Source organism: Streptomyces sp. NPDC104106 (assembly GCF_055584345.1).
This window is the reverse complement of the sequence record NZ_JBVJMF010000003.1, coordinates 249,539-362,329: the sequence shown is the minus strand read 5'-3', so window position 1 is coordinate 362,329 and position 112,791 is coordinate 249,539. Positions and strand designations below refer to the sequence as shown.

The 112,791-nt window shown below is 73.0% G+C and carries 99 protein-coding genes and 3 pseudogenes (1 of these 102 running past the window's edge); 50 read left to right on the top strand and 52 right to left on the bottom strand.

What is annotated here, in order from left to right; genetic code table 11:
• The first annotated feature begins 454 nt into the window (after positions 1-454).
• From ACZ60X_RS08955 to ACZ60X_RS08945, 3 genes are all read left to right on the top strand, one after another.
• Positions 455-1,546, top strand: a complete 1,092-nt coding sequence (locus ACZ60X_RS08955) for a glutamate--cysteine ligase 2 (protein WP_469595216.1) — start codon at positions 455-457, stop codon at positions 1,544-1,546.
• Positions 1,547-1,679: 133 nt separating this feature from the next.
• Positions 1,680-2,609, top strand: coding sequence for a non-homologous end joining protein Ku (gene ku / locus ACZ60X_RS08950; RefSeq protein ID WP_469595214.1), 930 nt, complete (start codon positions 1,680-1,682; stop codon positions 2,607-2,609).
• Between the two features lie 117 nt (positions 2,610-2,726).
• Positions 2,727-3,032, top strand: coding sequence for a hypothetical protein (locus tag ACZ60X_RS08945; protein ID WP_469595212.1), 306 nt, complete (start codon positions 2,727-2,729; stop codon positions 3,030-3,032).
• Between the two features lie 11 nt (positions 3,033-3,043).
• Here ACZ60X_RS08945 and ACZ60X_RS08940 read toward each other — a convergent pair whose 3' ends face one another.
• Together ACZ60X_RS08940 and ACZ60X_RS08935 are read right to left on the bottom strand one after the other, a co-directional pair.
• Complete coding sequence (locus ACZ60X_RS08940; RefSeq protein ID WP_469595209.1) at positions 3,044-3,832, bottom strand: Fpg/Nei family DNA glycosylase; 789 nt, start codon at positions 3,830-3,832, stop codon at positions 3,044-3,046.
• 19 nt (positions 3,833-3,851) lie between these two features.
• Positions 3,852-4,586 (bottom strand): UdgX family uracil-DNA binding protein, encoded by a 735-nt coding sequence (locus ACZ60X_RS08935; RefSeq protein ID WP_469595207.1) that lies wholly within the window; start codon positions 4,584-4,586, stop codon positions 3,852-3,854.
• A 259-nt stretch (positions 4,587-4,845) separates the two neighbouring features.
• Here ACZ60X_RS08935 and ACZ60X_RS08930 point away from each other — a divergent pair, with 259 nt between their 5' ends.
• Positions 4,846-5,724, top strand: coding sequence for a SigB/SigF/SigG family RNA polymerase sigma factor (locus ACZ60X_RS08930; RefSeq protein WP_469595205.1), 879 nt, complete (start codon positions 4,846-4,848; stop codon positions 5,722-5,724).
• A gap of 666 nt (positions 5,725-6,390) precedes the next feature.
• Here the strand turns inward: ACZ60X_RS08930 and ACZ60X_RS08925 are convergent.
• From ACZ60X_RS08925 to ACZ60X_RS08915, 3 genes are all read right to left on the bottom strand, one after another.
• On the bottom strand, positions 6,391-8,538 hold the full coding sequence (locus ACZ60X_RS08925) for a catalase (RefSeq protein WP_469595201.1): 2,148 nt from the start codon (positions 8,536-8,538) through the stop codon (positions 6,391-6,393).
• Positions 8,535-9,083, bottom strand: coding sequence for a type 1 glutamine amidotransferase domain-containing protein (locus tag ACZ60X_RS08920; protein WP_469595198.1), 549 nt, complete (start codon positions 9,081-9,083; stop codon positions 8,535-8,537). The genes ACZ60X_RS08925 and ACZ60X_RS08920 overlap by 4 nt, the downstream gene beginning before the upstream one ends.
• A gap of 125 nt (positions 9,084-9,208) precedes the next feature.
• On the bottom strand, positions 9,209-9,640 hold the full coding sequence (locus ACZ60X_RS08915) for a CBS domain-containing protein (protein ID WP_469595196.1): 432 nt from the start codon (positions 9,638-9,640) through the stop codon (positions 9,209-9,211).
• A 354-nt stretch (positions 9,641-9,994) separates the two neighbouring features.
• Here ACZ60X_RS08915 and ACZ60X_RS08910 point away from each other — a divergent pair, with 354 nt between their 5' ends.
• Positions 9,995-10,255: a hypothetical protein gene (locus ACZ60X_RS08910; RefSeq protein ID WP_469595193.1), complete on the top strand. Its 261-nt coding sequence runs from the start codon at positions 9,995-9,997 to the stop codon at positions 10,253-10,255.
• A gap of 225 nt (positions 10,256-10,480) precedes the next feature.
• Here ACZ60X_RS08910 and ACZ60X_RS08905 read toward each other — a convergent pair whose 3' ends face one another.
• Complete coding sequence (locus ACZ60X_RS08905) at positions 10,481-10,681, bottom strand: hypothetical protein (RefSeq protein WP_469595190.1); 201 nt, start codon at positions 10,679-10,681, stop codon at positions 10,481-10,483.
• Positions 10,682-10,715: 34 nt separating this feature from the next.
• Here ACZ60X_RS08905 and ACZ60X_RS08900 point away from each other — a divergent pair.
• The 9 genes and pseudogenes from ACZ60X_RS08900 to ACZ60X_RS08860 form a co-directional block, all read left to right on the top strand.
• Positions 10,716-10,970: pseudogene (locus ACZ60X_RS08900) on the top strand (hypothetical protein); the annotation flags it as partial.
• A 188-nt stretch (positions 10,971-11,158) separates the two neighbouring features.
• The gene (locus ACZ60X_RS08895) at positions 11,159-11,353 is read left to right on the top strand and encodes a hypothetical protein (RefSeq protein ID WP_469596026.1); all 195 of its coding nucleotides are present in this window, start codon (positions 11,159-11,161) and stop codon (positions 11,351-11,353) included.
• A 187-nt stretch (positions 11,354-11,540) separates the two neighbouring features.
• Positions 11,541-12,065 carry a hypothetical protein gene (locus ACZ60X_RS08890; protein ID WP_469595187.1) on the top strand — a complete coding sequence of 175 codons (525 nt, stop codon included), beginning with the start codon at positions 11,541-11,543 and terminating at the stop codon, positions 12,063-12,065.
• A gap of 101 nt (positions 12,066-12,166) precedes the next feature.
• Positions 12,167-12,595 carry a hypothetical protein gene (locus ACZ60X_RS08885; protein WP_469595185.1) on the top strand — a complete coding sequence of 143 codons (429 nt, stop codon included), beginning with the start codon at positions 12,167-12,169 and terminating at the stop codon, positions 12,593-12,595.
• Positions 12,596-12,875: 280 nt separating this feature from the next.
• Positions 12,876-13,703, top strand: a complete 828-nt coding sequence (locus ACZ60X_RS08880) for a PaaX family transcriptional regulator (RefSeq protein ID WP_469595972.1) — start codon at positions 12,876-12,878, stop codon at positions 13,701-13,703.
• 174 nt (positions 13,704-13,877) lie between these two features.
• Positions 13,878-15,311, top strand: coding sequence for an alpha/beta hydrolase (locus ACZ60X_RS08875; RefSeq protein WP_469595182.1), 1,434 nt, complete (start codon positions 13,878-13,880; stop codon positions 15,309-15,311).
• A gap of 48 nt (positions 15,312-15,359) precedes the next feature.
• Complete coding sequence (locus ACZ60X_RS08870; protein WP_469595179.1) at positions 15,360-16,949, top strand: MFS transporter; 1,590 nt, start codon at positions 15,360-15,362, stop codon at positions 16,947-16,949.
• Between the two features lie 201 nt (positions 16,950-17,150).
• Positions 17,151-18,023, top strand: coding sequence for a formyltetrahydrofolate deformylase (purU, locus tag ACZ60X_RS08865; protein ID WP_469595177.1), 873 nt, complete (start codon positions 17,151-17,153; stop codon positions 18,021-18,023).
• A 185-nt stretch (positions 18,024-18,208) separates the two neighbouring features.
• On the top strand, positions 18,209-19,006 hold the full coding sequence (locus tag ACZ60X_RS08860; RefSeq protein WP_469595174.1) for an IclR family transcriptional regulator: 798 nt from the start codon (positions 18,209-18,211) through the stop codon (positions 19,004-19,006).
• Positions 19,007-19,238: 232 nt separating this feature from the next.
• Here ACZ60X_RS08860 and ACZ60X_RS08855 read toward each other — a convergent pair whose 3' ends face one another.
• From ACZ60X_RS08855 to betA, 12 genes are all read right to left on the bottom strand, one after another.
• Complete coding sequence (locus ACZ60X_RS08855; protein ID WP_469595171.1) at positions 19,239-19,841, bottom strand: sarcosine oxidase subunit gamma; 603 nt, start codon at positions 19,839-19,841, stop codon at positions 19,239-19,241.
• Positions 19,834-23,049 (bottom strand): sarcosine oxidase subunit delta family protein, encoded by a 3,216-nt coding sequence (locus ACZ60X_RS08850; RefSeq protein WP_469595169.1) that lies wholly within the window; start codon positions 23,047-23,049, stop codon positions 19,834-19,836. The genes ACZ60X_RS08855 and ACZ60X_RS08850 overlap by 8 nt, the downstream gene beginning before the upstream one ends.
• 11 nt (positions 23,050-23,060) lie before the next feature.
• Positions 23,061-24,293 (bottom strand): sarcosine oxidase subunit beta family protein, encoded by a 1,233-nt coding sequence (locus ACZ60X_RS08845; RefSeq protein WP_469595166.1) that lies wholly within the window; start codon positions 24,291-24,293, stop codon positions 23,061-23,063.
• A complete protein-coding gene (gene glyA / locus ACZ60X_RS08840) occupies positions 24,290-25,576 on the bottom strand; it encodes a serine hydroxymethyltransferase (protein WP_469595163.1) in 1,287 nt (428 codons plus the stop codon). Before glyA ends, ACZ60X_RS08845 begins: the two co-directional genes overlap by 4 nt.
• A complete protein-coding gene (locus tag ACZ60X_RS08835) occupies positions 25,573-26,433 on the bottom strand; it encodes a bifunctional methylenetetrahydrofolate dehydrogenase/methenyltetrahydrofolate cyclohydrolase (RefSeq protein WP_469595161.1) in 861 nt (286 codons plus the stop codon). Before ACZ60X_RS08835 ends, glyA begins: the two co-directional genes overlap by 4 nt.
• Before the next feature lie 22 nt (positions 26,434-26,455).
• Positions 26,456-28,894, bottom strand: coding sequence for a GcvT family protein (locus tag ACZ60X_RS08830; RefSeq protein ID WP_469595158.1), 2,439 nt, complete (start codon positions 28,892-28,894; stop codon positions 26,456-26,458).
• A gap of 221 nt (positions 28,895-29,115) precedes the next feature.
• Positions 29,116-30,081 (bottom strand): ABC transporter substrate-binding protein, encoded by a 966-nt coding sequence (locus ACZ60X_RS08825; RefSeq protein WP_469595156.1) that lies wholly within the window; start codon positions 30,079-30,081, stop codon positions 29,116-29,118.
• A 13-nt stretch (positions 30,082-30,094) separates the two neighbouring features.
• A complete protein-coding gene (locus tag ACZ60X_RS08820) occupies positions 30,095-32,071 on the bottom strand; it encodes an ABC transporter permease (RefSeq protein WP_469595154.1) in 1,977 nt (658 codons plus the stop codon).
• A complete protein-coding gene (locus ACZ60X_RS08815; protein WP_469595152.1) occupies positions 32,071-33,162 on the bottom strand; it encodes a quaternary amine ABC transporter ATP-binding protein in 1,092 nt (363 codons plus the stop codon). The genes ACZ60X_RS08820 and ACZ60X_RS08815 overlap by 1 nt, the downstream gene beginning before the upstream one ends.
• A 19-nt stretch (positions 33,163-33,181) precedes the next feature.
• Positions 33,182-34,651: an aldehyde dehydrogenase family protein gene (locus tag ACZ60X_RS08810; RefSeq protein ID WP_469595151.1), complete on the bottom strand. Its 1,470-nt coding sequence runs from the start codon at positions 34,649-34,651 to the stop codon at positions 33,182-33,184.
• A 99-nt stretch (positions 34,652-34,750) separates the two neighbouring features.
• A complete protein-coding gene (locus tag ACZ60X_RS08805; protein WP_469595147.1) occupies positions 34,751-35,599 on the bottom strand; it encodes a methylenetetrahydrofolate reductase in 849 nt (282 codons plus the stop codon).
• 3 nt (positions 35,600-35,602) lie between these two features.
• On the bottom strand, positions 35,603-37,273 hold the full coding sequence (gene betA / locus ACZ60X_RS08800) for a choline dehydrogenase (protein ID WP_469595144.1): 1,671 nt from the start codon (positions 37,271-37,273) through the stop codon (positions 35,603-35,605).
• A gap of 153 nt (positions 37,274-37,426) precedes the next feature.
• Between betA and ACZ60X_RS08795 the strand changes: the two genes are divergently transcribed.
• The gene (locus ACZ60X_RS08795) at positions 37,427-38,224 is read left to right on the top strand and encodes an IclR family transcriptional regulator (RefSeq protein ID WP_469595142.1); all 798 of its coding nucleotides are present in this window, start codon (positions 37,427-37,429) and stop codon (positions 38,222-38,224) included.
• A gap of 63 nt (positions 38,225-38,287) precedes the next feature.
• Here ACZ60X_RS08795 and ACZ60X_RS08790 read toward each other — a convergent pair whose 3' ends face one another.
• The 5 genes from ACZ60X_RS08790 to ACZ60X_RS08770 form a co-directional block, all read right to left on the bottom strand.
• Positions 38,288-39,421 (bottom strand): aromatic ring-hydroxylating oxygenase subunit alpha, encoded by a 1,134-nt coding sequence (locus ACZ60X_RS08790; RefSeq protein WP_469595139.1) that lies wholly within the window; start codon positions 39,419-39,421, stop codon positions 38,288-38,290.
• Positions 39,422-39,482: 61 nt separating this feature from the next.
• Positions 39,483-40,652 (bottom strand): NAD(P)/FAD-dependent oxidoreductase, encoded by a 1,170-nt coding sequence (locus ACZ60X_RS08785; RefSeq protein ID WP_469595136.1) that lies wholly within the window; start codon positions 40,650-40,652, stop codon positions 39,483-39,485.
• On the bottom strand, positions 40,649-41,011 hold the full coding sequence (locus tag ACZ60X_RS08780) for a bifunctional 3-phenylpropionate/cinnamic acid dioxygenase ferredoxin subunit (RefSeq protein WP_469595133.1): 363 nt from the start codon (positions 41,009-41,011) through the stop codon (positions 40,649-40,651). Before ACZ60X_RS08780 ends, ACZ60X_RS08785 begins: the two co-directional genes overlap by 4 nt.
• Positions 41,012-41,268: 257 nt before the next feature.
• On the bottom strand, positions 41,269-41,901 hold the full coding sequence (locus ACZ60X_RS08775) for an MBL fold metallo-hydrolase (RefSeq protein ID WP_469595129.1): 633 nt from the start codon (positions 41,899-41,901) through the stop codon (positions 41,269-41,271).
• Positions 41,901-42,986 (bottom strand): S-(hydroxymethyl)mycothiol dehydrogenase, encoded by a 1,086-nt coding sequence (locus ACZ60X_RS08770; RefSeq protein ID WP_469595127.1) that lies wholly within the window; start codon positions 42,984-42,986, stop codon positions 41,901-41,903. The genes ACZ60X_RS08775 and ACZ60X_RS08770 overlap by 1 nt, the downstream gene beginning before the upstream one ends.
• Positions 42,987-43,254: 268 nt before the next feature.
• On the opposite strand from ACZ60X_RS08770, the gene ACZ60X_RS08765 reads away from it, so the two are divergent.
• Complete coding sequence (locus ACZ60X_RS08765) at positions 43,255-44,637, top strand: hypothetical protein (RefSeq protein WP_469595125.1); 1,383 nt, start codon at positions 43,255-43,257, stop codon at positions 44,635-44,637.
• A gap of 447 nt (positions 44,638-45,084) precedes the next feature.
• Here the strand turns inward: ACZ60X_RS08765 and ACZ60X_RS08760 are convergent, their stop codons facing one another.
• Positions 45,085-46,314 (bottom strand): MFS transporter, encoded by a 1,230-nt coding sequence (locus ACZ60X_RS08760; protein ID WP_469595123.1) that lies wholly within the window; start codon positions 46,312-46,314, stop codon positions 45,085-45,087.
• Between the two features lie 103 nt (positions 46,315-46,417).
• Between ACZ60X_RS08760 and ACZ60X_RS08755 the strand changes: the two genes are divergently transcribed.
• Positions 46,418-46,867 (top strand): winged helix-turn-helix transcriptional regulator, encoded by a 450-nt coding sequence (locus ACZ60X_RS08755; protein WP_469595121.1) that lies wholly within the window; start codon positions 46,418-46,420, stop codon positions 46,865-46,867.
• Between the two features lie 42 nt (positions 46,868-46,909).
• On the opposite strand, the gene ACZ60X_RS08750 is transcribed toward ACZ60X_RS08755, so the two are convergent.
• Together ACZ60X_RS08750 and msrA are read right to left on the bottom strand one after the other, a co-directional pair.
• Positions 46,910-47,446 carry a serine hydrolase gene (locus ACZ60X_RS08750; protein ID WP_469595119.1) on the bottom strand — a complete coding sequence of 179 codons (537 nt, stop codon included), beginning with the start codon at positions 47,444-47,446 and terminating at the stop codon, positions 46,910-46,912.
• Between the two features lie 317 nt (positions 47,447-47,763).
• The gene (msrA, locus tag ACZ60X_RS08745; protein ID WP_469595116.1) at positions 47,764-48,270 is read right to left on the bottom strand and encodes a peptide-methionine (S)-S-oxide reductase MsrA; all 507 of its coding nucleotides are present in this window, start codon (positions 48,268-48,270) and stop codon (positions 47,764-47,766) included.
• A gap of 293 nt (positions 48,271-48,563) precedes the next feature.
• On the opposite strand from msrA, the gene ACZ60X_RS08740 reads away from it, so the two are divergent.
• Both ACZ60X_RS08740 and ACZ60X_RS08735 read left to right on the top strand, forming a co-directional pair.
• Positions 48,564-52,538, top strand: coding sequence for a Pls/PosA family non-ribosomal peptide synthetase (locus tag ACZ60X_RS08740; RefSeq protein ID WP_469595114.1), 3,975 nt, complete (start codon positions 48,564-48,566; stop codon positions 52,536-52,538).
• The gene (locus ACZ60X_RS08735) at positions 52,535-53,959 is read left to right on the top strand and encodes a M1 family metallopeptidase (protein ID WP_469595111.1); all 1,425 of its coding nucleotides are present in this window, start codon (positions 52,535-52,537) and stop codon (positions 53,957-53,959) included. The genes ACZ60X_RS08740 and ACZ60X_RS08735 overlap by 4 nt, the downstream gene beginning before the upstream one ends.
• 135 nt (positions 53,960-54,094) lie before the next feature.
• Here ACZ60X_RS08735 and ACZ60X_RS08730 read toward each other — a convergent pair whose 3' ends face one another.
• The 7 genes from ACZ60X_RS08730 to ACZ60X_RS08700 all read right to left on the bottom strand — a co-directional run bounded on the left by ACZ60X_RS08730 (position 54,095) and on the right by ACZ60X_RS08700 (position 62,894).
• Positions 54,095-54,601 (bottom strand): MarR family winged helix-turn-helix transcriptional regulator, encoded by a 507-nt coding sequence (locus tag ACZ60X_RS08730; RefSeq protein WP_469595109.1) that lies wholly within the window; start codon positions 54,599-54,601, stop codon positions 54,095-54,097.
• A gap of 79 nt (positions 54,602-54,680) precedes the next feature.
• The gene (locus ACZ60X_RS08725) at positions 54,681-56,123 is read right to left on the bottom strand and encodes an MFS transporter (RefSeq protein WP_469595108.1); all 1,443 of its coding nucleotides are present in this window, start codon (positions 56,121-56,123) and stop codon (positions 54,681-54,683) included.
• Between the two features lie 525 nt (positions 56,124-56,648).
• On the bottom strand, positions 56,649-59,060 hold the full coding sequence (locus ACZ60X_RS08720; RefSeq protein WP_469595106.1) for a GMC oxidoreductase: 2,412 nt from the start codon (positions 59,058-59,060) through the stop codon (positions 56,649-56,651).
• A gap of 726 nt (positions 59,061-59,786) precedes the next feature.
• Positions 59,787-60,884, bottom strand: a complete 1,098-nt coding sequence (locus tag ACZ60X_RS08715) for an alpha/beta fold hydrolase (protein WP_469595104.1) — start codon at positions 60,882-60,884, stop codon at positions 59,787-59,789.
• Between the two features lie 265 nt (positions 60,885-61,149).
• Positions 61,150-61,485: an ANTAR domain-containing protein gene (locus ACZ60X_RS08710; protein WP_469595100.1), complete on the bottom strand. Its 336-nt coding sequence runs from the start codon at positions 61,483-61,485 to the stop codon at positions 61,150-61,152.
• 132 nt (positions 61,486-61,617) lie between these two features.
• On the bottom strand, positions 61,618-61,959 hold the full coding sequence (locus ACZ60X_RS08705) for a DUF3040 domain-containing protein (protein WP_469595098.1): 342 nt from the start codon (positions 61,957-61,959) through the stop codon (positions 61,618-61,620).
• Positions 61,960-62,159: 200 nt separating this feature from the next.
• On the bottom strand, positions 62,160-62,894 hold the full coding sequence (locus ACZ60X_RS08700) for an HhH-GDP family DNA glycosylase (RefSeq protein WP_469595095.1): 735 nt from the start codon (positions 62,892-62,894) through the stop codon (positions 62,160-62,162).
• Positions 62,895-63,039: 145 nt separating this feature from the next.
• On the opposite strand from ACZ60X_RS08700, the gene ACZ60X_RS08695 reads away from it, so the two are divergent.
• From ACZ60X_RS08695 to ACZ60X_RS08650, 10 genes are all read left to right on the top strand, one after another.
• On the top strand, positions 63,040-66,156 hold the full coding sequence (locus tag ACZ60X_RS08695) for an FAD-binding and (Fe-S)-binding domain-containing protein (RefSeq protein ID WP_469595092.1): 3,117 nt from the start codon (positions 63,040-63,042) through the stop codon (positions 66,154-66,156).
• Between the two features lie 201 nt (positions 66,157-66,357).
• Positions 66,358-66,846, top strand: a complete 489-nt coding sequence (locus ACZ60X_RS08690; protein WP_469595089.1) for a hypothetical protein — start codon at positions 66,358-66,360, stop codon at positions 66,844-66,846.
• Complete coding sequence (locus tag ACZ60X_RS08685; RefSeq protein WP_469595087.1) at positions 66,843-67,139, top strand: MrpF/PhaF family protein; 297 nt, start codon at positions 66,843-66,845, stop codon at positions 67,137-67,139. The genes ACZ60X_RS08690 and ACZ60X_RS08685 overlap by 4 nt, the downstream gene beginning before the upstream one ends.
• On the top strand, positions 67,136-67,444 hold the full coding sequence (locus tag ACZ60X_RS08680; RefSeq protein WP_469595084.1) for a cation:proton antiporter: 309 nt from the start codon (positions 67,136-67,138) through the stop codon (positions 67,442-67,444). Before ACZ60X_RS08685 ends, ACZ60X_RS08680 begins: the two co-directional genes overlap by 4 nt.
• Positions 67,441-67,746, top strand: coding sequence for a Na(+)/H(+) antiporter subunit B (locus ACZ60X_RS08675; protein ID WP_469595081.1), 306 nt, complete (start codon positions 67,441-67,443; stop codon positions 67,744-67,746). Before ACZ60X_RS08680 ends, ACZ60X_RS08675 begins: the two co-directional genes overlap by 4 nt.
• Entirely contained in the window at positions 67,736-68,491 is a 756-nt protein-coding gene (locus ACZ60X_RS08670) for an MnhB domain-containing protein (protein ID WP_469595079.1), read from the top strand. The genes ACZ60X_RS08675 and ACZ60X_RS08670 overlap by 11 nt, the downstream gene beginning before the upstream one ends.
• Positions 68,488-68,832 (top strand): sodium:proton antiporter, encoded by a 345-nt coding sequence (locus ACZ60X_RS08665; RefSeq protein WP_469595076.1) that lies wholly within the window; start codon positions 68,488-68,490, stop codon positions 68,830-68,832. Before ACZ60X_RS08670 ends, ACZ60X_RS08665 begins: the two co-directional genes overlap by 4 nt.
• Positions 68,833-68,842: 10 nt before the next feature.
• Positions 68,843-70,693 (top strand): complex I subunit 5 family protein, encoded by a 1,851-nt coding sequence (locus ACZ60X_RS08660; RefSeq protein ID WP_469595073.1) that lies wholly within the window; start codon positions 68,843-68,845, stop codon positions 70,691-70,693.
• 174 nt (positions 70,694-70,867) lie between these two features.
• Positions 70,868-71,800, top strand: a complete 933-nt coding sequence (gene ligD / locus ACZ60X_RS08655; protein WP_469595071.1) for a non-homologous end-joining DNA ligase — start codon at positions 70,868-70,870, stop codon at positions 71,798-71,800.
• 118 nt (positions 71,801-71,918) lie between these two features.
• Positions 71,919-73,772, top strand: coding sequence for a thiamine pyrophosphate-requiring protein (locus ACZ60X_RS08650; protein WP_469595069.1), 1,854 nt, complete (start codon positions 71,919-71,921; stop codon positions 73,770-73,772).
• A 102-nt stretch (positions 73,773-73,874) separates the two neighbouring features.
• Here ACZ60X_RS08650 and ACZ60X_RS08645 read toward each other — a convergent pair whose 3' ends face one another.
• Positions 73,875-74,669, bottom strand: coding sequence for an RNA polymerase sigma factor SigF (locus tag ACZ60X_RS08645; protein WP_469595066.1), 795 nt, complete (start codon positions 74,667-74,669; stop codon positions 73,875-73,877).
• A 252-nt stretch (positions 74,670-74,921) separates the two neighbouring features.
• Here ACZ60X_RS08645 and ACZ60X_RS08640 point away from each other — a divergent pair, with 252 nt between their 5' ends.
• The 7 genes from ACZ60X_RS08640 (at position 74,922) to ACZ60X_RS08610 (ending at position 80,087) form a co-directional block, all read left to right on the top strand.
• Positions 74,922-76,442 (top strand): phosphatase PAP2 family protein, encoded by a 1,521-nt coding sequence (locus tag ACZ60X_RS08640; protein WP_469595063.1) that lies wholly within the window; start codon positions 74,922-74,924, stop codon positions 76,440-76,442.
• 49 nt (positions 76,443-76,491) lie between these two features.
• Entirely contained in the window at positions 76,492-76,659 is a 168-nt protein-coding gene (locus ACZ60X_RS08635; protein WP_469595060.1) for a hydrophobic protein, read from the top strand.
• 120 nt (positions 76,660-76,779) lie between these two features.
• Positions 76,780-77,739, top strand: a complete 960-nt coding sequence (locus ACZ60X_RS08630) for an LLM class F420-dependent oxidoreductase (protein ID WP_469595057.1) — start codon at positions 76,780-76,782, stop codon at positions 77,737-77,739.
• Between the two features lie 23 nt (positions 77,740-77,762).
• Positions 77,763-78,854 (top strand): enolase C-terminal domain-like protein, encoded by a 1,092-nt coding sequence (locus ACZ60X_RS08625; RefSeq protein WP_469595054.1) that lies wholly within the window; start codon positions 77,763-77,765, stop codon positions 78,852-78,854.
• Positions 78,855-78,971: 117 nt separating this feature from the next.
• Positions 78,972-79,262 (top strand): hypothetical protein, encoded by a 291-nt coding sequence (locus ACZ60X_RS08620; protein WP_469595052.1) that lies wholly within the window; start codon positions 78,972-78,974, stop codon positions 79,260-79,262.
• Positions 79,263-79,352: 90 nt separating this feature from the next.
• Complete coding sequence (locus ACZ60X_RS08615) at positions 79,353-79,679, top strand: plasmid stabilization protein (protein ID WP_469595050.1); 327 nt, start codon at positions 79,353-79,355, stop codon at positions 79,677-79,679.
• Between the two features lie 9 nt (positions 79,680-79,688).
• Positions 79,689-80,087: a hypothetical protein gene (locus ACZ60X_RS08610; RefSeq protein WP_469595048.1), complete on the top strand. Its 399-nt coding sequence runs from the start codon at positions 79,689-79,691 to the stop codon at positions 80,085-80,087.
• A 73-nt stretch (positions 80,088-80,160) separates the two neighbouring features.
• Here the strand turns inward: ACZ60X_RS08610 and ACZ60X_RS08605 are convergent, their stop codons facing one another.
• Positions 80,161-80,844 (bottom strand): restriction endonuclease, encoded by a 684-nt coding sequence (locus ACZ60X_RS08605; RefSeq protein WP_469595045.1) that lies wholly within the window; start codon positions 80,842-80,844, stop codon positions 80,161-80,163.
• A gap of 223 nt (positions 80,845-81,067) precedes the next feature.
• Between ACZ60X_RS08605 and ppk2 the strand changes: the two genes are divergently transcribed.
• Positions 81,068-81,871: a polyphosphate kinase 2 gene (gene ppk2, locus ACZ60X_RS08600; protein ID WP_469595043.1), complete on the top strand. Its 804-nt coding sequence runs from the start codon at positions 81,068-81,070 to the stop codon at positions 81,869-81,871.
• Positions 81,872-82,019: 148 nt separating this feature from the next.
• Here the strand turns inward: ppk2 and ACZ60X_RS08595 are convergent, their stop codons facing one another.
• Together ACZ60X_RS08595 and ACZ60X_RS08590 are read right to left on the bottom strand one after the other, a co-directional pair.
• On the bottom strand, positions 82,020-82,595 hold the full coding sequence (locus ACZ60X_RS08595) for a sugar phosphate isomerase family (RefSeq protein ID WP_469595040.1): 576 nt from the start codon (positions 82,593-82,595) through the stop codon (positions 82,020-82,022).
• A 230-nt stretch (positions 82,596-82,825) separates the two neighbouring features.
• A complete protein-coding gene (locus ACZ60X_RS08590) occupies positions 82,826-83,245 on the bottom strand; it encodes a hypothetical protein (RefSeq protein WP_469595038.1) in 420 nt (139 codons plus the stop codon).
• A 265-nt stretch (positions 83,246-83,510) separates the two neighbouring features.
• On the opposite strand from ACZ60X_RS08590, the gene ACZ60X_RS08585 reads away from it, so the two are divergent.
• Both ACZ60X_RS08585 and ACZ60X_RS08580 read left to right on the top strand, forming a co-directional pair.
• Positions 83,511-83,792, top strand: a complete 282-nt coding sequence (locus ACZ60X_RS08585; RefSeq protein WP_469595036.1) for a hypothetical protein — start codon at positions 83,511-83,513, stop codon at positions 83,790-83,792.
• Positions 83,793-84,033: 241 nt separating this feature from the next.
• A pseudogene (locus tag ACZ60X_RS08580) lies at positions 84,034-84,296 on the top strand (alpha/beta fold hydrolase); the annotation flags it as partial.
• A 251-nt stretch (positions 84,297-84,547) separates the two neighbouring features.
• On the opposite strand, the gene ACZ60X_RS08575 reads toward ACZ60X_RS08580, so the two are convergent.
• The 5 genes from ACZ60X_RS08575 to ACZ60X_RS08555 form a co-directional block, all read right to left on the bottom strand.
• Positions 84,548-85,930, bottom strand: a complete 1,383-nt coding sequence (locus ACZ60X_RS08575; protein ID WP_469595034.1) for an FAD-dependent oxidoreductase — start codon at positions 85,928-85,930, stop codon at positions 84,548-84,550.
• A 93-nt stretch (positions 85,931-86,023) separates the two neighbouring features.
• Complete coding sequence (locus ACZ60X_RS08570) at positions 86,024-87,160, bottom strand: XdhC family protein (protein WP_469595031.1); 1,137 nt, start codon at positions 87,158-87,160, stop codon at positions 86,024-86,026.
• Positions 87,153-89,291 carry a xanthine dehydrogenase family protein molybdopterin-binding subunit gene (locus ACZ60X_RS08565; RefSeq protein WP_469595029.1) on the bottom strand — a complete coding sequence of 713 codons (2,139 nt, stop codon included), beginning with the start codon at positions 89,289-89,291 and terminating at the stop codon, positions 87,153-87,155. The genes ACZ60X_RS08570 and ACZ60X_RS08565 overlap by 8 nt, the downstream gene beginning before the upstream one ends.
• A complete protein-coding gene (locus ACZ60X_RS08560; protein WP_469595026.1) occupies positions 89,288-90,280 on the bottom strand; it encodes an FAD binding domain-containing protein in 993 nt (330 codons plus the stop codon). The genes ACZ60X_RS08565 and ACZ60X_RS08560 overlap by 4 nt, the downstream gene beginning before the upstream one ends.
• Positions 90,277-90,858 carry a (2Fe-2S)-binding protein gene (locus ACZ60X_RS08555; RefSeq protein WP_469595024.1) on the bottom strand — a complete coding sequence of 194 codons (582 nt, stop codon included), beginning with the start codon at positions 90,856-90,858 and terminating at the stop codon, positions 90,277-90,279. Before ACZ60X_RS08555 ends, ACZ60X_RS08560 begins: the two co-directional genes overlap by 4 nt.
• A 267-nt stretch (positions 90,859-91,125) precedes the next feature.
• On the opposite strand from ACZ60X_RS08555, the gene ACZ60X_RS08550 reads away from it, so the two are divergent.
• From ACZ60X_RS08550 to ACZ60X_RS08535, 4 genes are all read left to right on the top strand, one after another.
• Complete coding sequence (locus ACZ60X_RS08550) at positions 91,126-91,704, top strand: TetR/AcrR family transcriptional regulator (RefSeq protein WP_469595022.1); 579 nt, start codon at positions 91,126-91,128, stop codon at positions 91,702-91,704.
• Entirely contained in the window at positions 91,701-92,963 is a 1,263-nt protein-coding gene (locus ACZ60X_RS08545) for an MFS transporter (RefSeq protein WP_469595019.1), read from the top strand. The genes ACZ60X_RS08550 and ACZ60X_RS08545 overlap by 4 nt, the downstream gene beginning before the upstream one ends.
• A gap of 112 nt (positions 92,964-93,075) precedes the next feature.
• Complete coding sequence (locus ACZ60X_RS08540) at positions 93,076-93,909, top strand: SDR family NAD(P)-dependent oxidoreductase (RefSeq protein ID WP_469595016.1); 834 nt, start codon at positions 93,076-93,078, stop codon at positions 93,907-93,909.
• A gap of 367 nt (positions 93,910-94,276) precedes the next feature.
• On the top strand, positions 94,277-94,972 hold the full coding sequence (locus tag ACZ60X_RS08535; RefSeq protein WP_469595013.1) for an alpha/beta fold hydrolase: 696 nt from the start codon (positions 94,277-94,279) through the stop codon (positions 94,970-94,972).
• A gap of 10 nt (positions 94,973-94,982) precedes the next feature.
• Here the strand turns inward: ACZ60X_RS08535 and ACZ60X_RS08530 are convergent, their stop codons facing one another.
• A complete protein-coding gene (locus ACZ60X_RS08530; protein WP_469595010.1) occupies positions 94,983-95,438 on the bottom strand; it encodes a VOC family protein in 456 nt (151 codons plus the stop codon).
• Positions 95,439-95,633: 195 nt separating this feature from the next.
• Entirely contained in the window at positions 95,634-96,566 is a 933-nt protein-coding gene (locus ACZ60X_RS08525; RefSeq protein ID WP_469595008.1) for an urea transporter, read from the bottom strand.
• A 286-nt stretch (positions 96,567-96,852) separates the two neighbouring features.
• Here ACZ60X_RS08525 and ACZ60X_RS08520 point away from each other — a divergent pair.
• Positions 96,853-97,125, top strand: a pseudogene (locus tag ACZ60X_RS08520) (ATP-binding protein); the annotation flags it as partial.
• Between the two features lie 41 nt (positions 97,126-97,166).
• Complete coding sequence (locus ACZ60X_RS08515; RefSeq protein ID WP_469596024.1) at positions 97,167-97,502, top strand: hypothetical protein; 336 nt, start codon at positions 97,167-97,169, stop codon at positions 97,500-97,502.
• Positions 97,503-97,934: 432 nt separating this feature from the next.
• Here ACZ60X_RS08515 and ACZ60X_RS08510 read toward each other — a convergent pair whose 3' ends face one another.
• Entirely contained in the window at positions 97,935-98,213 is a 279-nt protein-coding gene (locus ACZ60X_RS08510; protein ID WP_469595005.1) for a hypothetical protein, read from the bottom strand.
• Positions 98,214-98,409: 196 nt separating this feature from the next.
• Positions 98,410-98,838 (bottom strand): CBS domain-containing protein, encoded by a 429-nt coding sequence (locus tag ACZ60X_RS08505; protein WP_469595002.1) that lies wholly within the window; start codon positions 98,836-98,838, stop codon positions 98,410-98,412.
• A 175-nt stretch (positions 98,839-99,013) separates the two neighbouring features.
• Here ACZ60X_RS08505 and ACZ60X_RS08500 point away from each other — a divergent pair, with 175 nt between their 5' ends.
• Positions 99,014-99,673, top strand: coding sequence for a dienelactone hydrolase family protein (locus ACZ60X_RS08500; protein ID WP_469595970.1), 660 nt, complete (start codon positions 99,014-99,016; stop codon positions 99,671-99,673).
• 39 nt (positions 99,674-99,712) lie between these two features.
• On the opposite strand, the gene ACZ60X_RS08495 is transcribed toward ACZ60X_RS08500, so the two are convergent.
• A complete protein-coding gene (locus tag ACZ60X_RS08495; protein WP_469595000.1) occupies positions 99,713-100,831 on the bottom strand; it encodes a CapA family protein in 1,119 nt (372 codons plus the stop codon).
• A gap of 138 nt (positions 100,832-100,969) precedes the next feature.
• On the opposite strand from ACZ60X_RS08495, the gene ACZ60X_RS08490 reads away from it, so the two are divergent.
• From ACZ60X_RS08490 to ACZ60X_RS08480, 3 genes are all read left to right on the top strand, one after another.
• On the top strand, positions 100,970-101,473 hold the full coding sequence (locus tag ACZ60X_RS08490) for a hypothetical protein (RefSeq protein ID WP_469594998.1): 504 nt from the start codon (positions 100,970-100,972) through the stop codon (positions 101,471-101,473).
• A 502-nt stretch (positions 101,474-101,975) separates the two neighbouring features.
• A complete protein-coding gene (locus ACZ60X_RS08485) occupies positions 101,976-103,625 on the top strand; it encodes a purine-cytosine permease family protein (RefSeq protein ID WP_469594996.1) in 1,650 nt (549 codons plus the stop codon).
• A 180-nt stretch (positions 103,626-103,805) separates the two neighbouring features.
• A complete protein-coding gene (locus tag ACZ60X_RS08480) occupies positions 103,806-105,521 on the top strand; it encodes a carbohydrate binding domain-containing protein (RefSeq protein ID WP_469594993.1) in 1,716 nt (571 codons plus the stop codon).
• 82 nt (positions 105,522-105,603) lie between these two features.
• Here the strand turns inward: ACZ60X_RS08480 and ACZ60X_RS08475 are convergent, their stop codons facing one another.
• From ACZ60X_RS08475 to ACZ60X_RS08465, 3 genes are read right to left on the bottom strand one after another with little or no spacing between them, the layout of a single operon-like run.
• Positions 105,604-108,354, bottom strand: coding sequence for an alkaline phosphatase family protein (locus ACZ60X_RS08475; protein WP_469594991.1), 2,751 nt, complete (start codon positions 108,352-108,354; stop codon positions 105,604-105,606).
• Positions 108,355-108,358: 4 nt separating this feature from the next.
• Positions 108,359-109,723, bottom strand: a complete 1,365-nt coding sequence (locus ACZ60X_RS08470; protein WP_469594989.1) for an ABC transporter permease — start codon at positions 109,721-109,723, stop codon at positions 108,359-108,361.
• Positions 109,720-110,703 carry an ABC transporter ATP-binding protein gene (locus tag ACZ60X_RS08465; protein WP_469594986.1) on the bottom strand — a complete coding sequence of 328 codons (984 nt, stop codon included), beginning with the start codon at positions 110,701-110,703 and terminating at the stop codon, positions 109,720-109,722. Before ACZ60X_RS08465 ends, ACZ60X_RS08470 begins: the two co-directional genes overlap by 4 nt.
• A 784-nt stretch (positions 110,704-111,487) precedes the next feature.
• On the opposite strand from ACZ60X_RS08465, the gene ACZ60X_RS08460 reads away from it, so the two are divergent.
• Positions 111,488-111,841: a hypothetical protein gene (locus ACZ60X_RS08460; RefSeq protein WP_469594983.1), complete on the top strand. Its 354-nt coding sequence runs from the start codon at positions 111,488-111,490 to the stop codon at positions 111,839-111,841.
• Here the strand turns inward: ACZ60X_RS08460 and ACZ60X_RS08455 are convergent.
• Both ACZ60X_RS08455 and ACZ60X_RS08450 read right to left on the bottom strand, forming a co-directional pair.
• Complete coding sequence (locus ACZ60X_RS08455) at positions 111,831-112,115, bottom strand: hypothetical protein (protein WP_469594981.1); 285 nt, start codon at positions 112,113-112,115, stop codon at positions 111,831-111,833. The two genes, ACZ60X_RS08460 and ACZ60X_RS08455, sit on opposite strands and share 11 nt — an antisense overlap.
• A gap of 596 nt (positions 112,116-112,711) precedes the next feature.
• Positions 112,712-112,791 carry the 3' portion of an enoyl-CoA hydratase/isomerase family protein gene (locus tag ACZ60X_RS08450; protein ID WP_469594978.1) on the bottom strand. Its footprint extends 1,024 nt past the window's final position, so the window shows 80 of its 1,104 coding nt (coding positions 1,025-1,104); its start codon lies off the right edge, out of view; it ends in the stop codon at positions 112,712-112,714.

The window sequence follows — 112,791 nt, the reverse complement described above, 5'->3', positions numbered from 1 at the left end:
GGCCGACGCCGGACCACGGCCCGCCGAGGACCTGCCGCGCTACTTCGCCGCGGTGGCCGCGGGCGTCCGGGAGCAGTTGCGTCTGCCCGAGCACGGGTCGTGACCGCCGCCAGGGTGGTGCTGCGACAGGCCCGCGCCCAGGCGCGCGGGTCCTGTGAAACTCGCCTTCGGGATCGCGGGCTTCCCCGACGCCCGCGAGGCTCTGGAGCACACGACGGTGCGGCGCGCCTGATCGCGCACGAGGGGCGGCCTCCGCGCTCCCGAAGGATCGCCTTTCCGGGGCGCACGCCGTCCCGTCCTGTGGGTACTCGTGCCGTGGTCCTCCCCGCGCTACGAATCGCCCTCGGCCGCGTTCCGGGACGGGGAGCGGATCCGGAACATCCGGGTCGCAGCACGGCGACGGTGCCCGGGCGCCGGCTGGCCCCGGCCGCACGGAGCAGGAAGGCGGCGACAGGTGCGCACGGTAGGAGTGGAGGAAGAACTCCTTCTGGTCGACCCGGACAGCGGGGAACCGAAGGCGATGTCCGCGGCCGTCCTCGCCCACGCGGCGCAGGACGAGCCCGGACAGAACGTGTTCGAGAAGGAACTGTTCGGGCAGATGCTGGAGTTCGCCACGCATCCGCAGGCGGAGATGGACGTGCTCGGCGCCGAGATCATGCACTGCCGCAAGGAGGCGGCGCGGCACGCGGGCGAGCTGGGGTGCGCGGTCGCCGCGCTGGCCACCTCACCGTTGCCGGTCAGTGCGACGATCAGCGTCAACGATCGGTACCGGTGGCTGTCCGAGCGGTACGGGACCCCCACCCGGGAACAGCTCGTGTGCGGCTGCCATGTGCATGTGTCGGTCCAGTCCGACGAGGAGGGCGTGGCCGTGGTCGACCGGCTGCGCCCCTGGCTGGCGGTGCTGTGCGCGCTCAGCGCCAACTCGCCCTTTTACCAGGGCCGGGACACCGGCTACGCCGCGTACCGCCGCCGACTGTGGGAGCGCTGGCCGTCGGCGGGGCCGACCGAGCTGTTCGGGTCGGCCGAGGGTTATCACCGGCGGGTCGCGGACATGCTCGCCACCGGTGTCATCCTCGACGAGGCGATGGCGTACTTCGAGGCGCGCCCGTCCGCGCGCTACCCGACGGTGGAGGTCCGGGTGGCCGACGTGTGCCTGCACGCGGACACCGCCGTCCTCGTCGCCGCCCTCGTCCGGGCCCTGGTGGAGACGGCGGCTCGTGCCTGGCGGGCGGGCGAGCCTCCGCTCGACCACAGTGTCAGCGTGCTGCGACTGGCCTCCTGGCAGGCCGCCCGGTGGGGCCTGGAGGAGGATCTGCTCGACCCTGCGACCATGCGGCCCCGGCCCGCCGCGGCCGTGGTGCGCTCGCTGCTGGAGCACACCGGCGACGTGCTCACCGAGAACGGTGACGCCGCCCGCGTCGAACGCACCGTCGCCTCACTCCTCGGCGGCGGAAACGGCGCCCGCGAACAGCGGCTGCTCCTGGAGCGCACAGGCGACCTGCACGGTGTCGTCACCGAATGTGTGCGGCGCACCCAGGGCGAGTGACGCGGGCGGCGCAGCGGTACGAGCGGTACCACGGGTACGAGGGGTACCACGGGTACGGCGTACCGCGCTGGGTACCCGCCGGCGGAGGGAAGCCTCGGGAGTGAGCCTTCTGTCTCGCGGAGGTGGCCGCGGCATGGCACGTGCGGTGTGGAACGGTGTCCTCACCTTCGGCCCGGTGTCCCTGCCGGGCCAGCTGTTCACGGGGACCGACAGTCACGCCGTCCGGTTCCATCAGCTTCAGCGCGGTACCTCCGACCGCGTACGCAACAAGCGGGTGAACGAGCGCACCGGCAAGGAGGTACCGCTGGACGAGATCGTCAAGGGCCTGGACACCGGCGACACCTACGTGATCGTCGAGCCTCGGGAACTGGAGGACATCGCACCGGGCCGCTCGCGTGAGCTGGAGATCGCGGGGTTCGTCGACCTGGAGGAGGTCGAGCCGGTCTTCTTCGACAAGACCTACTACCTGGGGCCGAAGGGGGAGGAGTACGAGAAGGTGTACGCCGTGCTGGAGAAGGCCCTGGAGCGCGCGGGCAAGGCGGGGATCGCCACGTTCGTCATGCGCAACCGGGAGTATCTGGTCGCGGTGAAGGCCGAGGCCGGGATCCTGACCCTGCACACCCTGCACTGGGCCGACGAGATCCGCGACCCGCACACCGAGATCGACGATCTGCCCGGCGGGGTCCGCCTGGGCGACCGCGAGCTGAGGATGGCCGAGCAGCTGATCGACTCGCTGAGCATCGCATGGGACCCGACCGACTACCACGACACCTATCACGAGAAGGTGCAGGAGCTGGTGGCGGCCAAGCAGAAGGGCGAGAGCGTGGAGAAGGCCGAGCAGCCGGCCGAGGCCACCAACGTCATCGATCTGATGGACGTGTTGCGGGCCAGCGTGGACCGGGCGAAGTCGCAGAAGGAACGAAGGTCCCGGAAGCGGGGCGGTGCGCCGGAGAAGCCGGCCGCCGCAGACGCCCGCGCGCGGAGCCTTCCCCCGACTCGCTCACCAAGTCGCAGCTGTACGACCTGGCGGCCGAGGCCGATGTCAAGGGCCGCTCCTCCATGACCCGCGAGGAGCTGCTCAAGGCGCTGTCGAAAGCCGGCGCGCACGGCCACGCGCGGGCGTCGTGATCAGAGGACGCGGTGCGTGGTGGACCAGATCATTCCGTGAGGAGACGGCACAGTGAGCCAGATTCCGCCCAGCAACAGCCCGCACCCCGTGCCAAGGGATCTGCCGGACCAGCAGGCGGGGGCCGGTGAGGACCGGTGGGAGCCCCGCAGCGGCGAGCGCCGCCCGCGGCAGGACGGCCCGGACGACCGGGACGGTCCCGGCGGCGAACCGGACCAGGACGCGACCGGTACGGACGCCGACGAGAGCGGTGCGGCCGACGTACCCGACACGGACGAGGCCGGCGCGGGGCCGCGCGGCGCTCCGCGGCACGCGGGAGTGCATCCCGAGCAGCCCGTGCCCGAGGAGCCGTCCGGTTAGCGCGGCGGCGATCACTGCTGGCAGTGCGCGCACCAGACGGTCCTGCGGCCGGCGACGCGCTGGGACCGCAGCCCTGCGCCGCAGCGGGGGCACAGCGGCTCGGCGTCGTCGCGGCGGCCCGTGAGCCAGGTGCGGCGCGGTGGTACGCGCCCGGCGCGCGTGGCGGTGGCCAGCACCCCACGCAGCGCCGTGAAAACGCGCCGCGCCTCGGCGGCGTCCAGGCCCCGCGCCGGACGCAGGGGCGCCACCCGGGCGCGCCAGAGGATCTCGTCGCACAGCAGGTTGCCGAGCCCCGCGATGAGGGACTGGTCCATCAGTACGCCCTTGACCGCGCCGCGCCGCCCGGCGAGCAGGGCCAGGAAGTCCGGGCGGGTCAGCTCCAGGGCGTCCGGGCCCAGCCGGTCCAGCACCCGCCGCAGCGCCCGCGCGTCCGGGACCAGCCGGATGCCCTGGAGTTTGCGCTGGTCCCGGTAGCACAGCCGGCGCTCGTCGTCGAGGGTCAGCACGACCCGGTCGTGCCTGGCCGGCGGCTCCTGCGCACCGGTGCACACCAGCGCTCCGGTCATGCCGAAGTGCCACACGAGGGCCGGACCCGCGCCCTCCCCGACCGGGACGATGAGCAGCTTGCCGTGGCGCCAGGGCCGGCCGAGCCGCTTGCCCTCGACCTCCCGCCGCAGGCGTCCCGCGCCGACCCCGCGCAGCACGCCCGGGTCACGCACCTCGACGTGCCGGACGCACCGGCCACGACCGCAGCCGTTCAGGACCTCGCGAAACCCCTCGACATCCGGAAGCTCCGGCACGCCCGCCTCCCGAAGCACCTCACGGCGCGTCCTCGTCCCGCCCGCCGGGACCCTCGCCGTTCGCGAGGACGTCGGCGACGACCCGCAGATCGGCGACGAGGCCGTCGTAGAGCTTGGTGCGGTCGGCGTCGTCGGCGCGCAGCACGGCGGACGGGTGGATCGTCGCCACCAGCCCGCTGATGCCCTGTTCGGCACCGTCCGCACCGTCGCCGTCGCCGAGGACGGGCCAGGGAAGCAGGGCGCCGCGCTGCTCGTTCACCCGGAAGCCCGAGCCGAGCAGGGCCTTGCCCGCCGTCCCGCCGAGCGCGACGACCACCTCCGGTGCCACGACCCTCAGCTCGGCCACGAGCCAGGGACGGCAGGCCGTCATCTCGCGCAGGCTCGGCGCCTTGTGGATCCGGCGTTTACGGCCTTCGGGGATCGTGAACTTGAAGTGTTTGACCGCGTTGGTGACGTACGCCTGATCGGGATCGATCCCCGCGTCCGCGAGGGCGCGTCTCAGCACCCTGCCCGCGGGGCCGACGAAGGGCCGGCCCTGCCGGTCCTCCTGGTCCCCGGGCTGCTCGCCGAGGAGCATGACCCGCGCGTCCGTGTCGCCCTCGCCGAACACGGTCTGGGTCGCGTCCCGGTACAGCGGGCAGCCCCGGCACTGCGCGGCCGCCTTGCGCAGCCCGGGCAGCCCCGCGCGCCGCCCGGGGAGGAAGGGCGTCGCGTCGTGCGCCTGGCCGTCATCCTCAGCGCCCTTTACCGCCATGGCCTGTCACCCCTTCTCCCCTCGTCGGTGCGCCCCGCGCGTCACCGGGTGGGGCCGCACCGCTTCCGGGTACCCAGGCGAGGGGGGTACTCGCGCGCCGCCCGGCGCGCGGCCTGTCCACGGCGGTTTGCGCCGGCCGTCGCCGGGCAGCGGATGGGAATCACGCGGGAGCGTCCCGGACGTCGCCGGGGCGGAACGCCCGGACCACATCCGCGCTCCCGCGGTGACCGCTACGCCGGACAAGTATTTGCGAGGCATCATGCGCACTCAAGTGACGGCACGGCGTCATCGGCACGATGACGCCCCGGATTCGGAGGAGGCCTTCCGCAGGCTCGCCACGCTCCCCGACGGACGGCAGCACGACGAGCTGCGCAGGGACATCGTCGAGGCCTGGCTGCCGATGGCCGACCGGCTGGCCGGACGGTTCCGCAACCGTGGTGAGAGCGACGAGGACCTGCGCCAGGTCGCTGCGCTCGGGCTGGTCCGTGCGGTCGACCGCTACGACCCCGACCGCGGCCACGCCTTCGAGAGTTACGCCGTACCCACGGTCACCGGCGAGATCAAGCGGCACTTCCGTGACCACATGTGGGGGCTGCACGTGCCGCGCCGGGTCCAGGAACTGCGCAACCGCGTGCGGTTCGCCTGCCAGGACCTGTCGGGCAGCGTGTCGGACCGCCTGCCCGCGGTCGCCGAGATCGCCGAGCACACACAGCTGACCGAGGAGGAGGTCCGCACCGGTCTGCTGGCACTGCGGAGTTTCAGCACGCTGTCCCTCGACGCCGGTCTGAGCGGCAGCGAGGACGGTCACAGCCTCGTCGACACCCTCGGCGACCCCGAGCCCGCCCTCGAGACCGTCGTGGACCGTGAGGCCGTCAAACCCCATCTGGCGGCGCTCCCCGAGCGGGAACGGACCATTCTCTACCTGCGGTTCTTCCAGGACATGACGCAGAGCCGCATCGCCGAGCGGTTCGGGATCTCGCAGATGCACGTGTCGCGTCTGATCAGCCGGTCGTGCCGGCAGATCCGCGAAGGAGTCCTGCGGGACGCCACGCGGCAGGACCAGGAACGGCAGGACGACGACCGCCAGGACGCGCAGGGCTGGGACGAGCACGGTTCCGGGCGGAGTCCGGCCGGCTGACCGCCGCCCCCGGACGGGTCCGCCGAGGGCCGCCACAGCCGCGTCGACGCGGATCGGCAGCGGCAGCGGCAGGCGTACGCGGATCCTGTTCAGCGACGGGCGCGACCGGACCAGCGCGGCGAAGTCCCGTGGACACGCGGCGTCGTCGAGGGCGGTCAGGACGCCCACCGTGCGGGCGCGAGCCGCCGTACGCTGCCAGTTGGCCGCCGAGGCCAGGCCGATGGACTCGGTGCCCTGGTCGAAGGGCAGGAGGCGGATCTCGTCGTAGGGCGGGGCGGTGTCGAGGCAGCTGTCGAGGCCGGTACGGCAGGTCTCGCCGCCCACCAGGTCCTCGCTGCACGCGCTCACCGCGGTGCGCTCGCCGACGGCGCCGCCGTCCGCCAGGACGCGGACGACCAGGTCCCGGTCGGTCACGACGCCGCGCAGCCGGCCGTCCTCGATCACGAGCACGTCGCCGACGTCTTCCCGGCGCATCAGCCGGGCGACGTCGACACCGAGGTCAGCGGGGCCACCGTGACCAGGTCCGTCGTCATGAGGTCGCGCACCTGCTGGGTCATGTCTCCTCCCTCGTCCCTCGCACCGCGGAATCGGGCGGACCGCCCTTGCCGCGTCCCGCGCCCCCGGAGCGCCCTCGGGCCGGCCGGCGCCGGCCCGGGACGCGCGGGGTCAGCAGCGCGCCGGCGGCCGGCCCCAGTGGCGGTGTGCCGCGACGGCTGCCACGAGCGCCTGGACGAACTCCGCGCTCGCGGGGTCGGTGGCGGGGTCCGTCACCACGCCCTGGTCGGCGACCACCTGGTGTGCCTGCGTGGACAGGCGGACGCCCTCCGGTTCCAGGGCGGACAGCATGTCCACTCCGTTGCCGAGCGCCGCGACGGGCTTGCCGTGCCGGTAGGCGTCGCGCACGAAGCGCATCGCGTCGGGGTCGCCGGTCAGCGGCGGGGTGTCCGCCGCGTGCCCGGGCACGACGACCGCGTCGTACAGGACGGACGCGACGGTCGGCATCGCCCGGTCGACCTCGCAGGGCTCGCCGTCGGCCGCCGGCACGGTGCCGTCCGCCGGGGCCAGCACCTCCACCTGGGCGCCCCGGGGGGCCAGGGCCTCCCGGATCGAGGCGACCTGCCGGCCGTTCACCGCGTCGGCCGCGAGTACGGCGATCCGGCGGGTGCTGATCGATCCGTCCCCGGTCAGCGACTCGAGGCTGAGGGCGGGCGAGGACTGCTTGGAGGCCGCCCCCGTCCCGTCCGACGGCTCGGGCACCCCGATGCCGCGCGCCACCTGGCTTGCCAACTCGGCGTCCACCTGAGCGAGTTGACTGACGGTGGCGGCGCGCACGTGCTTGGCGTCGACCTTGCCGAGTTCGAACCGGAACGCCTGCACGATGTGCTGCTTCTCCCAGTCGGCCATGCTGTTCCAGAACAGCGAGGGCTGGCTGTAGTGGTCCTGGAAGCTCGGACTGCGGCGGCGGATCTTGGCTCCGTCGACCCGCTCCGCGTAGTGCGTGTAGGCCGTGGTGCCCATGCCTCCGGGAGCCGGGCAGCCGCCCCCGAGGGAGTTGGGGAAGTAGTTCGTGCCGCGGTGGACCGTGCTCTGGTGGTATCCGTCGCGCTGGTTGTTGCGGACGGGGGCCACCGGCCGGTTCACCGGCAGCTGACTGAAGTTCGGCCCGCCCAGCCGGATGAGCTGCGTGTCCAGGTAGGAGAAGTTGCGGGCCTGGAGCAGTGGATCGTTGGTGAAGTCGATCCCGGGGACGACATTGGCGGTGTGGAAGGCGACCTGTTCTGTCTCCGCGAAGAAGTTCTCGGGATTGCGGTTCAGGACCATGCGGCCGATCGGCCGGACCGGGACCTGTTCCTCAGGGATGATCTTCGTGGCGTCCAGCAGGTCGAAGTCGAAGGCGAACTCGTCCTCCTCGGGGACGAGTTGGACTCCCAGTTCCCATTCCGGGAACGCGCCCGCCTCGATGGCCTCCCACAGGTCGCGCCGGTTGAAGTCGGGGTCACGGCCCTGGCACTCCTGCGCCTCGTCCCACACCAGCGAGTGCACCCCGAGCCGTGGCTTCCAGTGGAACTTGACGAACGTGCCCCGGCCCTCGGCGTTCACGAAGCGGAAGGTGTGCACGCCGAAGCCCTGCATCATGCGGTAGCTGCGCGGGATCGCCCGGTCCGACATCAGCCACATGACCGTGTGCAGGGTTTCCGGCTGGAGGGAGACGAAGTCCCAGAACGTGTCGTGCGCGGAGGCACCGGTCGGGATGTCGTGCTGCGGCTCCGGTTTCACCGCGTGCACGAAGTCCGGGAACTTGATGCCGTCCTGGATGAAGAAGACCGGGAAGTTGTTCCCGACGAGGTCGTAGTTCCCCTCCGACGTGTAGAACTTGGTGGCGAAGCCGCGTACGTCGCGCACGGTGTCGGCGGACCCGCGCGGCCCCTGCACGGTGGAGAACCGCACGAAGACCGGGGTACGCACGCTGGGGTCCTGGAGAAAGGCCGCGCGGGTGAACTCGGCGCAGGACTCGTACGGTTCGAAGTAGCCGTACGCGCCCGCGCCGCGCGCGTGGACGACCCGCTCCGGAATCCGTTCATGGTCGAAGCGGGTCAGTTTCTCCCGGGCGTGGAAGTCCTCCATCAGTGTCGGACCGCGCTCGCCCGCGCTCAGCGAGTCGTCGGTGTGGTCCACCTCCACGGCCTGGTCCGTGGTCAGCGGCCCCGCCGCGGGATCGGCGGCGCGGAAGGCGTCGAGCTGCTCGTCCTTGCGGTCGGGGACCTCGTCCCCGCGGTCGGTGGTCGCCTCCTGGCGGTCGGGAGTCGCCGTCATCGGCCCGCCCCCTCCTGGTCGAACACGTCCAGATAGGCCTCGCAGAACGCCTTCAGGTCGTCCGGCTTGCGGCTGGTGACCAGCTTGTTGGGCCCGTGGTCGCAGATCTTGACCTGCTCGTCGACCCAGGTGCCGCCGGCGTTGCGGATGTCGGTCCGCAGGCTCGGCCACGAGGTCAGCTCCCGGCCTCGCACCACGTCCGCCTCGACGAGGGTCCACGGCGCGTGGCAGATCGCGGCGACCGGGCGCCCCTGCTCGAAGAAGTCCTTCACGAACGCGACGGCCTTCTCGTTCATCCGCAGGAAGTCGGGATTGGCGACTCCGCCCGGCATCACCAGACCGCCGAAGGAGTCCGCGGAAGTGTCACCGACGACCTCGTCCACCGTGAACGTGTCCGCCTTGTCGAGGTGGTGGAAGGCCTGGATCTCACCGGAGTCGGTCGACACCAGCACGGGGTCGTGCCCGGCGGCCAGAGCCGCCTGCCAGGGTTCGGTCAGCTCCACCTGTTCGACGCCTTCGGGCGCTGTCAGAAACGCGATACGCATGATCGGTGACTCTCCTTTGCGTTCTTTCCTGTCCTCGCCATGCGGCTGTTGCTGTGCTGTCGCGTCCGGCAGGTGCTACCGGGTCGCGGGGACGTCCTCGTCATGCCGCTGCCGCGCTGCCGCGGTCACAGGCCGTGTACGGCCCTGCCGTGGAGTTCCGGCGTCGGCGCCACGGTGGGAGCCGAGGTCGCCGTGACGGCGGGGTCGTCGGCGCGGACCAGGCCCACGGGTTCGCCGTAGACGATCACGGCGGCGTGCCGTGCCGACCGCTCGCGCATTCTCCTGGCGGCGCGCTCGATGTCCTCGTCCACGTCGACGGTGACCAGATCCCCGGGCACCACCCGGACCACCGGCACCCGTCTGGGATCGGCCCCGTCCGCCACGGAGCCCACCAGCAGGTCGCGGTCGCTGACGAACCCGATCAGGTTCCCGTCGTCCACCACCATGACGAGGTCGACGGCCTGGTCGCGCATCACCTGGGCCACCGAGGTCACCGACGCCCACGCGTTCACGGCCGTCGGCACATCGGTCATGATGTCGCGCACATTCCTGACCATGACGCCCCCTTCCAGGCTCGGTCCCGGTGCTCTCACCGCGCTCCCGCGCCGGGTACCCAGCACCGCCCGCTTCACCACGGGCGAGCCCCTGTCGCACACATCCGCGCGCGCCCCGTCTCCGTGGGCAGGCCGGCCCTCCCCGCCCCCGTGTGAACGGCGCGCACCGGCAGCAGCCGGCGATGAGCAGCGGAGGACGCGACCGGCCGCGAACGCGGTCCAAAGGCGGGACCCCGCGTCCCGGACGGCCCGAACCGGCTGCTCACCGGCTTGCGGGGCCGGAATCCGTGCGGTCACCGCCGCGACCGGGGCGCGAGCCGGGCCGGCGCAGCCCGAGGCGGACGGGAGGGTGCCCTGGTGCCGGAGGCGGACGGTCGACGGGAGGGACTCCTCGACGCGGCCGCTGTGGCAGATCGCGGCGACCGGTTGCTCGGGGTCACGCTGCCGGCCGGGGGTGCCTCCCTGCTCCGCGCCCCGCACCGGGCGCACCGGCATCGGGAAGGCGTGGCCGATCAGGTGCCGCGTACGGTGATCGCGGAGGACGCCACGGCCGTGACGGGCGTACTGCTGGCGGCGATCGGGAGACCCCGGCATCCGGTGACCGGGCGGCTGGCGTGAACCGCGTGGCGGGATCGGTGCGTTCCACGGTTCCCAGGAGGAGATCGACAAGGCCGGCTCAAGCGGCGTATCACCGCAGGGCGACCGCAGGCCGCACACGTCTTCCCGGACGTCACCGAGGCCCAGGCTCCGCACACCTCGCACGCCCCCGAGCATCGGTGTCACCGCCGCCGACGGATGCTCCCTCCTCCGGCTCCCCGTCCCGCTGCCGCTCTTCGGCCGCCGTCAGGAGCCGGGAGCGGAGACGGGGTGGGCCAGTTCGCTGGTGAGGCGCTCCCTGACGGCGCGGTTGGCGCGCCGCGTCACCGTCCGGACGGCGGAGGCCGGCAGGCGGTCGGCGAGCGGCGCGCGCGCCCAGGCGTACGCGAACGAGACGCGGCTCCCGCCGACGGGCAGCGGCGCGATGGTGGAGGTGCCCTGAGCCACGCGCCGCCCGGCCGCGCCGGCGTTGCGTTCGACGGTGCGTCGGGGGTGTCGGCTTCGACGACCTCGATGGCGACGTCGGTCGTCGTGCCGCAGGCGCGGCGGTGACGGTGGCGCGCGATCCGATGCCGCGCGAGGAGCCGCCGTGGCGCCAGTTGGCCAGGCAGAAGGACGCCCGGGCAGCCGGCGGGACGCGGATCGGCGCGCCCGGCTGGTGGACGCGGCCGTGGACCACGTCGCGGCGCAGGGCATCGCGGACCTGAGCCTGCGCCGCCGGGGCGCCGCGGGCGGCGTCAGCCAGCGCATGCTGATCCACTCCTTCGGGTCCAAGGAACAGTTGCTCGTGGCGATCGCCCGCGCCCCGCGTCTGTGGCAGGGGTTGACGGCCTCCGAGCCGGTCGGCCAGGAGCGGCTCTGCTTCGGGATCCCCGGACACGCGCTGCGCGGCGCGCCGAGGCCGTCCTCGTACGGAAAGGACTGGTGTCGGAACTGGCCGGAACCGCTCGCAGCCGCTGCGGCGGCGGCCGGGGCGGACACCGCGACGGCCCGCAGCGCTCGCGACTGGGGATCGCCACCGTCCGCGGTCTGTCGGTCGACCTGCTCGCCAGCGGTGACCGCGTCGGCGTCGACGCGGCGATGGAGGAGTTCCTCTGCTTCTCCTCCGGCCCGGAGTGACGCCGGAAACGCTGTCAACAACCAAGTTCCGGCCAGGACTTGGCCTTCACGCGCCCCACGGTGGATAAATCTTCAACCAAAGGATTTCCCGGGCCGGTAAAGCGTCTACCCGCATAGATGACCCCGGTGCTGTCATGGCCATGACCGCCCGGACCTCTGCCGGGCACCACACCGGGAGATCCCCCACATGTCCCGAACGACACGCCCCCTGGTGACCGCCCTGTCCGCCCTCGCCCTCGCCACGGCGGGGCTCGTGGTGACCACCGGAACCGCGCACGCCCAGTCGTGCAGCCAGTCCTACCTCCCCCTCCCCGACCCCAGCTGCCAGCCCGGCGCCCTCAACCCCGACGTCACGCAGGGCACCATCGGCTCCACGATCTGCGTCTCCGGCTGGACCTCGACGGTGCGCCCCCCGAGTTCATACACCACCGCCCTGAAGAAGAAGCAGATCGTCGCGTACGGCTACAGCGACACCAACACGTCCGACTACGAGGAAGACCACTTCGTACCGCTGGAACTCGGCGGCGCGCCCAGGAGCGAACAGAACCTCTGGCCGGAGCCGCAGTACGGCGCCAAGACCGCCGCCGACAAGGACAAGGTCGAGAACCAGCTCAAGAAGGCCGTCTGCGCGGGCACCGTCAGCCTCACGGACGCGCAGGACGCGATCATGACCGACTGGACGACGGCACTGTCGAATCTCGGCCTCGGCTGAGCCTCGACCGCGCCACGGGGGCCGGCTTTCCTCCGCGAACAGCCGGCCCCTCCCGTTCCCTCCTCCGCTGCCGCCCGCCCGCCACACCTATGATCATGGGCATGTCTGCCCTCCGCGAGCGTTCCGTCCGCAATCAACTGGCACCCGGAGAGATCCTCCTGGGGTACGGCAGCGTCGTCCCCGCGCGAAGCGCCAAGGGGATCAGCGTGAATCTCGGCGGTGCCGTCGCGAACCAGTTGGTGGGCCGGATCGGCGCGCAGTCCGGCGGAGCCGGCAGTATCGCCGCGGGCATGCCCCAGACCTCCGGCGCACTCCTGCTGCGCGTGACGGACCAGCGAGTCGGGCTGGTCAAGCCCCTGGACGGCACTCCCGTGTGGGAGGTGCCGCGCGCCTGGGTGGCCCGGGTCGAACGCCGCCCCCGGACCCAGCTGATGGCCCGCTTCCGGCTGCACTACGCCGACGGTTCCTGGCTCGCCTTCCTCACCATGCGGCGCCGTACGATCGAGCAGTTCCGGTCCCTCATCGGCTGAACCCCGCCGATCCCTCCCGGTCCGGCCCACGCGCCGTCCGGCCCCCACCGGGTCGCCCCTTCCCGCCGCACCGGAACGACCGCGGCCCGTCGTCGGCCACGTCTGCTCCGCGGCGGGGGCCGGCTTCGCGCGGGCGTGGGAGGCAGGCGCGGCACAGCCGCCGCTCACCGCCCGGTCGGCCACCCGTACGGCGGCACCCTCGGCGGTGCCCCCACCGGGCGCCTCGCCGCCTACGCCGGTCCCGGCCGCGTATGTCGCAGCGGCGCCCGCCTCGTACTGTATCCACGTGACCGGTCCCGTCCCCCGCCCCCAGTCCCTCCTGCTCAGCTTCCTCGGCGACGAGGTGCTGGGGCGAGGCGTGTGCGTGTACACGGGGAGCGTCATCGAGGTGTTCCGGCGGGCCGGTGTCGGGGAGCAGGCCACCCGGTCCACGCTGACCCGGATGGTGGGGCGCGGCCTGCTGAGCCGGCGGCGCGAGGGGCGGCGGACCTACATCGGGCTCACCGAGCGTTCGGAGGCGATCCTGCGCGACGGTGAGCGGCGCATCTGGCGGACCGGCGCGGTCAACCGCGACTGGGACGGTACCTGGACGCTGCTCGGTTTCTCGCTCCCGGAGTCCTGGCAGCGGCAGCGGCACGATCTGCGCTCGCAGTTGGCCTGGGCGGGCTTCGGCGCGCTGTTCAGCGGGCTGTGGATCGCGCCGGGCGAGGTCGACGTCTCCGGGATCGTCGGCGAACTGGGTCTGGCCGCCCACGTCAAGGTCTTCCGTGCCCACGCGGACGCCGGCACGGACATCGCCGGGATGATCGACGAGACGTGGGATCTGTCCCAACTGGCCGCGGCTTACCGCACCTTCGAGGCGTACTGGCGGCCGTATTCCTCGAGCGGGGCCGATCCGGCCGCCCAGGACGCCCTCGCGCTGCGCCTGCGGCTGACCGCCGAGTGGCTTCAGGTCATCCGCGGTGACCCGCGACTGCCCGTGCGGCATCTGCCCGCCGACTGGCCCGCGGCCGGCGCCGAGAAGACGTTCCGCACGGTGCACGCCCACCTGGAGGCGCCCGCCCGGGAGGCGGCGCGCCGGCTCATCGAGACCCTTCCCGTGGCGTAGCGCCCCGCTCCGGGGCGGGCGCGCTCGCGGACATGGAATGAAGTGATGTTGTGCATCGCATTGACGGCCGCAAGAAATCCGCCCTACATTCCTGACACCTTCGTTCAGTGCACTGAGTATCTGGAACATCCGTCCGGGACCCCGCTCCGCAGCCGCCCCGAAGGAGCCCGCCTCATGCGTGCCACTCTCGCTGCCCGCACCGACCGCCCCCGTCCCCGCACCCCCCGTACCCGGATGCGCGTCGCGCTCGCCGTCCTGGCCTCGCTCGCCTCCACGGCCCTCGCCGCCCTTCCCGCGCCGGCCGCCCAGGCGGAGACGACGACCGCCACCCACCTCACCGGCACGCTCCCCGACGGCGCCGGCTGGATCGCGGACCTCCCCGCCCACTGGAACGGCACCCTGCTGCTGTTCAGCCACGGCTTCGGCCCCACCGTCGCCGGGGACGCGCCCTCCGCCGCCGTACAGGCCGAGCTGCTGGCCGAGGGCTATGCGCTGGCCGGGTCGTCGTACGATCCCCATGGCTCGATGTGGGCCCTGGACAGCGCCGAACGCGATCAGTTCGGCACGCTCGACGCGGTCACCGGGCGGATCGGCACCCCGCGCCGCACCCTCGCCGTCGGCCAGTCCATGGGCGGACTCGTCAACGCGCAGATCGCGCGGGACGGCGCCGGCCGGGTCGACGGCGCCCTCGGGCTGTGCGGCCTGGTGGCGGGCGGCACCGATCTGGACAACTACCAGCTCGACGCCGAGTACGCCATCGCCCGGCTGCTCCTGCCGGGGCGGGACGTCGGCCTTGTCCGCTTCGGTTCCGCCGGGGACGCGGCGGCCACGGCCAGGAAGCTCGGCGACGCCGTCACCGCCGCCCAGGCCACCGCGCAGGGCCGCGCCCGCATCGCGCTCGCCGCCGCCTTCCTCAACCTGCCCGCGTGGGCGCCCGGAGCGGACCGGCCCGCGCCGACCGACTGGGCGGGCCAGGAGCAGCAGCAGTACGCGTGGTTCGCGCAGGGCGTCCTGGCGTTCGTCGAGGGCGGCCGGTACGCCGTCGAGCAGTCCGCCGGCGGCAACACCTCCTGGAGCCGGGGCGTCGACTACGCCCGGCTGCTCGCCGGATCCGTGCGCGCCCCGCAGGTCCGCGCCCTGTACCGCGCGGCCGGGCTCGATCTGCGCGCCGACCTGGCGGCCCTGACCCGGGATGCCTCGATCACCGCCGACCCGGCCGCCGTCCGTGCCGCACAGCGCACCTCTTCCGCCGGGCAGGGCCTCGGCGTACCGCTGCTGGACGTGCACACCACCGCCGACAACCTGGTGCCGGTCGAGCAGGAACGCCGGTTCGGCGACCGGGTGCGCGCGGCCGGGGACGGCGCGCTGCTGCGGCAGGCGTACGTCGAGCGGCAGGGCCACTGCGCGTTCACCACCGCCGAGACCGTGGCCGCCCTGCACGCGCTCGAACACCGCGTCACCACCGGCCGCTGGGACGGCGCCGCGACCCCGGCCGCGCTCCAGAGGTCCGCCACCGCGCTCGGCCTGGACGGGGCGGCGTACGTCCCGTACCGCCCGGCACGGCTGACGGTCGGCCGCGACCGTCCCGCACGCCCCGACCACCACTGACCTCGCCGACCGCTGACCTTGCCCACCACTGACGTTGGGACCCCGCTCATGTCCGACGCATCCGCCGCCCCGCGTACCTCCCTCGCCCTCGGCACGCTCCTCGCCGGGTGTCTGGCCGTCTGCCTCGCCCAGATCGGCCTCGCGATACCGGCCACCCTCAACGGGCTGTTCCAGGAGCACCTCCGGCCGGTCGGCTCCCAACTGACCTGGATCTCCGACGCGTTCCTGCTGCCCGTCGCCGTCCTCGAACTCACCTTCGGCGTGCTCGGCGACCTCTTCGGGCGCAAGCGGCTCCTCGTCGGCGGCGCCGTCCTGGTGTGTGCCGGCGAGGTCGTCGCCGCGAGCGCCACCGGCATCCATCAGCTGTGGGCGGGGCAGGCGCTCGCCGGTCTCGGCGCCGCCGCCCTCTTCCCCACCTCGCTCGCCATGATCGCGGCCGGTACCCACACCGGTGCCGAACGCGCCCGTGCGATCGCCCTGTGGGCGTCGAGTCTGTCCGCGGGCGGCTTCCTCGCCCCGCTGCTCGGCGGGATCACCGGCACGTACGGCTCATGGCGCTCGGCGTTCGTGGTGGTCGCCGCGCTGGCGGCGGTCAGTGCGCTGGTGAGCCTGTGGCTGGCAGCCAACTCCCGTGCGCCTAAGGGGCGTTCACTGGACATCGGCGGTCAGGTCACCATCGGTGTCGGGCTGTTCGCCCTGCTGTACGCCGTCATCCAGGGGCCGGCGGACGGCTGGGGGTCGGCTGGGGTGGTCGTGGCGTTCGTGATCGCCGCGGTGTTCCTGGCCCTGTTCGTGGCCGCCGAGCGCCGGGCCCGCTCGCCCCTGCTGCGCCTGGACCTGTTCCGCAACCGCTCCTTCGCGATCGCGTCGGCCGTCGCGGTCGTGGGCATGTTCAGCTTCCTGGGCACGGCCTACGCGACGAGCATCCGGCTCGGTCCCATCCAGCACCAGAGCCCGATGCGCGCCGCCTTCGCGTTCCTGCTGCTCAACGGCATCACGCCGGCCCTCACCCCGCTCACCTCCCGGCTGCTGCACCGGCTGCCCGCGCGGACGCTGCTCGGCACCGGTCTGGCGCTGATGGCCGCGGGCGACTTCCTGGCCGCGGGGCTCGGCGTCGGCGACCGGGCCCTGACCTCGCTGATCCTGCCGCTCGGGCTGGTCGGCGCGGGCTTCGCCTTCACGGTGTCGTCGATCACCGCGACCGCCGTGAACACGGTGCCGCTGCCGCTCGCGGGCATGGCGAGCGCGGCGACCAACCTGCTGCGCGACCTCGGTTTCACCCTCGGCCCGGCGGTCATCGGCGCGGTCGCGCTGAGCCAGGCGGCGTCACGGGTGACGTCCTCGCTGGCGACTGCGCCGTCGCTGAACGCGGCGTCGCAGGCCGCGGCGCGCGAGGTGCTCAAGGAGGGCGGTCCCCTCGCCCTGAACTCCGTTCCCGCCGACTCCCCTCCGGGGGCGGCCCGTTCGTACGCCCTCGACGCACTCGGACACGGCTACGCGATCGGGTTCGTGGTGTGCGGTGCCGCCGCCCTGTTCTCGGCACTGCTGGTGGTGACGGCCCTGCGGGGGCGTACGGCCGAGGAGGGCGCGCCGCACGAGGAGAACGGTGTGGAGCCGACCGCGCTCAGCATGGGCTGAGAGACCGTCTCCTTGCGCGCAACCTCCGCTCCCTTAGCGCCGGACCCGGCCCCTGGAGCCTGCGTCCACCGCCCCCACATCGTTGCATATTGCGAAACGTTGCGCGCAATGCGAACGGCACCCTTGACCGCTGCCCCTCAGCACCCGACCATGTTGCGTATCACTCACAACGTTGCTCTCTGTGCGCCCATGGAGGGTGTCATGTCTCCTCGACCGCAGCCCGGCCGCGAGTTCGTCCTCACCCTGTCGTGCCCCGACCGGGCCGGTCTCGTCCACGCCGTGAGCACCTTCCTCGTCACCCACTCCGGCAACATCCTGGAGAGCCAGCAGTTCGACGACCGGCTCCAGGACCGCTTCTTCATGCGGGTGCACTTCGACGTCTCGGACCCGGGGGTCGGGCCGGAGGATCTGCGCACCGGCTTCAGCCCCGTCGCCGAGGCGTACCGGATCACCTGGCAGCTGCGCGACGCCTCGACCCCCACCCGGACACTGATCATGGTGTCGAAGTTCGGCCACTGCCTCAACGACCTGCTCTTCCGCAAGTCCACGGGCGCGCTCAACATCGAGATCCCGGCGATCGTCTCCAACCACCGCGACCACGAGCCGCTGGCGCGCAACTACGGCATCCCCTTCCACCACATCCCCGTGACGCCGCAGACCAAGGCCGAGGCGGAGGCCCGACTGCTCCAGCTCGTCGACGAGTTGGACGTCGACCTCGTGGTGCTCGCCCGGTACATGCAGATCCTCTCCGACGACCTGTGCAAGAAGCTCGACGGCCGGGCCATCAACATCCACCACTCCTTCCTGCCGAGCTTCAAAGGGGCCAAGCCGTACGTCCAGGCGCACCGGCGCGGCGTCAAACTCGTCGGGGCCACGGCGCACTACGTCACGCCCGACCTCGACGAAGGCCCGATCATCGAGCAGGACGTCGTCCGTGTGAACCACTCCCACGCCCCGGACGAACTGGTCGCCCTCGGCCGCGACGTCGAGGCCCAGGTGCTCGCCCGCGCCGTGGAGTGGCACAGCGAGAGCCGGGTCCTGGCCAACGGCCACTGCACGGTCGTCTTCCGCTGACGGCGGGGCGGCGGGGAACCGGTGGTGGACACGGGGCGGCGCCCGCGGGAACCAAGGTCTCCGCAGGCACCGTCCCGCCGTGGTATACCGGCTTGGCAAGCCGCCTCTCCGGCGCAGTCCGCGCCCGCGCCGGCGCTTTCACCGTAAGGGCGGGACACCGGAATGCCCGTACGTATAGTTGCGCCATGAGCAACTACACAGCAGATGGCGAAACAACAGGCCCCGCTGTGAACGGGGTGCAGTCCGTCGACCGAGCCGTCAGCGTCCTGGAGATCCTCGCCCGGCGCGGTGAGGCGGGCGTCAGCGAGGTCGCCGCCGAGATCGACGTCCACAAGTCGACCGCGTTCCGCCTGCTCGGCGCGCTGGAGGCGCGCGGTCTGGTCGAGCAGGCGGCCGACCGGGGCAAGTACCGGCTGGGTTTCGGGATCGTCCGCCTCGCGGGCGCGGTCACGGGCCGGCTCGACGTCACACAGCAGGGCCGGGCGGTGTGCGAGCGGCTCATCCAGGAGATCGGCGAGACCGTGAACATCGCCGTGCTCCAGGAGCACTACGCCGTCAACCTCTACCAGGTGCGCGGCCCCGGCGCGGTCGGCACGCACAACTGGGTCGGGCAGCTCACCCCGGTGCACGCCACGTCCAGTGGCAAGATCCTGCTGGCCCACCTGTCGGCGACGGCCCGCGCCCGTGTGCTCGCGGCCGCCGGGCTGCGGAGGCTGACGCCGCACACCCTGACCGCCCGGACGAAGCTGGAGAAGGACCTCGACCAGGCCCGCGAGCGCGGCTACGCGGTGACGCTGGAGGAACTGGAGATCGGTCTGCACGCCGTCGCGGCCCCGATCCGTGACCGCGACGGCGAGGTCATCGCCGCCCTCAGCGCCTCCGGGCCGGCGTACCGATTCACCGAGGAACGCCTGCACGAACTCGCGCCCGCCCTGCTCAAGGGCGCGCAGGAGATCAGCCACCGGATGGGCTACCTGGGCTGACTCCCGGCGGCCCCCGGGACCGACGTGCGCGAGGCACCGCCCGCCGTCGGAGAACTGCTCGGCGTGACACTCACGACACCCGTCACCGGCGTCCCGCCCGGTCGCCGAAGCCCGTTCCGGGGGACGGTCCGGCAGTCCCGGGCGACTCGCGGTACCGGCGCCGGCCCACGGCCTCGCGACGAGGCCGGCGGGCCCGCCGCCGTACCGGCGCAGGCCCGCCGTGCGGAGTCGTTCACACGTATTCGACGGCCGCGTCCAGCAGCCAGTCCACCAGGTAGCCGGCGAAGGAGGAGCGCACGAGCACCCACAAGCCCGCATCCGTCTCGTCACGGGCGACCAGCACGACCTGGGCGCGGGCGAGGGTCGTCCGGGCGCAGCGGCCGGGGCCGAAGGCGCTCGGGTGGAGGTCCAGCGCGCAGCCGTGGGCGAGCAGGTCGCGGGCGCGGGGCCCGCTGACCAGGAGGGTGGTGCCCTGGGCGGAGACGTCCGTCACGGAGACGTGCTCCGCCCCGGCCGCCGCGCGGATCCGGCCCTCCAGTTCCCGCTGGGCACCGGGCTGCGCCACCACCAGCCATTCGTCCGGGCCGAGCCACAGCACGGTCAGCTCGCCGGCGCGGACCATGGTGCCGGGTTCCAGGGGTAGTTGGACCCCCAGGGCGAGTCCGACCGCGGCCGCCGCCGGGCTCTTGGCGTCCAGGCGGACGTTCACCTGGGCCAGGAAGGGGACTTCGGCCAGCCGGACCGCGCCCCGGGAGGAACGCGTCGCGGCGGCCAGGCGGCCGGCGGCGTGCGCCAGCGGGCTGCGCTGCCGGGCGGTCAGGGCGGTGTCAGCCATCGCGGCGGGCTCCCTCGGGGTCGTAGAGGACGGGGCTGGCGACGGTGACCGGGAGCATCCGGTCGCCGACGGGTGCGTAGAGGCGTTTGCCGACGCGGTCCCGGCCGCCCTTGATCAGGGCGAGCGCGAAGGTCCGGCCGAGCGCCGCGCTGCGGTAGCTGGAGGTGACATGGCCGAGCATCGGCACGGGCGGGGCGGGCAGTTCGCTGTCGGCGACCAGCTGGGTGCCCTCCGGCAGGAGGGCGCCGGAGTCGTCGGGCAGCAGGGCGACCAGGTGCTTGCGGTCGGGACGGACGGTGTCGGCGCGGGCGTAGGAGCGCTTGCCGATGAAGTCGGGCTTCTTCTTGGACACCGCCCAGCCCATGCCGAGGTCCTGCGGGGTGACCGTGCCGTCGGTGTCCTGGCCGACGATCGGATAGCCCTTCTCGGCGCGCAGCACGTGCATGGTCTCGGTGCCGTACGGGGTGATGCCGTACGGGGCGCCGGCCTCGTACAGCGCCTCCCACAGGGCGAGGGCGTCCCACGGTGACACATTGAGCTCGTAGGCGAGTTCGCCGGAGAAGCTGATCCGGCACACGCGCGCGTCGAGTCCGGCGACGGTCGTGTCGCGCCAGGCCATGAACGGGAAGTCGTCGCGGGAGACGGCGAGTCGGGGCGCGAGCGAGCCGAGGACGGCACGGGACCGAGGGCCCACGAGCGCCACGGTGGCCCACTGCTCGGTCACCGACGTGCAGTGCACCCGCAGGTCGGGCCACTCGGTCTGCAGCCACTCCTCCATCCAGTCCAGGACGGCGGCGGCGTTGCCGGTCGTGGTGGTGACGAGGAAGCGGTCACGGGCGAGCCGGATGACGGTGCCGTCGTCGAAGACCATCCCGTCCAGTCGGCACATCACGCCGTAGCGGATCATGCCCACCTTCAGGGTGCTCATCATGTTCGTGTAGAGCCGGTCGAGGAAGAGTGCCGCGTCCGGGCCCTGGACGTCGATCTTGCCGAGGGTGGAGGCGTCCATGAAGGCCACGCCCTCCCGGGCGGCCCGGCACTCGCGCAGGACGGCGGTCTCCATGTCCTCGCCGTCCTGGGGGTAGTACCAGGGGCGCTTCCACTGCCCGACGTTCTCGAAGGCGGCGCCGTGTTCGACGTGCCAGCCGTGCAGGGCGGTCGTACGGACCGGGTCGTGCAGCGCGCCGCGGTCGCGGCCGGCGAGGGCGGCGAAGGAGACGGGCGTGTACGGCGGCCGGAAGGTGGGCAGGCCGAGCGCCGAGATGTCGACGCCGAGGAGTCCGGCGACCACCCCGCTGGCGAGGACGCCGCCCGTCTTGCCCTGGTCGTTGGCCGTGCCCGCCGTGGTGTAGCGCTTGGTGTGCTCCACCGAGCGCAGGCCCGCCCCGGTCGCCCGCGCCAGGTCGTCGACCGTGACATCGCGCTGGAGGTCCACGAACCGGGGGGCGCCGGTGGCGCCGGGGACGGTGAAGACCTGCATGGGCGGGGTGTACGGCCGGGCGGCCACGGCCGGCAGGGCGGGTGCCTCGGCTGTGTAGCCCTCCACCTCGACGGCGCGGGCTCCGGCCGCCGCGCCCTGCGCGAGGGCCGTGGCGAGGTCGACGGCCCCGTTCGCGCTGCCCGCGACCTCGACGGCCTGACGGCAGCTGTCGGGGACGAACGCGCCGAGTGCCTCGTCGTGGCGGAGCGTGCCGCCCGCCTGGCTGAACAGGTGCGCGACCGGGTTCCAGCCGCCGGAGACCAGCAGCAGGTCGACGGCGAACTCCCGCTGTCCGGCGGTCGTTCCGTACGGGGCGACGGTCACGGCGGTGAGCCGGTCCGTGCCCCGGGTGCCGGTGACCGCGTGCCCGGCGAGCACCTCGATCCCGGCGGACCGGGCGCGCTCGGCCCACGCCCCCGGCTCGGGCCGGGTGTCGACGATCGCCGCGACGTCCGCCCCGGCCGCCGCCAGGTCGAGCGCGGCGGCGTAGGCGCTGTCGTTGGTGGTGAACACGACCGCGTGCCGGCCCGGTACGACGGCGTACCGGTGGAGGTACGTCCGCGCCGAGGCCGCCAGCATCACGCCGGGGCGGTCGTTGTCGGCGAAGGCCAGCGAGCGCTCGTGGGCACCGGTGGCGAGGACGACGCGCCGGGCGCGGATCCGCCAGACCCGCTCGCGGGAGACGTGGGCCGGGGCGTCGGCGCCGAGGTGGTGGGTACGGCGCTCGACGGCGAGGACGTGGTTGTCGTCGTAGTGGCCGAACACGGTGGTCCGGCGCAGGACGCGCACGTCGGGAGCGGCTTCGAGCCGGGCGCGGGTCGCCGCCACCCAGTCGAGGTGTTCGCCGGTGCCCAGCAGGCTGCCGCCGGCTTCCGGCTGGTCGTCGGCGAGGATGACGCGGGCGCCGCTGTGCGCGGCCGCCGCGGCGGCGGCGAGTCCGGCTGGCCCGGCACCGACCACGAGCAGGTCGCAGTGGGCGTGTACGGCGTCGTAGCGGGCCGGGTCCGGTTCGGTGGCGAGGCGTCCCTGGCCGGGCAGGCTGCTCGCGACCAGGCCGTCGTACAGCTCGACGGTCGTGGCGGGGAGCATGGGCTCGGGGAAGGGCGCCTCGATCTGGACGACCGCGTTGGGTTCCTCGACCCCGGCCGAGAAGATGCCGCGCGGGCGGCCCAGCTTGATGCTGGTGGCGGCTCGGACGACGCCGCCCGCGAGAAGGGCGGAGGCGAGGGTGTCGCCCCGGTAGCCCTGGTACACGGTGCCGTCGAAGGTGAAGGTGAGGGGGGTGTCGCGGTCGATACGGCCGCCGGCGGCAAGGCGGTTCGGCCGGCTCGGGAGCCTCACCGCGGGCGCGGCGCCGGGGGCCCCGGCCGGCCGTGCGGGGACCTTGTCGTCGAAGTCGCCCGCAGGAGCCGGGGGTGCCGGACGCGGCAGGGAGGCGGCCGGGCGTGGCTCCGGGGCCTTTGGGCGCTCCTCGCCCACCCCGTACACCGCCAGGATCTCGTTCGTCGACGTGTCCCGCACCGCGTTGAACCACTTGCGGCAGCCCGCCGCGTGGCTCCAGCGTTCGGCGAAGGGGCCCTTGGGGTTGTCACGGAAGAACAGGTAGCGGGCCCACTCCTCGTCGCTGAGGGCGGCGGGGTCCTCCGGGTAGGGGACGTGGGCCTGGCCGCCGTAGTGGAACTCGGCCTCGTCGCGGGGCCCGCACCACGGGCAGGAGATCAGCAGCATGGTCGGGCTCCCTAGTGGGCCACCGCGGCCGCGCCGTGCTCGTCGACGAGCGCGCCGGTGGTGAAACGGTCGAGCGAGAAGGGGGCGTTCAGGTGGTGGGGGGTGTCGTGGGCGATCGTGTGGGCGTAGACCCAGCCCACGCCCGGGGTGGCCTTGAAGCCGCCCGTTCCCCAGCCGCAGTTGAGGTAGAGGTTGCCGACCGGGGTGAGGCCGACGATGGGCGAGGCGTCGGGGCTGACGTCGACGATGCCGCCCCAGGTGCGCAGCACATGGGCGCGGGCGAACACCGGGAACAGCTCCAGGGCGGCGGACATCTGCTCCTCGATGATGTGGAACGCGCCGCGCTGGGTGTAGGAGTTGTACGCGTCGATGCCCGCGCCCATCACCAGCTCGCCCTTGTGCGCCTGGCTGACGTACACGTGGACCGCGTTGGACATCACGACCGTCGGGTGCACGGGCTCCAGCAGTTCGGAGACGAGCGCCTGCAAGGGGTGGCTCTGGAGGGGCAGTTCGATGCCCGCCATGGCGGCGAGGACCGAGGTGTGGCCGGCGGAGCACAGGGCCACCTTGCCCGCGGCGATCGGTCCCTGGGTGGTCTGGACGCCGACCACCCGGCCGCCGGCCACGTCCAGGCCGGTGACCTCGCAGTTCTGGATGATGTCGATACCGGCGGCGTCCGCGGAGCGGGCGAAGCCCCAGGCGACGTAGTCGTGCTTGGCGATGCCGGCGCGCGGCTGGTAGGTGCCGCCGAGGACGGGGTAGCGCACGTTGGGGGAGGTGTTGACGATCGGGCAGACCTCTTTGACCTGATCGGCGTCGAGCCATTCGGCGTCTATGCCGTTGAGCCGGTTGGCCTCGACCCGGCGCACGCTGTCGCGGACGTCCTGCAGGCTGTGGGCGAGGTTCAGCACACCGCGCTGGGAGAAGAGGATCGGGTAGTCCAGCTCCTCCTCCAGGCCCTCCCACAGCTTCAGCGCGTGCTCGTAGATGCCCGCGCTCTCGTCCCACAGGTAGTTGGAGCGGATGATCGTGGTGTTGCGGGCCATGTTGCCGCCCGCGAGCCAGCCCTTCTCCAGGACGGCGACGTCGGTGATGCCGTGGTTCTTGGCCAGGTAGTGGGCGGTGGCCAGGCCGTGGCCGCCGCCGCCCACGATCACCACGTCGTACGACCGCTTGGGCTCGGGGGTGCGCCAGAGCCAGTCCGGGTGGTCGGGCAGGTCGGCGCCGGGGGTGCGGGGGCTCATCGGGCGGCTCCTGAGGTGCCGGAGAGGTGCGGATACAGCGGGTGCTGCGCGGCCAGCGCCTCGGTGCGGGCGCGCAGCGCGGCCACGTCCGGCTCCGGCTGGAGGGCCAGCGCGATCACGTCGGCGACCTCGGCGAAGTCGTCCTCCGTGAAGCCCCGGGTGGCCAGCGCCGGGGTGCCGATGCGCAGGCCGGAGGTGACCATGGGCGGGCGCGGGTCGAAGGGGACGGCGTTGCGGTTGACGGTGATGCCGATCTCGTGGAGGAGGTCCTCGGCCCGCTTGCCGTCGAGTTCGGAGTCCCGCAGGTCGACCAGGACCAGGTGGACGTCCGTGCCGCCGGTGAGCACCTTCACTCCGGCCGCGGCCGCGTCGGGCCGGGCGAGGCGCTCGGCGAGGACACGGGCGCCCGCGAGGGTACGGGCCTGGCGTTCGGCGAACTCGGGCGAGGCCGCAACCTTGAAGGAGACCGCCTTGGCCGCGATGACGTGCTCCAGTGGGCCGCCCTGCATGCCGGGGAACACCGCCGAGTTGATCTCCTTGGCGAGGCCGGCGTCGTTGGTGAGGATGACGCCGCCGCGCGGACCGCCGAGGGTCTTGTGCGTGGTCGTCGTGACCACGTGGGCGTGCGGGACGGGGCTCGGGTGCAGTCCCGCGGCGACCAGGCCGGCGAAGTGCGCCATGTCGACCATGAGGAGGGCACCGACCTCGTCGGCGATCCGGCGGAAGGCGGCGAAGTCCAGCTGCCGCGGGTACGCCGACCACCCCGCGATGATCATCTTGGGCCGGTGCTCCTTGGCGAGCCGCTCCACCTCGTCCATGTCCACGAGGTTGTCGGTCTCGGAGACGTGGTACGGCACGACGTTCAGCATCCTGCCGCTGTAGTTGATGCGCATGCCGTGGGTGAGATGACCGCCGTGCGCGAGGTCGAGGCCGAGGATCGTGTCGCCGGGCTGGAGCAGGGCGAAGAACACGGCGGTGTTGGCCTGCGCGCCCGAGTGCGGCTGGACGTTGGCGTGAGCCGCCCCGAAGAGGGACGTGACCCGCTCGATGGCCAGGCGTTCGGTGACGTCGACGTGTTCGCAGCCGCCGTAGTAGCGGCGGCCGGGGTAGCCCTCGGCGTACTTATTGGTCGCGACCGAGCCCTGCGCCTCCATCACGGCGGCGGGCGCGAAGTTCTCGGAGGCGATCATCTCCAGGGTGGACTGCTGGCGGTGCAGTTCGGCGCGGAGGGCCGCGTGGACCTCGGGGTCCAGCTCGGCCAGGGGCGTGTTCAGCGCGTTCATGCGGGGTTCGCGTTCCTCTCGGCGGCCTCGACGACGTTGGCGAGCAGCATCGCCCGGGTCATGGGTCCCACTCCCCCGGGCATCGGCGCGAGCCATCCGGCGACCTCGGCGGCCTCGGGATGGATGTCGCCGACGAGTCCGTGCCCGGTGCGGGTGATGCCGACGTCCAGGACGGCCGCGCCGGGGCGCAGCATGTCCTTGGTGATCAGTCCGGGCGACCCGGCCGCCGCGACGACGATGTCCGCCTCGCGTACGTGCCGGGCCAGGCCCCTGGTTCCGGTGTGGCAGAGGGTGACGGTGGCGTTCTCGGAGCGGCGGGTGAGCAGCAGTCCGATCGGCCGTCCCACGGTGATGCCCCGGCCGATCACGCACACCCGTGCTCCCGCCGGCGGCACCTCGTAGCGGCGCAGCAGCTCGACGATGCCGCGCGGGGTGCAGGGCAGGGGGGCGTCGACACCGAGGACGAGCCGGCCGAGGTTGACCGGGTGCAGACCGTCCGCGTCCTTGGCGGGGTCCATGCGTGCGAGGACGGCGTTCGCGTCCAGATGGCGCGGGAGCGGGAGCTGGACGATGTAGCCGGTGCAGGCCGGGTCGGCGTTGAGGTCGTCGATGACGTCCTCGACCTGCCGCTGGCTTGCGTCGGCGGGCAGTTCACGGCGCAGGGAGGCGAGGCCGACCTCAGCGCAGTCGCGGTGCTTTCCGGCGACGTAGGCGTGGCTGCCGGGGTCGTCGCCGACGAGGACGGTGCCGAGGCCGGGCGGTCGGCCGGTCAGGGCCGTCGACTTGGCGACGCGTTCGGCGAGTTCGCGGCGGATGCCGGCGGCGGTGGCCCGGCCGTCGAGGAGTTGTGCGGTCACCGGTGGTGTTCCTTCCCCTGGGCTAGCCACGTAGGCGGGACATGGCCGGGTCGAACAGCGGCTCGTCGGCGACGACCGCCTCGACGCGCTGGTCGAAGTAGCCGATGTGCACGGTGGTGCCGGGGGTGGCAAGGCCGGCCGGGAGCCATGCGTAGGCGATGCCCTTGCCGACGGTGTAGCCGTACGCGGCGCTGGTGACGTAGCCGACCGCGCGGTCGCCGTCGTACACCGGCTCCTTGCCCATGACGACCGACCGCGGGTCGGCGATGGTGAGGCAGCTCAGCTTCCGCCGGACGTTCTCCTTGCGGCGCTCCAGCGCGGCCTTGCCGATGAAGTCGCCCTTGTCGGGTTTGACGGCGAAGCCGACGCCGGCCTCGTAGGGGTCGTGCTCGTAGGTCATGTCGGTGCCGAAGGAGCGGTAGCCCTTCTCCAGGCGCAGGCTGTTGAAGGCGCCCCGGCCGGCGATGATGCCGCCGAGCGGTTCGGCCGCCGCCCACAGGGTGTCCCACAGCTTCTGCCCCTGGTCGGCGCCCGTGTACAGCTCCCAGCCCAGTTCGCCGACGTAGCTCAGGCGCATCGCGGTCACCGGGACGCTGCCGACGTAGGCGCGCCGCGCGCGGAAGTACTTCAGTCCCGCGGCCGAGAAGTCCGCGTCGGTGAGCGGTTGCAGCACCTCGCGGGCGAGCGGGCCCCACAGGCCGATGCAGCAGGTGCCGGCGGTGATGTCGCGGACCTGGACCGTTCCATCGGCGGGCAGATGGCGGGTGAACCAGTCGAGGTCGAGGTTGCCGTTGGCGCCGACCTGGAAGAGGTCGGGGGCGAGGCGGGCGACGGTGATGTCGCTGCGGATGCCGCCGTCGTGGTTGAGCAGCAGGGTGTACGTCACCGAGCCGACGGACTTGGCGACCTTGCCGGTGACGAGCCCTTCCAGGAAGCCGGCGGCGCCGGGGCCGCTCACCTCCAGGCGTTTGAGGGCGGTCATGTCGTACATCGCGACGGTCTCGCGGGTGACCTGGGCCTCGGCGCCGACGATGGGCGACCAGTAGCGCGCGGCCCAGTCGCCCGGGGTGGGGATGGCGCGGCCGTCGAGCAGGCGCGCGTTCGCCTCGTACCACTGCGGGCGCTCCCAGCCGGTCGCCTCCAGGAAGAACGCGCCGTGTTCCTGCTGGCGGGCGTAGAAGGGGCTGGTGCGGATCGGGCGCGGCTCCCCGGAGGGCTGGAGGGGGTGGAGGATGTCGTAGACCTCGGCGAAGTTCCGGCAGTCGCGGGCCAGGACGTACTCCGGGGACAGCTGGTGCGGCTCGAAGCGGTTGACGTCGCACTCGTGCAGGTCGAAGGAGGAGCAGTGGCCGTCGACCAGCCATTCGGCGACGGCGCGGCCGACGCCCGCGGAGTGGGTGACCCAGACGGCCTCGGCGACCCAGAAGCCCTTGACGTCCGGGGACTCGCCGAGCAGGGGGTAGCCGTCGGTGGTGAAGGAGAACAGGCCGTTGATGCCCTCCTCGACCTTGGCCTCCTGGGTGGCCGGGAGCAGCGACCGGGTCTCGGTCCAGGCGGGCTCGAAGTCCTCCTCGGTGAACTTCAGGACCGAGGGCATCTCCTCGGCCTGGTCCACGGAGAGGATGTCGTCGGCGGAGACCGGCATGGGGCGGTGGCCGTAGTAGCCGATGCCGAGGCCGTCGTAGCGGTCGCGGTAGTAGAGGTCGGCGTCCTGGTGGCGCAGGATCGGGCGGACCGCCTCCTCGGTCTGGCCGGCGAGGGCCGGGACCGGGCCGGTCCAGGCGAGCTGGTGGGCGAGCGGGGTGAGCGGCAGGTTCATGCCGACCATGCGGGCGATATTCGGTCCCCAGATGCCGGCGCAGCACACGACGACCTCGGCGGGGATCTCGCCCTGGTCGGTGACGACGCCGGTGACGCGGCCCTCGTCCTGCCGGATGTCGAGGACTTCGTGCCGGGCGAGGAAGCGCACGCCGCGCTCGGTGGCCCGGCGGATCTGTGCCTCGACGGCGAGAACGGCCTTGGCGAGGCCGTCGGTGGGGACGAGGAGGCCGCCGAGGACCCGGTCCCGGTTGACGAGCGGGTGCCGCTCCACGCACTCGTCGGGGGTCAGCAGGTGCGCCTCGATGCCCCAGGCGGTGATCCAGCCGTGGCGGCGGTGCAGTTCGGCGAGGCGCTCGGGGCCGGTGGCCACCTCCAGGCCGCCGACCTGGAGGAAGCAGGGCCGGCCGTCGACGTCGAGGGAGCGGAACTTCTCGACGGTGTAGCGGGCCAGTTCCGTCATCGTCTTCGAGGGGTTCGTCTGGAAGACCAGGCCCGGGGCGTGCGAGGAGGAGCCCCCGGTGGCCGGGAGGGGGCCCTGGTCGACCACGGTCACTTCGGTCCAGCCGCGCGCGGAGATCTCGTCCGCCAGGGCCGCTCCCACGACGCCCGCTCCGATGATCACCACTCGGGGTCCCGCCATCGCCCAACCTCCGAACTTGAGACCGGTCCAGTTGCTTTCTGCGCAACTTGATTCAGGCTGCGCAACTCAATGTGCCCGCCGCCGAGGAGGGGTGTCAAGGGGGCGGTCACGCCGGAAAACGGGCCGGATACGGGCCGCGAACACGGCGAAGCCCGGCAGGCGGCGCGCGTTGCGTGCACACCGCCTGCCGGGCTGTTCGGCGGGCCCTCGCCGGCCCCGGGCTACCTCAGCCAGGCGTCGACCTTGTCCCGGTTCGCCTCGACCCACTTCCGGGCCGCCGCGTCGTCCGTCATCTTGTCCTGCGCGATGTACCGGGCGACGGTGTTCTGGTCGTCGTTGGTCCAGTGGAAGTTCCGCACCAGGCGGTACGCCGGGCTGCCCGAGCCGGCGAACCGCGCGCTGACGACCTTGTCCAGGTCGTAGACGGGGTAGTCGCAGGCCACCTTCGCCGCGTCCGCGTCGCAGCCTGGCGTGTACTTCGGCAGGCTGACCTTGACCAGCGGCACCTCGGACATGAACCACTGGGGCTCGTAGAAGTAGCCGATCACCCACTGCTTGTTCTTCTCGGCCGTCCGGTACGCCTGGATGAGCGCGGTCTCGCTGCCCGCGTACACCACCTTGAAATCGAGCTTCAGGTTCTTGACCAGGGCAGCGTCGTTGGTGACGTACGACGGGTCGCCGTCGAGCAGTTGGCCCTTGCCGCCGGACTCGGAGGTCCGGAACCTGTCCGCGTACCTGTCGAGGTTCTTCCAGTCGAGGATGTCCGGGTGCGCCTTGGCCAGCCACGGCGGCACGAACCAGCCGATGACGCCCTTGTTGCCGGTCGAGCCGGCCTCGACGGCCGTCTTCTGCCCGGTGATGTACTTCTTCTTCAGATCGTCATGGCCCCAGTTCTCCAGGACGGCGTCGACCTCGCCGGTCCCGAACCCCTGCCAGGCGATCTCCTCCTTCAGGTTCTTCTTGACGACCGTGCAGCCGAGGTCGTGCTGCGCGACGTACGCGACGACCGCCGCGTCCGCCTCGTAGCCGATCCACGGGTTGACGGCCAGGTTGAAGGTGCCGCACGTGCCGTCCGAGCGCTTCGAGCCGGACGAGGACATGTCGCTCACCTTCGCGCCCACGCAGGAGGTGAGGGTGAGGCTCAGGAGGGTCAGGCCGGCCGCGCCGGTGCGCCAGTGTCGTGCCATGGTGTCGTGCTCCTTACGCCCGGGTGCGTCGCGCCGCGGCCTGAGTGATCCGGTCGAACATGACTCCGAGCAGGACGATGGCCAGTCCCGCCGCGAGCCCCTTGCCGTACAGCTGCCCCTGCGAGAACCCGGCCACCACGTCGTAGCCGAGGGCGCCGGCCCCCACCAGGCCGCCCACGACGACCATCGACAGCACGTAGATCAGGCCCTGGTTGGTGGCGAGCGTCAGCGCGCCGCGCGCCATCGGCAGCTGGACCTTGGTGATGGTCTGCCAGGTGTCGCACCCGGCCGAGGTGGCCGCCTCGACGGTCGCCTCGGGCACGTTCCGCACACCGTCCGCGATGATCTTTATCGCGACGGGTGCCGCGTAGACGACGGCCGCGGCGATCGCGGTGAACCGGGTGGCGCCGAACAGCGCCAGGAACGGAACGAGATAGACGAAGGGCGGCATGACCTGCGCGGCGTCCAGGGTGGGCCGGACCAGCCGGTCCACGAGCGGAGTGCGTCCCATCCACACGCCGACGACGACGCCGAGCAACATGACCAGCACCGTGGCCACGGCCGTCGAGGCGAGGGTGGTCATGCTGTCCGACCACACACCCGTGCCGACGAGGAGCCCGACGCACACGACTGCCGTCACCGCGGCCCAGCGGCCGCCGAGCACCGCGGCGAGCGCGACCAGGGTGAGTCCGACGAGCCACCACGGGGAGTCGGTGAGCAGTGTCTGGAACGGGTTGAGCAGGCCGTCGGTGAGCACGCCCCGCACTCCGTTGGTCAGCCCGGAGAGGTGGTCCTGGAGCCAGGTGGTCGCCGTGTCGGCCGCGCTCGCGATGTGGCCGCCGACGGTGCCGTTGCCGGGGAACTCGGCCGCCCAGACGTAGGTGTGGGACACGTACACCATGAAGCCGACCCCGAGCGCCCCCGCCGCCAGCAGCGGCCCGCGCCACCTGCGCAGGCGTCCGCCCGCCCGCCGGCCGGCCTCGGCTCGTCCGGCCGCCGCCGTGGTGACCCGGTCGAGCACGATCGCCATGACGACGATGGCGAGGCCCGCGTTGAAGGCGGTGCCGACGTCGAGCGACTGCAGGGCCTGCACGACGGTCTTGCCGAGGCCGGGCGCGTCGATCAGCGCGGCGATGGTCACCATGGCGAGGGCGGCCATGATGGTCTGGTTGACGCCCATGACGACGGTGCGCCTGGACATCGGCAGCAGCACTTTCACCAGTTGCTGCGTGCGGGTCGTGCCGAGGGAGTCCGCCGCCTCGACGGTGGTCGCGGGCACGGAGCGGATGGCGTGGGCCGTGATGCGGATGGCGGGCGGTGCCGCGTAGATCACGGTGGTGATCACCGCGGAGGCACCGCCGATGAGGAAGATCAGGGTCAGCGGGGCGAGGTAGACGAAGGTCGGCATCGTCTGCATGAAGTCCAGGAAGGGCGTCATGATCCGGTTGAACCGGTCGGACAGGCCCGCCCACACGCCGAGCGGGACGCCGATGAGCAGCGCCACGAGGACCGCCGACAGGGTCAGCGCCAGCGTGTCCATGCTCTCCTGCCACAGGCCCTGGAGCCCGAAGAAGCCGAAACCCGCCACGGCCAGCAGCGCGACCCGCCAGTTGCCGACGGCCCACGAGACGTAGCCGGTGATGCCGACGACGCCGAACCAGCCGATCTGCGGGACCGGGCGGGAGCCGACGGGCTGGGAGATCAGCGACTGGACGAAGGTCACGAGATGGTCGATGGCCAGCCGGATCTCGTTGAAGAAGTACAGGAAGAGCGGGTTCGAGTCGCGGTTGGCCCCGATGCTGTCGTTGACGTCGTTGAGCCAGCGGTGCAGCCCGGTGAGGTCGGCCGCCGCCAGGGTCAGCGTCTGCCGGCCGCGCAGCACGGCGAAGAGCACGAGCCAGAGGACCAGGATCCCCGCGACCACCATGGGGCGGCTGACCTTCTCGCGCAGGGGCGCGGCCGGCGCGCTCGTGTCGGCGGCGACGGCCATCACGCACCGCCTTCGTCGCCGGCGACGACGGACAGGATCTCCTCGTCGCCGACGATGCCCAGCAGCTTTCCGCCCTCGACGACCTTGACCGGCTTCTCGGCCGCCAGCACCGCCCGGGTGGCCTCGCGCACCACGACGTCCGGTCCCAACTCCGGCCCGTCCAGGGCGTCTTCGGGCTGGGCCGGGCGCATGATCCAGCGCAGGGTGAGCACGTCGCCGCGCGGCACGTCCCGGACGAAGTCCCGTACGTAGTCGTCGGCGGGGGCGCCGACCAGTTCGTCGCCGGTGCCGCACTGGACCATCCTGCCGTCGCGCATGATCAGGATGCGGTCGCCCAGCTTCAGGGCCTCGGACAGGTCGTGGGTGATGAACACCATGGTCTTGCCGACCTCGTGGTGCAGCCGGATGACCTCGCTCTGCATGTCCCGGCGGATCAGCGGGTCGAGCGCCGAGAAGGGCTCGTCGAAGAAGAGTACGTCGGGGTCGCCGGCGAGGGCACGGGCGAGCCCGACGCGCTGCTGCATACCGCCGGAGAGCTGGTCGGGGTAGGAGTTCTCGTATCCGGCGAGGCCCACCAGTTCGACGGTCTGAAGTGCCCGCCTGGTGCGCTCGGCCCTGCTCATGCCCCGTATCTCCAGGCCGAACGCGACGTTGTCGACGACCTTGCGGTGCGGCAGCAGGCCGAAGTGCTGGAACACCATGGAGAACTTGCTGCGCCGCATCTCGCGCAGCCGCCGGGAGTCGGCGCCGCGGATGTCCTCGCCCTCGAAGACGACCTCGCCCGCGGTGGGTTCGATCAGCCGGGTGAGACATCGCACCAGGGTGGACTTGCCGGAGCCGGACAGGCCCATGACGACGAAGACCTCGCCCGGCGAGACGTCGAAGTTCACGTCCCGTACGGCGGCGGTGCAGCCGGTGCGGTCCATCAGCTCGCGGCGGGTGAGACCGCACAGCTCCGCGGAGTCCGGCACCGCGTCGGCCTTCGGCCCGAACACCTTCCACAGCCCGCGCACGGAGATGACGGGGGTGCGGTCCTTCGAGTCCTGGGACGTGTCGCGCCGCCGCGACACCTCGGTCTGTGCTGGGCCCATGGTCGACCTCTTTCGGCGTTCAGCCGCGGAACCAGTGCTGCGGCCGGGGTTGGATGTTCTGCCAGACGTGCTTGGGCTCCCGGTATTCGTCGAGGCCCGTCGGCCCCAGCTCACGGCCCACGCCGGAGTGCCCGAACCCACCCCACTCGGCCTGCGGCACATAGGGGTGGTAGTCGTTGATCCACACGGTGCCGTGCCGCAGCCGGCGGGCGACCCGCTGCGCCTTGCCCGCGTCCTGCGTCCACACGGCCCCCGCGAGGCCGTACTCCGTGTCGTTGGCGATGCGGACGGCGTCGTCCTCGTCACGGAAGCGTTCGACGGTGAGCACGGGCCCGAAGGACTCCTCGTGCACCACGCGCATGTCCTGCCGGCACTCGTCCAGGACGGTCGGCGGGTAGTAGAAGCCTCCGGCCAGCGCGGGATCGTCCGGGCGCGCGCCGCCGCAGCGCAGTACGGCGCCCTCGGCCAGGCCCGCCGCGACGTACGCCTCGACCTTCTCCCGGTGCCGGGCGGAGATCAGCGGCCCGGTCTCGGCCTCGGCGTCGAAGGGCCCGCCGAGCCGGATCAGCCGGGCGCGGCGGACGACCTCGGCCACGAAGGCGTCGTGCAGCGAGTCCTCGACGATCAGCCGGGCGCCGGCCGAGCAGACCTGCCCGGAGTGCAGGAAGACCGCGGTGAGAGCGAAGTCGACGGCCGTGTCGAAGTCGGCGTCGGCGAAGACGACATTGGGGTTCTTGCCGCCCAGCTCCAGCGCGACCTTCTTCACGCTCGCCGCGGCGGTCGCCATGATGTGCCGGCCGGTGTCCAGTCCGCCGGTGAACGACACCATGTCGACGGCCGGGTGCTCGGCCAGCGGTGCGCCCGCCTCGGCTCCGGCGCCCAGGACGAGGTTGGCGGCGCCGGCGGGCAGCCCGGCCTCCTCGAGTGCCCTGATCAGCAGGATCGAGGTGGAGGGGGTCAGTTCGCTGGGCTTGAGGACGACGGTGTTGCCCGCGAGCAGGGCCGGGGCGACCTTCCAGGAGGCCTGCAGCAGCGGGTAGTTCCACGGCGTGATCAGCGCGCAGACGCCGACGGGCTCGTACACGACCCGGCTCACGGCGTCGTCGCGGCCGGTGTCGATCACCCGGCCGGCCCCGGTGCCGGCGATGCCGCCGTAGTACCGGAAGCAGGAGACGACGTCGGCGATGTCGTACTCGCTCTCCACCAGCCGCTTGCCGGTGTCCAGGGACTCGGCGCGGGCGAACTCCTTGGCGTCGCGTTCGAGGATGCCGGCGGTACGCAGCAGCAGGGCGCCGCGCTCCCGCTCGGGCGTCCCGGGCCAGGGCCCCTCGTCGAAGGCCCGGCGGGCCGCGGCGATCGCCGCCTCGGTGTCGGGGCGGGTGCCTTCCGAGACCGTCGCGACGAGTGTGCCGTCGGCCGGACAGCGGATCTCGCGGTGGCCGCCGGCCACCGGATCACGCCATTTCCCGGCCACATACAGATCTGCCACGCGCCGCGCCCTTCGAGGAGAATTCGTTGCGCATCGTGCACTGATTTGCTCGTGGTGGAACACCCTGGCCGAATGGGCCGACACCCGTCAAGGGGTCGGTCATGGCTGGTTCCAGGCGTTCAGCCGGTCCAGTACCGCTCGCCGCCAGCGCTCGGTCTCGGCGATCTGGTTGAAGGTGAACAGGTGCAGTCCGGCCACGGCCGCCGACGGCCCGGTCAGCGCCCGCGCGGCGCCGGTGAGCACTCGTTCGGGCGTGTAGCCGCCGGGAGCCGCGAACCTCAGGAACCAGGAGGGGTGCCGGGTGAGGAAGCGCGTCGACTCCCCCACCCCGATCTTCGTCGCCATGGCCAGCAGCTTCGCCCGCTGTACGGGACCCGCGACACCGACGTGCACGGGCAGGGCGATGTCACGACGCCGGATCCGGGTGATCCAGTCGCCGAGCACGCGCGCGTCGAAGCACAGGTTGCTCACGATGTACGTGGCGTGTGTCCGCTTGTCCCACATCGACTGGACGGTGAGGTCGTCGTGGATGAGCGGATGGCTCTCGGGATACCCGGTGATCCCCACGTCCGGGAAGGGACTGCCCAGTTCGGTGAGCCTGCGCAGCACCGGAAGCGCCGCGTCGTACGGCCCGGCCGGCGGGTCCGCGTCGCCCGCCGGCACGAAGAGGTCCCCGATCCCGGCCGCGCGCAGCCGCTCGGTGACGTCTTTCAGGTGCGCGTCGTCCCGCAGCAGGCGCGCGGGGACGTGCGGGACGACGCGGTATCCGTGCGCGGCGAGCCGCTCGGTGAGGGCGAGCGTCGGTTCCAGGCCCTTGACCGGCGACGCCGTGACCGTGACCACGACGTCGCGGGGCACATGGGCGAGGACCTCGTCCTGCGTCGCCCTCGCCGGGAGCACCTCGTAGCGGACGCGGCCGAGCAGCGCCCGCAGAGCCTCGGCGCCCACGGTCTACCCGGCCTGCTTCTGGGCGTCGCGGTGCCGGTAGTACACGGCCTTGGACGGTTCCAGCGGCTCCTTGCCGAGGATCAGGTCGGCCGCCTTCTCGGCGATCATCATCACCGGCGCGTAGATGTTGCCGTTGGTGACGTAGGGCATCACCGACGCGTCCACCACGCGCAGCCCGTCCAGCCCGTGCACGCGCAGGGTGAGCGGGTCGACGACGGCCGTCTCGTCGGTGCCCATCTTGCAGGTGCAGGAGGGGTGCAGGGCGGTCTCGCCCTCCCGGGCGACCCAGGCGAGGATCTCCTCGTCGGTCTCGACGCAGGGGCCGGGCGAGATCTCGCCGCCGTTGTAGGGGGCGAGGGCGGGCTGGCCGAGGATCCGGCGGGCGACACGGATCGCCTCGACCCACTCGCGGCGGTCCTGTTCGGTGGAGAGGTAGTTGAAGCGCAGTGCGGGCTTGACCCGCGGGTCCCTGCTCCTGATCTTCACCGACCCGATGGCGTCGGAGTACATGGGTCCGACGTGCACCTGGTACCCGTGGCCGCCGGCCGGCGAGGAGCCGTCGTAGCGGACGGCCACCGGGAGGAAGTGGAACATCAGGTTGGGGTAGTCCACGTCCTCGTTGCTGCGGGCGAAGCCGCCGGCCTCGAAGTGGTTGGTGGCCGCCGGCCCCTTGCGCAGCAGCCACTGCAGGCCGATGAAGGGCGCGCGCCACTTCGCCATGTACGGCTGCACGGACACGGGCTGCTTGCAGGCGTACTGGACGTACACCTCCAGGTGGTCCTGCATGTTCTCGCCGACTCCGGGCAGGTCGTGCACGACGTCGACGCCGAGGGCGGACAGCTCGGCGGCGTTGCCGACGCCGGAGAGCTGGAGCAGTTGCGGTGAGTTGATCGCCCCGCCGCACAGGATGACCTCGCCGGCGCTGACCCGCTGGGGCACACCCCTGCCGCGCCGGTACTCGACGCCGACGGCCCGTTTGCCCTGGAAGAGGACGCGGGTGACCAGCGCGCGGGTGCGCACCGTGAGGTTCGGCCGCTTCATCGCGGGCTTGAGGTACGCCTTCGAGGCCGACAGCCGCCGGCCGCGGTGGACGTTGCGGTCGAACTTGGCGAAGCCTTCCTGCCGGTAGCCGTTGACGTCGTCGGTCGGCGCGTAGCCCGCCTGCTGTGTGGCCCGGAGGAAGGCGCCGAAGAGCGGGTTGGTCGCGGGTCCCCGTTCCAGGACGAGCGGCCCGTCGTGGCCGCGGAACTCGTCGTCGGGGTCGGCCGCCAGGCAGTTCTCCATCCGGCGGAAGTACGGCAGGCAGTGGGCGTAGTCCCAGGTCTCCATGCCGGGGTCGGCGGCCCAGCGCTCGTAGTCCATCGGGTTGCCGCGCTGGAAGATCATGCCGTTGATGCTGCTGGAACCGCCGAGCACCTTGCCGCGGGCGTGGTAGATGCGCCGGCCCCCCATGTGGGGTTCGGGCTCGGACTCGTACTTCCAGTCGTAGAAGCGGCTGCCGATGGGGTAGGTGAGGGCCGCCGGCATGTGGATGAAGACGTCCCAGGGATAGTCGGAGCGGCCCGCTTCCAGGACGAGCACTCGGTTTCCGGGGTCGGCCGAGAGCCGGTTCGCCAGTGCGCTGCCGGCCGATCCGCCGCCGACGATGACGAAGTCGTAGTGCAGAGGAGCCATGTGTCGCCTCGTCTCGCTCGCGCCGTCGTGATGCGCGGCATGCTAGTACGGGTATCGCAATGTGCACCAGGTTGCGAACAACGCAACCTGTAAGATCTTTGTTCACGCCGTGTTACTTGCGAGCGCGTTGTTTACCGCGCGTATAGTTCCGCTATGAGCAACCACACTCCGGATAACGAAACACAGGGGTCGCCGTCCGGCGGAGTGCAGTCCGTCGACCGGGCCATCAGCGTCCTGGAGATCCTCGCCCAGCGCGGTGAGGCCGGCGTGAGCGAAGTGGCCGCCGAGATCGATGTGCACAAGTCGACCGCGTTCCGTCTGCTCGGCGCACTGGAGGCGCGCGGCCTGGTCGAGCAGTCGGGCGAGCGGGGCAAGTACTCCCTCGGCTTCGGCATCGTCCGCCTGGCCGGAGCCGTCACGGGGCGTATCGACATCACCCAGCAGGGCCGGCCGGTGTGCGAGCGGCTGGCCGAGGAGATCGGCGAGACGGTCAACATCGCGGTGATGCAGGAGCACTACGCGATCAACCTCTACCAGGTGCGCGGCCAGGCCGCCGTCACCGCGCACAACTGGGTCGGCCAGCTCACCCCGCTGCACGCCACCTCCAGCGGCAAGATCATGCTGGCCCAGCTGCCCGCCAAGGAGCGCGCCGCGCTGCTGGCGGAGGCCGGCCTGAAGAAGCTGACGACCCACACCATCTCCTCGAAGGCCAAGCTGGAGAAGAACCTCGCCGAGGCCCGCGAGCGCGGTTACGCCTGGACCCTGGAGGAGCTGGAGATCGGGCTGCACGCCATGGCGGCGCCGATCCGGGACCGGGAGGGGCGGGTCATCGCCTCGATCAGCGCGTCCGGGCCCGCGTACCGGTTCACCGAGGAGCGCATGCACGAGCTGGCCCCGGTGCTCGTCAAGGGCGCCGAGGAGATCAGCCACCGCATGGGATACCTGGGCTGACCGCCCGCCGTACGACCGCCGCACCGCCCGCGTTCGCCCCCCGCGCGGGCCACGGCCGTCCCCTCACTCCTGCGTGCGTGCGCCGAGCCGCTCGTTCACCCAGTCGTGGAAGGCACCGATGTGGTGCTCGCTGGGGACGAGCACACCGCCCTTGGCGTAGAGCCGTGAACCCATGCCCGGCTGGGTGCGCTCGCAGGCGTCGAAGTCCTGGCGGTTGACCCGGTCGAACAGTTCCACGGACCGGCTGACGTCCTTGCCGCTCTCCACGACGTGCGGCAGGTAGAGCCAGTCGCACTCGACGATCGTGCGGTCGACGGCCACCGGGTACATCCGGTGGAAGATCACGTGGTCGGGCACGAGGTTGACGAAGACCTGCGGCTTGACGGTGATCGCGTAGTACCGGCGGTCCTGGTCCTCGGACACGCCCGGTATCCGGTCCAGTCCCTCGGAGCCGTCCACCGTGAAGCCCCTGACCTCGGCGCCGAACTCGGCGCCGTGGCCGACGTAGTACTGCGCCGCGTAGCCGTCGGCGAACTCCGGCAGGACCTCGGTGAGTTCGGGGTGGATGGTGGCGCAGTGGTAGCACTCCATGAAGTTCTCGATGATGAGCTTCCAGTTCGCCTTGACGTCGTAGACGATCCGCTTGCCCACCGAGAGGCCGGCGATGTCGTAGCGGTCGATCGACTCGACGTCGCCGAGGCGCGTGACCACCTCGCCGATGACGTCCTCCTCGAAGGAGGGCGGGTCCTCCGCCAGGCATACCCACACATAGCCGAGCCATTCGCGCACGGCCACGCTCACCAGGCCGTACTCGGTGCGGCCGACGTCGGGCATCCTGGTGAGGTTGGGTGCCGCGACGAGCTTGCCGTCCAGGTCGTAGGTCCAGGCGTGGTACGGGCACTGGAAGGCGCGCCTGACCTCGCCCGCGCCGTCGGTGCACAGCTTGGCGCCGCGGTGCCGGCAGACGTTGAAGTAGGCACGGACGGAATGGTCGCGCGCCCGGGTGACGAGGACGCTCTCGCGGCCCACGTCGACGGTGCGGAAGGCGCCGGGCTTGGCCAGGTCGCAGGAGCGTGCGACGCAGAACCACATGGCCTCGAAGATGCGCTCCTGTTCCAGGGCGAAGACGCCCGGGTCCGTGTAGGCGGAGCCGGGGAGGGTGGCGATCAGGCTGTCCGGCAGGCTGGTCGAGGTCACGGTGCACTCCTCGGGAGACGTTGGGGCGGCAGGGGCATCGGTACGCCGGTCCGTGGCCACGTCAGGCCGCGGTCGCCGCGGAGGTGAGCTGTTTGCGCCAGCGGGTGAACAGCCGCGGCTGGTTCATCCCGAGGACGGCGACCGGCCGGCCCGCCCGCCGGTAGACGGCGAGGAAGCTGCGGTCGTCGGTCGAGCCCTCCTCGACCGACACGTCGTCGGCCCCTGCGGCGTGGCCGACGAACTGGATCTTCACGCCGTACTGGTCCGACCAGAAGTACGCGGGCCGGGGCACGCCCGGCTCGGTGGCACCGCCCGCGAGCAGCGTGGCGACGGCGGTGTCCGGCCGCTCCAGCGCGCCGGTCCAGTGCTCGACCCTGCGGTGGGTCGCGGTGTGCGGGTCGTACCAGTTGGCGCAGTCGCCCACGGCGACCACCCCGGCCAGGCTCGTGCGGCCGTCGGCGCCGCACGTCACGCCGTTGCCGAGCGCGACGCCGGACCCTTCGAGCCAGTCGACGCAGGGCCGCGCGCCCACGCCGACGACGACGGTGTCGGCGGGGACGGAACGGCCGTCCTCGAGCAGCACGCCGTCGACGCGCCGCTCCCCGCCGAGTCCCTTCACCCCGACACCGCACAGCAGCCGTACGCCGTGATCCGTGTGGAGGGCGGAGACGATGCCGCCCATGGCCGGGCCGAGCGGTCCGGCCAGCGGTGTGGGCGCCGCCTCGACCACGGTGACGTCAAGGCCGAGGGCGTGCGCCGTGGCGGCGACCTCCGCGCCGACGAAGCCCCCTCCGATCACCACCAGCCTTCCGCCGAGGGCGAGTTCGTCCCGCAGGGCGCGGGCGTCGTCCAGGGTGCGCAGCACGTGGACGCCGGCGAGGCCCTCGGTGCCGGGCAGGGTGCGGGCGGCGGCGCCGGTGGCGATGACCACGCCGTCGGCGCGGATCTCCCGGCCGTCGGCGAGCCGGACCGCACGCTCGGTGCGGTCGAGTCCGGTGGCGCGGGTGCCGAGCACCCACTCCGCCCGGAGGTCCTCGTCGTCCCGCTCCAGCGCCAGGTCGGCCTCGTCGAGGGTGCCGGCCAGGAACTCCTTGGACAGCGGCGGCCTGTCGTAGGGGCGGTGCGGTTCTTCGCCGACGAGGACGAGACGGCCGTCGTAGCCCCGCTTGCGCAGGGAGCGCGCGGCCGACAGACCGGCCAGCGAGGCGCCCACGACGGCCACGGTCCTCACGCGGGGCCTCCGGCCAGGCGGGCGGCGAGGCACGGCGGCAGGTTGGGTGCCTCCGTGGAGAGCCGGACGTGGATCACGCCGTCCTCGACGACGACCTCGTGGGTGCGGACCGGCAGCTTGGCCGGGGGCGCGTCCACGGCGCCGGTGCGCAGGTCGAACTTCGAGGCGTGCAGGGGGCACTCCACCTCGCAGCCCTCCAGCCAGCCGTCGGCGAGCGAGGCGTCCTGGTGGGTGCAGGTGTCGTCGATGGCGAACAGCTCGCCGTCGTCGGTGTGGAACACCGACACGGGCGGGTCGATGTCGAGCCGGTGGGCCTCGCCTCGCGGCAGATCCGCGAGACGGCACGCGGGAATCATCATGACACCTCGGTGCGTATAGCGAAACGGATTGCGATGAGCGCAACGTCAGTCTGCTGGCGGCCCTGAAGCGTTGTCAAGGCGTCGGAAGGCCGGGTTGGGCGGGCTTCGGCGGCGGTGTTCCGGGCACGCCGAAGCGACCGTGAAAGCGCAGGTCAGAAGAGGAAGCAGGCGTCTGCCGGAGCGCGCCGACGGCCCTGCCGCCGGTGCCGTGCGCGCAGGCTTCGGCACCAGGGGCAGGGCCGCTCACCGGCCGGCGGTCAGAAGCCGCGGTCGATCCACTCCTGAAGATGCGGGGCCTCCGCGCCGATGGTGGTGGTCCCGCCGTGACCGGTGTGCACGACGGTGTCGTCCGGCAGGACGAGGAGGCGCTCGCGGATCGAGCGGATGATGGCCGGGAAGTCGCTGTACGACCGTCCCGTCGCGCCCGGTCCACCGGCGAAGAGCGTGTCGCCGCTGAAGAGCGCGGACAGCCGCGGCGCGTACAGGCACACGGCTCCGGGGGCGTGTCCCGGGGTGTGCAGCACGGTCAGCTCGGCGCCCGCGACCACGAGGGGCTGCCCGTCGGTCAGCTCGGCGTCGGGCGCCCGGTCGGGATGGGTCTGTTTCCACAGCTCCAGGTCGTCGGCGTGCAGCAGGACGGGGGCTCCGGTGCGGGCGGCGAGTTCGGGCGCGGCGTCGATGTGGTCGTTGTGCGCGTGGGTGCACACGATCGCCCGCAGGGCGCGGCCGCCGAGGGCCCGCAGGATCGCCTCGGCGTCATGGGCGGCGTCGATGACGATCGCCTCCGTTCCGTCGCCCACGATCCACACGTTATTGTCGACGTCCCAGGTGCCGCCGTCCAGTACGAACGTCCCCGAGGTGACGAGGCGCTCGATGCGGACGCCCGGCATCAGAGGACCACCACGGAGCGCAGGACGTCGCCGTGGCGCATCCGCTCGAAGGCCTTCTCCACGTCGTCCAGCGCGATGGTCTCCGTGACGAAGGCGTCCAGGTCGAGGCGGCCCTGGAGGTAGAGGTCGATGAGCATCGGGAAGTCACGGGAGGGCAGGCAGTCGCCGTACCACGACGACTTCAGCGCCCCGCCGCGCCCGAACACGTCCAGCAGCGGCAGTTCCAGTTTCATCTCCGGCGTCGGCACCCCGACGAGGACGACGGTGCCGGCGAGGTCACGGGCGTAGAAGGCCTGCCGGTACGTCTCCGGACGGCCCACCGCGTCGATCACGACATCGGCGCCGAAGCCGCCGGTCAGCTCGCGCACCGCGTCGACCGCGTCCGCGTCCTTGGAGTTGACGGTGTGGGTCGCGCCGAGCGCCGCCGCCGTGGCGAGCTTCCGGTCGTCGATGTCCACCGCGATGATCTTCGCCGCACCGGCCAGGTTCGACCCGGCGATCGCCGCGGCCCCCACACCGCCGCAGCCGATCACGGCGACCGTGTCACCGCGACCGACGCCACCGGTGTTGATCGCCGCCCCCAGCCCCGCCATGACACCGCAGCCCAGCAGCCCCGCGGCGGCCGCCGAGGCGGTCCGGTCGACCTTGGTGCACTGCCCGGCCGCCACCAGCGTCTTCTCCGCGAAGGCGCCGATCCCGAGCGCCGGCGACAGCTCCGTGCCGTCGGTCAGCGTCATCCTCTGCTCGGCGTTGTGCGTGGCGAAGCAGTACCAGGGCCGCCCGCGCAGACAGGCGCGGCACTGACCGCACACGGCACGCCAGTTGAGGATCACGAAGTCACCGGGCGCCACGTCGGTGACGCCCTCCCCCACCGACTCCACCACGCCCGCCGCCTCGTGCCCGAGCAGGAACGGGAAGTCGTCACTGATCCCGCCCTCGCGATAGTGCAGATCGGTGTGGCACACCCCGCAGGCCTCGACCCTGACCAGCGCCTCGCCCGGACCGGGGTCGGGCACGACGATCGTTTCCAGGCTGACGGGGGCGCCCTTGCTCCGCGCGACGACAGCACGCACCTGCTGGGACATGGCCACTCCTCGACTCACCGAAGGCATGTTGCCTATTACGGCACGCATCTCGTGTGCCGCAACTCAGCATCGCGGAGGCCGGAGCGGTGGTCAAGGAGCGGGACCCAAGGAGCGGGGGTAGGGGGTCGGGCACCGGTCCGGGGATTCCCGCCGGCCGAGCGGTCACGCGAAGGACGTGCGTGTTGCGGGCAGGGCCCGCACCATGGACATCGAGGCGGGGCCGCGCGGCGAGCGGCAGCCGTGCCGGTCGTTTCCGAGGGAGAGCCACGTGGAGTCCGGCGCCGATTCCCCGGTCCTGCGGGACCTGTGGCAGCAGCTGCCCGGTCACTTTCGCGCCGAGTTCCTGCGCCGCGGCGCCGAAGCGGACTGGTGGGCCCTGGAGACACGGCCGGGCGACTGGGAGGCGATGCGCCCGCTGGTGCTGTCCGAGGCCGGCTACCGCCGCTTCGGCTCGCTCGCGGCGGGCGTGCTGCGCTGTGCGCTGCTCGCCTGCCGGCGCCGGGCCGGAACCGCCGGTGAACTGCACCGGGCGCTGGGCGAGGAGGGCGATCTGCGGCTGCTGGATCCGGCGCAGCCCCTGTCCGCCGCCGCGCTGCTGCGCATGGCCCGTCCCGACGCGCTGCTGGCGGGCGGCCGGCCCTGGTTCGTCGAGCTGAACATCGGCCCCAACATCTACGGCGTTCCCGGGCTGGAGGAGCGGGGGGCGGCGTTCGCCCGCCGCTGGCCCGACGGCGTCCTCGCCGAGCCCCCGTCCACCTTGCGCGCACGGGCGAACGCCCTGGCCCGGGTCGCCGCGCCGACGGCCGGCGCCGGCCCGGGCCGCGTCCTCGTACCCACCTGGCCGGCGTCGTCGGGCATCGCGGCGAAGCTGGGCAGCGCCCGCGCGCTGCGCGCGTACCTGCGGCCGGCCGCCGAGGCCGCGAGGGCCGCCGGACTGGACGTGTCCGTCGCGGACCTGTCCGAAGTACGGGGCGGCACCGGCGGGTTGTGGGTGGGCGGCGACCGCGTCGACGTGGTCTTCAATCAGTTCGCCAGTCGTGTGGTGACGGACAGCGGGTCACTCGCCGTGCTCCGCGAGGCGCTGCTGGCCGGCGGCGTACGGCTGTTCGTCCCCGAGGCGTCGTGCCTGCTCAGCGCCAAGCGGGTGCTGGCGTGGATGCACGAGGATCTGGACCTGTACGGCCCCGCGGACCGCGCCCTGATCCTGGGGCACGTGCCCTGGACGGCCTGGCTGGGCCCCGGCCAGTGCCCCGGCCGGCGTCGCCGTCTCCTCGCGCGGGCCGTGCGCGACCGGGCCGGGCTCGTCGCCAAACCGTCGTCCGGGCGCGGCGGCACGGGCTTCGTCGACGGGCACCGGTTCACGGACCGGCAGTGGCGGGAACTGCTGGCGGACGCCTCGCGCGAGCACACGCTCGTCCTCCAGCGCCGGGTCGTGCCCGACACCGTCTGGATGCCCTTCCGCAGCCGGCACGGTGCCCGTGCCGCCGCCCGCGTGCCCTTCGTCCTCTCCCCGTTCCTCATGGCCGGCCGCGCCGCCGGCGCCCAGGTCCGCCACCCGGGCCCCGACACGGCACCGGACACCACAGCCCTGAACACCGCGACCGGAGCCGTCTCCAACACGATCCTGCTCACCCCCGCACCACACGGCTAGTGCCCCGGCAGGCAACGTTTGCCCGTCGAGGAGCGGCGTCCGGTGCGTGCTGTCGGCGTGCCGGCCGGAAGTCCTCGTACTGGGCGTACGTGGGCTTTCGGCCGGTGCGGCGAGTGGGGGCACCTCCCGCGCAGCGGGGGAGCGTGCCGGGCGTCGCGACGCGGCGAACGTCGCCTGCCCGGGCACCAGCCCCCACCGCCACCTCGCCCCCCCCGACCCATCGGCCGAAAGACCCGCCAACCGATGCCCGAGTCCCGGCACGAACCAAGGCCGCCTGTCCTTCCCCGTCTCGACGCCGGGGACCACCCCCGCTACCGGCGCCACGTCCGCGACGTCCCGCCCCGCGACGACGACAGCGCACGCTTCGCATTCGGCCTCGACTGCCTGCTGGACGGCGTCGCCGCCCGCCTGGGCCTGCCCGTCCGACCGACGGGGTCTCGCGCAGCCTCAACTCCGGCCGCATGCCCACAGGGTGAGCGCGAAAAGACTGAACGAGCCTCCCAGCAGACAGACCGCGCCCCAGCCGGCCGCCGCGTACAGACTCGTGGACGCCAGGGCGCCGAGGGCGCTGCCCGCCGAGTAGAACATCATGTAGCCGCCGATGACCCGGCTGCCGGCCTCGGGCCGACGGGTGTAGATGACGCTCTGATTGGTCACGTGCACGGCCTGGACGGCGAGGTCCAGCAGGATCGCGCCCGCCGCGAGCGCCCACAGGGACCGGCCGGTCAGCGCGAGCGGGATCCAGGACACGGCGAGCAGGGCGAGAGCGATGCCCGTGGTGGGGCGGGCGTGACCGCGGTCGTGGAGCCGCCCGGCCGGCGCGGCCGCGAGCGCACCCGCCGCTCCGACCAGGCCGAACGCGCCGATCGCGGTGTGCGACAGGGCGTACGGCGGGCCACTGAGCGGCAGGGCCACGCAGCTCCACAGGGTGCTGAAGGCGGCGAAGACGAGCAGCGCGAACACGGCCCGGGCCCGCAGGACCCGGTCGCGCCGGAAGAGCGTGACGGTGGAGCACAGCAACCGCCCGTAGGGCAGAGGGTCGCGGGGCGCGCGGTCCTCGGGCAGGGCCCGGCGCAGGGCCGCGGCCAGGAGGAGGGTCACCGCCGCGGAGCCGAGGTAGACGGCGCGCCAGCCCGCGAGGTCCGACAGCGCGCCCGAGACGGTGCGGGCCAGGAGGATGCCGAACACGATCCCGCTGGTGACCTGGCCCACCACGCGCCCGCGTGCCTCGGCGCGGGTCAGGGCGGCGGCGTAGGCGACGAGGATCTGGGTGACGACGGCCAGGAAGCCCACGGCCGCGGCGGAGCCGAGCAGGACGGGGGTCCGGTCCGCCGTACCCAGCGCCACCAGGGCGAGCGCGAGCAGCGCGGACTGCCCCACGACGAGTCTGCGCCGGTCGAGCCTGTCGCCGAGCGGAACGAGAAGGAACAGGCCGGCGCCGTACCCGACCTGAGTGGCCGTCACCACTGCGCCGACCGCGCCGTCGCCCATGGCGAACGTCCGGCCGAGGGTGGCCAGAAGCGGCTGGGCGAAGTAGACGTTCGCCACCGCGGAGCCGCTCGCGAGGGCGAACAGCAGCACCGTCCCGTGGGAGGGCGCCCCTCCGCGGGCGCGGGTCCGGGCTTCGGTTGCGGCGCCCTCGCCCGCGCCGCCCGTCCTGCGGCAGCAGACGGCCATACGCACCCCTCCCTAAGTGGTTTCAAGTTGCTACCGGACGATCTTACGACTGACTGGTATCATGTTGCAACCACAAAGGCCGGGGTCCCGGAGGGCGGCGGACATGGTGAGACGGACCAGCTTCGACGACAGCACGTGCCCCGTGGCCCGCTCGGTCGACGCCGTGGGCGACTGGTGGTCCCTGCTGATCGTGCGCGACGCCTTCGACGGCAGCAGGCGGTTCGGCGAGTTCCAGCGCGGTCTCGGCGTCGCGAAGAACATCCTCGCCGCCCGGCTGCGCGCTCTGGTCGCGGGCGGCGTCCTGGACCAGGTGCCGGCGTCCGACGGCAGCGCGTACCAGGAGTACGTCCTGACCGCCAAGGGCCGCGGCCTGTTCCCCGTGATCGTGGCCCTGCGCCAGTGGGGCGAGGCCCACGCCTTCGGCCCCGGCGAGCCGCACTCCCGACTCGTGGACCGCGCGCACGAACGCCCGCTGAGTCCCCTGGCGGTGCACGCCGCCGACGGCCGTGTCGTAGGACCCGACGACACGGTGGTCCTCAAGGCCGACGGCTGACGCGCCGCGGGCCGCCGCCCCCGGAGCGCGGCGGCGCGCGGGTCAGGTGCCGCCGGACTCCCGCGCGCCGAGGGCGCGGCCGGTCGCGGTTTTGATGGCCGCGCTGAGCGCGTGGTCGTCCGAGCCGGGCCAGGACCTGGAGAAGACGGCGACGGCGTACGCGGGGCAGTCCGGGCGGGAGACGACACCGACCTCGTTGGGCACGACCGCGAGAAGCCCGCGCTCTTGGCCGCGACGCGCACGGGCGCGCGGACGGCGCTCGGCGATCCGGTGCCTGGTGAGCCGCCGGGCCATGACGGCCAGCAGGCGCGCCCACGCGGCGGCCGGCCCGGCCCGGTCGGTCCGGATCAGCCGGAGCAGGGTGACCGTGTCCCGCGACGTGGCCATGGTCCCGCTCCCCGGCGTGAGAGCGCGTGCGCCCGGCAGGCGCGCGTCGGCCCGCGCCGACTCCTGCGCCGACGCGCCGGCCGACCACGCGATCAGCTCCCGCGGGCCCGCGCGGCCGAGGTCCTCACCGCTGGAGTCCAGCATGGCCGTCAGGTCCGACCGCACGACCGTGCCGGTCAGCCCGGGCCGCACCGCCGTCGCGTCACGGCGTGGAGGCCGAGCCGGCGCGTCAGCGCGTCGGCGCTCGGGCTGTCGCTGATGGTCAGCATCAGGACGACCCTGTCGCGCCAGGACAGGACGACGTCGTCCTCGAACAGGAAGACGCCGACCGGGCCGGGATCACGGGTTCGTCGGCGCGCAACCCGAACTCATGGTCGCCGCCCGGCGATTGGACGAGCAGGGCACCCGTGCACCCCGCCCCGTCGAAGACCGCCTGCATGTCGTCCCGCAGCATGCGGACGATCCCGCGAGGAGAGCGGAAGCCGTCACAGGGCGGCTTCCGCGAGGACTCAGCCGCGCCGCGGGAGCTTCCAGTTCGGCCGCGGGAAGTGGCAGGTGTAGCCGTCGGGGTAGCGCTCCAGGTAGTCCTGGTGCTCGGGCTCGGCCTCCCAGAAGTCGCCCACGGGCTCCACCTCCGTGACCACCTTGCCCGGCCACAGCCCGCTCGCCTCGACGTCCGCGATCGTGTCCAGGGCGACGCGGCGCTGCTCCTCGTCGCCGTAGAAGACGGCGGACCGGTAGCTGCGCCCGATGTCGTTGCCCTGGCGGTCCTTCGTGGTCGGATCGTGGATCTGGAAGAAGAACTCCAGGATGTCGCGGTAGCTCGTGACAGCGGGGTCGAAGAGGATCTCGACGGCCTCGGCATGGTCGCCGTGGTCGCGGTACGTCGCGTTCGGCGTGTCCCCACCGCTGTAGCCGACCCGCGTGGAGACCACGCCCGGCTGCCTGCGGATCAGATCCTGCATGCCCCAGAAACAACCGCCCGCCAGCACGGCCCGCTCGGTTCCCACAGTCATCGGTCACTCCTACGCTCGCGGCCGGCGCACGGTCGACGCGCCGACCATGCGATCATCACACGACGGCCGCACGGAAATCAAACCGTTCTCACGCCACTTTCTTCCCTTAATCGAAAACAAAATGCGTACGCCGATTCGAATGTCCGGGGCACGGTTTGGAGTTCATCAATTTCCGCCCATGGTCCGGCCGTGTATTAATTGCAATGAGTTGGTGAACGCCTCGCCCGGCAAACGCCTCTGACAAGCCGTAATGGACTTCGCATCCGTTGGCACCGCACACCAGAGGCACCACTTTGTCTTCGCCCGCATTCGATGCGTCACACCCACCCCTCACCGCGTCCGAGAATCAGGCGGTCTTCCGCTCCGCGGCGGCCTCGGCGCCGCGTACCCTCATCGACGTTCTGCACACCACCGCGACCCGCTGTCCGGAAGCCGCGGCGCTGGACACCGGCTCCGAGATACTGACCTACCGCGAACTGTCGGCCGAGGTCGTGCGCCGCGCCCAGCGGCTCACCGGCCGGGGCATCGGCCCCGGTGACCGGGTCGGCATCCGGATCCCGTCGGGCACCGCCGAGCTGTATCTGTCGATCCTGGCCGTCCTGCAGTGCGGAGCGGCCTACGTGCCGGTCGACGCGGACGACCCCGAGGAGCGTGCCGCCACCGTCTTCCACGAGGCCGGGGTGTGTCTCGTTCTCGGACCCCATCCGCAGCCCGCGGACCTCGCCGTACCGTCGGGGGCGGCGGGGGGCCACCGCGCCCCCCTCCCGGAGGACGACGCCTGGATCATCTTCACCTCCGGCTCGACCGGCGCGCCCAAGGGCGTCGCCGTCACCCACCGCTCCGCGGCCGCCTTCGTCGACGCCGAGGCACGGCTGTTCCTGCGCGAGCGGCCGCTCGGCCCCGGCGACCGGGTCCTCGCGGGGCTGTCCGTTGCCTTCGACGCCTCCTGCGAGGAGATGTGGCTGGCCTGGCGCTCGGGCGCCTGCCTGGTGCCGGCCGAGCGCGCACTGGTCCGGGCCGGTCATGAACTCGGGCCCTGGCTCGACGAGCACCGCATCACCGTCGTCTCCACCGTCCCGACCCTGCTGGCCATGTGGCCCGAACAGGCGCTGCGCCGGGTGCGGTTGCTGATCCTGGGCGGGGAGGCGTGCCCGCCCGGCCTGGTCGAGCGGTTCGCCGGGCCCGAACGGGAGATGTGGAACACCTACGGCCCCACGGAGACCACCGTCGTGGCCTGCGCCGCCCCGCTGGAGCGCGGCCGCCCGGTACGCATCGGACTGCCGCTGGCGGGCTGGGAACTGGCCGTGGTCGACGAGGCCGGGAACCCGGTCGCGTACGGCGAGGAGGGGGAACTGGTCATCGCCGGGGCCGGAACCGCCCGATATCTCGACCCCGCCAAGGACGCGGACCGCTACCGGCCGTGCCCCGCGCTGGACTCCCCGCGCGCCTACCGCTCGGGCGACCTCGTACGCGCCGACGCCGAGGGACTGGTGTTCCTGGGCCGCGTCGACGACCAGGTCAAGCTCGGCGGGCGGCGCGTGGAACTCGGCGAGATCGACGCGGCCCTGCTGGCGCTGCCGGGGGTGCGCGGCGCCGCGGCGGCCGTGCAGCCGACGGCGGTCGGCGCCTCCGTCCTGGTCGGGTACGTCGTACCGGAGCCGGGTGCCGGCGGGCGGTCCGCGTTCGAGGCCGCAAAGGCCCGGGCGCTGCTGGCCGAGCGGCTGCCCGCGGCGCTGGTCCCGCTGCTGGCCGAGGTGACGACCCTGCCGACGCGCGCCTCCGGCAAGGTCGACCGCAAGGCGCTGCCCTGGCCGGTGCCGCTGGCCGGCGGCGAGGGCGGCGAGGGCGAGGCCGGTGCCGCGGGGCAGCGGCTGACCGGGACCGCGGCCCGGCTGGCGGACGTCTGGGAGCAGTTGCTGGGCCTGCGGCCCGGCCCGGACAGCGACTTCGTCGCGCTCGGCGGCACCAGTCTGACCGCCGCCCGCATGGCCTCGCTCCTGCGCGAGGACTATCCGGGCCTGTCCGTGGCCGACCTCTACCGGCACTCGGTGCTGCACCGCATGGCCGAGCACCTCGACTCCCTCGCCGGCACCACGCAGGAGGTGCGCGCGGTCCGGCCGATCCCCCGGCGGACCGCTGTCGTGCAGTTCCTCGTGCAGATGGCCGGGTACGGGATCACGGGCCTGCGCGGACTGGTCGGGCTGGCGGCGGCGGACAACGTGCTCGGTTGGATCGCGCCGCACAAGTGGGCTCCGCACACCTCGTGGTGGCTGGTCCTGGCGGGCTGGGTGGTGCTGTTCAGCGCGCCGGTGCGCTGCCTGATCGGCGCGGTCCTCGCCCGGACGCTGGCCGGCCCGATCACCCCGGGCGCCCATCCGCGCGGGGGCGGCGCGCATCTGCGGCTGTGGACCGCGGAGCGGGCGGTCGCCGCGTTCGGCGTGCCGTCCCTGCTGGGCACCCCGTGGGCCGTCGTGTACGCCCGCATCCTCGGCTGCCGCACCGGGCGCGACGTACGGCTGCACACCATGCCCCCGGTGACGGGCCTCGCCGAGCTGGGCGACGGGTGCAGCGTCGAGCCCGAGGCGGACATCGCGGGCTGGTGGCTCGACGGTGACACACTGCACGTCGGCCGGATCTCGGTCGGGGCGGGGGCACGGGTCGGCCACCGCAGCACGCTCCTGCCGGGTGCCGTCGTCGGACGTGGCGCGGAACTCACCCCGGGCAGCTGCCTGGGCGACCGGATCCCGGACGGCATGGTGTGGACCGGCTCACCGGCGCGGCCCGCCGAGCCCGCCGAGCGGCTCGCGGGTGCCGGCTGGCCGGCGCCGCCGGCGGACCGCCGACGCCGTTGGCACCTGGCCTACGCGCTGTCCCTGACCGTACTGCCCCTGACGTCGCTGCTGGCGGCGGCACCCGCGCTGTTCCTCACCTGGCTGCTGGTCCGCTCCACGCCGACGCTGTCCGGGGCGGCGGGGCATCTGCTGGCCGCGGCACCGCTGTTCGCCGTCATGACGACGGTGTGCGGGCTGCTGCTCACCGCGCTGACCGTGCGCCTGCTGAACCGCTCGATCAGGCCCGGCATGCACCGCGCGGACGGCGGCGTGGCCTGGCGTGCCTGGCTCGTGACGCGGATCCTCGACGGGGCCCGGGGCGGCTACTTCCCGCTGTACGCGAGCCTCGCGACACCGTCCTGGCTGCGGCTGCTCGGCGCCCGGGTCGGCCGCGGCACCGAGATCTCGACCGTACTGCCGCTGCCTTCCCTGCTCCGGGTGGACGACGGGGCGTTCCTCGCCGACGACACACTCGTCGCACCCTACGAACTGCGCGGCGGATGGATGAAGTTGGGGGAGGTACGCGTCGGCAGGCGGGCGTTCGTCGGAAACTCCGGCATCGTCGGACCGGGCCGCGAGGTCGCCGACCACGCGCTCGTCGGCGTCCTGTCCGACGCGCCGGCGCACAGCGAGCCCGGCATGTCCTGGATCGGCCGGCCCGCGATGCCGTTGCCCCGGCTGCCGCAGAGCGGCGACCCGGCGCGCACCTTCGCCCCGCCCCGGCGCCTGATCGCGGCCCGCGCGGCCGTCGAACTGTGCCGCCTGCTGCCCGTGATCCTCGGCACGCTGCTGGCGGAGGGACTGCTGCTGAGCGAGCAGGAGTTCCTCGACCTCGGCGGGCTGCCCCTGGCCGCGCTCGCCGCCGTCCCGCTGCTGCTGGCCGCGGGCCTGGCGGCGTGCCTCACCACGACCGCGGCGAAGTGGCTGCTGGTGGGCCGGTTCCGGTCCGGCGAGCGCCCCTTGTGGTCGCCGTTCGTGTGGCGCAACGAGCTGTTCGACACGTTCGTGGAGGTGCTGGCCGTGCCGTGGGGGGCGGGGGCGCACCTGGGGACCCCGGCACTGAACTGGTGGCTGCGCAGCCTCGGCGCGCGCATCGGTCGCGGTGTCTGGTGCGACACGTACTGGCTGCCGGAGACCGACCTGGTCAGTCTCGGCGACGGGGTCAGCGTCAACCGGGGATGTGTGCTGCAGACCCACCTCTTCCACGACCGGATCATGCGGATGGACACCGTGGAGCTGGCGGCCGGCGCCTCCCTGGGCCCGCACAGCATCGCCCTGCCCGGCACCACGATCGGCGCCGGAGCGTCCATCGCGGCCGCCTCGCTCGTGATGCGCGGGGAGAGCGTGCCGGACGGCACCCGCTGGGCGGGCAACCCCATCGCCGGCGCCGGCCCGCGCCCCGCCGCCGCTCCACTCGCCGGCGGGGAGGCGGCATGAGCTGGTGCAGCAGGCGGGCGCTGCTGCGCGGCGCGGCGCTCGCCCCGCTCGCGGCGGCGGCCGCCGACCGGCTGCCGGACCGGGCCGAGCGCTATTTCGCGAGCCACGGCACCGACGGCCACCGCACCCTCGCGTACGACCTGCACCTCGCGTACGACCCGGCCGCCGGCACGCTCGACGGGCGGGCGTTCATCCGCGCGGTGGCGGAGCGGACGCTGCCGCGGGTCGAACTCGACCTCGCCCGGCTGTCCGTGCACGACGCGCGGCTCGACGGGACCGCCGTACGCCCCGGCAGGAAGCGGAACAAGGTGATCCTGCCCGCCCCGCGGCCGATCCGCGCCGGCACCCCCTTCAGCGTGGAGATCGCTTACGGCGGCCGGCCGGGACCGCTGCGCACGCCGTTCGGGCAGATCGGCTGGGACCGCACCGGCGACCCGCACGACGGGACGCTGGTCGCCTCGCAGCCGCTCGGCGCGCCGTCGTGGTTCCCGTGCAACGACCGCCCGGACGACAAGGCCGAGTTCACCTTCCGGGTGACCGTGCCGCGCGGCCACCAGGTGCTCGCCAACGGGACGCTGCTGGAGCGGAGCGAGTCGGGGCCGACCGCGTGCTGGACCTACCACCACACGGGCCCCATGGCGCCCTATCTCGCCTCGCTGTACACGGGCCGCTTCGGCTACGACACCTGGGAGGCGCGGGACGCCGCGACCGGCCGCCGGATCGCCGGACGCAACGCCTTCCCGGCACGGCTGGCGGAGCGGGCCCGGCACGACCTGGGCCGCCAGCCCGCCATGCTCGGCGCGTTCACCAGCTGGTTCGGGCCGTACCCGTTCGAGACGTACGGCGCGGTCGTCGTGGACGCCGACCTGGACCAGCCGGTGGAGAACCAGACGGTGTCCGTGTTCGGGCGCAACCACGTCGACGGCCGGCGGACCTGCGAGACCCTCGTCGCCCACGAACTCGTCCACCAGTGGTTCGGCAACAGCGTGAGCCTGCGGGACTGGCGTGACATCTGGCTCAACGAGGGCTTCGCCACCTACGGCGAGTGGCTGTGGTCGGAGCACATCGGCGAGGACTCCGCGGACTCCATCGCCCGCGAGGCGTGGCACACGCTGGCGAACCGCGCGCAGAACCTGCGGACAGCCGATCCGGGGCCGCACCGCATCTTCGACGACCGCGTCTACAACCGGGGCGCGTGCGCACTGCACGCGGTGCGGCTGACGCTGGGCGACGAGCGGTTCTTCTCGATGCTGCGCGGCTGGCACGACGCGTACCGCGGCAAGAGCGCCGAAACCGCCGCCTTCATCGCCCACGCCGGACGGTCCCGGCCCGCGCAGATCGAACCCCTGCTGCGCGCCTGGCTCTACGACAAGCGGCTCCCGACCCTGCCCGAACCGCCACCGGACCGCGCCCAGGCCTGAATCCGCCCGTGCCCGGGCCGCCGCACCGGCGCGCCCCGGGCCCCTCCCGAGAGCCGCCCCTCCGGCAGCGCACCGCGCCGGACGGGCGGCTCGCCGCATTCGGCTGGGAGGGTCGGCCTCTCTCCCGCGTCGCCGTCAGTTCCACGTCATGCCGTCGGCCGGCTCCCCCAGCCGCTCGGCGAGTCGGAACAGGGCGGGCAGGGCGTGTGCGACGGCGGCGCGGGCGCTGTCGTCGAGGGTGGCGAGTGCGGCGTCGATGCGGCGTTCGTGGGCGGTGGTCCAGGCGGCGAGCTTCTCGCGGCCGGCGCCGGTGAGGGCGACGAGGGAGGCCCGGCGGTCGGCGGCGTCGACGTCGCGGGTGACCAGCCCGGCGGTGATCATCTGCCCGATCAGTCCGCTGACCGTGCTCTGGGCGAGGCGGCGGCGGGCGGCGAGGTCGCTGATCCGGGTGGGCGAGTGCTCGCCGAGCACCTGGAGCAGCTCCACCTGCGCCATGGGCAGGGTCTCCCACGGGTAGTCGGTGCGGATCGAGGAGCGCAGCGCACGCCGCAGCCGGGTGACGGCCTCGGTGAGCCGGCGGGCCTGCGGTTCCTGCCCCAGCGGACCGGCCGGGGGTGCGAACGCCTCGGTACGGGGATCCACGGGCGTGGACCCGGCGCGGCGACGCGGACACGACGGCCGGCGGCCCCCGCGCGCCTGCGGTCCAGCGGCCACGGCTCGGTCACACCTTCGCGGTCGTACGGGGGCTCAGCCACGCCGACGCGACGGCGACGCCCGAGGCCGCTACCAGCACGACGGCCGCCCAGCGGGCTCCCGTCTGCGCCCCCTCGCTGCCGGCCAGGTGCAGGGCGAGGGTCACCAGGGCGACACCGAGCGCCGTGCCCAGACCGCGGGTCATGTTCACGAGGCCGCCGCCCGTGCCGGAGGAGCGGGCCGGTATCGCGCCCATGATCATGGCGTTGTTGGCCGGGGTGAACGTGCCCAGGCCCAGGCCGGTCAGCGCGAGCACGGGCACCAGCCAGGCCGCGGTGAGCGGGACGGCCAGCAGCGCGCCCGACGCGGCGGTGAACACCACGGCCCCGGCCAGACAGCGCCCGCGGTCCGCGAGGCCGCGCGGCAGCAGCCGGTCGCCGCCGGTCGCCGCCAGCGCGAACCCGGCGGGCAGGGCCGTCAGCACCAGCCCGGCGGTCAGTTCGGAGGCGCCCCGCGCGGTGAGCACCACGGGCACCAGCACCAGCGGACCGAACAGCACGAGGTAGCCGCTCAGCGCCCCCACCAGGCCGAACGCCACCGCCCGCACCCGCAGCAGGGCCAGGTCGAGCAGGGGCGCGCTCGTGCCCCGCTGGCGGCGCAGGAAACCCCAGCCGGTGGCGGCCGCCACCACGAACAGTGCGGCCACACCCCAGCCGGGCACCGGCAGCCCGGACGCCGCGGACACGCCCATCAGGGCACTGGTGGTCGCCGAGGCCAACAGGACGAGCCCCCACCAGTCGAAGCGCGCGACATGGGTGCGTGCCCGTGTGCGGGGCAGCAGATAGTGGCCACCGACGAGGGCGACGACGCCGACGGGAACGTTCACCCAGAACACCCACCGCCATCCCAGCGTGGACACCAGCGCACCGCCCACCGTCGGTCCCAGCGCCAGGCCGAGCGCCTGGGCGGCGGCCTGGACGCCCAGCGCGCTGCGCATCCGCTCGCGCGGCGCGCTGGTCGTGACCAGTGCCACGCTGTTGGCCTGCATCATGGCCGCGCCGGCCGCCTGGACCGCCCGGAACGCGACGAGGGCGAGCAGGCAGGGGGCGAAACCGCAGGCCGCGGAGGCCAGGGTGAAGACGGCGAACCCGTACAGGTACAGCAGTTTGCGGCCGTGCGCGTCGGCCAGGCGGCCGGCCGGCACCAGGAGGGCCACCAGGGTCAGCAGATAGGCCAGCGACACCCACTCCACCGCCGCCAGCGACGTGTGGAACCCGGTGCGCAGGCTGCCGTAGGTCAGCGTCACGATGCTGGCGTCCAGTTGGCCCATGAACGCGCCGAAGCAGACCGCGCCCACCGCCAGCCACCAGCCGTTCGGCCGGGTCCGGATCACCTCCGGGCGGGGCCGCTCCACGGTGAGCAGGTCGGGCCAGCGCCGCCTCGAGGCGCGTGGATTCATATCGGTGGCCATGCACCCAGGATACATCGGTCACCGAATTATTCGTGAACCGTCCTTTCTGGGAGTAGCTGTTCCCGGTGGACCGCCAGCCGGCGGCCGGTGGTCGCGTCGCTCACGGTCCTCGACCCCAGCGCCGTGCGCAGGGTGGCGCGGACGGGGCCGATGCGGGCGACGGCCGGGCAGACGACGTTCCGCCCCGCCCGGGTGATGACCCGTATCCTCAGGACGACTGTGTCGGCGGACTCGGACAGCCCAAGGAGCGGCGGCTCGTCACACCCGCCCCACTCCATCCGCACCGTGAGTGTGCGCCCGCCGCCGCTCACGGTGACGGGCCCCGTGACGGCCTCGTTCCTCGTGACGGTCCTCGCGCCCGACCCGCCCGTCCATCCCACTGCCGAGCACCCCGCCACCACGACCAGGGCGGCAGCCGCCGCCAGCCACACGCACCGGTCACGCGTCTGTGTCTTCACGGTATTGCGACGCCGGCGGCAGTGGATTCGTTCGGCAAGGGCGGCCTGCGTCCGGCGGCGGGGCGCGTCAGGACGCGTTGCCGGGTCCGTAGTTCTCCCACAACCGGCCCAGGAAGAACTCGCCGAAGCGGGCCAGCGCGGCGGGGCCGGAGGGGCCGGTGGTGCGGAATGTGGTGAGCTGGTGGGCGAGGTCGCGCAGGCGCAGCTGGAGGCGGCCGGTGCCGAGGATCTCCGGGTCGGCGCCCGGTGGGCCGGCGGTGGGATGGCCCGCGAGGAGGTGGAAGGTCATCGCGGTGGTCTCCGGCCACAGACGGAGCGGGGTGCCCTGGGTGAGCTGCTTGACTCCGAGGAAGGTACGGGGGCGTTCTTGCGGGTCGGTGAAGCTCAGGCGGTAGCGCAGCACGCGGCGGACCTCCCCGCTCCCCGTCGCGTCGGACCGTTCCTCGGCGCTGCCGTCCGCGGGTGGTGCGAAGAGGTGGAACCGGCCGTGCAGGACCGGCCGCCGGCCGCCGCACGCGGCGGACTCCAGCCAGCCGTCCACGCGGGCCTCGTGCTCGGGGTCGTCCAGGAAGGCGTCCAGGTCGTCGGCCGTGATGGTGAGCCGGAAGGCGAAGGGCTCCCGCTGTCCGCCGCACCGCTCGGCGGTCCTCGCGTCGGCCGCCCCGGGGACGTAGTGGCCGCGCATCGTCTCGGTGAAGACCAGCGAGGTCCGCCGGGCGCAGGCCGACCGGGGTGCGGCGGTCGCTGCCCCGCCGGTGCGGCTCTCCAGCATCCGGGTGCACATGCGGTCGGACAGCGCGGCGATGGTCAGGGCGGGGTTGGCGCCCACCGGACCGGGGAGCGCGGAGCCGTCCGCGATGTAAAGGCCCCGGTGCCCGTACACCTCGCCGAACCCGTCGCAGACCCCTGTCTCCGGCCGCGGGCCCATCGGGGCGCCGCCGAGCGGATGCACGGTGACGGTGCGTCCGAGGTGCCACAGGGGGTTGTCGGCGTAACCGGCGCCGAGCGCGTCCGCGATCTGCCGCATCGTCGAGCGGATCCGCCGCAGGGTGTCCGCGCTGTGCTCCCTCCTCCAGTTCACCTGGAGCCGGCCGCCGCGCAGCCGCAGTTCGCCGTCCGGGATGTCCCGGCCCATGCCGAGAACGGGGAGGGAGGTGCTGGTGAGCAGGCCGTCGCCGAGCAGGTCCGCGAGGTCCTTGGCGAGGTGGCGTTCCGGGCCGAGGCCGACCTGGCCGGCCAGCCGGCGGGCGAGGAAGCGGGCCGCGCGCGAGAGCTGCTGCGGTCCCCGGGCGCCCTCCGCCAGCCACTGGACGAACTGGGGGTAGCCGCCGTCCTCTATGTAGGCGCCGCGCCCGCCCCCCGGTATGCCGTCGGCCTCGTCAGGGAGCCGGACGGCGCAGGTGATCACGGGCCCCTGGCTGGGGTTCAGCGGCCTTGCCCGGCCCGTGTCCGCGTCCTTGGCCCTGAGCAGGAAGGACAGTATGTCGCCGTTGCCGGAGAAGCGGGTGCCGAGCGCCGGGCCGAGCCCGGGTAGCCGGTTGCGGGAGCGAAGGAGCAGCCGGCTCGTGCCCAGGGTGCCGGCGGCCAGGACCAGCCGGTCGCAGGTGAGGCGCCCGGCCCGCGGCCGGCTCCCCGGCTCGCCGGGCTCCTGCCCGGGCTCGCCGGTCGCGTACCGGAGGTAGTCCACCTGGTAGCCGCCGCGGGGTCCGGGGCGGACGGACTGGACGTCGTGCCCGGTGCGCAGGTCGGCCCCCTTGGCGCGGGCGGCCGACAGATAGGTGAGGTCGAGGCTGTTCTTCGCCCCCTCGTTGCAGCCGATGTTGCACTCGCCGCACAGCCGGCAGGTACGGCGGGGAGCGCCGTGCAGATTGTCGTGCTCCGGGGTGCTCAGGGGCAGGCCCGGCCGCGGCACGGCACCCTGGGCCGGAGCGAAACTCACGGCGAGCGGCGGGAGTTGGAACTCCAGCCGCAGCGCGGCCGCCGCCTCGCGCATCGCCCGGGTCTTCGGGGTGTCCGCGTAGCCGGGGTGGTGCAGCGGGTACGGCGTGGCGCCCATCATCCGTTCGACGGCGTCGTAGTGCGGCTCCAGATCGGCCCGGCCGACCGGCCAGGACTCGTGGCCGCCGCCGGGCAGCGGCTGGTCCTGCACGAACCAGCGCTCGTCCTTGCGCAGCAGCACGTTGGCGAAGATGAGGGAACCCCCGCCGAGGCCGCTGGCCACCAGCGCGTCACAGCCGCGGAAGGACCAGACGTCGAAGAGCCCGTACAGGCCCGCGCCCGGTTCCCAGAAGGCGCGGCCGATCTCGGCGGGCGTCCGGGCGAAAGCGCCCGGCGGATAGGCCCGTCCCCGCTCCAGCACGACGACCGACAGCCCGGCCTCGGCCAACCGGAAGGCCGCCACGGAACCGCCGAATCCGGAGCCGACCACCACGACGTCGACATGCTCGGCCCCCACGGCGTTCCGACCCGCGCTCGGCATCTCCCGACCAGCACCCCCGGTCTCCCGGCCCGCGTCCCCGGTCTCGGCGGCCCCGCGCCCCGTCTCCCGGCCGGCACCCCCAGCCTCTTTCGCCGCGCTGCGCGCCTCCCAGCCGGCACGCTCCGCCTCCCCGGCCCTACCCCTCACCTCGCTCGCCCCACGTCCCGTCTCCCGGCCCGCATCCCCGGTCACGGCGGGCCCGCATCCCCTCTCCCCAGCCACACCCCGCGTCACCACACCAGCACCTCCAGCTCCGTGGCCCCACTGCCCGCCTCCAGGCCAGCACGCCCAGCGCTCCCCGTATCCCGGCCCGCACGCCCCGTCTCCCCACGGGCACCCCCGGTCTCGGTGGCCAGACACCCCGTTTCCCCAGCCATCCCCCGCGCCTCCCGGCCGAGACGCCCCGTCGTCCCGGCCTTACCCCTCATCTCGCTCGCCCCGCGCCCCGTCTCCCGGCCCGCGTCCCCGGTCTCGGCGGGCCCGCATCCCCTCTCCCCAGCCACACCCCGCGTCACCACACCAGCACCTCCAGCTCCGTGGCCCCACTCCCCGCCTCCCGGCCAGCAGGCCCACTCTCCCTGGCCACGTTCCGCGTCTCACGGCCGGCACTCGGCGTCTCCCGGCCCGCGCTTCCGGTGCGCCCGTCGGCGCGCCCGACGCTCGGGGCCGGGGGCCTGGTGTCCGGGGCCGTCCGGTGGGCCGGGCGGCCGGAGGTCGTCGGCACGGTCATGCCGCCGCCCGGCGTCGCAGGAAGTCGAGGACGAGGGGGAAGACGTCGCGGTCGGCGTCCTTGCCGATGATCGGGTCGAGGTGGCCGTAGCCGGGCAGGACGGCCAGTTCGTGGCGGCCGGGCGCGTGCCGGGACAGCTCGCGGTGGCAGATCACGTTCGACTCGCCGAAGACATGGTTGCGGCCCCCGGCCAGGAAGAGCATCGGTGTGTCGATCCCGGTGGTGTCCGTCAGATAGTCGTCGGGCAGTCCGGCGTGGCGCGGGTCGCTCGGGTCGTACTTCACGGCGTGCCCGGCCCGGACCATTTTCCGTACGTGCCGCAGATAGCCGAGCCCGCTGGGGCCCAGCAGGTCGGCGATGCGGTCGTGGGTGACCGGGTGGAGGTTCTCGTGGCTGTAGAGGGCGGGCCAGCCGCTGCCCCACATGAAGCTGATCATGTGGCAGGCGGGGTTGTCGCACTCCTGGTGGGCCAGCGAGACCAGCCGGGACAGCGCCCAGGCGGGCGTGAGCGGGCGTGCGCTCCGCGCGCGGGGGTCCAGGACGGACAGCCCCAGTGCGTGCTCCAGCAGTTCGGGCCCGTACTCCAGCTTCCAGCGCGGCCACGCCGTCAGCCGTGGGGTCAGCGCCACGCTGTTCGCCACGAAGCCCGCGATGCCGTCCACGGTGCCGGCGGACAGGCTCATGGCGAAGGCGACCGAGCCCAGACAGTGTGCGACGACGCCCACGGGCCGCTGACCGGTGTGCCGGCGCAGTTCGGCGAGAGCCGCCGGGTAGTCGAACCGGGCCAGGTCGTCGAGCGTACGGCGGCCCGGCTCGGTGTTGTACGGGAAGCGGTTGCTCATCCGGGAGTCCAGCGCCCAGACGTCGGTGAAGCCGTGGTCGAGCAGATAGCCCGTGAGGTTGCGGTGCTCCGGCATGACGAAGATGTCACTGCCCGAGGTCAGCCCGTGCACGAGCAGGACCGGATCGGCGCCCGCGCCGCGCCGGTACCGGGTCAGGCTCAGTCTCAGCCCGTCCTGTGTGGTGAACGGATGGTGCGCCACCTCCGCGTCCGGCACGCCCTGCGACGAGAACCTCGGGATGCGCTGCGCCATGGTCCCCCTCCATGCGTCCCCCGTCGTCCCCCGGCCCGGTCCGCGCCGAGGGTGCGGTGACAGCCTGGCAGACGAGGCGTCTGTGCGTCGTCAGTCCGTGGGTGGAGGTACGGCGTAAACCCGCGCGGTACGCATGACGTGACGCGCCCCGCAGCGCGCGTCCGCGCCGCGGCCCGCACCCCACCGGCCGTCAGCTCACGGGGCCGTCACCTCACCGCCCTGCCCGCAGCGCACCGGCTGCCCGCCCGATCCGGCCCTTCGCGCGCTACTCCGTCAGCGGCGCGCCCGGGATCTGGGCGGGGCCGTAGCGGTCGAGGGCTTCTTCGAGTGCGACCCCGATCTCCGGGGAGATGTCCCCCTGCCGTCCCCAGACGAGGATCATCTCCGCCACGGTGCGCAGCTTGATGTTCGTGTGCTGGGAGACGTCCTTCAGCACCGCCCATCCCTGGTCCGGGGTGACGCGGCCGAGCGCCACCATCATCCCGATCGCCTGGTCCACGACCGCGTGGGAGCTGACGGCCTGCTTCAGCTGGTCGACCTCTTCCTCCAGCTCGTGGATGCGCTCACCGTCGGCCGTGGTCGAGCCGCCGTTCGTGCTCATCGGCCCCTCCGGAGTCCCGGCGCGACGTGCGCCTTTCATGTCCTCGTCCGGCTCATCCATCCTGCTCTTTCCGAAGGAGCCGCGCCACTCTGGCTCTGCGTCGCACACCACCGGGCCGGCCGGACCCCGGGATCATCGCGGGCCGCGAGCGTCCGGCGGGCGGGGCGGACCGTCGCGGGTCCTGAACAGCAGGCGGGCCGCCGCGATCAGGGTCAGTGCCCAGCTGATCGCGAAGGCCCAGATCAGCGCCGTCGAGTCGGTCCGCAGGGCGCCGATCAGCAGGATCAGGGAGGACAGGCCGAGTACCAGCACGAGGCGCCGGCGCAACTGGTCCAGGGTGTCGCTCAGCCGGGCCCGCCTGCCCGGAGTCATGGTGCTCAGCTCCTGGTCGAGCGTCCGGCACTCCCGTCGCAGCCGGGTCTCGATCTCCAGCAGGGACCGGCGCTCGGCCTCCGTCAGTCTGGGACCGTCCACGGCCGGCACCTCCCTCCTCGCGGCGGCAGTGGGAGAGGCCTCCTCCGACTCGTCCGGACGCGATGGCGGACAGGATGCCGCGGGAGCGGCCGGAGCCGGAGACGGCCGGGGGTCAGGGCCCCGAGGGCCAGGAGTCCGAGGAGCATGACAGTGAGGTGTCCGCCGGGGCTCTTTGGGGCGTTCATGGGGCTTCGCCGCGCTCAGGCCGGCTTCGCGGCGGCCAGCACCTCGTCGGCGAGCGGCCTGTCGAGCGCGGCGTGGACCAGGCCGTCCGCCAGCCGCGTCATGTCGCGGCCGCTGACCAGACCGCTCAGCTTCTCGGGCGAGGCCGGCAGCCCGAGCCGGCGTGCTCCCTCGCGGGCCTTGCGGTCGACGTACGGGGCGAACTCCGGCCAGACGCCCTGCACATCGCGCAGGAAGATGTCGGCGCCCGTGGGCCCGATGCCGGGCACGTCGAGCAGGGCCTGCTTCGGATCGGGTTCCTCGCGCAGCCGGCGCAGGTCCCCGCCCCAGCGGTCGAGCACCAGCACCGCTCCCTCGCCGAGCATCGTGGCGGTGCGTTCGTCGTACCGGCGGTACCCGCCCCTGCCGAGGGCGTCGACGCGTTGCTGCCATGACGCCTTCGCCATCGACCGCGGGTCGCGCAGCCCGGCGTCGAAGAGGGCGCGCGCCGCGGCCACCGCGATGTCGGCCTTGATCCGGGCGCTGAGGAGAACCGCCAGGACCAGGGTCTGGTAGAGCGGCGCCGGCGTGTTGCGCAGCCGGATGCCGGCCTGGGCCGTGTAAGTCCGCTCCTGCCGGTCGAGCAGTGCGCGCACCACGTCCTTCTCGGTGGCGCCGGCCGCCTTGCCCCCGGACTTGTCGTCGGTCCTCCTCGCCCCCGACTTCCTGCCGGTCTTCTCCGCCCCGGACTTGCTGTCGGTCTTCGAGGCCATCGCCCGTCACCCGCCGTCGTCGCACGGTCACCACTCCGGCGCTCCGTCGGCGTGTCCGCGGCGCGCCGTCCGGAGCCCGCGAGTACCCGCGGGGGTGCGCTCCATGCGGCCGTTTGTCACCAACGTCCCCGGGAACACGGGCGGCATGGCTGGTAAGAGCGGCAAGAAGCCGGCGTCTGCCGGGCGTCCTGTGGACCTCTCCCCCGAGCAGGTGCGTGCCGCCGAGGCCACACTGCGCCGCCGGGTCGACGGCGAGGTGCGCTTCGACGCCGGCAGCCGCGGCGCGTACGCGACGGACGGCTCCAACTACCGTCAGGTGCCCGTCGGTGTCGTGGTGCCGCGCACCGTGGCGGCGGGGGCGGAGGCGATCGGTGTGTGCGCCGAGTACGGCCTGCCCGTGCTCTCCCGGGGCGGCGGGACCTCGCTCGGCGGTCAGTGCACCAACCACGCCGTCGTGGTCGACTGGACCAAGTACTGCCATCGGCTGCTCTCGGTCGACGCCGAGCGCCGCACATGTGTCGTCGAACCCGGGATCGTGCTCGACGAACTCAACCGCCAACTGTCGCCCTACGGGCTGAAGTTCGGCCCCAAGCCGTCCACGCACGGCCAGTGCGCGCTCGGGGGCATGATCGGCAACAACTCGTGCGGCGCCTCAGCGCAGGCGTACGGCAAGACCGTGGACAACGTGCGCCGGCTGGAGGTCCTCACCTACGACGGCGTGCGCTGCTGGACCGGGCCCACCACACGCGAGGAGTACGAGGAGATCCTCGCCGCCGGTGGCCGGCGGGCCGAGCTGTACCGGGGCATGCGGGAGATCGCCGACCGGTACATGGCCGACATCCGCCATGGCTTCCCGGACATCCCCCGCCGTGTCTCGGGCTACAACCTGGACTCGCTGCTGCCCGAGAACGGCTTCGACGTGGCCCGCGCGCTGACCGGCAGCGAGGGCACGCTCGTCGCCGTGCTGCACGCCGAACTCGACCTGGTCCCGGTGCCGGCCGCCGAGGCGACCCTCGTGCTCGGCTACCCGGACATCTTCACCGCGGCCGACGACGTCCCGCGGCTGCTGGAGCACTGCTCCCCCGCCATGCTGGAGGCGATCGACGGCCGGATGGCCCAGCTGATGCGGGAGGAGCACGCGTACCTGGACTCCCTCGACCGCCTCCCGCAGGGCGACAGCTGGCTGCTCCTCCAGTTCGCCGCCGACTCCGTCGACGAGGCCGACGACCAGGCCCGCGCGTTGCTGCGCGCCATCGACCGGGACACGGACGACGCCTCGGTCGCCATCAGTGACGACCCCGCCCGCGAGGAGGAGATGCTCAAGGCGCGCGAGGCGGGACTCGGCGTCACCGCCCGCCCCCCGGACGACCGCGAGACCTGGGAGGGCTGGGAGGACTCCGCGGTCGCGCCGGAGAGGCTGGGCGCCTATCTGCGGGACCTGGAGGCCCTGTTCACCGAGTTCGGGTACGGACTGTCGTCCCTGTACGGGCACTTCGGGCAGGGCTGCGTCCACACCCGCATCCCCTTCGACCTGCGCTCCGAGGAGGGCGTCGCGGACTTCCGGCGCTTCCTGGAGCGCGCCGCCGACCTGGTCGGCTCCCACGGCGGGTCGCTGTCGGGCGAGCACGGCGACGGCCAGGCGCGCGGCGAACTGCTGACGCGGATGTTCGGCGAGCGACTGGTGGGCGCGTTCGGGGAGTTCAAGGAGCTCTTCGACCCGGACGACCGGATGAACCCCGGCAAGGTCGTGCGGCCCCGGCCCGTGGACGCCGATCTGCGGCTGGGCGCGCGGTGGCGTCCGGCCCACCCCGACACGTACTTCCAGTACCCCGACGACGAGGGCAGCTTCGGCCGGGCCGTGATGCGGTGCGTCGGCATCGGGCAGTGCCGCAGGCACTCAGGGGGCGTGATGTGCCCCTCCTACCGCGCCACGCTCGAAGAGGAGCACTCCACCCGCGGCCGGGCCCGTCTGCTGTTCGAGATGCTGGGCGGCCATCCCGACTCGGCGGTCAAGGACGGCTGGCGCTCACCGGAGGTGCGCGACGCGCTCGACCTCTGTCTCGCCTGCAAGGGGTGCAAGTCCGACTGTCCGGTCGGCGTCGACATGGCCACCTACAAGGCCGAGTTCCTCGCGCACCACTACGCGGGACGGCTGCGGCCCGCCGCCCACTACTCCCTCGGCTGGCTGCCGTTGTGGGCCCTGCTGTCCCGGGCGGAGCCGCGGGCCGTCAACGCGCTCCTGCGCGCGCCGGTGCTGTCCGGCCTCGGCAAGCGGCTGGCCGGTGTGGCGGCGGAGCGCGAGGCGCCGCTGTTCGCCGAGCGGTCGTTCGTCGAGTCGTGGCGGGAGCGGGGCGGCCCCCGGCCCCGGCCGGGGGATCCGGACGCGGTCGTGCTGTGGCCCGACACGTTCGACAACCACTTCCACCCTCATGTCGCCCAGGCCGCCGTCCGTGTCCTGCGCGACGCCGGGTTCCGGGTCGCCGTGCCGACCGAGCCACTGTGCTGCGGCCTGACCTGCGTGTCCACCGGCCAGCTGAAGACCGCGCGGCGCGTGCTGCGACGGACGCTGGGCGCCCTGCGCCCGTGGCTCGACGCCGGCACCCCGCTCGTGGTGCTGGAGCCGTCCTGCGCGGCCGTGTTCCGGGCCGACGCCCCCGAGATGATGCCCGACGACCGCGACGTACAGCGCCTGGCCGAACTCACCATGACGCTGTCCGAGGTGCTGCTCAACCGGGCCCCCCACTGGCGGCCCCCGCAGCTCGCCCGGCTGGCCACCGTGCAGCCGCACTGCCACCAGCACGCGGTCCTGGGGATGGACGCGGACAGCGAACTCATGCGCCGGGCCGGGCTCACCGCCGATGTGCTGGACGTGGGGTGCTGCGGTCTCGCCGGCAACTTCGGGTTCGAACGCGGCCACCACGAACTGTCGATGAGGATCGCCGAGCAGGGCCTGCTGCCCGCCGTGCGCGCGGCCGCCCCGTCCGCGCTGATCGTCGCCGACGGCTTCAGCTGCCGTACCCAGATCGAGCAGGGTGACACCGGCCGGCGCGCCATGCACCTGGCCGAGGCCCTCGCCCTGGGGCTCGACGGCCGGGCGCCCGCCGACCGCCCGGAGAAGCTGGGCGCTCCACGCCAGGATCCCCGGCCGGCCGACGCGCGCCGGGCCGCCGCGGTGGCCGCCACCGGGGTCCTCGCCGCCGCGGGGACGATCACGGCCACCGCCGTCCGCCGGGCCGCCGCGCGCCGGCGCGAGCCCGGGTAGCGCCCCGGGTTCCGGGTGCCGCCGCGCGATGTCCGGGTGGGAAAAGGCGCGCGGTGCGGGTACCCGCGCACGGACGTGATGCTCCATCACGGTGATGCTCGTCCCGCCGGCCCGGTCCGCCCGGCGTGCGTGGGGCGTGGCGGTCGCCGTGCGCGGTAGACGTTGCTGGTTCATGAGGCGTGACGCCGGTCAGGAGGGGCGATGCGGACGACAGCCGCGGTGGGCGAGGTACTGGCCTGGTGGGCGGGGCTGGTCGTGCTCAATGTGATGTTCATCAGCTCCGTCTCCGCGCTGGAACTCGTCGTGGTCGCAGGCGGGGCGCTGATCTGCGCGGTCGCCGCACGGGCGGTGCACACGGCGGCGCCGGCCCGGATGGAGGGCGCCCGTGGGGCGGGCGCGGCGGCCCTCGCCTGGCCCGGCGCGCTCCTCACCGACCTGGCCCGGCTGTGCTCGGTCACCGCGCGTGGCCTCGGCGGCCGTGCGGCCGAGGGGAGGCTGGAGACGGTGACGCTGGCGTCCGGTGCGGATCCCGCGTGGGCGTGCGCCCTGCTGTCGTCCACGCCCGGCACCTATGTCGTCGACGTACCGCGCAGGCGGCCGGGTGAGAGCCACCGGAGCGCCGTCGCGCACTTCCTCACCGACGACCGTACGCGGCTGGAGGAGACGCTCACCGAGGGGCGGCGCCGGTGAACGCCTGGCTGCTCGCGACCGCGGTGCTGCTGACCCTGGCGATGCCGCCGTGCCTGTGGGCCGCCGGCCGGGGAGCGGCGGTCGAGCGGCTCGCGGGGCTCAACCTCGCGACCACCGTCGTCACCGTGGTCCTGCTGCTGGTCTCCCAGGGGTTCGGGCGCAGTTCCTTCGCCGACCTCGGCCTCGTCCTGGCCGTGCTGGGGCCCGCGGGAACGCTGGTGTTCGCCCGCTTCCTCGGCGGCCGGTCGATCGAGGCGCCGGACACCCGGACCGGCGGGAAAGACGCGAGATGACGGCCCGTCACGTCTGCGCGCTGGTGCTCCTCGTCGCCGGTACCGGCGTCACCCTGCTGTCCGCCGTCGCCCTGGTGGCCCTCCCCCGGCCGTTCCAGCGGCTGCACGCCCTCACCCCCGCCTCGACCCTCGGCGCGCCGCTCGTCGCCCTCGCCCTGGCCGTCGAGACCGGGCCCGGGCGCGCCGCCGTCAAGCTGCTGCTCATCGCCGTGATCGTCGCGATCGGCGGGGCGGTCACCGCCATGGCGATCGGCCGGGCGACGGCCCAGCACGACCATCTGCTGCGAAAGGACTCCCCGGAGTGAACACCGCCACCGCACAGGAGTATCTGATCGCCGTCGCGCTGGTGCTGGTCGCGGCGAGCGCCACCGCGGCGGCACTGTCCCGCGACCCGGTACGGCAGGCCGTGCTGCTGGCCGTCCTCGGGCTGTGCCTCACCGTCCTGTTCACGCTCCTCCAGGCGCCGGACGTGGCCCTGTCCCAGCTGGGCGTCGGGACGGCGGTGACCCCGCTGCTGATCCTGCTGACGGTCCGTAAGGTGCGCCGTACGCCCGCGCCCGGGCAGGACCGGGGCGGTCGCGGGGACGAGGGCGGCGATGAGTCGTAACGCCCGCGTCGCGCTCTTCTGGGCCGCGGCCGTCGTCTTCGCCGTGGTGTACACGCTCGCGTGCACCGGACTGCCGCACTTCGGGACGAGCGTGCACCCCTACGCCACCCGCTCGGTGACCGCCTCCCTGCGGCAGCACACCGCGAACGCCGTCTCCTCCGTCAACTTCGACCAGCGTGGCCTGGACACCCTCGGGGAGGAGTCGATCCTGTTCGCGTCGGTGCTCGGCACCATCGTGCTGCTGCGCCACGCGCGGGACGAGCGGCCCGGCCATCCGCGGGCGGGCCGGGTCCTGCCCAGCACCCGGCTGCTGGGCCTGGTGATGGTGCCGGTCACGCTGCTGACCGGGGTGTACATCGTGGCGCACGGCCAGTTGTCGCCGGGCGGCGGCTTCCAGGGCGGCGTCATCCTCGCGACCGGGCTGCACATGGCGTACGTGGCCGTGGACTACCGGGTGCTGAAGCGGGTCCGGCCACTGGCCGTGTTCGACGTGGCCGACGCCCTCGGCGCGGGTGCCTTCGTGGCGCTGGGGTTCGCGGGGCTCATCGCGGGCGCCGCCTATCTGCAGAACGTGCTGCCCCTCGGCACCTTCGGGCAGCTCTCCTCCGGCGGCCTGGTGCCCGTGCTGAACGCGGCGGTCGGCGTCGAGGTCGGCTCCGGCGTCATCGTCCTGCTCGCCTCCTTCCTCGACCAGGCCGTCGAGGTGCGATCGACGCAGGACTCCGGCTCGAAAGGCGGCACATGACGATCCTTCCCTTTCTCACGGCCGGCTGGATCCTCCTGGCCGGCGTCTACGGCATGGTCACCAGCCGCAACATCATCCACGCCGTGGGCTGTCTCGCCGTCGCGCAGTCGTCGACGTACGTGCTGCTGCTCACCGTCGGCTACCGGCGCGGCGGCATCGCGCCCTACTTCACCGACACGCCGCTGCGCACCCACACGGTCGACCCGGTCGTGCAGGCGCTGGCGCTGACCGACGTCGTGGTGGGCGCCACGGTCACGGCGCTGCTGCTGGCGCTCGCCATCCAGATCCGCAAGCGGCACGGCACGGTCGACCCCGACGCCCTGACCGGGTTGAAGGGCTAGCGGGCCGGTTATGGTGCGTACCGCCGATCTGCTGCCGCTCGCCGTCGCCGTGCCCCTGCTGGGCGCTGTCGTGCTCGTGGTCGGCGGGCGCCGGCTGCCGCGCGTGGTCATCGACACGCTGGTCACGGTCTGGGCGGTGCTGGAGGTCGCCGACCTCGCCTGGCTGTGGCTGCGCACCGGCGACGGGCACAGCGTCTCGTGGCTGGGCGGCTGGTCGCCGGTGCACGGCGAGAGCGTCGGCATCGTGTTCGTCGGCGACCGGATCGGCATCGGCCTGGCGCTGCTGACCAGCGCGCTCGTCCTCGCCGTGGTCGCCTATGCGTGGCGCTACTTCGACGAGCCTCCGGTGGAGCACGCGGGCACCTTCCCCGCCCTCATCCTGCTGTTCGAGGCGGGCATGGTCGGCTTCGCGCTGACCGGCGACCTGTTCGACGCGTTCGTGTTCTTCGAGCTGATGGGGGCCGTCGCCTACGCGCTCACGGGCTACCGCATCGAGGACCCGCGGCCGGTGCAGGGCGCCCTGGTCTTCGGTGTCGTCAACTCCCTCGGCGCGTACTGCTCGTTGCTCGGCATCGGGCTGGTGTACGCCCACACCGGCGAACTCGGTTTCGCGCAGATCGGGCTGAAGATCGCCCACCACCGCTCCGACACCCTGATCGCCGTCGCCTTCGTGCTGATCGTCACCGGGCTGCTGGTCAAGGCAGCGGTGGTGCCGCTGCACTTCTGGCTGCCGGACGCGCATTCCGTGGCCCCGACCCCGGTGTGCATGCTGCTCTCCAGCGTCATGGTGGAACTCGCCGTCTACGGCACCGCCCGCGTGTACTGGGTCGTCTTCTCCGGCCCCCACGGCGTCACACAGCCCCATCTGCGCGCGACGCTCGTCGCCGCCGGCGTACTGACCGCGCTGGTGGGCGCGGTGATGTGCTGGCAGCAGCGGCACCTCAAGCGCCTGCTCGCCTTCTCCACCGTCGGCCATGTCGGCCTCTTCCTCACCGGGGCGGCGTTGCTCACCCCGGCCGGGACCGCCGGGGTGGCCCTGTACGTCGCCGCCCACGCCGGGGTGAAGGCGGCCCTGTTCGCCACCACCGGTGTCCTGCTCGACCGGTACGGGTCCGTCGACGAGCACGGGCTGTACCGGCGCGGCCGGGAACTGCCGCTCGTCGGCGTCCTGTTCGCCGTGGGCGGTCTCGGACTCGCCGGTCTGCCGCCGTTCGGCACCGCGCTCGGCAAGGCCGTCACCGAACACGCCGGGGAGGAGCGATTCCCGTGGCTGCCCGCGGTGTTCGTGCTCGTTTCGGCCCTCACGGGCGGGGCCGTGCTGCGGGCCGGTGCCCGGATCTTCGCCGGTGCCGGACCCCGGCCGCGGGAGCGCTACGCCGGGCCGGAGACGACCGGCGGCGGCGAGGAGCCGGAGATCCGCGACCCGCGGCGCCGGCCCCCGGTACCGATGCTCGCCGTGCCCGCCGTACTGCTGGCCGGCGCCCTCGCCGTCGGGCTGCTGCCCGGCCTCGGCGCCGCCCTCGGCCGGGCCGCGCGGCAGTTCACCGACCGCACCGCCTACACCGCCGCGGTCTACGGCCGCACCGTCGCCCCTTCGGCACGGGTGCCCGACACCGGCTGGAGCGCCGAGGGCGTGATCCTCGCACTCGTCTCGACCGTCCTCGCGGTACTGCTCGCCGCGGCGGCCGTCTGGGGCCCCACGCTGCGCTCGCCCGTCGCCGTCCGTGCGGCGGCGCTCTGCGCGGCCGTGGGGCGGCGCGTGATCGTGCCCCTGCGCCGGCTGCACTCGGGGCACCTCGGTGACTACGTGGCGTGGCTCGCGGTCGGGGTGGCGGTGCTGCTTGTCGCCATGACCGTGTAGCGCGCCGTACACCGCCCCGCGCCGGCCCGCCGACCGGGGTTCCGCCCGCATGCGGCCTGCCCTCGCGGGCACCCGGAGAGAAGGCGGCCGGCCGGACTCCGGACGCAAGGGCCCGCGGACCGGCCGCGCGTGGCTGCGGCGGCGCACCGGCATCCACGACACGAGGACGGACTCATGAATGCCACGGCGAGGACCAGGGACGAGATCCGGGTCGGCGGCCACAGCGTGCCGCTGTCCCGTCCCGACAAGGAACTGTTCCCGGACGACGGCATCACCAAGGCCGAGCTGATCGACTACTACCGGACGGTCGCGCGACCGATGCTCACCCACCTCAGGGACCGGCCGCTGGTCATGGAGCGCTATCCGGACGGCTGTGCGGGAAAGTCCTTCTACCACAAGGACGTTCCCGCCTACTTCCCCGACTGGATCCGCACCGTGCGGGTGCCCAAGGAGGGCGGCAGCCTCACCATGGCCGTCTGCGACGACACCGCCACCCTCCTCTACCTCGCCAATCAGGCGTGCATCACCCCGCATCCCTGGCTGAGCCCGGCGGACTGCCTGGACTGCCCGGACCGGCTGGTCTTCGACCTCGACCCGCCCGGGGGCGGGAGCGACGGCTTCGAGAACGTGCGGTGGGGCGCGCGCCGGCTGGGCGACCTGCTCACCGAGCTGGGGCTGCGGCCCGCGCTGATGACGACGGGATCGCGCGGCCTGCACCTGCTGGTGCCCCTCGACCGGCGCACGGACTTCGACACCGCCCGGCACTTCGCCCGCCGCGTCGCCGGTGTCCTCGCCGCCCGGCACGGCGACCGGCTGACGACCGAGGCGCGCAAGGACAGGCGCCGGGGCCGCCTCTACCTGGACACCCAGCGCAACGCCTACGCCCAGACCTCCGTCGCCCCCTACGCCGTACGGGCCCTCCCGCACGCCCCGGTCGCCACCCCTCTGGAGTGGGACGAGCTCGACGACCCGGAGCTGGGCCCGCGGCGCTGGACCCTGCGCACCCTGCCCGAGCGGCTGGAGGAGCACGGGAACCCGTGGAAGGACCTGAGCCGCTGCCGCCGTTCCCTCGCCGCCGCGGGGCGCCGGCTCGACGACCTGGAGTGAGGTGACGCAGGGTGCGCGGGAGGTTTTCCGGCGCGAGCGAGGGTTACTCCGCACGTGTGTCCCGGTCGTCACCGCCGCGGTGTGTGCGGCGGCGGCCGACAGTTTCGAGGAGGAGGCCATGAGCACCAAGGTGTCCGACCACATCCTGGCCCGCCTGCGCGAGTGGGGCGTGGACTGCGTCTTCGGATATCCCGGGGACGGCATCAACGGGCTGCTGGCCGCGTGGGGCCGCGCCGACAACGATCCGCGTTTCATCCAGTCGCGGCACGAGGAGATGTCCGCGTTCGAGGCCGTCGGGTACGCCAAGTTCAGCGGGCGTGTGGGGGTGTGCACGGCGACCTCGGGCCCGGGCGCGATCCACCTGCTCAACGGGCTGTACGACGCCAAGCTCGACCATGTGCCGGTCGTGGCGATCGTGGGGCAGACCAACCGCAGCGCGATGGGCGGTTCCTATCAGCAGGAGGTCGACCTCCACACGCTGTTCAAGGACGTGGCGTCGGAGTTCGTGGAGACCGTCAACGTGCCCGAACAGCTGCCGAACGTGCTGGACCGGGCCATCCGTACCGCCTGGAGCCGGCGGTGTCCGACCGCCGTGATCGTCCCCGCCGACGTCCAGGAGCTGGACTACTCGCCGCCCACGCACGCCTTCAAGATGGTCCCCTCCAGCCTCGGCTGCGAGCGGTTCGCGCCGCAGCCCGACGACGCCGCGCTGCACCGCGCCGCCGAGATCCTGAACGCCGGGGAGAAGGTGGCGATGCTCGTCGGCCAGGGCGCCGCGGAGGCCGCCGACGAGGTCGAGCGCGTCGCGGAGGCACTGGGCGCGGGGGTGGCGAAGGCGCTGCTCGGCAAGGACGTGCTCAGTGACGAACTGCCCTATGTCACCGGGGCGATCGGGCTGCTGGGGACCCGTCCGTCGTACGAGTTGATGCGGGACTGCGACACGCTGCTGACGGTCGGTTCGAGCTTCCCGTACACCCAGTTCATGCCCGAGTTCGACCAGGCCAGGGCCGTGCAGATCGACATCGACCCGCACATGGTCGGCATGCGCTATCCCTACGAGGTCAATCTGATCGGTGACGCCCGCGCGACCCTGTCGCGGCTGCTGCCCCTGCTGCGCCGCAAGAAGAACCGCTCGTGGCAGAAGCAGATCATCGCGAACAACGAACGCTGGCGCGGGGTGATGACGCGGCGCGCCGAGCAGTCGGCCGACCCGATCAACCCCGAGTTCGTGGCGTGGTCGCTCGACCCCCTGCTGCCCGAGGACGCGATCATCTCCTCCGACTCCGGATCCGTGGCCAACTGGTACGCCCGCCATCTGCGTCTGCGCGGTGCGATGCGGGCCTCGCTGTCCGGGACGCTGGCCACCATGGGCAGCGGTGTGCCGTACGCGATCGGGGCGAAGTTCGCGCATCCGGACCGTCCGGCGATCGCGCTCGTCGGGGACGGCGCGATGCAGATGAACGGGATGGCGGAGCTGATCACCGCGAGCAAGTACCAGGACCTGTGGAGCGATCCGCGGCTGGTGATCGCGGTGTGGAACAACCAGGACCTCAACCAGGTCACCTGGGAGCTGCGCGCGATGGGCGGCTCGCCGCAGTTCGTGCCGTCCCAGTCGATACCGGACGTCTCGTACGCGGAGTTCGCCACGTCGCTCGGCCTGCTCGGCATGCGGGTGGAGAAGCCGGGCGGGGTCCTCGACGCCTGGCAGGCGGCGCTGCGGGCGGACCGGCCCGCGGTGGTCGAGTTCCTCACCGACCCCTCCGTGCCGCCGATCCCGCCGCACGCGACCTGGGACCAGATGGAGTCGACCGCCAAGGCCATCTTCAAGGGTGACGTCGAACGCGAGGCCGTGGTCCGGCAGGGCTTCAAGGCCAAGGTCCAGGAGTTCCTGCCCGGCGCCCGCAAGCGCGCCCACTCCTCCGGCCGGCGCGCGCGCCGCCACGAGGAGTCGCACCGCTCGGCGCACCGGTGACAGGCGCCCGGTAGACACAGCCCCGGCGGCCGCGACAACCCAGGGCGGCCGCCGGATGGGACTTCGCCGTCGGACGGGGACTTTGGCGCGCACGGCCGGCGGCTAGGCGGCGCCCTGGAGGACCTCGTCGCGCAGTTGGTGGCAGCAGCGGTTGATCAGACGCGAGACGTGCATCTGCGAGATGCCCAGTTCCTCGGCGATGTGGCTCTGGGTCATGTCCTTGAAGAACCGCATGTACAGGATGGTGCGCTCCCGCTCGGGCAGGGCCTCCAGGCGGGGCTTGACGGATTCGCGGTCCACGACGGTGTCGAGGGCCGGATCGCACTCGCCCAGGGCGTCACCGAGGGAGTACCCGTCGTCACTGCCCGGGACCTCGGCGTCGAGGGAGAGTGCGCTGAAGCTCTCCAGCGCCTCCAGTCCCACCTGGACGTCCTCCTCGCTCAGATGGGTGTACTCGGCGATCTCCCGCACGCTGGGCCAGCGGTCGGTGACGCTTCGCGACAGGTCCTGGCAGGCGGCCCGGACCCGGTTGCGCAGGTCCTGCACCCGGCGGGGCACGTGCAACGTCCACATGTGGTCGCGGAAGTGCCGCTTGATCTCGCCCGTCACCGTCGGGACGGCGTAGCTCTCGAAGGCGTTGCCGCGGTCGGGGTCGTAGCGGTCGACCGCCTTGACCAGCCCGAGGGCCGCGACCTGGCGCAGATCCTCGTAGCTCTCCCCGCGGCTGCGGAACCGGCTCGCGATCCTTTCGGCCATGGGCAGCCACGCCTCGACCAGCTCCTCACGGAGAGCGTCGCGCTCGTGACCGGCAGGCAGCCCGGCGAGCCGCCGGAACGCCTGCTCGGTGTCCGGAGCGTCGTCGTGCGGATGGTGTTGCGCGCTCGTTCGTGTTCGCATGGTGCGTCGCACCTCTCTTGCGCGAGGGATGAACGATCACCGTGGACTTGCGACCGCGATTCGGACGGCCGCATCCGGGCGACGGGAAGACATCGTCGTCGCTCCCACGGATGTGCCTCATGTCCGAAACACTCTGTTTGTCCCTTTCCCCCGCGCCGAGTCACTAAACACCGATCGCGTCACAGCGTCGCGGACCGGAGCCGGAGTGAACCGGTGGCGCGTGGACGACGCGCGGGCGGGCACCGGATACCCATGACCGTCCATGTCGATCTGACCACATCGGGTAGCGGCCGGCGCGGTCCGTGGGCCGTGCTGCTCGCCGAGGACCGGCGGCTGTTCGAACGGGCCGCCGCCTGGCACTGGCCCGCCGCCGAACGCGTGCTGCCCCGGCTCAGCCGCTGCGCCGACCACGGCGCGCTCTGGTTCGCCGTCGCGGCGGCCATGGCCGCGAGCGGCACTCCGCGTGCCCGGCGGGCCGCCGCGCGGGGTCTGGCCTCCCTGACGCTGGCGTCCCTGACCATCAACACCATCGGCAAGCGCTCGGTACGCCGCCCCCGTCCCGTCCTGGACCCGGTGCCGCTCGTCCGGCGGCTCGGCCGGCAGCCGATCACCACGTCCTTCCCCTCGGGGCACTCCGCGTCCGCGGCGGCCTTCGCGGCCGGTGTCGCGCTGGAGTCACCCCACTGGGGTGCGGCCGTCGCGCCGGCCGCCCTCTCCGTCGCCGCGTCCCGCGTCTACACCGGCGTCCACTTCCCGAGCGACGTCCTCGCGGGGGCGGTCCTCGGCGTGGGCGCCGCGTTCGCCGTACGGGCGATCGCGCCGACGCGGCCCGGCGCGGGTCCGCACAGCCGGTCCCGCAGCCCGGCGCCCGCGCTGCCCGACGGCGCGGGCCTGGTGGTCGTCGCCAACACCTGCGCCGGCAGTGCGGAGTCCGTCCGTTCGCTGCGCACCGTCCTGCCGAAGGCGGAGGTCGTGGTCTGTGAACCCGACCGGCTGCGCGAGGAGTTGGGGCGGGCGGCGGCACGCGCCCGGGTGCTCGGCGTGTGCGGCGGGGACGGCAGCGTGAACACGGCGGCCGAGGTGGCCCTGCGGCACGGCCTGCCCCTCGCCGTCCTGCCCGGCGGCACCTACAACCACTTCGCCCGGGACCTGGGTGTGGAAGGCGCACGAGATCTCGGCCGGGCCGTCGCGCGCGGTGACGCGGTGCGCGTGGACGTGGGACGGTTCACGTCCGCAAAGACGCGGGGCGTCTTCCTCAACGGGTGCAGCCTGGGCGTCTATCCCGAGCTGGTGCGGGTGCGCGAGCGCTGGTCGCACCGGGTCGGCGGCTGGCCGGCCGGGGTGCTCGCGGCCCTGCACGTGCTGCGCGCCGACCGGCACCCACTCACGGCCCGACTCGACGGCCGGCGCCGTCCCTTGTGGCTGCTGTACGCCGGCAACGGCATCTACCACCGCAGGGGTCTGGCACCGGGGCACCGGCAGGACCTGGTGGACGGGCGACTCGACGTGCGCGTGGTGCACGGCGGCCCCCGGCCGGCGCTGCGGCTGCTCGCCGCGGCCGCCGCGGGTCCGTTCAGCCGCTCCCGGGTGCACGCGGCGGTCCAGCGGGCTCGGCTGCGGGTGACGGGCCTGCCAGCCGGCACGCTGCTCGCCTACGACGGCGAAGTCACCGACGTGGACGGGGCGGTCACCCTGGACAAGCTGCCCGCGGCCCTGACGGTGTACCGGCCGCTGCGGGCTCGCCGACTGCTGCCGGGCAAACCTCGGGCGTGAACATGCCTGATCGTCGCATTCGGGGAAACACGGTGGTCAGGAGGTTGACATGATTCCCATCATTCTCGTCCTGCTGCTGGCAGTGGTGCTCTTCGGCATCGGGTTCGCGGTGAAGGTCCTCTGGTGGATCGCCCTCGCGGTGCTCGTGGTCTGGCTCCTGGGGTTCCTGGTACGAGGGACGACCGGTGGTGGCAGGGCGCGCTGGTATCGGTGGTGACATCGGTCGGGACACGCGCTCCGGGGATCGGAATTATCCCCGGAGCGCCCGTTTCCGTCCTCGCACACCGGTAACCCGGAGGAGGATCGACTTCGCTCTCGGTGCCGGAGGTGAGCGCAGATGCCGGAGTACGGATACTTCCTCTCGTGTGAGGAATTCCGTCCGGATGACCTCATCGAGCAGGCGAGAGCCGCCGAACAGGCGGGCTTTCAGTCCCTGTGGATCTCCGATCACTTCCACCCGTGGAACGAGGCCCAGGGTCAGAGCGCTTTCGTCTGGTCGGTGATCGGCGCCCTGTCCGAAGCGGTGTCGCTGCCCGTGGAGACGGCGGTCACCTGCCCCACCGTGCGGATGCATCCGGCGCTGGTGGCGCAGGCCGCGGCGACCTGCGCGACGATGACGGGCGGCCGCTTCCGGCTGGGTGTGGGCACGGGTGAGGCGCTCAACGAGCATGTTCTGGGCGATCGTTGGCCGCCCACGCAGGTGCGGCTGGAGATGCTGGAGGAGGCGGTCCAGGTGATGCGCCGGCTGTTCACCGGCGAGGAGGTCAGCCACCACGGTCCCCACTACACGGTGGAGAACGCCCGCCTCTACACACTCCCCGACGAACCGGTGCCCATCGATGTGTCGGCCTTCGGTTCCCGGTCGACCCGGCTCGCCGCACGCATCGGCGACGGCTACATCACGATGATGCCGGACGAGTCGCTGGTGTCCCAGTTCCTGCGGGCCGGTGGCGCCGGCAAGCCGGTGAGCGGCGGCACCAAGGTCTGCTACGGTCCCGATCGCGACGAGGCGGTCCGCACGGTCCGCCGGCTGTGGTTCAACGAACTGCTGCCCGGCGAGATGGGCCAGACCCTGCCTTCGCCGCGTCACTTCGAGCAGTTGGAACCGCTCGTCACGGAGAAGATGGTCCGTGACAACGTGGTGTGCGGGGACGACGTCGACGCTCATGTGGCCGCGCTGAACGCTTTCGCCGAGGCCGGTTTCGACCGGATCTACGTCAATCAGATCGGCCCCGACCAACGCGGTTTCTTCGACTTCTACCGCACAAAGGTGCTGCCACAGCTTCCGCGCGACTGATGGCGGCCCCGGGCAGGTACGCGATGAAACTCCGCCGACCCGTGGTGTCCGTGTACACGGTGCCTACCGACGCCCCCGAGGCGGACGGAACACTGGCCTGGGACTCGACCACGATGGTGATCGCCGAGGTCTCGGCCGGGGACACGACCGGCACCGGCTGGACGTACGGCCCGGCGGCCGTCGGGCTGATGCTGGGCGAGCACCTCGCTCCCCTCGTCGAGGGCCATGATCCGCTGGACATACCGGCGCTGCACGACGCGATGTGCCGGTCGGTGCGCAACGCGGGCCGGCCCGGGATCACCGCGTGCGCGATCTCCGCCCTGGACGCCGCCCTGTGGGACCTCAAGGCACGCCTGCTGGGCCTGTCGCTGGTCAGCCTGCTCGGCGCGGCCCGAACCCGCGTGTCGGTGTACGGCAGCGGTGGGTTCACGACGTACCACGACCGGCGTCTGGCCGAGCAGCTCGGCACCTGGGTGCACAAGCAGCACATCCCCCGCGTCAAGATCAAGATCGGCGAGGACTGGGGCCGCGAGCCCCGGTGGGACCTGTGCCGTGTCCGCGCCGCGCGCCGGGCCATCGGTCCGGACGCCGAGCTGTACGTCGACGCCAGCGGCGCGTACACCCGTAAGCAGGCGCTGCGCGTCGGGGACGGGCTCGCCGAGTACGGCGTGACCTGGTTCGAGGAGCCCGTCTCCTCCGACGACCTGACCGGGCTGCGGCTGCTGCGCGACACCCTGCCCTGCGAGGTGACGGCCGGTGAGTACGGCTACGACCTCCCCTACTTCGCCCGCCTGATCGAGGCGAACGCCGTGGACTGTCTCCAGGTCGACGCCACGCGCTGCGGGGGCATCACGGACTTCCTGCGGGTCGCCGCTCTCGCCCACGCCCACGGGCTGGACGTCTCCGCGCTGCGCGCCCCGCACGTCCATGCCGCGGCCGCCGCCGCGATCCCCAACCTGCGCCACCTCGAATGGTTCCACGACCACGTGCGGATCGAGTCGATGTTCTTCGACGGGGCGCTGGACCCCGCGGGCGGATCGGTCCGGCCGGAACAGGGCCACGGACACGGACTGACCCTGCGCCGGCGCCAGGCGGAGCAGTACCGGGTCGCCTGACGGGACGGCGGCACGCCCGTGCACCGGCCGTGCCGCGCCCGGCCGCCCCCGGTGTAAGGCGTGGCGTACCCGGTACCCGGCACCCGACGGGACGGACAACTGGAGGAGATGAATCGGATGCTGTTCCTCGGACTGCTCCTCATCGTCGGGGCGGGTGCCTTCACAGCCCTCGCGATCAGCGACAACATGTCCGGCGGTCCTGACCACACCGTTTCGGTACTCGGTCACGACATCGCCACCCTCAGCCCGGTCGCCCTCTTCTGCTCCGGCCTGGCTCTGGCCCTCCTCTTCTGCCTGGGCATGGCCATGCTCCTCGGCGGAGCGGCACACCACCGGCGCGGCTCGGGCCTGCACAGGAGGCAGGGCAGGACCCCGGCAGGCCCGTCGATCGGCGGCACCCGGGCCTGACGCCCGGTTCCCTGCCGTCCTCGGCCGCCCGCGTCCGTGTGACGCGTGGTCCGGCACGGGTACCCGTCACTTCCAGCGAAAGGAGCCATCATGCCTGCGGGATCGAGCGCGAAGCGTGAGCGCCAGTACGAGCACATCAAGGAGAGCGCCGAGCAGCGCGGCGAGTCCACGAAGCGGGCCAAGGAGATCGCGGCACGCACCGTGAACAAGGAACGGGCCAGGTCGGGCGAGTCCCGCAGTGCCGGCAAGGCATCGACCCGCGACCCGAAGTCGTCGTACGAGCGTGGCGGCCGGCGCTCGCACAGCGGAGCGGAGGGACCGACGAGGGACCAGTTGTACGAGGAGGCCAAGAAGCGCGACATCCACGGGCGCTCCTCGATGAACAAGCAGGAGCTGAAGGACGCGCTGGGCCGCTAGCCGTAGTCGGTGAGCAGGCCCACGAAGGGCGTGGGGGCAGGCTTCACGCCCAGCGCGGATGAGCTGCGCCTCCCGGTCACCCCGCTCCCCCAGCGCCGCTACTGCAGCCTCGGCGCGGGGCCGGCCCCCAAGGCCGCGCTGCTCACTGCGAACCGGGTCACCGGACGGCCGCGCGAGATCGCGGTGGCCGAGACCCTCCTCGGCATCCTGCGCGGCACCGGGCTGCCCGACCCGCGCTCGACGCCGGTCACCGAGCGGGCTTGCCGGCCCACACTGGCGAACGAGGGCCCGGCCCGGGAGGAGGAGATCCGCCGACGGCGACCCCCGGCGGACCCACCGGGGCGTGCAGCGGTGACACCGATACGTACCGCCGTCGCGGTCAACTTGCCCTGTGCGAAAGCACATTGAGCGATGGCGGAGGGCGCCGTGGGGCGGCGGGCGGAACCGCTGCTCCATCGCGCGCGGCCGCGTCATGGCCGGCTCAGGAGAGACGTGTCGGTCTGCGCGGCGGTGGCAGCGCGGGCAGCAGTTCCCACAGCGGTCGCGCCTCCGCGGCCCAGGAGGCGAGCAGCCGGCGGTCGACGAGATGCAGCCGCTGCTCCCGCGCGAAGGCGCGGCCGGGCTGTGTGATCCTGCCGTTGGTGACCATGACCACGACGTCCGCCCGGTGGACCGGGCGGCCCGTACCGTTCAGCACCTGCAGTTCCGGGGTGCCCACGGCCGCGCCCCGATCGCCGTCGCGCCGGTGCTTGCACTGGATCACCCAGCGCCGGCCCAGCGGATCGGTGGCCTTCACATCCGCTCCCAGGTCCCCCTGCCCGCCGACCTGCACCGCATCGGCGCAGCCGTCCCGGCGCAGCAGGTCCCGGACCGCGTACTCGAACTCCCGGTGGGACAGCGCGTCCAGCTGGGCCAGCCCGTAGCGCAGGGCGCGCGCCCGGGTCCGCTCCCACCGCGCACGCCGCGCCCGCAGCTGCCACCACCCGATCCCGCCCAGGCCGCCGAGCACGGCCGCGGCGAGCGGCAACCACCAGTGTGCGAACAGCCAGTTGACCACCGCCACCGCGACGGCGGCCACCGCCAGGGCGATGAAGGTGTCGTGCCCGCCACGTCCGCGGCGGGGGCGCCGGCCGGTGCGCCGCCGGGCGGGCGGACGCCTGGTCATCGGCGGCCCGCCGGAGCGGAGCGCTCACACGCGCGCCCGCGTACCGCCGTCCCGTCCGAGCACGCATACGGCCACGCCAACGACATCGGTCCCCCTTCGGCCGGTCGGTGAGGTCTCCCTGTCCCTACCAACCTGGCGGCCGGAGCATTCCGTGAGGCTTCACGAACGGCGCGGCTGATCGCTTCAGCGGGCCTGAAAGCAGGAGTGAAGAGACAATGAGGAGATGACGGACAAAAAGGCGTCGACGCTGTCACGCAAGGCCTACGAAGCCGAACTGCTGCGCCTCCAAACGGAGTTGGTCAAACTCCAGGAGTGGGTACGGGCGGAGGACGCCCGTCTGGTGGTCGTCTTCGAGGGGCGGGACGCGGCCGGCAAGGGCGGCACCCTCCGGCGGGTCACCGAGTATCTCAATCCGCGCGTGACCCGGATCGCGGCACTGCCCAAGCCGACGGAACGCGAGCGCACCCAGTGGTACTTCCAGCGGTACATCGCACATCTGCCGGCCGCCGGGGAGATCGTGTTCTTCGACCGCTCCTGGTACAACCGTGCCGGGGTCGAGCGCGTGATGGGGTTCTGCACCCAGGAGGAACACCAGTTGTTCCTCCGCCAGTGTCCGGTCTTCGAGCGGATGCTGATCGAGGACGGGATCCTGCTGCTCAAGTACTGGTTCTCGGTGAGCGACAGCGTACAGCTGGAGCGGTTCCGGCGCCGCCTGGAAGATCCGCGGCGGCGCTGGAAGCTGTCGCCGATGGACCTGGAGTCGATCACGCGCTGGGAGGCGTACTCCCGGGCGAAGGACGACATGATGGTGCACACGGACATCGTCGAGGCACCCTGGTACATCGTCGAGAGCGACGACAAGCGGCGCGCGCGACTGAACATGATGGCCCACCTGCTGGCGTCCGTGCCGTACCACGAGGTGCCGCCACCGGTGCTGGAGCTGCCCGAGCCACCCCCGTCCACCGGCTACGAGCGGCCGCCCCGCGATCTGCGGACCTACGTCCCCGACCACACGGCCGAGCTGTGAACCGGGCCGGGGCTCGTGCAGAGGTCGAACAAGTGCTCAGGGGTGCCGATGTCGTGTCCGGTCTCCTCCGCGGCCTGGTGCCCGTCGACGCGGGCGGGCGGGCAGGCGGAACGGTCGGGTGGGCAGGACGGGGCGTCGAGGCCTGCGGTCATCGGGCGGCCGGGAGGTCGGTCGGGCGGGTGTAGACGGCCTTGCCGGCGGCGCGTGTGACATCGGTCATCCGGCCGGCGCCCTCGGACGGGCCGCCGATGCGCAGTACGGCGTCGCAGCGCGCGAGCACCGTTGCGGCGACGGGATGGGAAGATCTCCTCGTGGAACGCGTCGCCTGGCCTGTGACGGGCAGGCGGCCGGGGCGCAAGAGGTCGAGCGCTACGTCGTTCATCGCACGGACGACCACCAGCGGTCCGGGCGTTCCGGTCGCAGAGGTGAACTCACCCGGGAGAAGGGGACGTTGGTCACAGATGGTGCGCTCAGGTGAGCACCGTCCCGACACCGGCGTCACGCAGGGCTGCCAGGGTGGCGGGGCCGCCGGATCGGTGGCGGCGCTGTCGGTGACGAAGGCCTGTACGGCGTCGAGCGGAGCGACCCGACTGAAGGCCCGGACCCCCGGTTCGGTGGCGTCCGCGGCGGGAACCACACGGCCGGCCTGGGCGAGTCCGACCTGTGTGACGGCGGCGTCGACCAGGGAGAACTCCGACCAGCCGTGCACACCACCGATGGACATCACGAAGCAGTCGCCAGGGTCTCCAGGGTGCGCAGCGCCAGCGGCTGTCCTTGGCCGCGGCCTGCCAGCCCTCCCTCCGCGGAGGGCCCCGCGGACCCGCCGGGCGGGTGCACGGCGACCGCACCGCCGTGCACCCGGCGCACCAGCCCCTGCCGCTCCGGCGCATCGCAGGGTCAGGTCCAGACGACTGGCGACACCCATGGCAGGAGCGGGCGGTCTCCGCTCCGGGCTCAGCGGACGGTGACGTGGAAGACCGGCGAGGCGGTGGTGCCGCTGACGATGCGCAGGTCGTTCGTGCCCTTGAGGCCGAGCCTGACGCCGAGCGAGTAGGAGCCGCCGCGCAGGACGGGCACGGAGGCGGGCAGGCTCACCCACCTGCCGTGCTGCTTCTGCTGGAGGGTCACCTTCGTGCCCGCCTTCAGCCCGGTCGTCCTGCCTGTGACCCGGAACAGCTGCCAGGCGCGGACCGAGGACACCGACGGGGTCGCGGTGATGCTCGCCTTGGCGGACCGGACCTGCTGCGGTGCCGCGGCGGCGGGCGCGCTGTGCGGGCCCCCGGTGGCCGCCGTCGCGGTGCCCGCGAGGGCGAGGGAGGCCGCACCGAGGGCACCGACGAGGGCTACGCGCAGAGAGCGTCGCTTCGAGGTCATCGAAGTATGTCCCTTCCGTGAAGAAAAGAGTTTTTCACGCCGAAGAAGAACTTCATGCGGATTGGCGTGGTCATGAGAAGAGACGGCGTGACTCCGGGGCGCGTTCACTGACGCCGTGTCATCGTCTTGTAACAGCCTGCTTTACCAGCGATGCGAAATGAGACAGCAGAGGAAAAGGCACTTGCCGCCTTGCGCAATAATTAAACTGAGCGGAGGGTCGGTACCGGCATCGGGGGAAGGCAGGGCGTTCATGCCACGCGGAGACATGCAGCGAGTGCGCGACGCGAATCTGCGGCTGGGCGCCGCCGTGGCCGAGGTCGAGGGGCTCTACGCGGCGCTGCTGAGAGCGGGGGCCTCCGAGCGACGCCGGGAGTTACAGGCGGACCTGGCGCGCGCGGCGGGCCGCCTCGCCGCCCTGGCTGCCATGACGCCGGACACCCCGTCCCTGCCCGTCGCCCCGCGCCGGTCCCGGTGGGGGCGCAGGCGGGCCCTCGCCGAGCGCGGTGCCGCGTGGATCGCGGCGCGATTCGGACAGAACCTGCGCTGAGTGGGCCGTGGCCCGCCCGGCGACGGCGCACTCGCCGCCGGCACCGGTCTCCGCCCCGAGCCGCCCGCGCCGTAGCGCACCGCGGGAGCCGTCGTCAGGAGTCGGACACGTCGCCGGCGCCGGAGCGAGGGCCCCGGACCGGCCGTCCGTAAGGAAGAGCCGGTCCAGCCGGTGGGCGACGACGGCGGCCGCCGAGTCCGCGCCGCGCCGGCCGACCAGCACGCCCGCGCCGAGCACGGCCCGCACCGGTGTCCGCGCCTACCGGATACGCCGCCCGGCACCGCTGCCCCTGTCCGACGCCGAACTGGCCACGATCCGCACGCCGTTGTACCTCGTCCTCGGCGGGCGCAGCCTGCTGGTGCACCTCGGCGGCAGGCCGAGCGCATCCCCCGCTCGTGCCCGGCGCCCATGCGGAGATCGTCTCCGACACCGGCCACGGCACCCAGATCGACCATGCCGAGCGGACCAACCGCCTGAATGCTGGACTTCATGGACGGCACCGAGCGAGGACAGCCCGCGCCGGGGAAGGGCGCGGCCTGGTGCGGCGTCCGGTGCGTGCTGCCGGCCTGCCGGCCGGAAGTCCTCGTACAGGGGGCGTACGCGGCCTTTCGGCCGGTGCGGCGAGCGGGGGCACCTCCCGCGCGGCGGGGCAGCGTGCCGGGCGTCGCGACGGGGCGAACGTCGCCCGCCCGGGCACCAGCACCGCCCGAGCAGCGGCATGAGGGCCGGCCCGGCGGCCGCTTCCCCGGGGAGCCTCACCGCGCCGGCCGCCGGCCGCGCTCGGGGAGTTCGGGCCGCTCCGGCTCCGCGCCGGGGACGCGCCGCTCCTCCTGCCGGGCGCCGTCTCCATGAGACGCCTTGGCCGTGCGGTCTGTCGCGCCGGACGGTGCGGGGGCGTCCGGGGCCGGGCGGACCGCCGAGGCCGGAGGCCTCTCCCGGCGGGCGCCGTACGCGGCGAAGTACGCGGGGAGCCGGCGGATCCACGGCGACTCGGCGACCAGGTGCGCCAGGCCCCGGGCCCGGTCCGCGCTGCCGAGCGGGGGCCAGCCCGCGAGGACGGGGGCGACGAAGCGGGCGTGGGCCATCCGCTGGAGCGTCTGGGTGGCGATGGTGGTGGGAAGGCGCCGGCGCTGCACCCGGCGTACGTCGCGCAGGGCCACGGCGCCCCGGCGCAGCGGCTCGGTGAGATACCGCGCGGCGGCCACCGCGTCCTGCACCGCGAGGTTGATGCCGATGCCGAAAACCGGGGACATGGCGTGCGCGGCGTCCCCGATGCACAGCAGCCCGGGGCGGTGCCAGCGGCGCAGCCGGTCCAGTCGTACGTCGAGCAGCCTCACCTCGTCCCATGAGCGCACGGCGTGCGCGCGGCCGGCGAGCCAGGGGGCGGCGGCCCGGAAGGCGTCCAGGAAGCGGTCGAGGCCGGCGGCGCGGCGCTGGGCGTCGGTGCCCTTGGGGATGAGGGCGGCACACTGCCAGTAGTCGCCGCGGTCGATCATCGCGGTCAGGAAGCGGTCGCCGGCGCCTCCGACGAGCCCTTGCGGGTCGCCGTCCTCGCGCGGCAGCCGGAACCACCACGCGTCCATCGGGCAGGTGAAGCGGCGCAGTCTCAGCTCGGGCCGGACACGGGCAAGTGATCCGCGCCCGTCGCAGGCCACGGTGAGCAGGGCGCGCAGCTCGCCGGTGCGGCCGTCGGTGGTGCGGTAGCGCACCCCGCGCACGCGTCCGCCCTCGACCACGAAGGAGGTCGCTTCCGTGTCCATCCTCAGGTGGAAGGACGGCTCGCGCCCGGCCTCGTCCGCGAGCAGGTCCAGCAGGTCCCACTGGGGCACCATCGCGATGTAGTTGTAGGGGCCGGGCAGCACCGCCAGGTCGGCGACCGTGACCGTCGAGCGGCCGGGCCCGAGCGGCAGTTGCACGGTGCGCACCCGGCGCTGCGGCAGCCGGGCGAAGCGCTCGGCGAGGCCGAGTTGGTCCAGCAGGGCCAGGGTCGAGGGGTGGACGGTGTCGCCGCGGAAGTCGCGCAGGAAGTCGCCGTGCTTCTCCAGCACCGTCACCTCGACGCCGGACCGGGCCAGCAGCAGGGCGAGCACCATGCCCGCGGGGCCGCCGCCCACGACGCAGCACGTGGTCTGTTCCATGGCAGTCCTGCCCTTCGGAGAGCAGTGGTCCCGAACCGAGGTCCCGAACCGAGGTCCCGAATTAATTCATCGATCGATGAATACCCTACCCTCTCAAGCGGCCGCCCGCCTCCCCCGCTTCGCGCCGTCGTGGTGGATCGGTGTCGTCGAGCCGGTGAGGGGGACACCCGTGCCGCCCCGCGCGACGGCCACGATCTCCGCCGCGATCGACAGCGCGGTCTCCTCCGGTGTCCGGGCGCCGAGGTCGAGACCGATCGGCGAGCGCAGCCGGGCCAGTTCCGCCTCCGTCACCCCTTCCGCGCGCAGCCGCCGGGTGCGGTCCTCGTGCGTGCGGCGCGAGCCCATCGCGCCGATGTACGCCGCCGGCAGCCGCAGGGCGGTCGTGAGCAGGGGTACGTCGAACTTGGCGTCGTGGGTGAGCACGCACAGCACGGTGCGGGCGTCGGTCCCGGCGCGCCGCAGATAGCGGTGCGGCCAGTCGACGACGACCTCGTCGGCCTCGGGAAAGCGGTCGCGGGTGGCGAAGACCGGGCGGGCGTCGCAGACGGTCACGTGATAGCCGAGGAACTTCCCGGTCCGCACGAGCGCCGCCGCGAAGTCGATCGCCCCGAAGACGACCATGCGCGGTGGCGGCACCTTCGACTCCACCAGCAGGGTGAGACCGCCGGGGCAGCGCGAGCCGTCCGCGGACAGCTCCACCGCACCGGTGCGGCCCGCCGCCAGCAGGGCCCGGGCCTCGGCCGCCGCCACGCGGTCCAGGTCCGGGTGGCCGCCGAGCGCGCCGTCGTACGTCCCGTCGGGCCGGACCAGCAGGGCGCGCCCGAGGAGTCCGGCCGGGCCGCGGGCGACCCGGGCGAGGGCCACCGGTTCGCGCCGGGCGGCGGCCGACAGGGCCGCCACCTGCGCCGTCCGTGCCGGGCCGGTCACCGGCGTGACCAGCACCTCGATCGTGCCGCCGCAGGTCAGCCCCACGGCGAAGGCGTCCTCGTCGCTGTAGCCGAACCGTTCGAGCACGCTCTCGCCGGTGCGCAGCGCCTCGCGGCACAGGTCGTACACCGCGCCCTCCACGCAGCCGCCGGACACCGAGCCGATGACGGTGCCGGCGCTGTCGACGGCGAGGGCGGCGCCGGGGCCGCGCGGCGCGCTGCCGCCGACCGCCACCACGGTCGCGACGGCGAACGACCGGCCCTCCTCGGCCCAGCGGTCCAGCTCCTCGGCCAGGTCAAGCATCCGAGGCCCCCATGGCGGCCGACAGCACGCGGTCCGGGCGGATGGGCAGGCTGCGGTGGCGTACGCCGGTGGCGTGCCAGACGGCGTTGGCGACGGCGGCCGCGGCGCCCACGATGCCGATCTCGCCGACGCCCTTGATGCCCACGGGGTCGTCGGGATCGGCGTCGTCGATCCAGTCGGCCTCGACGCGGGGCACGTCGGCGTTCACCGCCACGTGGTAGCCCGCGAGGTCGGCGCCGACGTGGCCGCCCGTGGCGCGGTCGCGGACGGCCTCCTCGTGCAGGGCCATGGAGATGCCCCAGATCATGCCGCCCCGCAACTGGTTGCGTGCGGTGAGCGGGTTGACGATCCGGCCCGCCGCGAAGATGCCGAGCATGCGGCGCACCCGCACCTCGCCGGTGCCGGTGTCCACGGCGACCTCGGCGAACTGCGCCCCGTAGGAGTGCCGTTCGGCGGCGGCGAGGGCGCCGACCGCCTCGGTGGTGTCCGACCGCACGGTGATCCCCTCGGGCGGGACGCCGGTGCCCAGGGCCAGCCGCTCGCGCAGTTCGCCGGCCGCGATCCGGATGGCCCAGGACCAGGAGCGGGTGCCCATGGAGCCACCGGCGATCATGGCCGGGCCGAAGTCGCTGTCGCCGATGCGGACCCGGACCCGCTCGGGCGAGGTGTGCAGCGCGTCGGCCGCGACCAGGGTGAGCGCGGTACGGGCCCCGGTGCCGATGTCCGCCGCCGAGATCCGGACGGTGAAGGTGCCGTCCGGGTGGGCGGTCGCGGTCGCGGTGGAGGGCGCGGTGCCCGACGGGAAGGAGGCCGCCGCCATGCCCGTGCCGAGCAGCCAGCGGCCGTCCCGGCGCAGTCCCGGGCGCGGGTCCCGGTCCGCCCAGCCGAACCGGCGGGCACCCTCCCGCAGGCAGGCAGCCAGGTTCCGGCCGGCGAACGGCAGGCCCGAGACCGGGCCCCGGGCGGGCTCGTTGCGCAGGCGCAGCTCCATCGGGTCGATGCCGCACTTCTCGGCGAGTTCGTCGACGGCGGACTCCAGCGCGAACGATCCCGGTGCCTCGCCCGGCGCGCGCATGAACGTCGGGGTCGGTACGTCGAGCCGTACGACGCGGTTGGCGGTGTGGTGCGCGTCGGCGTCGTACATCACCCGGGCCGGTGCGGCGCTCTGCTCCACGAACTCGTGCACGGTGGAGGTGAGGCTGACGGCGCGGTGTTCCAGGGCGCGCAGGCGTCCGTCGGCGTCGGCGCCGAGCCGGACGCGCTGGGCTGTGGGGCTGCGGTAGCCGGCCAGCGAGAACATCTGCCGACGGGTCAGTACCACGCGCACGGGCCGCTGCAGGACGGTCGCGGCCATCACGGCGGCCACCTGGTGGGCGCGGACGCCCTTGCTGCCGAAGCCGCCGCCGACGTGTTCGGAGCGCACGCGCACCGCGGCCGGGTCGAGCGAGAAGAGCTTCGCCAGGTCGCCGACGACCCAGGTGGCACCCTGGTTGGAGTCGGTCACCTCCAGCCTGCCGCCGTCCCAGCGGGCGGTCGCCGCGTGCGGCTCCATCGGGTGGTGGTGCTCTTCGGGAGTGCTGTACTCGGCGTCCACGACGACCGCCGCCGCGGCCAGCTGGGCTTCGAGGTCGCCCTTCTCCGCCACCGCCGGCATGTACCCGTCCGCCGCGTAGACGTCCGGGCGTTCCGCCCCGAACTCGACGTCGTGCGGCTGCCGTTCATAGTGCACCACGAGCGTCTCGGCGGCCTCCCTGGCCTGCTCGGAGGTCTCCGCCACGACCAGCGCCACGGGCCAGCCCAGGTGCGGCACCCGGTCGTGCTGGAAGACGGCGCAGGTCGGGTCCGGCCGCATGCCCATCAACGTGGTGTAGTCGGTCTCCAGATGCGGGGCGTTGCGGTGGTCCAGGACGGCGAGGACGCCCGGCATGGCGAGGACGGGAGCGGTGTCGAGGTCACGGATGCGGCCGCGGGCCACCGTGGACAGCACCAGCCAGCCGTGGGCGAGGTCGGCGAAGGGCACGTCACCGGCGTAGCGGGCGGCGCCGGTGACCTTGTCCCGCCCTTCGATCCGGGTGTGGGCGGTGCCCACGGCCGCCGCGGGGACGGTCGTCGCGGTGGTGAGGGTGGTCATCGTGCGGCCTCCTCGGCGAGTTCGGACAGGACGGCCACCACGAGGTTGCGGATCAGCTCGACCTTGTACCCGTTGTGCGGCAGCGGCCGCGCCGCCGCCAGTTCGGCGTCCGCGGCGGCCGCGTAGGTCTCGGCGCGGGCCGGCGCACCGGCCAGGACCCGTTCGGCCGCGCGGGCCCGCCACGGGCGGGAGGCGACGGCGCCGAGGGCCACGCGCGCGTCCCGTACGACGCCGTCACGGACGTCGAGCGCGGCGGCGAGGGAGCCGACGGCGAACGCGTACGAGGCACGCTCGCGGACCTTGCGGTAGCGGGAGGCGGCGGCGACCGGGGCGGGCGGAAGCGTGACGTGGGTGATGAGCGCGCCCGGGGGCAGGGCGGTCTCCCGGTGCGGGGTGTCGCCGACGGGAAGGTAGAAGTCGGCGAGCGGCAACTCCCCCGGCCCGTCGGCCGTTTCGAAGCGGACGACGGCGTCGAAGGCGGTCAGGGCCACGGCCATGTCCGAGGGGTGCACGGCCACGCAGTGGTCGGAGGCGCCCAGGATCGCGTGGTTGTGGTGTTCGCCCTCGACGGCGGGGCAACCGCTGCCCGGCACGCGCTTGTTGCAGGCCTTGGTGACGTCGGTGAAGTAGCCGCAGCGGGTGCGCTGGAGCAGGTTCCCGCCGACCGTCGCCATGTTGCGCAACTGCCCGGACGCGCCGGCCAGCACCGCCTGCGCGAGGGCGGGGTAGCGGCGCCGGACCTCGGGGTGGGCGGCGAGATCGCCGTTGGTGGCGGTGGCCCCGATGCGCAGTCCGCCGTCAGGCGTGGACTCGATCCCGTCGAGCGGGAGTTCACGGATGTCGATGAGCCGCGCGGGGCGCTCGACGCCGCTCTTCATGAGGTCGACCAGGTTGGTGCCGCCGCCGAGGAAGCGGGTCTCCGGGTCGGCGCCGAGGAGCGCGACGGCGCCGGCGACGTCGGAGGCCCGCTGGTAGTCGAACTCCCTCATGCCGCCGTCTCCTTCACCGTGGCGCCGCCGTCGCGGCTTCGCCCGTCCGCCCGGGTCCGCGCCGCGCGGGCCACGGCCTCGACGATCGAGACGTACGCGCCGCAGCGGCACAGGTTGCCGCTCATCCGCTCCCGGATCTCCTCGGCGGTCAGCTCCGGCGGCGCCGCTTCGGGACGTACGTCGGCGGTGGCGGCGCTCGGCCAGCCCGCCGCGTGTTCCTCGATCACCCCGATCGCCGAGCAGATCTGGCCAGGGGTGCAGTAACCGCACTGGAATCCGTCGAGATCGAGGAAGGCCTGCTGCACCGGGTGCAGGGTGTCACCGTCGGCCACGCCCTCGATGGTGGTGATCTCCCGGTTCTCGGCCGCCACGGCCAGTTGCAGACAGGCGACCGCGCGGCGACCGTCCAGCAGGACGGTACAGGCGCCGCACTGCCCTTGGTCACAGCCCTTCTTGGTGCCGGTGAGCCCGAGGCGTTCACGCAGGGCGTCGAGCAGGGTGGTGCGGTGGTCGACGGGCAGTGTGTGCTTCTCGCCGTTGATCCTCAAGGTGATGACACTGGACGTCGATGAGGTCATGAGCTGCTTCTTTCGCATGTACAGGGCGGCCGGAGGACCGGCAGCCGGGGTACCGGGCGACGCGGGGTGCGTGCCGTGCGGGCCGGTGCGGCGGGCGAAACGAAGGTGCGGGGTGCTGGACCGGGCAGGGGTGGCCGGTGGCTGCCTCGAGACCGCGTCCGCGGCTATGGTGGACGCAACCGGACAGCTGTCCGATCCCTGGTAACGTAACGGACAGCTGTCCGCTTAGCAAGGCCGGGTTCGCGCCACGAACCCCGAGGAGGACGAGTGTCCCAGCAGCAGGACCCATCCCGGCGCTCGGACGCACAGCGCAACCGCGCACGCATCCTCGACGTCGCGCTCGCCGAGCTGTCGCGGTGCGCGGACACCCCGCTGAGTCTGATCGCCAAGAAGGCCGGCGTCGGGCAGGGCACCTTCTACCGCAACTTCCCCAGCCGCGAGTCACTCGTCCTGGAGATCTACCGCCACGAGATGCAGCAGGTCGCCGACCACGCGGCGCAGTTGCTGCGGACCCGGCCGCCCGAGGAGGCCCTGCGCGCGTGGATGGACCGGCTCGCCGAGTTCGCCATGACCAAGGCCGGGCTGGCCGACGCGATCCGCCAGGCCACCGGCACCCCCGGGGGGCCGGCGAAGCCGGCCCCCACTCCCGTGACGTCGGCGGCGGAACTCCTGCTCCGGGCCGGTGAGGAAGCCGGCGCCCTCCGCCCGGGGGTCACCGCGGACGACTTCTTCCTGGCCATTGCCGGCCTGTGGCACCTCGACCCGGACGACGACTGGCGCCGCCGCGCCACCCGCCTGTTCGACCTGGTCATGGCCGGCCTGCGCGCGGGGGTTCCCGGAAGGTGACCACCGCGCGGGCAGCGGGCAGGCGTTCCGCCCTGCTCGGAAACCCGGACTACGCGCGGCTCTTCACCGCCCGCTGCGTCTCCACCCTGGGCAACGGCTTCGGACCGGTCGCCCTGTCCTTCGGCGTCCTCGGCCTGAAAGGGGGCTCCCCCGGGGCCCTGTCGCTGGTGCTCGCGTGCCAGACGCTCTCCATGCTGGTGTTCTCGCTGTTCGGGGGCGTGGTCGCCGACCGGTTACCGCGGGCGCGGGTCATGGTCGTGGCCCAGCTGGCGGAAGGGGTCGGGTACACGGTCGCCGCCGCGCTGGTCTCCTCCGGCCGGGCACCCGTCTGGGCCCTGTGCGTGTGCTCGGCGCTGTCGGGCCTGTGCACGGCGCTCTTCTCGCCGGCGTACGTCGGGATCGTCAGGGAGGTCGTGGCGGACGGCGAACTCCAGCAGGCCAACGCGCTGATGAAGGTGGGCGTCAACGCCGCCTCGATCCTCGGACTGTCGCTGGGCGGCGGTGCCGTGGCCCTGTGCGGGCCGCCGGTGTCGCTGGCGGTCGACTCGGCCTCGTTCTTCCTCAGCGGTCTGCTCATCCTCCGCACCAGGATCAGCCCGGTGCGAAGGACGGGCGGGGGCGGCCTCGTGCGGGAGCTGAGGGCCGGCGCCTCGGGGTTCTTCTCGCGCACCTGGCTGTGGGTCCTCTCCCTGCAGTACTCCCTCGCGTTCGCCTGCGTCAGCGCGACCACGGGCGTGCTCGGGCCCATGCTCGCCACGTCCCGGCTGGGCGGACCCGCTTCCTGGTCGGCGATCACGACGGCACAGGCCGTGGGAACGGTCGCGGGCGCCTACGCGGCGTTCCGGGTCCGCAGCAGCCGGCCCGTGCTCGTGGCCGCCTGCGTCACCTGCATGACGGCCGCCGTTCCCCTGGCCCTCGGCGTCGGCGCGCCCTTGGCGGTGGTGGTCCTGACGGCCCTGGCGGCGGGCGTGGCGGCGGACGTCTTCGAGGTGCTCTTCTTCTCGGCCCTGCAAAGGAGCGTGCCCGCGGACCTCATCTCCCGTGTCGGTTCCTGGGACATGCTGGGGTCGCTGTCCCTCGCCCCGCTCGGCGTCGCCGTCTCGGGACCGGCGGCCGCGGCGTTCGGCGTGCACAGGACGCTGCTGGCGTTCGCCGGCGTGGTCGTGGCGGCCACCGCCGGTGTGCTGTGCGTACCGTCCGTCCGCTCGGGCGAGGCGCCGGCCCCGCAGCCGGCCTGCGCGCCGGAGCGGGTCCGGTAGCAGGGCCCCCTCCCCGGCACATGCGCGGTGGCCGGAAGTCGTCACCGGCGCAGCCGCCGGACCTAGAGTCGGATCCGTCGGTGATGATCTCGGCGAAGGGGGCCTGACGACAGTGGCGGACGAGCGGGTTGTCATCGTGACCGGCGCGGGCACGGGCATCGGGGAGGCGACGGCCCGGCTGCTGCGCGCGGACGGCCACCAGGTGATCGCCTCCGGCAGGCGGGCCGAGCCCCTGCGGCGCCTGGCGCAGGAGACCGGGGCGCTGGCGTATCCGTCGGACATCGGGGAGCCCGAGACGGCCGACGGGCTCGTGCGGGCGGCCCTGGAGGCGCACGGGCGCCTGGACGGGGTGGTCCTGAACGCGGGGATCGCGCGCGGCGGAGCCGTGGGCGAACTGTCGCCGCACGACTGGGACGAGGTGATGCGCACCAACGTCACCGGCCCCATGCTCCTCCTGCGCGCGGCCGTTCCGCATCTGCTGGAGTCCAAGGGTGCGGTGGTCGCCGTGGCGTCGGTGTCCGCGCTGCGCAACGGCACGCGGAACGCCGCGTACGCCACCTCCAAGGCGGCTCTGGTCCAGCTGTGCCGTTCCGTCGCCGTCGACTACGGCCGTCAGGGGGTGCGTGCCAACATCGTGTGTCCCAGCTGGGTACGGACCGAGATGGCCGACCGGCGCATGGCCCGCTTCGCCGAGGAGGCGGACCTCGGGGACGGCGGGGCCGAGGCCGCCTATGCGGAGGCGACCCGGCTGATGCCCCTGGGGCGGCCGGGCGAGCCGCGTGAAGTCGCCGAGGCGATCGGCTGGTTGCTGTCCCCGGCGGCGTCGTACGTCAATGGGGCGGTGCTGACGGTGGACGGCGGTACGACGGCCCTGGACCCCGGCACGCTGGCGTTCGACTTCCGCATCACGCCACGGGACGCACGGGACACGGGCACGGCACACTGAGCCTCCCGTGCCATCACGGCACCGGAAGAGAACGCGCGGCGGACATACCGGCGAATGACAGGACGAACCTGCCGGTACCGCACGCCGGGGTCCCGGACGCGGGTGGAACAGGCGGCCGGGAAACCGGAATTCGCTCCGGCGCGGCAGGCACCCGGGAGCGGACGGGGAACATCCCCGGACCGCAGATCCGGAGCCGTGCGGCAGGCCCCTGGGTCATCGGCCTGTCGTCCTCGGCCCGGCCCTGGCGACGGCGTGGGCGCTCCGCCGACTCCGGCGCAGGCACCGGCCGGACGGCGGGGTGCCGGAGCGTTCTGCTGCCGGCCGAAACGGTCGCGCCCGTACCGGCTCGGGCGGCAGGATCCGTGCCATGCAGCCGATCTTCGTTCTCGTCCACAGCCCGTCCGTGGGCCCGTCGACGTGGCATCCCGTGGCCGAACACCTGCGGGCCGCGGGGCACCGGGTGCGGGTGCCGTCCTTGCTGCACATCGGCGCAGGTGCGCCGCCGTTCTGGCCCCGCGTCGTGGAGGCGGTCCGCGACGACCTGCGACGGGTTCCGGACGGCACCCCGGTCATCCTGGTGGCACACAGCAACGCGGGACTTTTCCTGCCGGTGATCCGCGCGGGGCTCGGCCGCCCGGTGACCGGCTCGGTGTTCGTGGACGCCGCACTGCCGGCGCACACCGGACCGACCCCGGTCGCCGCGCCGGAGGTGCTGGACTTCCTGCGCCCCCTGGCGGTCGACGGCAGGCTGCCGCGCTGGACCGACTGGTGGGACGAAGCGGATACCGCCCCCATGTTCGCCTGCCCGGGGGTACGGCGGACCGTGGTCGAGGAGCAGCCCAGGCTGCCCCTGTCCTACTACGAACAGCACATCCCCGTCCCCGCGGGCTGGGACGACCACCCGTGCGGCTACCTGCTGTTCGGCCCTCCGTACGACGGCCTCGCCGCCGAGGCGCGCGCCCGGGGCTGGCGGGTGGCCCACCTGCCCGGCGCGCACCTGCACCAGCTCGTCGACCCCGCCGGCACCGCCGGCCTCGTCGCCGAGCTGGCCGCCGGGGCGTGAGCCGCGCCCTTCAAGGGGCCAGGTTGAGTTGCCAGGACACACCGAACCGGTCGTTCACCCATCCGAACCTGGGACTGAAGCCGTAGTCCCCGAGCGGCATCAGCTCCGTGCCCTTGTCGGCCAGGGCGGCGTAGAGGCGGTCGATCTCGGCCTCGTTCTCGCACTGCACGAAGAGGGAGACGGAGGGGGTGAAGGTGAAGTCGTGATGTGCCGGGCTGTCGACGCACATGAACTGCTGGCCGCCGAGCGAGAACGTCGCGTGCCGCACACTCCCCTCCCTGCCGGGACCCTCGGCGCCGTAGCGGGTGATGCGGACGACCTCGGCGTCGCCGAAGAGTGAGACGTAGAAGGTCATCGCCTCCTCGGCGTCGCCCTCGAACATCAGGAAGGTGGTGATCTTCTGCGACGACGCGATCTCCATGCCGCTCGCTCCCTCGGGGTGGACGGTCTCTCGACGGGTGGCCATGCTAGCTGGCCGCCGCCTGGGACCTGATGATTCGTCAGACGCGGGGGCTGCGGCCACCACCGCCCGTCAGGTCCTGCGCAGATCGGGGGCGGGGACACCGGACCGTGTCCACCATGACCGGATCGCCGTCGGAGCGCACCACCTCCAGGATGGACGTGCAGTTTGTCGATCTCGCGCGGTGCGAGGTTCATGGCGTCACCTCGCTTTCCCGAAAGAGATGCCGGGCCGGTCCAAGGCGGGAGCGGCCGCCAGGAAGAGCCAGGTCGTCACGACGAACGGCCAGGTGAACGCGGATCCGCCGTGCGTCTGGGCGAAGGCGGCCCAGGCGGTGGTGAGGGGGACCGAGGACACGGCGCCGAGTACGGCGTAGCCGGCGGTCCACGGGGTCAGGGGCAGGAAGGTCGCGCCCAGGGCAATGGCGACGAGCACGGCGTTGTAGCCGTAGCGGCCCTCGTCGATCCGGTCGGCGGGCAGGCCGAGGACGCAGGCGGTGAGGATGGCGAGGAGGCTGCCGCACGCGGCCGCGAGGGCGGCTTTGCGGGAGGCGACCAGCAGGCCCCCGAGCAGGATCAGGCCCGCGTACCAGGTGTCGAGGAAGAATACCTGGCCGATGTTGTCGCAGAAGGCGTGGCCGAGTTCGGCGGCCGTGAGGGTGGTGAACCCGGAGCGGTGGGCCGGGGTCGTGGGAGCGGGCGGCCCGGTCGGCAGCGCGAGCGCCAGCACCCCGGCGACCAGGCAGAACGGGGCCGTCAGGGCGGGCAGCGCGATGCGGCCGAGGAGGCGGCCGGCCGCGGCGCCCACCACGGCGCAGATCGCGGCGGCGCCGACAGCGAGCAGCGCGGTGCGCCACGAGGCGCCGAGCCGGACGACGACGGCGATGCTCGTGAGGCAACCGCAGTAGCCCTCCAGGCCCTTGGTGAGGCCGTCCCGGTCAGCGCCGAGCACGGCCGCGGCCGCGGTGGACGCCGCCGCGCCGAGCAGGCCGTACAGCCCGAACCGCCAGCCTCCGGCGAACAGGGCGGCGGTGAACAGCAACCCGGTCCACGGGCTCGCACTGAGCGCCACCTGGGCGATCCCGCGCAACTCGATGTGTCCTACATCGGCGGCGGTCCAGCTCCGTCGCTGCACTGTCTGCCCCAGGGGGAAGATGGAAACTCACTTCAACAATTTGTTGAAGATTATCGCCGAGTGAACTCGGGGCAAGGGAGACTTTCGGTTACCATCCGCACACCTTCGGACATCACCGCAGGTGACAGGGGCGAAGGTGCGGGAATCCCAGAGAGGTTCCTGACGTCGACCTCGGCAGACTTGGCGAACCCTTGACGCGAACGAGGGCATTCCTCGAATCGGGCGGCTCCTTCGCGGCGGCGCTGAAGAGGGCGCCGCGCGCCACGAGTTCACCACCCGCGTACCAGTGAGCCCTCCGCGCCTCCCACCGGCACTCGGACCCGCGTGCATCGTGCAGGCAGCCGGGTACGTACTATTCTGCGTCATTTTCGGCATCGGACATGGAGCGCCGTGGGACCCCCTGCACGGCCCTTGCCACAGACTGCACGGACGGGAAGAACAGCTGGCGCGGATCAGTGCGGGTCTGCACACGGTGACGAGCACCCGGCGCAGCCGGATCCTCCTGCTGGAGGGGGCGCCCGGAGCGGGCAAGACCCGTCTGCTCACCGAAGCCGCCCGCCTGGCCGGCGCGAACGGCTTCTCGGTCGTGGACGGCGTCTCATGCGGCTCCGAGACCACCGCGCGGGCGGCTCCGCGCACCGCCGTGCCCGCCGCTTTTCCCCCCCGCCCGCGTCCCGGCCGCCCGCGCCCCGTCCGGCCCTGCCCCGCACCGCCGGGGACGCCTTCCCCACCCCCCGCGCCTCCTTCGCGATCGAGGCCGCACGGGCCCTGCCGCGCGACAAGGCCGAACAGGTCCGTACCCTCGTCACGCTCGACGATCTCCACCTGGCGAACCTCCCCGACCTGGCGGTGCTCTGCGACCTCATCGCGGGCCTCAGCGCCCGCCCCGTCCTCTGGCTGCTCGCCTTCACCCCGGACAGCCGGACCACGTCGTAGGCGTCGGTCCTCGCCTGCCTCGGCGGACTCCGGGGCAGGCTCCCGGTGGAACACGTGCGGGAGCTGGGGCCGCTCTCGGGCGACGCGCTCAGCCGGCTCGTCGCCGACTGCGCCGGAGCCGCACCCGACACCGGGCTGCTCTCCCTGGCCGAGAGCGTGAACGACACTCCCCGCGGTGATCGAGCTGGTGCCTGGTGGAGCCGCCTCCTACCTCAACGGCGACAGCACCGCGGTCCAACGGGCCCGCACCATCCCCAGCACACCCGACCGGCACGCATGGGCCGTCCAGGTCGGCGCGCTGACCTTCCACGCCTTCACGACAGTGGCGCGCCGGCCAGGTGAGCGACGCCGTCGGGATACTGCGCCAGGCCGCCGCGCTCGACCACGGCTGCGAGGACGTACCGTTCCTCGACCCGCGCTGGTTCCTCGCCCTCACACTCGCCAGGATCGACGCAGACAGAGCGCCGGCGGACACGCGATGTTCTCCATGGCGCCGGTGCGCAGGCGCGGCAGGTTCACCTGGCGCCGGGTCCGGTCGGCCTCCTTGCGCAGGTCCCGCATCACCACCTGGTCGCCGATGAACCTCACAGTCGCGTTGCGGAGCCGGCCGAGCGGGGCGGTGTCCCTGCTGCCCAGGATGTACACGGAGTTGCTCAGCGAGGCCAGCGGGATCCCGGTGCGCTCACTGACGAAGCAGGCGCCGTAGCACATGTCGTCGGCGAGCAGGCAGTCGGCGGGAACCCTTCGAGGAGAGCCAGCAGGTCCTCCATACTTCGTGCTGGTCCGCCCCGACGGGCATGTGGCCTGGCGCGGTGACGAACTGCCGGGGGGTCCGGCGGCGTTGGCGGAAGACGGTGCGCGGCGAGCCGCCCGGTGCCGTGCCCACCGGCGGGCGCGGCAGGTGACGCTAGGGATTCACGGCGTACACCCGAGGGACGAACTGGGCGAGTTGGTCGTCCCCGAGGTTCCGGGCGATGTCGGCCTCGCTGAGCATGCCGATCATGCGCTTGTTCTCGACCACCGGCAGGCGCCTGATCTGGTGGCCCTCCATCTCCCGCAGGGCCTCCGAGACGTCCGAACCGGCTTCGATCCAGCGCGGAGTGCCCTCGCAGATGTCGCCGCACGTCACGCGCGCGGGGTCGTGGCCCGCGGCCACACACTTCACCACGATGTCACGATCGGTGATGATGCCGCACATGCGGTCACCGTTCTCCGGGTCGGCGACCGGCAGCGCACCGACTCCGTGGTCCCGCATCACCTTGGCCGCGCGGTCCAACGTCTCGTACCGGGGTATCCACTGGGCACCCGGGTGCATGACGTCCCTCACTGTGGTCATGGCTCTCCCCTCCGTCCCAGGCCAGCGTGCACCCGCGCGCGTGGCGATGGCCTGTTGGGCTTTCAATCGGTAGGCCGAAGTGGACCGGGGTACCTGGGACATGCGGAAGCGACGGCAGACGGCCGAGGCCGGTTTCGTCCTGAACGAGCGCACTCCTCCTGGGAAGTCGATGACCATGATGTCCGAGACGGTCGTGGTGCCCGCCGACGGCGCCGAACTGCCTGGTGATCTGGTGGTGCCGGAGTCCGCGCGGGCGGTGGTGCTGTTCGCGCACGGCAGCGGCAGTTCGCGGCACAGTCCGCGCAACCGGGCCGTGGCCGCCGCGCTGCGGGAGGCCGGGCTGGGCACCTTGCTGATCGATCTGCTCACCGCGGAGGAGGAGCGGCGGGACATGGTGACCGGCGAGCACCGCTTCGACATCGCGCTGCTGGGGCGCCGTCTCGTGGCCGCGATGGAGTGGCTCGGCTCCCGGTCCGCCACCCGCGACCTGCCCGTCGTCCTCTTCGGCGCCAGCACCGGCGCGGCCGCCGCGCTCCGGGCCGCCGCCGAGCGCCCCGACGGCGTCCTGACCGTCGTCTCGCGGGGCGGGCGGCCGGATCTCGCGGGCGACGCGCTGCCCGCCGTACGCGCGCCCGTCCTGCTCGTCGTCGGCGGCGCGGACCACGAGGTCCTGCGGCTCAACGAGGAGGCCGCGCGGCGGCTGCGGGCCCCGCACACGGTGCGCGTGATCCCCGGAGCCACCCATCTGTTCGAGGAGCCCGGCGCGCTGGAGCAGGTCGCCGGCACGGTCCGCGAGTGGTGCGAGGAGCAGCTGGGTACGGCGCCAGCCCGGTGAGCGCCGATCCCGCCGACGTCGCCGGAGCGCCCGTGCACGTCAGCGGGCCGCCGGTTGGGCCACGAGGCCGAACGTGCCGTCGGCCCGGGCGTCGATGTGGACGCCGCGGCTGATCCGGGTGAGGGTCGCGTACAGCCAGGCGCGGTCCTCGTCCGCTACGCGCTCCAGCCGCATCCGCCGCGCCCGCAGGGGGAGCAGCCGCGCCCCGGCCAGGGCCCCGGTGGCCGCGTCGACCGAGACGACGTAGCCGAGGCGCAGGTCGTCCCGGTACTCCTCGTAGCCCGTGATGCCCTCGTAGTCGTCGATGAAGTCACCGCAGCCGTACAGGATCAGCCGGTCCCGGTACACCTCGGCGGAGCGCGGATGGTGCGAGGAGTGTCCGTGCACGAGGTCGACACCCCCGTCGATCAGGGCGTGCGCGAAGCGCCTCTGCTCGCGGGGGACGAGATAGCCCCAGTTGGAACCCCAGTGGACCGACACGACGACAATGTCGCCCGGCCGCCGCGCCTCACGCACCCACCGGACAGTGCTGTCGGCGGCGGCCACGGACAGCTCACGCACATACGCGACGCCGGACCGGTCCGTGGTCGCGGCCCAGTCGGGCGGGATGCCACTGGACAGCGCGCCGAGGGCGAAGACCAGCACGCGGCGGCCGGACCCGACGGGCAGTACGGCGGGCGCGTACGCCTCGTCGGCGTCGCGTCCGGCACCCACGGCCCGCAGCCCCGCACCGCTCAGCGAGTCCAGGGTCTCCTCCAGGCCGGGACGGCCGAAGTCCAGCACATGGTTGTTGGCCAGCACGCACACATCGGGCCGGGCCACCATCAGGGCCGGGAGGTTGGCCGGATGCATCCGGTAGTGGACCGCCTTGCCGGACGCGAACGCGTCGCCGCGCGTGATCGCCGTCTCCAGGTTCAGGATCCGGACGTCCGGGCCGGCCCGCTCCAGCATCCCCAACGCCTCGCCCCAGGGCCAGGCGGGGCCCACCGGAGCGGGGATCGGACCACTGACCCCCTCGGCCAGCCGGACGTACGACCGGGCGTCCGTGACGTAGTCCTCGCGCAGCCGCGGGGCTCCGGGATGCGCGAGGATCTGATCGACGCCGCGCCCGAGCATCACGTCACCGCACAGGAACAGCGTCACCGTGCCGCCCTCCACCCCTCCACCCTAGGACCGCGGCTGGTGTGCGACCGTCCGCCGCCGGAACCCCGTCTCGCACTGGCTGAGGCGACTCAGAAGTAACTGAGAGTCTGCTGTGGCAGGCTGACGCGCCTCACCCCCCTCAGGAGCGCTCCCATGACTGAGATCAATGGTCTGCCCGCGCATGTCCTCTTCGTCCATGTGGTCGTCGTGCTGATACCGCTCGCCGCTCTGGCCCTGGTCACGGCCGCGCTGTGGCCGCGTGCCGCGCGCCGGCTGGGGCTGCTGCTGCCGCTGGTGGCGTTCGTCGCCCTGGTGAGCGTGCCGCTGACCACGCATGCCGGCGAGTGGCTCCAACAGCATGTGGGCGACGACGCCCTCGTGCGCCGGCACACCGAGCTGGGCGACGGTCTGCTGCCGTGGGCCCTGGGTCTGTTCGTGCTGGCGGCGGTCGTCTGGTGGGCCGGGACGGGGTCGGGCCACGGCGGCGGCGCGCTGCACTGGTCCGCCCTGCCCGTGCGGATCGTCGTGGGCGTGCTCTCGCTGGCCGTCGCGGTGGGCGCGGTCGTGGACGTCTACCGGATCGGTGACTCCGGGGCGAAGGCCGCCTGGCACGACGCCTACTCCCAGACGGCGACCACGTCGGGCGACGGCTCCTGACCGGCGCGGGGCGCATCCCCGACCGGCCGTCGGCCGCGGAGAGGCCCGGCGCAGCAGCCCGGTACGGAGGCCGCGGTTCCTGCGGAATCGCGGCCCGGGCCCTTTCGGCCGCGTGCCGGTCGGGGCCGGTCGCGCGGCCCTGCTGCTGACCGACCGGGACCGGCGCCTGATCCGCCCCGGCACGAGCGACGGACCGACAAGACCTTCACCGCCGTGTCCGCCGGGAAGCTGCCGCATCACGAGGGCGCCGCCCCACGGAGCGACGCGCGGATCGCACACCGGGGGCCGGCGACATCCGGATGTCTCCGCCGTGCGCGAGTCAACCCCCTGCCGGCGGCACACGGCCCGGCCGCCCGCTGACGCCGGGCCAGGTCCTTCGAACGGCGGGTGAGGTCTCGGCAACGTCGGGTTCACCGCGGCGGGGACCGGCGGTAACAACGGCTTTCTAGCGTGACCGGCTCTTCCCCCCTTCGAAGCACCCGCACGCATCGGGAGGCGCGACATGAGCACCACCGAGTCACGACCGCCGGCACCGGCCTCGGCACAGGCCGCCGACGGCCAGGCGGTCAAGGAGACCCTGGAGGACTACACCCTCCGTTTCGCTCCCCGCAGTTACCGCCGCTGGACCCCGATGGTGGTGGCGACGACCGCGCTCGGCGGCATCGCCTACATGGCCGACTTCTCCATCGGCGCCGGCATCGGCCTGTCCCACGGCACCGGCAACGCGCTCGTGGCGATCGCGGTGGCGGCCGTCGTCATCTTCGTGACCGGCCTGCCGCTCGCCTTCTACGGCGCCCGCTACAACATCGACCTCGATCTCATCACCCGCGGCTCCGGGTTCGGTTACTACGGCTCGGTCCTCACCAGCGTCATCTTCGCGAGCTTCACCTTCATCTTCTTCGCCCTCGAAGGCTCGATCATGGCCCAGGGCCTGAGACTCGGCCTCGGAGTGCCGCTGTGGCTGGGCTATCTGGTCTCCACGCTCATGGTCATCCCGCTGGTGATCTACGGCATGAAGGCGCTCAGCAAGCTGCAGGTGTGGACGACCCCGGTGTGGCTGCTGCTGATGGTCGGCCCGCTGGTGTACCTGATCGCCACCGATTCCGGCACGGTGGACCGCTTCCTCTCCTACGCCGGCACGGACGGCGACGGCGGGGTCAACACCGCCTCGGTGCTGCTCGGCGCGGGCGTGTGCCTCTCCCTCATCGCGCAGATCGGCGAGCAGATCGACTATCTGCGCTTCATGCCGCCGAGGACGGAGGCCAACCGGCGCACGTGGTGGACCGCCGTGGTCATGGCGGGCCCCGGCTGGGTGGTGCTGGGTGCGCTGAAGCAGGCGATCGGCGTCTTCCTCGCCGTGTACATCCTCGCGAAGGTCGGGCCGGCCGCCGCGACGGAGCCGATCCAGCAGTTCCGCGGCGCCTTCGACGCGATGCTGCCGTCTTGGACGGTCGTCCCGCTGGCCGTGGCGCTGGTGGTGATCAGCCAGATCAAGATCAATGTGACGAACGCGTACTCCGGCTCGCTGGCGTGGACGAACTCCTTCACCCGCGTCACCCGGCACTACCCCGGCCGCATGGTCTTCGTCCTGGTCAACCTGGGCTTCGCGCTGGCCCTGATGGAAGCGGACATGTTCAGCTTCCTCAACGGGATCCTGGGCTTCTACTCGAACTGCGCGATCGCCTGGGTGGTCACCGTCGCCACCGACATCGGGGTCAACAAGTACGTGCTGAAGCTGTCCCCGCTGACCCCCGAGTTCCGGCGCGGCATGCTGTACGCCGTCAACCCGGTCGGGGTCGTGGCCTTCGTCGCCGCGTCCGGGCTGTCGATCGCGATGTACTTCCACCTGCTGGGCGACACCCTCCAGCCGTACTCACCCGTCGCCGCGGCCGTGATCGCCTTCGTCCTCACCCCGCTGACGGCCGTGGTGACCAGGGGCCGGTACTACCTGCGCCGCACCGACGACGGCATCGCCGAGCCCCTGCTCGACGCGGACGGCAACCCGAGCGCTGTGACCCTCGACTGCCATGTCTGCCGGCAGCCGTACGAGCGCCCGGATCTGACGGCGTGTGCCCGCCACGACGCGGTCGTGTGCTCGCTGTGCCTGAGTACGGACAAGAGCGGCGACCACGTGCTGCCGACCGGCGGGTAGGCCGGACCAGGAAACCGGTCCGGGGGCGGCAGGCCGTGCCGCCCCCGGATCGGTTCAGTTTTGGTCTAGTCCTCTTGACGGGCAGAGTCGTGAGCGGTTTGGTATGTACCAACGTCGGTCCGGTACGGCACTCCCCATCACCCAACCGCCCTTTGCGGCATCCCCGAAAGGGGTCATGTCATGCACCTGGCAAGACTCGCGGCTTCCGCCTGCGCGCTCGCGCTGACGGCCACCGGCGCGGCCGTGGCCCTGGCACCGGCCGGCAGCGCGGCGTCCACGACGGACAGCGTCTACTCCGTGGCTCCCTACGTCGACATGTCGAACGGTCAGGAGGGCCTGCTCGACACGGCTGTCACCGGCCACCACCTCAAGGCCTACACCGCGGCCTTCGTCCTCGGCACGGGCTGCAACCAGATCTGGGGCGACACGCTCCCCGTCGGCAACGACTCCTACACCGACCCCGAGATCGCCAGGGCGAAGTCCGAAGGAGCCTCCGTCATCATCTCCTCGGGCGGGGCGAGCGGGGAGCCGCTCGCCTGGACCTGCTCCACCCAGAGCAGCATCGACGCCGGATACCAGGCCATCATCGACGCCTACGGCGTCACCCGGCTGGACTTCGACGTCGAGGGTGCCGCCGTCGCGGACACCGCGGCGGCGGCCCGGCAGATGCAGGCCATGAAGGATCTCAAGGCGGCCAACCCGAACCTGCGATTCTCCATGACCCTGCCGGTGCTGACCAGCGGGCTCACCGGCGACGGCGTCAACATCCTGAAGGCCGCCAAGAACGCGGGCATCAGGATCGACGTGGTCAACATCATGGCCATGGACTACTACGCCGGCACCGGCACCGAGATGGGCCAGGGCGCGGTCGACGCGGCCAAGGCCACGCTGGCGCAGATGCAGTCCGTCGACCCCGGCTACACGTACGCCGACCTCGGCATCACCCCGATGATCGGCAAGAACGACGACGGCTCCACCTTCACCCTGGCGGACGCCCGGACGGTGGAGGACTTCGCCGCGCAAAGCGGCGTGGGACGGCTGGCGTTCTGGTCGGTCAACCGGGACCAGCCGTGCAGCGGAAGTGCCAACTCCCTGCCCACATGCAGCGAGATCAGCCAGAACAGCCTGGCCTTCACGGACGCGTTCGTGCCGTACGAGGGCAGCTCGGGCGGCGGGGGCGGCGGCACGGGCAGCGACTTCTCGCTGTCGCTGACGCCGAACTCCGCCTCCGTCGCGGCCGGCGGCACGGCCACCGCCACGGTGAACACCGCCGTCACCGCCGGCAGCGCCGAGTCCGTCGGCCTCTCGGCCGCCGGGGCGCCCTCAGGTGTCAGCGTCTCCTTCAGCCCGGCGACCGTCTCCTCCGGCGGCACCTCGACGCTGACCGCGGCGGTCAACTCATCGGTGTCGGCGGGCAGTTATCCCATCACCGTCACCGGCACGGCGGCCGGCGGCAGTCACGGCGCGACGTACACGCTCACCGTCACCTCCGGCGGCGGAGGCGGTGGCGGCGGGGGCTCGCTGACGAACGCCGGGTTCGAGACCGGCAGCCTCAGCCCCTGGACCTGTACGGGCGGCAGCTCGGTGGTCTCCGGCCCGGTCCACTCCGGCAGCCACAGCCTCCAGGTCACCCCCGGCTCCAGCAGCACCGGCGAGTGCGACCAGACCGTCACCCTGTCCCCCGGCCACAGCTACACGCTCACCGGCTGGGTCCAGGGCCCCTACGCCTACATCGGGGTCAGTGGCGGCGCCACCGCGAGCACCTGGTCCGACAACACCGGCTGGAACCAGCTGACGGTCCCGTTCACCACAGGCAGCAGCGGAACCGTCACCGTCTACGTCCACGGCTGGTACGGCCAGTCCGACGTCTACGCCGACGACTTCACCCTCAACTGACCCCCGACCGCCCCCCGAAGAGGCGTGCGGCGCACCTCTCCCCCCACAGGAGGTGCGCCGCACGTCCGTCTCGCGAGGTGGGTCAGCCGTCGTTCTCCGCGGACGGGATGTACGCGCCCGGCACGTCATTCGGCGCGAAGATCTTCTTCTCACCGGGGTACGGCGTGGTCCAGTTGTGCGTCTCGTACCAGGTGAGGTGGTTCATCTGCGCCGGGTTGGCGTAGTCGGGCACGGCGCCCGGCCCGGTCAGCCGCTGCTGCGACTTCCAGGTGTTCCACTCGGACACCAGGGACTTCTTGCCCGCCGGGACCTTCGTCGCCGGGACGAGAGCCGCCTTGTGGTTCTGCGCGGCCGGGGTGTCCACGCCGCACGACGGCGGGGTGCTCAGACCGTCGGTCAGCGAGGTCCGGTTGGGCAGCGCGTTGAACGGCGTGTAGTCCGGGCGCCGGGTGAACGCGCCGCGCATCGGGGTGGCCGCGCTGTCCTTCTGGTTCATCGGGCGGATCCCGAGGATCTGCTCGATGGTGCGGATCATGGTGATCTGCGAATAGTAGTGGCTGTCGACCGTGTCGTGCTGGGCCCAGGGGCTGATGATCTGGATCGGGGCGCGGTGGCCGTCGACGTGGTCCAGGCCGGCCTGGGAGTCGTCCTCGACGACGAAGATCGCCGAGTCCTTCCAGTACTTGCTGTGCGAGATCTCGTCGACGATCCTGCCGGTCGCGAGGTCGTTGTCCGCGACCTGGGCGGCGGGGCTCGCCGGACCACCGGTGTGGTCGCTGGAGAGCCAGAACATGTTCAGGTTCGCCGGGCCCTTCTTCTCGAAGTCCTGCTTCCAGATCTGGTACCGGTACTGGTCCGGGACGCTGGTGTCGAACTTCGGGAAGCCGGGCACCGACACGCTGTTGAGCGACGGGATCGGCGAAGAGGAGTTCAGCGGGTAGGCGGTGCCCTGTCCGGTGGCGTCCATGTTCTTGGCGTCGCAGTACAGGTTCTGCCAGGTCGCGCCGGACGGCTTGGTCAGGAACTGCTGGAACTCGCCGAAGTCCCGCACGCTCCTGCCGGCCGCCTGCGCGCCGGTCCACAGGAAGCCCGTCTTCTGGTGGCCGAGCGCGTCGTCCTCGGTGTCGTAGCTGCGCGCGTACTCGCCGGCCGAGGACTCGGTGTACTCGGGGTTGTCGGCCTGCATCAGCCAGTTGTGGCCCTCGGCCGAGTTCGTGCCGATGTCGTAGGTGTTGTCGTAGAGCCCGTACTGCTCCGCCATCGCGTGCTGGTTGGGCGTGACGTTCTCGCCGAACTGCGTCAGCGACGGGTCGCCGTTGCCCTTCGCGATGTCGCCGAAGAGCTGGTCGTAGGTCCGGTTCTCCTTGACGATCAGGAAGACGTGCTTGATCGTCGAGGGATCGCCGAGCCGCGCCGGGACCGGCACCGGCCTGGCCTTGCCGTGCTTGTTCGCGGTCTGGACGGCGCCCTCGGTCCAGCCGTTCTGCTGGAAGACCTTGCGGGTCTCGGACCGGATGACCCGGTCGCCGGGCAGCGCGAACTGCGTCAGGCTGGAGGTCGTGTCGTGGGTGCCGTGCCCGGCGCTGTCGGGGCGGCGGGCGTCGATGCCACGGGTGTTGGAGACGACCACCTCCTTGCCGACGGTGGTGATCTCGGACGGGAAGTAGTCCGTCGGGAGCAGGCCGACGTAGGAGACCGGCTCCTGCGCGGAGGTGTAGCGGTAGACGGCGACGGCGTTGGCGCGGCCGAGCGTCACGAGCAGGTGGCCGTCGTCGGTGAGGGTGACCGCGTTGGGCTCGTAGCCGACCGAGGCCTCCGGCCACGGCTGGGTGGAGATGGTCTGGACGACCTTGTCGTTCCTGGTGCTGATGACGGACACGTTGTTGTCGGCGGTGTTGGTGACGAACACCGCGCCGTGCCCCGCGTACACGGCGGTCGGGTGCAGACCGACGTCGATGGACCCGACGGCGGCGGCAGGGTTCTTCAGGTCGATGACGCTGACCGTGCCGGTGGTGGTGGCGCCGGTCCTGGGGTCGGCCGGGACCTGGGTGCCGTAGGAGTTGATCGTGGTGTCGCCGGGCTTGGCCGGGCGCCCGCCCTCGTTGCTGACGTAGAGCTTGTCGCCGGCCCGGACCATGCCGCGCGGGGCGTTGCCCACGGACCAGCTCTGCTTGATGGTGCCGGTGGCCGCGTCGATGGCGACCACCCGGTTCTGGCCGTTGACCGCGCAGTACACGGTGGAGCCGTCGGCGGAGAACACGGCCGCGCCGGCCAGGGCGTGCTTGGCGCCGTCGGCCGGGATCGGGACGGTCACCGGGTCGGCGAGGGTGCCGTCGGCGTTCACGGTGAACTTGGTGTAGCCGTCGGTCTGGCCCAGCCACAGCTGCTTGCCGTCGGGCGAGTACGCCGGGCTCTCCTGGCCGACGGCGCCGCTCTTGATGCGCAGGTCGTCGGCCGCGTTGGCGCCGACGCGCTGCTTGATCTGCCCGGTCCTGAGGTCCACGACGACGAGCGCCGCGTCGCCGTCGGCGACCGCGGCCGCCAGGTGTCTGCCGTCGGGGCTGACGGTCGAGGACATGATCTTGCCGTCGTTGATGACGAGACGGCTGCCGTACGGGGAGATGTACTGGTCGTCGGCGATGACCTGGCCCTTGTCGGTGACCTGGCCGACCTGCTGGGTGCCGAACTGCTGGGTCGAGGCCACGGCGGTGCCGGTGGCCAGGGCCGCCGTGGTGATGCAGGCCGTGAGCAGCGTCGCCCGGCGGCCCACGCGTCTGCCCAGCACGACGAAGTACTCCTTCTCGGCTGGCCGGCGACGGCGCGTTATCTGCATGACGTCATCCCTTCGGGGAGGTGGGGAGCAGGTCGACGTCGCCGTCGAACTGCCAGAGCGGGTTCGGCGCGTCTCCGGTCGAGGTGCGCACGAGGAAGTAGCCGTTCACTTCCTTCGGTCCGTCGCCGTCGGCCACGAACCGGCCGTCGGCGGTGATGTCGAGCTGGTACACGGCCTGGCCCGCGGTCTGGGTGCCGGGCAGGCGCCAGGAGACGACGCAGCGCCAGTCGTTGCCGGCGCCCTCCGCGCCGTCGGCGACGTCGCCCTTGGTGCAGGCGGCCGTGGACCTCAGCTGTGCCTCGGTGACGGCGGGGCGGTGGAGCTGGGCGGTCTGCATCCGGTAGAGGTGGGCGAAGGCCGTGGCGAGGGAGCGCTCGACCTTGTCCTGCCGGATGCCGGAGCCGCCGGCCGCGCCGGTCACCGCGGCGACGACCGCGACGGTGACGGCGACGAGCGCGGCGAGCGGCAGCAGCCCGGCGGTGAGCGCGCGGCGCGCCGATCCGTCCTCCGTCGAGTTGGTGAAGTCGCGCCGCAGGAAGAGCAGATACGCGATCGCCGTCGCCGTCACGGCCCACACCAGGCTGACCACGATGCCGATGACGAGCGGGGCGAGCTGGGCGGGGCTCGCGAACAGGCCGTTCCAGGCGATGAACGCCCAGCCGGGCAGGGCGAGTCGGACGGCGACGGGCAGCGGCAACATCTGGGCGAGCTGCATCGTGAGGGCGACGACCGCGGGCAGCAGCAGTCCCATCGGGGACCGGCCGAGGACGACGGACCCGAGGAGTCCGATGCCGGCGAGGGCCAGCGTCGGGGCCAGCACGCAGAGCCAGGCCAGCAGGACCTTGCCGGCCGCGTCGCCGGGAGCGAGCAGATGGCCGTCGAGGCCGACCAGCGGGTGGTCGCCGACCGCGAGCAGCCCGCCGGCCGTGCTCGACGCGGCCAGCCCGGCCACGAGCAGCAGGATGACGGTGAGACTCGCCAGTGCCTTCGCCACGAAGATCCGGCGGGGTGAGCGGACCGCCACGAGCAGGTGCCGCCAGGTGCCGAGCCGGTCCTCGGAGGCGAACACGTCGCCGGCGACCACGGAGGTCAGCAGCGGCAGTGCCCAGGTGCCCGAGAAGCCGAGGATGACCAGGGGGCCGGCCCAGCCGCTGGCGAGCATCCAGCGGCCGAAGAGGGTGTCGGAGGGCAGGGTGCTCTGCTGGCCGACTCCGGCGACGAAGAGCCCGGGCGCGGTCCAGCAGGCGAGGACCAGCAGCCGGATGCGCCACTGCGAGACGAGCTTGAGGAGTTCGAAGCGGTAGCCGCGGGCCACGGAGACCCGGGTGGCCCCGGCGACGGGCGGGGGGACTAGGGCGGTCGCGGTCATCTGTCGGCCTCCTGCTGCCCGCCGTCGCTGCGGCGCTGTCCGGCGTCGGCGGTCCGCTGCTCGGTCAGCGCGAGGAACGCGGCCTCCAGCGGGGACACCACGGGCGCGAGTTCGCGCAAGGAGACGCCTTCGCGGACGAGTCGGGTCACGAGTTCGTCCAGGTCGGGGACGAGGGCGCGGACGACGAGGGCGTCGGTGCCCTGGGGTGCGCCGGCCCCGTCGACGGTGCGGATCCCGGCCGCTTCGGCGGCGAGCCGACGGGCGGCCCGCGGGTCGGAGGTGACAAGCCGGTAGTCGAGTTCGCGGTTCTCGGCGGCCAGCTTGCCCAGCGGGCCGGAGAAGACGACCCGCCCGGTGGCGAGGATGGTGACCTCGGAGCACAGGGCCTCCAGGTCGTCCATGCGGTGGCTGGAGAGCACGACGCTCGTCCCGTCGGCAGCGAGCCGGTTGAGGACGCCGTGCACGTGCCTCTTCCCGGCCGGGTCCAGACCGTTGGAGGGCTCGTCCAGTACGAGCAGCCGGGGCCTGGTGAGCAGGGCGGCGGCGAGGCCGAGCCGCTGGCGCATGCCCAGGGAGAAACCGCGGGCCTTGTCGTCGGCGACGTCGGTGAGTCCGACCTGCGCGAGCACGTCGTCGATGCCGGCCGCCCTTGCGTCCTGGCCGCGCAGTGCGGCCAGCGCGGCGAGGTTCTGCCGTGCGGTGAGAGAGGGGTAGAGACCGGGCCCGTCCACGAACCCGGCGACGCCGTGGGGGGCGGCGGAGGTCCGCCCGACCGGGGTGCCGAGGATGTCGAGAGTGCCGCTGTCGGCGACGGCCAGGCCGAGCAACAGACCGAGCAGGGTTGTCTTGCCGGCCCCGTTCGGCCCGACCAGACCGTGGATCTGACCTTGTGCCACGTCCAGATCAACGCCATCGAGTGCGACGACGTCACCGAAACACTTCGTGATGCCGCGCGCCCGGATCGCGTGGAGTGTGTCCATGAGCCCCTTCCTTCACAAGCCTCAAGGAGGTTAGGGAGGGCACACAACAGTGACAGGGGGCGCCAGTTGAACGCTAGGGGAACGGAAGCCAACCGCCACCCTCGCTCCGGGTGGCGGTTCGTCGGTGGATCTGTGTTCCAACTGACCTACGATCAACGGCAGTTGTACGGACACCGGGGTGCCGGCTGTCAGCAGTCTCACCGGAATGACAGCAGGCCGACCCCCAGGGCGCTGGTGCCGTTCTGGAGCAGCAGGACGGTCACGACGAGGGACGCGACGAAGGTGAGCGGCAGGCCCAGCACTCTGCACAGGGCGGCCGCAGCGGGCGCAGGCTGCCGCAGCGCCGCCAGACCCAGAGCACGACCCCGACCGCGAGCGGGGCGACGAACAGCGGGACGACCGAGGCGACCGGCAGGTTCTGCAGCATCTCCTCGACGGCGAACCCCCCTCGACGAACGTGCAGTCACCGAGGGCGGCGACGGCCCGGGCGGCGCCCCGGATCCGCTTGCGCTACAGGTGCGGCACCTGGGCGCCTCCCCCGCACCGTTCCGCCACGCACCGGCTTCCGCCACCCTCCGCACGCTCGCCGAAGCCGCCGACCACGCCACGGCGAAACCGCGGGCCGGGTGATCATGGACACGGTGATGAACCTCGACCTGGACAGGCCTGGGGGAGCTACGGCTTCACCACGCTGTACCGCCGCACGGGTCAGGAGCCGTTCCCGGCCACGGCTCGCGGACTCGCCGACTACGCGGCGAGGGCGCTGACCTCGGACCACGTGCCCGTGTGGAACCCCCGGGCGCCGCAGCAACCCCATGACGTCAAGGACGCCTCGGCGGGCGCGGTCATGGCCCGCGGTCTGCTCGGCCTGTCCGCCGCGACGGGCACGTCGCGCCACCGCGCCATCGCGCTGCGGATCCTCACCGCGCTCTGCGAGGCCTGCCTGACCACGAGATCCACCCGCGCGCAGGCCACGGTCGTCCGCTGTACCCGCAACCGCCCGGCCGAGGACGGGACCGGGGCATCCGTGCCCTGCGCCGACCGCTACCTGCCGGAAGGCATCCTGCGGGTGCTCCAGCCACAGGACGCCGACCGGGCCATCGACCTGTCGACCACGGCGCGCGCCGTCACCGGCTGAACAGGCCGTCGGGGGGCCACTCCGCCGCACCGGCCTGCAGCAGGAGCAGCCGGGCCAGGCCGCGTGCCTCGTCCGGCGTGAGCGACGCCCACGCCCCCGGCTCGCCGCCCCGGTCCTCACCGACGTCCAGGGCGATCCGGCTCACGGGCCGGTCCGGACGCCCGAGGCGCAGGCGCCGCACCTCGATCCTGCGGCCGCACGCGGTCACGAGACGGCACTCGTCCGCGGGGCTTTGCTCGATGCCCTCGTACCGGTCGTGTCCCGCCGTCGCCATCGGTCCCACGCTCCCTTCGCCAGTCGGTGCCGGCCCCTGCCGTCGCCGCTCCGTGCAGCACGCTGTCGGCCGGATTTGTTCCCGTCCCCGCCGGTGCGGGGCCGACGGACGGCCCGACGGCCGCTCAGGTGCGTGTGGCCGTCCGGACGTCCGGCCATACGGCTGCGGCGCGCGGGCGCCGGTGTCCCGGCCGCCGCCCGGCCGACCGCCCTCGGCGTTCGTCCTGAGCCATGGGCGGAGGGCACAACGGTGCCGAGCCGTGGTGCGGGGCGACGGACCGGCCGAGGCGCCGGACGACGAACCGACCGGAGATGCCTGGCCACGGACCGGCCAGGCAAGGGCACCAGACAACGGACCGGCCGGGGGTGGCCGGCGGCCGCGGGGTTGGCTCACGGGGGCCGAGGCCTGCGGGGCCGGCGCGGACGGCCGAGGGCCCCCGTAGGCGGCCGAGGGGCCCGCGCAGACGGTGGCGTGTCCGTGCCGCCGCTTCCCCCTCGTGCCGCGCTGCGCCGGCCCGGCCGACGCCGCCTGCGTCCGACGTGATCGTGTGGGCGGTGCCCCGACGAGGCGCCGGTGGCCCTCCGGGGCCTCGGCCGTCAGGTCGTCGAGGTCGGCGGGGCGATGTCAGGCGCGGCGAGGCCCAGTTCGCGCTCACCGAGCGCGGTGAAGAAGCGGT

Bases quoted from the DNA above. Each gene is read 5' to 3' on its own strand.
- ACZ60X_RS08695 (WP_469595092.1), top strand. From the start codon at position 63,040: ATGGCTGGTAAGAGCGGCAAGAAGCCGGCGTCTGCCGGGCGTCCTGTG.
- ACZ60X_RS08845 (WP_469595166.1), bottom strand. From the start codon at position 24,293: ATGAGCCCCCGCACCCCCGGCGCCGACCTGCCCGACCACCCGGACTGG.
- ACZ60X_RS08775 (WP_469595129.1), bottom strand. From the start codon at position 41,901: ATGCCGGGCGTCCGCATCGAGCGCCTCGTCACCTCGGGGACGTTCGTA.
- glyA (WP_469595163.1), bottom strand. From the start codon at position 25,576: ATGAACGCGCTGAACACGCCCCTGGCCGAGCTGGACCCCGAGGTCCAC.
- ACZ60X_RS08465 (WP_469594986.1), bottom strand. From the start codon at position 110,703: ATGGACACACTCCACGCGATCCGGGCGCGCGGCATCACGAAGTGTTTC.
- ACZ60X_RS08625 (WP_469595054.1), top strand. From the start codon at position 77,763: ATGAAACTCCGCCGACCCGTGGTGTCCGTGTACACGGTGCCTACCGAC.
- ACZ60X_RS08470 (WP_469594989.1), bottom strand. From the start codon at position 109,723: ATGACCGCGACCGCCCTAGTCCCCCCGCCCGTCGCCGGGGCCACCCGG.
- ACZ60X_RS08645 (WP_469595066.1), bottom strand. From the start codon at position 74,669: ATGCGAACACGAACGAGCGCGCAACACCATCCGCACGACGACGCTCCG.
- ACZ60X_RS08555 (WP_469595024.1), bottom strand. From the start codon at position 90,858: ATGACCTCATCGACGTCCAGTGTCATCACCTTGAGGATCAACGGCGAG.
- ACZ60X_RS08700 (WP_469595095.1), bottom strand. From the start codon at position 62,894: ATGGCCTCGAAGACCGACAGCAAGTCCGGGGCGGAGAAGACCGGCAGG.
- ACZ60X_RS08680 (WP_469595084.1), top strand. From the start codon at position 67,136: ATGACGGCCCGTCACGTCTGCGCGCTGGTGCTCCTCGTCGCCGGTACC.
- ACZ60X_RS08585 (WP_469595036.1), top strand. From the start codon at position 83,511: ATGCAGCGAGTGCGCGACGCGAATCTGCGGCTGGGCGCCGCCGTGGCC.
- ACZ60X_RS08630 (WP_469595057.1), top strand. From the start codon at position 76,780: ATGCCGGAGTACGGATACTTCCTCTCGTGTGAGGAATTCCGTCCGGAT.
- ppk2 (WP_469595043.1), top strand. From the start codon at position 81,068: ATGACGGACAAAAAGGCGTCGACGCTGTCACGCAAGGCCTACGAAGCC.
- ACZ60X_RS08920 (WP_469595198.1), bottom strand. From the start codon at position 9,083: ATGCGTATCGCGTTTCTGACAGCGCCCGAAGGCGTCGAACAGGTGGAG.
- ACZ60X_RS08515 (WP_469596024.1), top strand. From the start codon at position 97,167: ATGCGGCTCCGAGACCACCGCGCGGGCGGCTCCGCGCACCGCCGTGCC.
- ACZ60X_RS08795 (WP_469595142.1), top strand. From the start codon at position 37,427: ATGAGCAACCACACTCCGGATAACGAAACACAGGGGTCGCCGTCCGGC.
- ACZ60X_RS08480 (WP_469594993.1), top strand. From the start codon at position 103,806: ATGCACCTGGCAAGACTCGCGGCTTCCGCCTGCGCGCTCGCGCTGACG.
- ACZ60X_RS08530 (WP_469595010.1), bottom strand. From the start codon at position 95,438: ATGGCCACCCGTCGAGAGACCGTCCACCCCGAGGGAGCGAGCGGCATG.
- ACZ60X_RS08890 (WP_469595187.1), top strand. From the start codon at position 11,541: ATGTCCCGAACGACACGCCCCCTGGTGACCGCCCTGTCCGCCCTCGCC.
- ACZ60X_RS08560 (WP_469595026.1), bottom strand. From the start codon at position 90,280: ATGAGGGAGTTCGACTACCAGCGGGCCTCCGACGTCGCCGGCGCCGTC.
- ACZ60X_RS08640 (WP_469595063.1), top strand. From the start codon at position 74,922: ATGACCGTCCATGTCGATCTGACCACATCGGGTAGCGGCCGGCGCGGT.
- ACZ60X_RS08875 (WP_469595182.1), top strand. From the start codon at position 13,878: ATGCGTGCCACTCTCGCTGCCCGCACCGACCGCCCCCGTCCCCGCACC.
- ACZ60X_RS08820 (WP_469595154.1), bottom strand. From the start codon at position 32,071: ATGGCCGTCGCCGCCGACACGAGCGCGCCGGCCGCGCCCCTGCGCGAG.
- ACZ60X_RS08855 (WP_469595171.1), bottom strand. From the start codon at position 19,841: ATGGCTGACACCGCCCTGACCGCCCGGCAGCGCAGCCCGCTGGCGCAC.
- ACZ60X_RS08660 (WP_469595073.1), top strand. From the start codon at position 68,843: ATGGTGCGTACCGCCGATCTGCTGCCGCTCGCCGTCGCCGTGCCCCTG.
- ACZ60X_RS08590 (WP_469595038.1), bottom strand. From the start codon at position 83,245: ATGACCTCGAAGCGACGCTCTCTGCGCGTAGCCCTCGTCGGTGCCCTC.
- ACZ60X_RS08815 (WP_469595152.1), bottom strand. From the start codon at position 33,162: ATGGGCCCAGCACAGACCGAGGTGTCGCGGCGGCGCGACACGTCCCAG.
- ACZ60X_RS08755 (WP_469595121.1), top strand. From the start codon at position 46,418: ATGGTGAGACGGACCAGCTTCGACGACAGCACGTGCCCCGTGGCCCGC.
- ACZ60X_RS08570 (WP_469595031.1), bottom strand. From the start codon at position 87,160: ATGCTTGACCTGGCCGAGGAGCTGGACCGCTGGGCCGAGGAGGGCCGG.
- ACZ60X_RS08635 (WP_469595060.1), top strand. From the start codon at position 76,492: ATGATTCCCATCATTCTCGTCCTGCTGCTGGCAGTGGTGCTCTTCGGC.
- ACZ60X_RS08935 (WP_469595207.1), bottom strand. From the start codon at position 4,586: ATGGCGGTAAAGGGCGCTGAGGATGACGGCCAGGCGCACGACGCGACG.
- ACZ60X_RS08650 (WP_469595069.1), top strand. From the start codon at position 71,919: ATGAGCACCAAGGTGTCCGACCACATCCTGGCCCGCCTGCGCGAGTGG.
- ACZ60X_RS08595 (WP_469595040.1), bottom strand. From the start codon at position 82,595: ATGTCCATCGGTGGTGTGCACGGCTGGTCGGAGTTCTCCCTGGTCGAC.
- ACZ60X_RS08760 (WP_469595123.1), bottom strand. From the start codon at position 46,314: ATGGCCGTCTGCTGCCGCAGGACGGGCGGCGCGGGCGAGGGCGCCGCA.
- ACZ60X_RS08500 (WP_469595970.1), top strand. From the start codon at position 99,014: ATGATGTCCGAGACGGTCGTGGTGCCCGCCGACGGCGCCGAACTGCCT.
- ACZ60X_RS08565 (WP_469595029.1), bottom strand. From the start codon at position 89,291: ATGACCACCCTCACCACCGCGACGACCGTCCCCGCGGCGGCCGTGGGC.
- ACZ60X_RS08850 (WP_469595169.1), bottom strand. From the start codon at position 23,049: ATGCTGCTGATCTCCTGCCCGTGGTGCGGGCCCCGCGACGAGGCCGAG.
- purU (WP_469595177.1), top strand. From the start codon at position 17,151: ATGTCTCCTCGACCGCAGCCCGGCCGCGAGTTCGTCCTCACCCTGTCG.
- ACZ60X_RS08735 (WP_469595111.1), top strand. From the start codon at position 52,535: ATGAGCTGGTGCAGCAGGCGGGCGCTGCTGCGCGGCGCGGCGCTCGCC.
- ACZ60X_RS08770 (WP_469595127.1), bottom strand. From the start codon at position 42,986: ATGTCCCAGCAGGTGCGTGCTGTCGTCGCGCGGAGCAAGGGCGCCCCC.
- msrA (WP_469595116.1), bottom strand. From the start codon at position 48,270: ATGACTGTGGGAACCGAGCGGGCCGTGCTGGCGGGCGGTTGTTTCTGG.
- ACZ60X_RS08505 (WP_469595002.1), bottom strand. From the start codon at position 98,838: ATGACCACAGTGAGGGACGTCATGCACCCGGGTGCCCAGTGGATACCC.
- ACZ60X_RS08885 (WP_469595185.1), top strand. From the start codon at position 12,167: ATGTCTGCCCTCCGCGAGCGTTCCGTCCGCAATCAACTGGCACCCGGA.
- ACZ60X_RS08510 (WP_469595005.1), bottom strand. From the start codon at position 98,213: ATGTGCTACGGCGCCTGCTTCGTCAGTGAGCGCACCGGGATCCCGCTG.
- ACZ60X_RS08455 (WP_469594981.1), bottom strand. From the start codon at position 112,115: ATGGCGACGGCGGGACACGACCGGTACGAGGGCATCGAGCAAAGCCCC.
- ACZ60X_RS08490 (WP_469594998.1), top strand. From the start codon at position 100,970: ATGACTGAGATCAATGGTCTGCCCGCGCATGTCCTCTTCGTCCATGTG.
- ligD (WP_469595071.1), top strand. From the start codon at position 70,868: ATGAATGCCACGGCGAGGACCAGGGACGAGATCCGGGTCGGCGGCCAC.
- ACZ60X_RS08620 (WP_469595052.1), top strand. From the start codon at position 78,972: ATGCTGTTCCTCGGACTGCTCCTCATCGTCGGGGCGGGTGCCTTCACA.
- ACZ60X_RS08825 (WP_469595156.1), bottom strand. From the start codon at position 30,081: ATGGCACGACACTGGCGCACCGGCGCGGCCGGCCTGACCCTCCTGAGC.
- ACZ60X_RS08725 (WP_469595108.1), bottom strand. From the start codon at position 56,123: ATGGCCACCGATATGAATCCACGCGCCTCGAGGCGGCGCTGGCCCGAC.
- ACZ60X_RS08915 (WP_469595196.1), bottom strand. From the start codon at position 9,640: ATGGTCAGGAATGTGCGCGACATCATGACCGATGTGCCGACGGCCGTG.
- ACZ60X_RS08670 (WP_469595079.1), top strand. From the start codon at position 67,736: ATGAGTCGTAACGCCCGCGTCGCGCTCTTCTGGGCCGCGGCCGTCGTC.
- ACZ60X_RS08860 (WP_469595174.1), top strand. From the start codon at position 18,209: ATGAGCAACTACACAGCAGATGGCGAAACAACAGGCCCCGCTGTGAAC.
- ACZ60X_RS08780 (WP_469595133.1), bottom strand. From the start codon at position 41,011: ATGATGATTCCCGCGTGCCGTCTCGCGGATCTGCCGCGAGGCGAGGCC.
- ACZ60X_RS08710 (WP_469595100.1), bottom strand. From the start codon at position 61,485: ATGAGCACGAACGGCGGCTCGACCACGGCCGACGGTGAGCGCATCCAC.
- ACZ60X_RS08830 (WP_469595158.1), bottom strand. From the start codon at position 28,894: ATGGCGGGACCCCGAGTGGTGATCATCGGAGCGGGCGTCGTGGGAGCG.
- ACZ60X_RS08535 (WP_469595013.1), top strand. From the start codon at position 94,277: ATGCAGCCGATCTTCGTTCTCGTCCACAGCCCGTCCGTGGGCCCGTCG.
- ACZ60X_RS08690 (WP_469595089.1), top strand. From the start codon at position 66,358: ATGCGGACGACAGCCGCGGTGGGCGAGGTACTGGCCTGGTGGGCGGGG.
- ACZ60X_RS08870 (WP_469595179.1), top strand. From the start codon at position 15,360: ATGTCCGACGCATCCGCCGCCCCGCGTACCTCCCTCGCCCTCGGCACG.
- ACZ60X_RS08720 (WP_469595106.1), bottom strand. From the start codon at position 59,060: ATGCCGAGCGCGGGTCGGAACGCCGTGGGGGCCGAGCATGTCGACGTC.
- ku (WP_469595214.1), top strand. From the start codon at position 1,680: ATGGCACGTGCGGTGTGGAACGGTGTCCTCACCTTCGGCCCGGTGTCC.
- betA (WP_469595144.1), bottom strand. From the start codon at position 37,273: ATGGCTCCTCTGCACTACGACTTCGTCATCGTCGGCGGCGGATCGGCC.
- ACZ60X_RS08715 (WP_469595104.1), bottom strand. From the start codon at position 60,884: ATGGCGCAGCGCATCCCGAGGTTCTCGTCGCAGGGCGTGCCGGACGCG.
- ACZ60X_RS08925 (WP_469595201.1), bottom strand. From the start codon at position 8,538: ATGACGGCGACTCCCGACCGCCAGGAGGCGACCACCGACCGCGGGGAC.
- ACZ60X_RS08930 (WP_469595205.1), top strand. From the start codon at position 4,846: ATGCGCACTCAAGTGACGGCACGGCGTCATCGGCACGATGACGCCCCG.
- ACZ60X_RS08575 (WP_469595034.1), bottom strand. From the start codon at position 85,930: ATGGAACAGACCACGTGCTGCGTCGTGGGCGGCGGCCCCGCGGGCATG.
- ACZ60X_RS08475 (WP_469594991.1), bottom strand. From the start codon at position 108,354: ATGCAGATAACGCGCCGTCGCCGGCCAGCCGAGAAGGAGTACTTCGTC.
- ACZ60X_RS08485 (WP_469594996.1), top strand. From the start codon at position 101,976: ATGAGCACCACCGAGTCACGACCGCCGGCACCGGCCTCGGCACAGGCC.
- ACZ60X_RS08615 (WP_469595050.1), top strand. From the start codon at position 79,353: ATGCCTGCGGGATCGAGCGCGAAGCGTGAGCGCCAGTACGAGCACATC.
- ACZ60X_RS08605 (WP_469595045.1), bottom strand. From the start codon at position 80,844: ATGACCAGGCGTCCGCCCGCCCGGCGGCGCACCGGCCGGCGCCCCCGC.
- ACZ60X_RS08665 (WP_469595076.1), top strand. From the start codon at position 68,488: ATGACGATCCTTCCCTTTCTCACGGCCGGCTGGATCCTCCTGGCCGGC.